The sequence below is a fragment of the Litchfieldia salsa genome (genome assembly GCF_900104555.1).
GTDB classification, from domain to species: Bacteria; Bacillota; Bacilli; order Bacillales; family Bacillaceae_L; genus Litchfieldia; species Litchfieldia salsa.
In genome coordinates this window covers 1-115,343 of the sequence record NZ_FNJU01000007.1, presented here as the reverse complement: position 1 = coordinate 115,343, position 115,343 = coordinate 1, and the positions used below count along the sequence as shown (strand labels likewise).

Sequence of the window (115,343 nt, the reverse complement as noted above, 5' to 3'; positions counted from 1 at the left end):
ATCCAGGTGATTATTACTTTTCCATTGGTAGTAATGTTCATAATGCGCTCAACAATATTTTAGCCGCTCAGGGAAAAACAACGGCTGACGGTATGACGGTAGAAGGAAATTCCGGCAAGACTTATAAATGGACATGGGAAGGTGATGTAGATGACAGGACCTTCTCTGTGAGTGAGGCTGGAGTAGAAATCACAAACGCCCTTTCTGAAGGGGATTATTCGATGGACATTAACTCGTTCCTTCCTGATACAGCAACTTACCTGTCAAGAAGCGATTGGGATGGTACGTTCCCGAAAACCTATTCTGGGTTGGAAGCAAACGAGAAACTGTCAAAGTTGCTTGGAAATGACTTCATTCCTCTTAGCACTGATGACGACGTATCTGATTTGACTTTTGGGGACACTACCAGCGACTTGACTCTTAATGATTTGAAAGGTGCGGATTTTGAGGATCCTCGCTGGGATGAGCTAGTCGACCAGGTATCTGTGGATGAATTCTTGGGCTTTGCACAAGATGCTTTCCATAATATCGCAGCAATCCCATCGGTCGGTTTGCCACAGTATGCAGCAGACGATGGCCCTGGTGGCTCTGACTCTCACTATCTACCAGAAGGGACCTATCAGGGTGAGCCATACCCTAATGCGAAAGATTATGAATCCGGTACAAGAGTTGCTCCTTCTCCAACGAATTTAGCGTACAGTTGGAATAAAGAGCTTGCCTATGAAAATGGTGAGATTATTTTGGGTGAAAGTACTCTTATGTTCAACCTGCCGATCATGATTGGTCCGGGCATGAACATTAAACGTCATGCCTATAACAGCCGAGGCGTGGAGTATTATTCAGAGGATCCAATTCTCTCCGGTTATATCGGTAGCGCAGTTGTACAGGGTGCGCAGTCGAAAGGAACGCTTGTGAATATAAAACATGCGGCTTTCAATGACCAAGAGATTAACCGCTCAGGAATTTCAGTGTTTATGACAGAGCAGAAGGCCAGAGAGCTTGAGCTTCGTAACCTTAAGCAAGCTTTTGTAGCAAAAGGAAAGCCGGCATCCTTTGTTGTCGATGAGTCTAAAGATGAAACGTACACTACCGGTGCCCTTGGGGTAATGACCTCCTATAACCGCATTGGCGCAGTCGCCCCAAGCGCAAACAGAGGTGTCATGGTGCAAATTATGCGAGGCGAATGGGACTTTAATGGATATAGTGTAACGGACTTTACTGGAGTTACTCTTAAAGCGGCACCTAAAGAATCGATTCTGGCTGGAACGACTGCTTTCTGCGGCTTTGGCGAAGCTACGGTCAACTACTGGAATGCTGAGAGCCTAAGCGGTGACAGGGATATGCTTGAAGCAATTAAGCAGAACACCCATTATCTTCTATATTCTCTTGCGAATAGCGCTGCCATGAATGGGGTTAATGCTACTACGCGTACTGAGGATGTCATGACTTGGTGGAGAATGCTTTACACTGTGTTAATTGGTGTATCTGCTGCAGGAACAGCGGGCAGTATTGCAGGCTATACAGTTTCGCAATATCGGAGAAAAAAAGAGATGAATGTGGGGGAGGTAAAATGATGAAAAGTTTAACAAAATCTGGCTGGATCATTTGCATTGCAATGAGCACAGCCCTTGCAGGAATGATTTTGTATATCGTTACTTCTACCACAGGCTATCTTGCTGGTACTACGGTAGATCCGTTACCAATCATTTTCACGGTTGTTGCGATTCTTCTGGCTAGTACGCTTGTTGTAGCAACAAATAGGTTGAATCCTCTTCTAATCGACCTGTTTGTATTTACTTCCGCGGTGCTTATCATCGCAAGCTTTGCACTATTTGTACTTGGAAGGACCAGTCTGGCTGCAGATGTATACTTTATCCCGGTAAACTATCCGAAGGAAGAAGAGGTTGCTCTTAACATATCGATTGTTGGCTTGGTGAGTTATTTTATTTCTATCATTACAATGATAATTGTTGGATTTTCTGACAAAATTAGAAAAGACTATTCGAGTAATAATACCAAATATAAACAAAAGAATATGCCAAGCTGAAAATAATACCTATCTCAGGCATTATAGTAAGAATAAGCTAATTAGATTGATTAATTAGCTTATTCTACCTTTCTGCCATAGGCTATTCAACAGTTCAAATTTACTTAGAAGATATCTCCGTTTAAAGGTAGTGAAACTATGAAAATACTATGGAATAATGATTGGTTTTTTTCTAGGATTGGTGAGAATAATGAAAAACAAATAACATTGCCACATGATGCTATGATTCTAGAGAATCGATCTCTGGATAGTCTTGGTGGTAAAAATACTGGATGGTATGAGGGCTATGATTATCTGTATACCAAGAAGTTTTTTGCACCATCAGAATTCGAAGGAAAGAAACTTATTATCGAGTTTGAGGGTGTATACCATAATGCAGAAGTCTATCTAAACGAAGAAAAGATTGCCTTCAGACCATATGGTTATACAAATTTTTATGTAGATATCAGTAAAAAACTCAAAATTAATGAAGAAAATGAAGTGAAAGTTGTTGCACGTAATGCTGATCAGCCGAACAGTCGCTGGTATTCTGGATCGGGGATATACCGCCCCGTACAGCTATATGTTCTTCCAGAAGAGCATATCGTACTAAATGGTATTAAAATTAGCACTTTAAATTATCAAACTAGGACTATAGAAGTGGCAGTAGAGACCAGTACACTTGGTATGATAGATATAGAGATTTTAGATGGAGAAACAACTCTTGACAAAGCTAATTTACAAACTGATGGGAAAGTGGTTTGGACACAAGATTTACCAGATGCCAAACTATGGAATACAGAAACACCTTATCTGTATACATGTAAAGTGAAGTTTGGTGAGCATGTTGAAGAAGTTGTCTTTGGTATACGACAAATAGAATGTACTAGAGAAAACAGCTTCTGTATTAATGGTGAAAGAGTTATTTTACGTGGAAGTTGTGTGCATCATGACAATGGAATTCTAGGTGCTCGTGCCTATGATTTTGCAGAGGAACGGAAAGTTAGAATTATGAAGGAAGCAGGCTATAATGCAATTCGTTCTGCTCATAATCCTTGTTCAAAAGCAATGTTAGATGCTTGTGATCGATTGGGAATGTTAGTTGTGGATGAATATGTGGACTGTTGGTATATTCATAAAACGAAAAATGATTACGCACTTTATTGTATGGATTGGTGGAGGCAGGACTTGAAAGATATGGTGGATAAAGATTTTAATCATCCTTCTGTGATCATGTATTCTACAGGGAACGAAGTGTCTGAAACCGCGGAAGAACGTGGAATTAAGTTTACAGGTCAGATGACGGAATACCTCCATCAGTTGGATGATACGAGGCCTGTAACGTGTGGAGTCAACATTTTCTTTAACTATTTAAGTTCTCTAGGTTTTGGCGTATATACTGACAAAAAAGCAGAAAAAGCAGTGTCAAAAGGAAAACAAGAAGCAGTCGGTAGCGAATTCTTTAATAATCTTGCAGGTATTTTAGGAGACCGGACGATGAAACTAGGTGCTTCATTGCATGGCTGTGATGTGAAGACGAGAGATGCTTTCGCAAATATGGATGTAGCTGGCTATAATTATGGTATTTACCGTTATAAAAAAGATTTAAAGAAATATCCAGAGAGAATCATTGTTGGCAGCGAAACATTTTGTAATGACGCGTATCGATTCTATGAATTTGCAAAACAAAACACGGGCTTAATCGGGGACTTTGTGTGGGCTGGTATGGATTACTTAGGAGAAGTTGGTGTAGGAGCATGGGAATACCGGGATTATGCACCTGATTTTACTCATCAAGTCGGCTGGGTAAGCGCAGGGAGCGGCAGGGTTGATTTAATAGGCAATGAATTAGGAGAAGCCAAATATACTAAGGTCGCTTTTGAAATTGACAAGATTCATATTGCTGTTGTACCAGTCAATAATGCATTCAAACCTCATTCACCTTCAGCCTGGAAAATGACAAATGCAATGGATAGCTGGTCTTGGGATGACTGTGATGGACAAATGACGAAGGTAGAAGTTTACGCCAGAGCTTACAGGGTTGCATTGTATGTGAATTCTAAAAAAGTCGGGGAAAAGAAATTAAGAAATGATTGTAAAGCTATTTTTAAGACGAAGTATTACAGAGGTCAGGTTGTCGCAATTGCTTATGATGAACAAGGAAAAGAGATTGCGAGAACGTTATTGGAATCTGCAGGTGAAGAAACAAAGCTTACTGTATTACCAGAAGATGAAAAGCTAGGGATGGATGATCTTTGCTATATTCGCTTGAAATATACGGATCATACTGGTACAAAAAAACCTTTAGCAAGAGGTGATATTAAGGTAAGTATTAAGGGTGGCGAACTTCTTGCCCTAGGGAATGCATGTCCATATAATGCTAGGGGATATAACATGGATGTCACCGACACTTATTATGGGGAAGCACTTGCGGTAGTCAAGCCTAAAGGAGTTGGAAAGATTGAAATTTTCGCAGAAAGCCAATATGGGAACGCACAGTCCAGTGTCATGGTTATTTCAAAATGATTAAGAAAAGAGGTTCCTTGGACGCTTTCATAGGAAAGGAAATCAGAATGAATAAAGATGATACAAAAGGTGTAGGGAAAATCTTGAGTATATGGGATAGGTTCCGTGAAAAACATCCTGGTAAGGCAGAGTTTTTTGTATTCCTCATGTTGAGTAATGGTATTACAGTCATTCAATTAATGCTCATGCCGATACTGAAGTCCCTGCTTGAACAGACTAATCTTGTAAACATAATGTTTCAATTAGGTCAGGTTGGAAGCAATTTTGATGGAAGTCCCTATTATATTTTCAATTACCCTGCAGGAAGTTTGGGAAGCGGGGGCGGAGGTGGACTGGCATATTTTCTTGCGGTACAGATAACCCTTGCCATTGCTCAGGTTATTAACTTCTTTGCACAGCGAAATATTACCTTTAAATCCACAGGGAATATATGGCGTGCAGCAGGTTGGTATGTAATAGCATATATTCTAATTACAGTAGGAGCCGCTGTACTTCAAGGGTTTTATAAAGCTCCAATATATGAACTATTCATTAACACTTGGGGGATGGGGAAAACTGGAGAAACATTAGCTGATATCATTTCAATGCTCATTTATTGTGCAGTTTCTTTCTGGGTGTATTACCCTATTTTGAAAATCATATTTAAACAGAAATAGTATAGACTCATAAATTTCCAAGAAGTGTTAGATATGTCATAATCCATATAATAAAATACGACCTTTTGCTATTCAGATTTTATGATTAATTTTATGTTCTTAAACTATGAAAAAGACCGGGCCTATGCTCGGTTTTTTTGTGTAAATGGAAAAAAGAGATAATCTAATGAAAGAAATGCCCTTATTCTTGAAGAGTTCGTAGTAAAAAGAACTAGATCTATTCATAAATAATAGATAATTTTAAAGAAATGGTTTCAGGTTATAATCAGGTTATAATTACGAATAATCTAGTAGAGCTTAACAAACAAAAAAGTGAACTTAAAAATCCCTTAATTAAGGGGGCTTTTTAGGGTTATCGGAGGATCAATTGAAGTTTAAAAAAGGTGGGGAATATGCGAATTGCTTATAGTGTAATAAGAGAAATTCACAATAAAAACTTTCTTCCGCAGGGTAAGGATTATGGATTAAACCCCTACGAATTTGTAAGATTAGTTAGGCATCTTGAAGAGCTAGGATATATTGAAAGGGTTTTAATCATAGATGATGAAGTTCGTTTGGGACCTGCCCGTATAACAGAAAAAGGGAGAGAACTAATAAAAACGCATACTAAATATGAAGAAGATTACCCTTTTAAGAGAGAGAATCTAAAAAAATGGATCGCAGCAGTGGAAAAAGAGCAATACTCTAATGGGGCAGAAGAAGGTTAAAAAAGAGGTTATGCCGGGAGAGAAACCTACCGTAATCCATACATATTCAACGTTAGAATGAGACAAGAATAAATAATGGCAAGATCATTTCTAATCATTATGGTTTGGAATTTTTAATTTGTTTCTATACTCAATCGGCGTCAACCCCGTAACTTTTTTAAAAACGGTATGAAAATAATTTTGAGAAGAAAAACCAAGCTGTGTAGAAATCTGAATAATCGGCATTTCTGTAATTTCAAGTAAACGGATAGACTCCTTTATTTTCATTTCATTAATAAATTCAGTAACAGTTTTACCAGTCTCCTGTTTAAAATGCCGACAAATATAAGAATAATTCATGTTTAAATGATTAGATATACTCTTTCCTGTAATCTTTTCATAAAGATGTGCTTGTACATATTTATAAATTTTATTTACTAGTAGTGAGTCGGACAACAGTGTGCGACTTCGAGCGGTTCTCTGTGTATAGTCTATAAACATTTGCTTTAAAAAGTTGGTGATTTCGGAGGTATGATCAAACTTTTCAATTTGTGTGAGGTAGTGAGTGGATACAGTCATAGCGGTGTCATAATCTAGGCCACCTTTTACAGCTGCTCTCGAAGCAAGCCCTGTAGCAAATATAAAGATGTTTTTCAGAGAGCGGACAGCGTCTGATGCAATTAAAGGAACTTCACCACTATCAGAATTAAAAAACTTCAAAACATCCTCTAATGCTATTAAATTACCATATTCAATATTAGAAAGAATCTGTTTTTCTATAAAATCGTTAAAATGATCAATAAAGCCTGGTTCGACGGTAATTGATTTCATAATTGAAGGTTTTATTTGAGATTCAATCTGAACAACATCATGTTCAGTTACCCCATTTAATAGATAATCCAATAAGCACAATATACCTTTAAATTGTTTAATCTCACAACGAGGTATAGTGTTTAGCCAGAGCAATAATTCATCTGTTCTTTTTGCTGGCTGCTGTAGATTTGCGAGAATACTCTGTGCTTGTTTTCGTGTATATTCTCTAGAAGTAGCAGGGCCAACAATGACATACATAGATGAATTGTGAAATCGAACAAGACCACAGTAACTATTTTCCGATGACACCACATAGCATACACTATGAGACGTGTTTAGGGCATTGTCCATGATTCTGTGGGAGGGATTTGGCTGAAAACCATCAGAACCATAACTATGTATATGTTTTGGGCCATCGAAAATTTGTAATGGTAATTTAATAGCTTCATAAATCTTGTGTAAAACTGCATGTTTCATTACTTGCACCATCCTTAAGACAAAGAGCTGTCGCTTTTGTCCAAACTTATATCAATATTTTATAACAAAAACAAATATTTTATAATACATGTTATCTGAATTATGTGAAAATAAAGTATCAAATTACTGGAGGTTAGATATGGTACAAGAAAACAATGTAACCGTTAACATTTTGCGAGAACCGGAGTTTCAAAAACCGTACATCGATATAGATGAATGGAGAGCGGGTTCAGTACGCTATCATTATATTCATGGTGGATTTAAGGGTACTGAGGTTAGATTCTCTCTATACTTTCCTGAAAAAGAAGATTATCAAGGAAGATTTTTTCATTTTGTAGCACCGATTCAAGGGAATGAGGATGCTTCACAGCAATTAAAAGGAATTGAAGATAAAATTCGTTTTGCAATTACTAATGGCGCTTATTTTGTTGAATCTAATATGGGAGGATCTGATGCAACCGGTGACACCCTTTATCGTAGTAGTGCAGCTGTTGCAGAGTATTCACGTGTAATCGCTGCAAACTTATATGATCATCATCGTCCATATGGATATATCTATGGGGGGAGTGGGGGTGGCTTTAAGACAATGAGCTGCTTTGAAAGCACAAAAGCTTGGGATGGTGCAGTGCCATATGTAATTGGATCACAGATGGCGATACCAAGTGTTTTCACGGTTCGTGCTCATGCATTGCGTGTTCTTAGAAACAAACTTTCGATGATTGCTGATGCAATTGAGCCAGGTGGTAGTGGTAATATCTACGCTGGTCTCAATAAGGAAGAGAGAGAGGCACTTGAAGAAGTAACGAAAATGGGATTTCCGAAAAGAGCATGGTTTTTACGAGAAAATGTAGGTCTAGGTGCACTGCCGATTTTTGTTCCTATGATGGAGCAAATTGACCCTCAATACTTCGAAGACTTTTGGACGAAGCCTGGTTATCTCGGAGCAGACTCTAATGGTTCAGCTGTACGAGATCGAATTCAACATAAAACAGTCATTACTGAAGCCCACTTAATAAACGATGAAATAGGGAAAAGTGAAGAAAAAACGGGCGTTGATGATGCATGGAAAAGACTACAAGCAATCGATATCACAAAGTTCCAGCCATGGATGAAATTAGAAACTGTACCCGTGGGAGATGTGTACTTAACAGGTGCCAATATCATGATCCTAAGTGGTGATGCAGCAGGCGCTAAGTTACCTCTAGACAAATTAGAAGGGGATAAAGCATTTGTTGGTGTTGGCTTTAAAATGGAGAATATGATTGAAATTCTTGAAAAGGTAAAACCAGGCGACGAAATCATGTTGGATAACTCAAATTTTATTGCGATTCAAACCTATCACCGCCACCAGGTTCCATCATCTGATTATGCGGTCTGGGATCAGTTCCGAAACGAAGCGGGGGAACCATTGTATCCACAGCGACCGTTTCTACTTGGACCCATGATTACCCGTGGAGGGGCTGGTTCCTTACAAAGCGGTCGTTTCGATGGAAAAATGATCGTGGTTGCCACCCTGCTAGACCATGATGCATATCCATGGCAGCCTGATTGGTACCGTAAAAAGGTAAAGGAAAACTTTGGGGGGGAAGAGACCGAGAATTTCAGACTTTGGTACATTGATCATGCCCCACATGGCGACTTTGAAAAAACAGACGATGAGTTGCATCTGGTTGGTTACCTTGGGGCTCTTCATCAGGCACTACTTGATCTTAATGATTGGGTCGAGCGTGATGTAGCTCCTCTTGAAAGCACTAAATATGAGGTTGAGGATGGACAAATTTCCTTACCAGTAAGTGCAAATGAGCGAAAAGGGATTCAACCTACCGTTAATTTAAAAGTTAACGGGGAAGAGAGGATAGTCGTTGATACCGGTGAGCAAGTACAATTTACAGCAGAAGTGGAAGTACCGATAAATGCTGGTCAGTTAACTAAGGTAGAATGGAATTTTGAGGGAGAAACCGAAGTGTTTAGTCAAGGTGAGTTTACCACCATTGATAATCGTGTTGCCTTTGTAAAAGCAGAGCATATTTTTACTCATACTGGGACATTTTTCCCAGTATTGCGTGCCCAATTAAACCGTAAAGGAGATGTGAATGATAGTTTCACCCAGGTTCAAAACATTGGACGTGTACGTGTAGTTGTTAAATAAAGTAAAAGGCATTTGATACATTGTATCGAATGCCTTTTATACCTACTAATAAGCTTACGTATCTAATAAATGATGTTTTTCTCGATAAATCTTTGGGGTAACACCAGTCACTTTTTTGAAAACCTTCGTAAAATAGCTTTGGTCGTTAAAGCTTAATAATGTACATATTTCAGATATTGGTGTTTTAGTATAAGCGAGAAGCTTCTTGGCCTCATTAATTTTTGTCAGTTGAATATATTCACTGACCGTTATCCCGACTTCTTTCTTAAATAGGGCAGAAAGGTATTTAGGGCTAAGCATAATCTTATTTGCTATATCATCATGAGAGATGTCCTCGTATAGATGCCTGTAAATGTAATCTCTGCATATGGTAATTGTTTTCGAATAGCGGTCATTTTGTGCTTCTCGAACTTTTTCGGTGAAAGTATAAAGGATCTCCTTTGCCAATAGTCTAATCTTATCCAGGCGATCTAATTCTTCTACCTGTAGGATAAATCGGTCATGCAAACCAAATGCAATTTCATCATGTACGCCCCCTTCGATTGAAGCCCTAGATGCTAGGGTAATGAGAGTTATTATATGATTTTTAAATGAACGAATATAACTAGACTTGGACAAAATAGTTGATTCTTCTTCTTCCTTATTCGGAAGATTTTTTATTTCATCAACTCTACCTCCTTTCACAACCTCTAACATCGTCTTTTCAAAAATTCGATCATGAAACCGATTCAATTGTAAATTTTCAGAAATGGCTAATTCATTTTTATCTATTTTGTCGATCAGATCCACATGCATTTTATTTTTCTCTTCAACTGTCTTTGGAGAGAGCAATACATGGTTAAACATCTGAAAGATGATTGTACTAATGTTTATTAGTTTTTTAGTTTCAATAATCGGAATTGACTTATAATACTCGAAGACTTCCTCACGAGAGAAAAATGATCGTGAATCATGTACTAATCCACTTATAACTTTATCTGATATTGGATTGGGTAGAGACGGTCCGACTAAAACAGTTCCTTCGAAGGATCTATTATGATAAACACTACATATGATAAACTTCTCCGAAAATGCCGATTTCGTAATGACGGGATAATCAAATTGGTTAGTAGCGTTAAATTGTAATGGATTAAAAAACCTTTGTTTTTGATTCGCATAAAGAGGATTTAAAGCTCGATTTGTCAGGCTTTCATGAACGATTTTCCAAGCTGGGTCGATGAATATAACTGATAAATCAAATGTTTCTGCTACAAGGTCACATATCTTTTTAGTTGTTTCAATGTGAGAGCTCATCGGTTTACACCTTCCTTCATAAAGATGAGGTGAAATTCTAAGTATAATACTTATTTTACAAAAAAAAATACATAAATACCATAAAGATTTTTAATAGAGTGATAGGATTATTTTGAAAGCATTTTCTATTTATTTTACATTCCGAGTCTGAAAGGAAGATTGACAATGAAAAAATTTAAAAGTGAGTTTATGATCGGTGCTGCAACTGCGGCACATCAAGTTGAAGGCAATAATGTACATAGTGACTTTTGGACAATGGAGCATATTCCGGGAACAATGTATAAAGAGCCGTCTCTAGATGCTGTTGATCACTACAATAGATACAAAGAAGACATACAACTACTTGTTGATGCAGGCTGTAATACCTACCGATTTTCAATCGAGTGGGCACGAATTGAGCCAACGAAAGGGGAATTTGACAAGCACCAAATTGAACATTACAGAGAGGTACTTGAATTTTGCCATCAAAAAAATGTCACTCCTATTGTGACAATGCATCATTTTTCTTCACCGAAATGGTTAATCTCCGAGGGTGGTTGGGAAAGTGAAACAACGATTGAATACTTCGGTAATTACTGTAAATATGTTACTGAAGAATTGGGTGACCTAATCCCTTATATCTGTACGATTAATGAAGCGAATATGGGTAAGCAAATTGCGAAAATCATGAAAAAAATGCAGGCTGTACAAAAAAATGATTCTGCAAATAGTACAGAGGTCCAGGTTGGACTTAATATGGATGACATGAAAGCGAAAATGCAAACCTATTACCGTGCGTTGGGTGAGGCATTTGGAATTGATCCAAGAAATGTACATTCATTCCTTTCTCCAAAGACGCAAAATGGTGAACGTATTATTATGAAATGCCATGAAAAAGCAAGAGAAGAAATTAAAACGACAAATCCAGATATTCAGGTTGGCATTACCTTTTCACTTTATGATCATCAAGCGCTACCAGGTGGTGAAAAATTTGTAGAACAAGAACAGTATGAGGATTTTCTTGAGTATTTACCATATCTCCAAAATGATGATTTTCTGGGAGTTCAAAATTACTCCCGAAAAATCCATGGCCCGGATGGAATTGTTTCAAATAATGAAAATACGAGATTGACAAAAATGGGTTATGAATATTATCCAGAAGCATTGGGAAATGTACTTCGATTTGTTTCCAAGCACTGGAATAAACCGATTATTGTGACGGAAAATGGTATTTCTACTGATCAGGATGAGGAAAGGGTAGAGTTTATTGACCGTGCTCTGACTGGTGTACACCAATGCATAGAAGAAGGAATTGATGTAATCGGCTATACGCACTGGTCCTTACTTGATAATTTTGAATGGCAGTTAGGTTATGCCCAAACTTTTGGATTAATTGCAGTTGATCGTTCGACACAAACCCGCTATCCAAAGGAAAGTCTATCATTTTTAGGCAGTATAAAAAACAGGGGGTTAGTGCAAATACAAGAGTAAGGGAGCTATAACATGAAAAGGAAAAACATTGATAAAGCTTGGGAATTTATAAATGGTAAGCCTTTTATGATACCTGGTTACGGTCAGCCAGGAAAAATGGTGAATCTACCACATGATTTTACGATTGAAACAGATACCTTTCCAGAAGCACCAGGAGGACAAAATACAGGCTATTATGGTGGAGGAATTGGAACGTATACCAAGAAGTTAGAGATCCCGGAAGATTACAAGAATAAAAGAGTGCTAGTGGAATTTGATGGAGTATATATGAACCCAACTGTTATGTTAAATGGGCATGTCATTAAGCGACATCATTATGGATATTCGCCGTTTCATGCAGATTTGACCCCTTATCTCAAGCCGGGTGAACCAAACCGACTGGCTGTTATCGTTAACAATGAAGCACAACCTAATGGTCGTTGGTATTCTGGATCTGGTATATATCGTCATGTTGATTTACTTACTGCACCAAAGCTGCATATTGCACCATGGGGGATATACGCTCATACCTCCCATGTAGTGAATGGTACTGCTTTTGTTTTGGTTGAAACGACGGTTGAAAACCATACAGGTGAAGATACGAATCTTTGGGTTGATATTACACTAGCAAAGGAAACCTATGGTGAAACAGCGGGAATTGGTAGGGTTAAAGTTCATGTGCCTGCGGGAGAAAAAGCAGTTGGCCAAGTTAAGATTGCTGTAGAAGATGCAGAGCTTTGGGATATCGATTCTCCAAATCTATATAAAATAACTGCGCAATTAACTGATAAGGAAACTTTAATCGATAGTGAAAGCATAACATTTGGAATTAGGACGATTTCGGTCGATACAAAAAATGGATTTATGCTAAATGGTCGAACTGTCAAACTAAGAGGAGGCTGTGTTCATCATGATAATGGAATTTTAGGTGCAGCCTCTTTTAAGGATAGTGAATATCGCAAAATGAAAATTCACAAGGATAACGGGTTTAATGCGATTCGATTTGCACATAATCCGATGTCAAAGGATATGTTGGATGCATGTGATCGCTTAGGTTTGGTTGTGATTAATGAGGCATTCGACGTTTGGACAATGGAGAAAAACACCCATGATTACAGCTTGTACTTTGAGCAGGATTGGAAGGGTGATATGGAAGCGTTTATGTTGCGTGATCGGAATCACCCTTCTGTTATCATGTGGTCAACCGGGAATGAAGTTCCTGAGCGTGGTGGATTATCAAACGGATATCATTGGGCTGCTAAGCTGGCTTCCTTTGCACGTGAGGTTGATCCTACACGCCCGATTACGAATTCCATCCCATCATTTTTCAATGGACTTGAGGATGGCGACCAGCTGAAATTTTTCCAAGACCTGATGAAAAACTCGAATAATCGTGGCGGCGGAATCAGCAATTTAGATGGGGACTTTGGTAAAAGTATTTGGGCAGATTACACAGAAGCCTTTGCTGCTCCACTCGATGTTGTCGGTTATAATTACTTGAATTATCAATATGAAGAATCAATCAAGAAATTTCCGAATCGAGTTATTTGTAGTACGGAAAGTAAACCGATAGAAATGTTTGATTATTGGAATGATCTAGAACGTTTCTCACATGTGATTGGAGACTTTGTTTGGACAAGTTTTGACTACTTAGGGGAAGCGGGACTTGGTAGACAAGATGTTTATGAAACCGAGGAAGATGCTACCGAAGCATATAAAAAGCTTCATGTTGCAGAGTACCCATGGCGTACTGAAGGCGGGGCTGACATCGATTTATGTGGGTTTGCACGTCCTCAGTTAGCATACCGAAAAATCCTATGGGGCTCCGATGAGACCTTCATCGCAACACATCATCCTAAAAAACATGGAAAAATAGAAGTCATCGGTCGCTTTGCATGGCCAAACTGTGAAAACTCTTGGAGTTGGCCAGGATACGAAGGTAAGCCTGTCATGGTTGATGTATATTCAGCTGCTGAAGAAGTTGAACTTATTTTGAACGGCAGAAGCCTTGGAAGAAAGCCATCAGGTAAGGCAAATCGTTTAACAGCAAAGTTTGAGCTTGTGTTTGAGCCCGGAACTTTAGAAGCTATAAGTTATAAAGACGGAAAGAAGGTTTCATCTGACATCTTGACTACAGCTGGGAAACCTAGTGGCATTCGAATTGTTTCTGATAAGAAGGAACTAACTGCTGATGGGCAGTCACTCGTTCACGCAGTTATTGAAGTTGTGGATGAAGCGGGTAGATTAGTTCCAACAGCTGAAATTAAATGTGAAGGTAAAGTAGATGGCTCGGCAACCCTTTCAGCATTTGGTTCAAGCAATCCGAAAACTTCAGAAAACTATACAAAAGGTGAATTCACCTCTTATAAAGGTAGATTACTAGCTATTGTTAGAGCGGGCTACGCAGAAGGGACAGCAACTTTAACTGTAAGTATGGAAGAATTTTGCACGGCATCTATTGAAATACCTGTGAAAAGAAGTGAAGCGACGACAGCTTTTGAACATCAAAACAAGATAGAGCAATATACAGGATTTTGATTATAAAAACTAAATCAATTGATGAAAGGGATGATTTAAGGATGAGTTATGTTTGTAACCCTATTAATATGGAGTATAAATATCAGTTTTACTCTCTTCAAGGGGGAAGAAACGCCGTTGCAAGAGAGGCTGCAGATCCATCCTTAATTTTATATAAGGGGATATATTTTCTTTTTCCGTCAATGACTACTGGCTTTCTTAGTAGTGATAATCTAACTGATTGGGAGTTTCATGAGTTAACTAATGTACCAGTCTATGATTATGCTCCGGATGTAAGAGTGATCGGTGAGTATATCTATTTTTCCGCATCAAAAAATCACAGCAACTGTTCATTCTATCGAACTAATGACCCTATAAACGGTAAATTTGAAGAGATAGAGGGAACATTTCCATTCTGGGATCCAAATCTATTCGTTGATGACGATGGTAAAATCTATTTTTATTGGGGCTGTTCAAATGTAGCCCCTTTATATGGCGTAGAACTTGATCCTGATGATATGAAACCAAAAACCAGTCCAATTGAGCTTATTTTTGGGAACCCAAAGGAACTTGGCTTTGAAAGAATAGGGGAGAATCATATTAAACCTAAGGTTTCAGAAGTAGAACTAGAGTCAAAGGTTCAAGCCTATGTCAAGAAGATGCCAGATATTACAGAAGAACAGATTACTACTTTACGGATGTATCTGAGTAATGACAATCCATACATTGAGGGAGCCTGGGTGGATAAACATAACGGGAAATACTATTTGCAGTATTCTTGTCCCGGTACACAATACAATGTATATGCAGATGGTGTGTATGTTTCTGATCGTCCGCTCGGTCCATTTAAACTGGCTAAGAATAATCCATACTCTTATAAACCAGGTGGGTTTATGCCAGGAGCGGGGCATGGGTCCACAATGGAAGATAAATTCGGCAATCTTTGGCATGCTTCAACGATGAGAATTTCAGTCAATCATAATTTTGAAAGACGCATAGGACTTTGGACAGCAGGGTTTGACGAAGATGGAGAGTTATTCTGCAATCAACGATATGGTGATTGGCCAATGAAGATTGAACAGGGAAAGATGGACCCATGGAGTAACCCAGAGTGGATGCTACTTTCCTATCGTAAACCAGTGACTGCTTCATCATTTATCGAGGGGAAAGATGCTTTGAATGTGACTGATGAGAATGTTCAAACCTGGTGGAAAGCAGATTCAAATAAGTCTGGAGAATGGCTTGAAGTCGATCTTCAGCAAAACTGTGATGTTCGTGCGATTCAACTAAATTTTGCAGATGATCTAATGAATCTAACTCTTCCAGAGGGTGCGACCCTTCAGGGTGAAGGAACGATGATAAGATATATAGATGAACGTCAACATTTTACAAGATGGTTGGTAGAAGGTTCACTGGACGGGAAAGAATATTTCGTTATTGAAAATAAGGAGGATGCCAAGACAGATTTATCGCATGACCTAATTGTAAAAGAGGGTGGGCTTAAAGTGCGATATATAAGATGTACGGTGAAGGAACTTCCTTATAATCAGAATGCCTGTATTTCTGGCCTAAGAGTGTTTGGTAAAGGTGAGGGGGAACTACCTAAACAAGCAACAGGTGTTAAATTAGAACGCCAAAGTGAACTCGATCTTTCAGTGGAATGGAAAGATATAGGTGCAGTTGGTTACAATGTCCTTTGGGGCTTTGCACCAGATAAACTGTACCATAGTTATATGGTTTTAGGCAGTAATGAAGTAACAATAGGTGCCTTAATAAAAGCTCAGCCTGTATATGTAAGAGTGGATTCTTTTAATGAACAGGGAATAACAGAAGGCGAAATAATGAAAGTGGAAGAATTTAATAATACTACTCTATAAAGCAGTATGCTGCCTTTTCCTTTTATCCTATAGGAAGAGGCAGTTTTAATTTATTTGGCCTTATAATATTACAAAAAACTATACCAAATTACCATATTTATAATTTGAATAAGGTTAAAATAGAACTTGTAAATAAGTTTTGTTAAGTAAAAGCATAAGAAAAGAGTGGTTTTCGATGAAGTTCATACTGAAATTTATTAAACCTTACAAATGGTCAGTCTTAGGTATTGTTGGACTTACATTAGCTGGTATCTTGTTTGAATTATTTATTCCTACGCTAATGGCAAACGTTGTAGATATTGGAATCGTAAATTCTGATATCTCTTATATCATTAAGACTGGCGGGTGGATGATCGTGCTTAGCTTAATGGCTATTTGTGTAACGATTGGGAGTATCTATTTGACATCCAATGTGGCTGTTAGTTTTGCAAGAGATATCCGCCGTGAATTATTTGTTAAGGTGGAAGGCTTCTCAATGGAAGAGCTAAATAAGATTGGTACCGCCTCTCTTATTACGAGAACAACGAATGATATCAAACAAGTCCAAGATGCTATAAGCTTAATACTAGGTATGGCAACGAGGGCTCCATTAATGCTTATGGGGGGGATTATCCTAGCTGTCATGATGGAACCTTCTTTAAGCATAATCTTTCTAGTGTCCCTTCCAATACTCGTGTTGGCAATCGGTTTACTAATCAAAAAAGCAACCCCACTTTTTGGTTTGTTGCAAAAGAAGACAGATCGATTAAATCTAGTTATCCGTGAAGGCCTAACTGGGATACGAGTCATTCGAGCATTTAATCAGGTAAACTTTGAAAAGAAACGTTTTAACATAGCGAATGAGGATTTTCGAGATACTGGAATCAAGGTAAACAAAACGATGGCATTATTATTTCCATTAATGTCAATCATCATTAGCTTTTCTAATATCGCAATAATCTGGTTTGGAGCTATTCAAATTGACAAAGGAGTTATGCAGGTAGGGAATATGATGGCTTTTTTACAATATGCTTTAATGATTTTTATGGCATTTATTTTGTTATCGATTGCCTTTATGATGATTCCTAGGGCACAGGCATCTGCAAAGCGTATTAGTGAGATTTTACAGATGGAAGCAATTATAAAGGACCCGACTGAACCGAATGTGAAAAATGAACAGGAAGGCCTCATTAAATTTGAAAATGTCACATACCGATACACAGGAGCAGAAAAACCGGCAATCCTAAATATTTCCTTTGAAGTAAGATCAGGACAAACAACAGCAATTATAGGAAGTACCGGTTCTGGAAAAACAACACTCATTCAGCTTATTCCACGTTTTTATGACCCTGAAGAGGGGAGAATTCTGATCGCTGGTGTCGATGTTAAAGACATGTCACAGAAACAATTACGTGAGAAAATTGGCTATGTTCCGCAGAAAGCTTCTTTATTTACTGGTACAATCGCAGAAAATATACGTTTTGGAAAAAAGGAAGCGACCGAAGAAGAAATTTACGAAGCGCTTGAGATTGCACAGGCCATAGACTTTGTACAGGAAAAAGAAAATGGGATTCAGACGATGATTCATCAAGCTGGCTCTAATTTATCAGGTGGTCAAAAGCAACGCCTATCAATTGCTCGCGCACTTGTTCGAAATCCTGAAATTTTTATCTTTGATGATAGTTTCTCTGCTTTGGATTATAAAACAGATGCGAAATTAAGACGTATGTTGAAGGAAAAATTAAATGCTACAGTCATCATTGTTGGCCAGCGAATTAACTCGATCATGGATGCTGACGAAATTATCGTGTTAGATGAAGGGCAAATGGTTGGAAAAGGTACACATGAATATCTCTCAAAAACAAATCAAGTCTATCAGGAAATTCTTATTTCGCAACAAATGGAGGGAGAAGTATCGTGAGTAAAGAAAAAGTGAAGGCTTCCTCCAAAAACTCGAAAATAGTTGAAAAACCAAAGGATTTAAAAGGTACACTACGCCGTCTAGCAGGTTATTTAAAACCGGAGAGGAAAACTTTATTCCTCGTGTTTATTTTTAGTGTTATTTCAACTATATTTACAGTTTATAGCCCTAAAGTTTTAGGGGATGCAACAACTTCTATATTTGATAGTGTGACAAGAAAAATTCCGATAGATTTTGGTTTCCTTGGTAAGCTCGTCAGTCTATTAATCTTTTTATATGTGCTTTCTTCATTATTTTCATTTCTACAGATGTACTTAATGGCTGGGGTATCTCAACGTGCTGTAGCAACCCTTCGAAAAGAAGTAACTGAAAAATTCACAAGATTACCGATCAAATATTTTGATAAGCATTCATATGGTGACCTGCTAAGTAGAGCTGTCAATGATATTGATAACATCAATAACTCTTTTCAGCAGGCATTGACGCAAATTATTACATCGCTCATTACAGTTGTGGGTATTATCGTGATGATGCTTGTCATAAGTCCAACGCTTACTGTTATCATTGCTATTACGGTACCGCTAAGCTTCCTGGTCATCCGAATTGTTTTTTCTAAGTCTCAGAGATTTTTCAAACAACAGCAAGACAGTCTCGGAGATGTAAACGGTCATGTGGAAGAAATGTACTCAGGTCATCAAGTTGTGAAGGCATTTGGCTATGAAGGAAAATCAATTGAACGTTTTGATGAAATGAATAATCGATTATCTAAAGTTAGCCAAAAAGCTCAATTTATCTCAGGAATTATGAATCCTATGATGAACTTTATCGGAAACTTAGGCTTTGTGTTAGTCAGTATTGTTGGGGGCATTTTTGTCCTTAACGGTAATTTGTTAATTGGGAATGTGCAAGCCTTTCTACAATACTCTAAGCAAATCACGCAACCGATGATGCAGGTAGCAGGGATTGCAACGATGATTCAAAATGCACTTGCTTCTGCGGAACGTGTTTTTTACATTTTAGATGAAGAAGAACAGTCAAAAGAAGAAGATGCTGAAGTAGAATTTGAAAAACTAAAAGCACAAGTATCATTTGATCATGTGAGTTTTGGCTATGATGAAAATTCCCTTTTAATGAAGGATATCAATCTAGACATTAAAGAAGGGCAAACAGTGGCCATCGTTGGTCCAACCGGTGCGGGGAAAACCACGTTAATCAATTTACTTATGCGTTTTTATGGTTTGAATAGTGGCCGTATTTTGATTGATGGAGTAGATCTCCAAGAAATGTCACGTGAGCAAGCACGAAGTTTGTTTGCGATGGTCCTTCAAGACACATGGTTGTTTAGTGGAACGATTGCTGAAAATATTGCCTATGGGAAAAAAGGGGCAACAGAAGAGGAAATAAAGGCAGCCGCTTATGCAGCCTATGCAGACGATTTTATCCGTAAACTTCCTGAAGGCTATGATACAGCGCTAAAACAAGATGCAACGAATATATCACATGGACAAAAGCAACTCTTGACGATCGCAAGAGCCATTATCTCAAATCCAAAAATCTTAATTTTAGATGAAGCAACTAGTAGTGTTGATACGCGAACAGAATTGAATATCCAAAAAGCCATGAATCGACTTATGAAAGATCGCACAAGCTTTATTATTGCACATCGTCTATCAACGATTAAGGATGCCGATTTGATTTTGGTCATGAACAATGGAGATATTATTGAACATGGGAATCATCAGGAATTACTTATGCAAGGAGGCTTCTATGCTGACTTATATAATAGTCAATTTGAGACGGTAAGCCAACCCGGTTAATATTTTTATGATATACATAGTTTTAAGACTGTGTATATCTTTTTTCATTTTAAAAAAGCATCAGGTGTTGATCGAGAGGGCAAGGACAAGACGTTTCCAACCGACATTTGATTGGGATGATAACGTTAGTTGTCAATTCTGCCCAATCGTACATCACCTATATGCCCGAAAGTACGATTCTATCTATTTTCAAGTTTAGTAAGATATAAATGTAGCAAATAAAGTGTGTTTAACATAGCACTTTACTAGAAGTGGAGGGGGAGTGGATCATGGAACGCTTACAGAACAAAGTTGCAATGATTACAGGTGCTGCTAGCGGTATGGGATTAGCTGCTGCAAAGTTATTTGCAAGAGAGGGTGCAAAAGTAGCGGCCACTGATATTGCCGTAACACAATTAATAGAAGAAACTAGAAACTTTAAGGGAGACATTCTTGCTCTTGAATTAGACGTTACTTCTGAGGAACAATGGAGGATTGCAAGAGAACGGGTAATTAAAGAGTTTGGTAAGATTGATATTTTAATAAATAATGCTGGTGTGTCTGTTCATAAGAGCTTATTAGAGGAAGATCTAGAAGGATGGAATAAGGCAATTTCAATAAATCTTACATCTGTATGGTTAGGGATGAAAACGGTTATCCCTTATATGCAACAGAATGGTAAAGGTTCGGTTGTAAACTGTGTATCATTGGCGGCGTTAGTTGGTGGAGCGGATAGTGGAGCTGCAGCATACAGCGCTGCTAAGGGAGGCGTGCGGTCACTTACAAAGCATGCAGCAATAAATTTTGCTAAAGATAAAATTCGTGTGAATTCAGTATTCCCAGGTGCAATCTTAACAGGTGCTGTAAGAAAACATGGTGTTACTTCCCAAGAGCAATTGGGCAAAGCATTTCAGAATATAATTCCACTCCCTCCACATGCCGGTGAAGAAAGCGATATTGCCAATGCTTACTTATTTTTGGCTTCTGATGAATCAAAGTTTATTACAGGGGAAGAGTTAGTCGTTGATGGTGGATGGAGTTCAAATTAATGGTTGTAGATTCTTTATATAGCAAATAGGTTTATCTCAGTGAAATATACAACTCCTTTATCTAGTCCTATTAAAGAAAGGAAGGTAATTCATGAATCATTCGGTAGAACATAAGCCTGAGCAAGCAATATTGAGAGTACTTAGTGGTAAAAGTAGTGAAGATCCATTCCCACTATTTGCGCAACTGCGGGATATGGGTTCGGTTATACCTATCCCAATCCCTATGGGTGAATCCGATAATCAAGCTTGGATCGTCACACATTTGGAAGAGGCGATGAAGGTGCTTAAAGATCAAGAACATTTTTGCGTTGACCCTAAGTCCATTCATAAGAACAGTAAGATTCAAGACTCTTTAATAGGAAAAACAGATTCATCGAGTTCGAGTCTATTTTTATCTAATTCTTTAAACGCTATTGATGAGCCTGATCATAAACGTCTGCGTACATTAGTATCCAAAGCCTTTACGCCGAGATATATGGAAAGCTTACGCCCACGTGTACAGAAATTAGCTGTTGAATTACTCGACAAGGTACAAGACCAAGGAGAGATGGATCTTGTTAAAGATTTTGCCAATCCCCTACCAGTTAATGTTATTTCTGACATGATTGGAGTCCCAAAATCGGATCATCCAATGATACATGAATGGTCAGAAGGTATCGCTAATGGTCTTGGATTGGGAACGTCGAATCCACAGACTACTGAAAGTCTCAAAGAATTCGGTGACTACATAAAGGAGCTTGTAGCACACAAACGTAAGCAACCTTCTGATGATTTAATAAGCCAACTAATCGCAATTGAAGAGGAAGGAGATCGGCTTGATGAAAGAGAACTAATTTCGATGCTTCAGTTATTAATTTTTGCAGGGCATGAAACCACTTCAACCCTGATTTCAACGGGTACCTTAATGTTACTAGATCATCCAGACCAATTAGAGATGGTTAAGGCCAATCATAGCTTAATCCCGGCGGCTGTAGAAGAAATGTTGCGTTTTAACGGTCCTTCTACAATCGGTGGTCCGCGTTACGCTTTAAAGGATCATGTACTTGGAGGGAAACAGATTAAGAGAGGAGATATGATTTTTCCGTTATTGAAATCAGCGAATCGAGATGGGAAGCATTTTGCAAACTCAGAGGAACTGGATGTTACTCGGAACATTAAGCGCCATCTTGCCTTCGGTCAGGGAGTACATATGTGCTTGGGTGCACCTCTTGCCCGTGTGGAAGGGGATATTGCGTTTACCACACTACTAAGCCGAATGCCAAATCTTCGACTTAGTATCCCTCGTGAGGACGTTAAGTGGAAATTCAAGTTAGCAGCTCAAGGATTAGAATCTCTTCCTGTCTCTTTTTAAAGTACCAGTTTGGCGGAAAAGTACAGGTAGATCATTCCAATGCTGATAATCAAAATATAAGGAATTATGATACAATTGCCCTGTGAGAGGCTATCTCCCAGGGCGTTTTTCTCTTTCGTTACTTTTCAATAGTTCAAAGGGAGTACACAGTTGGAGGGGGTTATATATTGGTGATTTTTAATAAAGGAATGGGACCTAATGAGTATAAGGAATATAAATATTGATTCTATTAAAAATGTATCAGTTGAATTATTAGTATCTAAAATTGGTGTGATCGTTTGGATCTTTTTTATCTATTTAGGAACAATGGTGCTTCAATATATTGAACAACCTGTCTTTATCCAGAGTGTCGTTTTTACCATTGCTATTTTAATTTACATACTATGTTATTGGTTTTCAAATTTATTAACGGATAGAAGAAAGTGGGTTTATTTATTCTCACAAGGTAGCCTTTTATTCATTTCATCTTTTCTAGTTCCCCATGGCTCTCCTGTTATAATGGCTGGCCTACTTCCACTTTTGGTATCTCAGAGTATTACCATATTTGAAAACAGCATTAAGGTTTTCATTGTTTTTATAGGAGCGTATACAATCTATTGTGTGGCTATTTGGTTAAATTATGGATTACAGGAATTACCTATATTAGTCCTTATTTTCTTTTTTAATATTACGATTGTGAATTTCTATTCTGTCTTGTATAACAGACAGGTTAAAGCTAGATTACGAATGGAATATTACTTAGAAGATTTAGAAACGGCTCATCACAAAGTTGAAAACTTAACCTTAGCAATTGAACGACAACGGATGGCAAGAGACTTACATGATACATTAGCACAAGGTCTCGCCGGTTTAATTATGCAACTAGAGGCAGTAGATGCACATCTTCAAAATGGAAATATAAACAGATCTGAAGAGATTATTCAACAATCTATGATCAGGGCGAGAGAAACCTTGAAAAATGCAAGGAAAGCAATTGATGACTTGAGAACAAAGTCAGTTGAGGAAACTGATTTTAATCATGAAATATTAAATAGGATAAAAGAGTTTAAAGAAACTGCTGCAATAGAAGTGAACTATGAAATAGAGACTATTCAACAATTATCCTCCTTAACAATGGAACACAGTTTGTTTATCGTTAGTGAGTGTTTGGCAAACATTGTTAAGCATTCCCAAGCAAAGATGGTCAAGATAACCGTAAAGAACGTAAATGACTTTTTAAAAATAGAAATAATCGATAATGGAATTGGTTTTAATCCAAGATCCATTGGTAAACATTCTGGAAGGTATGGCTTACTTGGGTTAAGAGAACGAGTTCGATTAATAGGAGGTAAGTTAGAAATTAATAGTTGCCCTGGAAAGGGAGCGAAAGTTTCTATTAATGTCCCAGTTTAATAGAAAGGGGTTAGTGTGGTGAGAAAAAACAAAGTGTTAATTGTAGATGACCATTTAGTTGTTCGTGAAGGCCTGAAATTAATACTAGAAACAAACGAAAGGTTCGAAGTGGTTGGAGAGGCAGAAAACGGCGAGGAAGCACTTACGTTTATTGAGACTCACAAGCCGGATGTACTTTTACTGGATTTAAATATGCCAGTTTTGAACGGACTTGATACAATAAAAGCATTAATAGACCGAAAAGTATCGATCCCCGTTATTATTTTAACAACCTATAATGAAGATAATCTAATGATAAAGGCTTTAGAATTAGGTGCAAAAGGATATTTATTAAAGGATACGGGCCGAGAAGACCTTTTTCGGACGATTGACTCAGCAATCAGAGGAGAAACATTATTACAACCGGAAATGATGTCCATACTACTTGGAGCACAGGAAAAGAGATCTAAGAATCAATTTTCCTTTGAAGCCATTAAGCTAACTGAAAAAGAACTGTTTATTCTACAGGCAACAGCCAAAGGTTTCCGTAATAAAGAGATAGCCTTTGACATGGGGATCGCCGAAAGGACCGTAAAGGCACACTTGACAAATATTTATAATAAACTGGGTGTTAACACTAGAACAGAAGCTGTTGCAGTTTCCATAGAGAGAGGGTTAATCCACTTATAAGCAAGCATTTGTTTTTTTAAAAACAATAACAAAATCGGCTCCCAAGGAAACCCTGAAGCCGATTTTTTGCTACTAATTAATAGTTACCTTAGAAGAGAATACTTTTCGTTGAATAGCCCTTTCTTCGCCGATTATTTCAAATGGACTTCGTAAACGAATATCTTCTGATGAAGCACCGATAAATAGTTCCATCTCACCTGGTTCAACAACTTGCTCCATATTGATGTTATGGAATGCTAGTTGAGCCATATCAACAGTGAAAGTTACTTCTTTTTCTTCATTTACATCCAAGGAGACCTTGGCAAATCCCACAAGCTGTTTTGTAGGTCTAGCAATGCTGCTGAAACAGTCACGTATATAGAGTTGAACGATTTCATCACCTTGATAGTTGCCACTATTTTTAACAGTGAATGCTACTTCTAATTCCCCATCAATGTTTACCTTTTTATTTAGTCGTAGATTACTATATTCAAATTTTGTATAACTTAATCCATATCCAAACGGATATAAAGGTGTGTTCTTGTCATGATCAATATATTCTGCCCATTCATTTGTATCAACGAAAAAAGGTAATCTGCTATTGTACATTGGAATCTGTCCTTTGTCTTTTAGGACAGTAACTGGCAATTTACCACTTGGGTTTCTTTTTCCAGTTAAAATGTTTACGATCGCTTGTGCACCAGTTTGTCCAGGAAGCCATGCATAAAGGACAGCATTACTTTGTTCGCTGATGAAAGGTGTTGCTAAAGGTCTACCGTCAACAATTACAGAAATGACAGGTTTATTTAGACGGAATACCTCTTCCATCATATCAATTTGAGGCTTTTCAAGATTGATATTGAGATTATCCTTATTCTCTCCAGCCGTAGCGTCTGGAGCTCTCATACTTTCTTTTCCACCTAAAACGGCAATGACTATGTCTGCCTGCTCAACAGCATGCTTTACCTCTTCAATGCCACCTTCAATTGGTTTGGTTATGTCACAGCCTTTCACATGAAGAACATTTTCACTACCAAATTCATTTTCCAATACTTCTTTAACTGTTAGGCAGTTCGGGTAAAATCTTTCTAAAAACTCCTCGATTGATTGATAATCTTTATTGGATTTTGATCGGTTTTTCTTAAGCATTTCAATGATTTGAAGCTTTTGTTCAGGTGATGGCTGCTGATCAAATACAATTCCTCTTGATTTCAACATTTCTTTATGTTCAGATATAACGACATCATAGGCTATTTTAATAAAATTCTCATCTTCAGATCGATCAAAATCACTAGTAGTTGTATCAGCAGTAGCTACAGCTGAATAACCTCCAAAGAAGTTAATTTTGTTGTCAGCGGAAGGGCCTATTACGGCTATTTTTAGCTTCTTTTTCAATGGTAGAATACTATTTTCATTTTTTACCATGACAATGGACTTTTCTGCAATTTCTTGAGAAAGCTCTTGATTTTCCTTCTTGGTAATTTCTTCATAAAAATCACCTGTATTATATGGGTTTTCAAATAACCCTAACTTGAATTTTGTCTCAAGTACTCTTCTTACAGCGCGGTCAATATAGTCCAGTTCTAATTCACCTAATTGGACGGCTTCTTCTAGAAAACGATAACAGGTGTTATTAGGCTGTTCTACATCCATTCCAGCTTTAAGTGCGATGACTGCTGTTTCTTTCTGAGTTTTCGCTACACGATACCTAGCATTAGCATGGCTAACACTACCATAATCGGCAACAACTAATCCTTGGAATCCTAGTTTCTCACGTAATACATCTGTTAGTAACCACTTTGAAGTAGAAACGGCTTGTTCATTCAAAATCCCATAGCTATTCATAATTCCCATCACTTGACCTTCATGTATAGCTGCTTCAAAAGGATGGCAATAGGTATCATACAATTTTCTTTCACCTATTTGCTGTTCTCCTCCATTTCGTCCACCTTCTGTGTTACCATAGCCAACAAAATGTTTTGCTGTTGCCATTACTTCTTGATTGCCTTGTACACCTTTTACAAAGGCTGTCCCCATTTGTGCAACTATATAAGGATCTTCGCCATATGTTTCTCCGATTCTTCCCCATCGTGGATCTCTTCCTAAATCAAAAAGAGGGGAGTGCACAGCTCTAATTCCAAATGCCATTAATTGTTTTTTTACGACTTCTCCCATTTTTTCCGCTAATTCAGGTTCCCATGTTGAGGCGACACTCATTGATTGGGGAAAGGTTGTCGCGCCTGGTATTTGTGCACCTGCAATGCCTTCGTTGTGTATGAGAGCAGGTATTCCCAATCTTGTTTCTTCAACAAAAAAGCGTTGGATAGAATTGATTGTTTCCATATCCTTTTGCGTGTTGCCGGTCTGAGAGCTATTCAAATAACTCAATGTACCAACCCCATGTGAGAAATTTTCCTTTGCATTCTGAATAGGATCCATCTGTCCGTAATTGACCAAACCATATAATTGAGAAATTTTTTCTTTTAGTGTCATTTCCTGAATAAGATCATCAACTCTTTCTGTGATACTTTTAGTAGACTCTTTGTATCGCATTTTTTCATCCTCCTTTTCACTGTTAAAAATTTTGAATTATTATATATAAATTATAGTAAGAGAAATAAATGGGTTCATATACTATTGTTGTTTATGAGGTATAATTGTTATAGATGAAGTACTGTTTTTTTAGGAGGGGATTTTGATGAACAAAGATATTAACTCGTTGAACAAAAGTCTTTCAATACAAGCGGAATATGAAGAAAATTATTCAGAAATGAGTACACGACTTAAATTATTGCTTGAAAACGTAATAATTTCCGGGAATATAGATACATACCGTCAGGTAAAAGCAGATGCTGCACATATGAAAGATTTAGTAGAAATTCTGGATGAAAAATTGGAAGTACAAAAGCTATATGTAGCTTCAACTATATATTCTTTCGTTGAGACAGCAATCAAACATGGCTTGCCGAAGGATGTGGCGGAAATTTCTAAAAAGAAGTTTTTTGCAAAAATTGCGGATTGTTCCAACAGCAGAGAATTAGAGGAATATCACTTTCAAATTGTTGAAGATTTATTAATGGCGATGAACCAATACTCTATGAAAAAGTACACGCCCCTTATTAGAATGGCCATCGAATACATCCATAACAACAAACTTAAACCAATTTTTTCAAAGGATGTTGCAACTGCTATTAAAATAAACCGAAGCTACCTCTCAACCAAGTTCAAAGAGGAAACGGGAGAAACGATTACCGATTATATTCATAAGGTGAAAATCGATTTTGCGATTCAGCTTATGCAAAGCAATTTTTACAAGTTTAATGAGATTGCTGAATTATTGGGGTATACGAATTACTCCTATTTTAGTAAAGTCTTTAAAAAGATTTATAATGAAACCCCCTACGACTATATGAAACGGCACTCAAATGATTAAGTTCACTAATGTCATTGTGCTAAAATTTTTGAAATGTTTTGAAATTTATTCTTAAACTTTACTAAAAAAAATACTTAGACACCATACAAGAAATATGAAAGCGCTTATTATAGAAGAATTGAACTAAAAGTTCTATTAAAGGGGGATGGACTGCATTTTAAGTTGTATCTATGTATTTAATCTATTTATATTTAATCATTTGGCTTCTGAAAAATTCGAAATAGAGGAGAGCTATAGATGATTATCACTCCAGAACTAGCCTATCCAATAGTAAATAGACTAAAAAGTTCAGTAGATTATAATATTAATATTATGAATGAGGATGGAATTATTGTTGCAAGTAGAGATGGTAATCGTTTGCATGAAATTCATATGGGAGCACTAGAGGTTATAAAAACTAAAAATGAGATTGTTATTTACCCTGAAAATGAAGAAAAATATTTAGGGTCTAAGTCCGGTGTTAATTTGCCTGTGGAGTTCCAAGGTAAGGTAATTGGTGTCATTGGAATTACTGGTCATCCAGAAGAAGTATGGAAATTTGCACAAATACTAAAGGTGACAGTTGAAGTAATGATTGGTCAGATGGAATTAAACAATCAACTACAGTATCAGAATAAAATGGTAGATAATTGGATCAAGGACTTCGTTCACCCAACAATCGTAAATATAGAAAAATTAAAATCTGGCGCTATGCATTTAAATATTGAGCTTAGACAAGAGGCTACGATCTTTCTTGTGAAGTTTGAGGATCTAAACTACATTAGTACTAATCTTAAAGACAATATGAGCTTTCAACATGAGAGAGATGAGCGAAATAATAAAATAAGAGCTTCTGTTTCAAATATCGCATTTTCTGCATTTATAGACGGTACCAGTTGTTTAGTTGCAGTTTATTCAATGAAACGTAATAGTTATTTAACTGTCGCAAAATCGATAATAAATCTATTTCCTACATTAAAAACAAAAATAAATATAGGAGTTGGTAACGGATACAGGGGTATTGAGGGATATCGCAGATCATACCTAGAAGCAAATAATAGTTTGCAATTATTAAATAAGTTTCCAAAGAAGGAAAATATAGCTCATATTTCAGAGTGGGGGATAAAACAAATTATTAACCATGTCTCAAATGATATTTTAAAGAGCATTTATGAACAATACCTAACGAACGATAAGAAATTTACAGACGAGCAAAAGCAAACAATAGAACAATTAATTAATTCGAATTTAAATATGAAAATAACGGCTGATAAATTACATATTCATCGAAACACACTTATATACAGACTTGAGGCAATCGCGAAGAAAACAGGATTAGATCCAAAGAGTTTTCAAGATTTAATAATCATTCATTTTTTAATGACGATTGAGCATCTAGTTGATCAATAGTTAAATAGATCGAAACAGTTTTATATTGTGCGAATGCCCAATCTTTTGTCTGTTTTTTTGGTTGATATACCCAATGTTTCTGGTACTTTTTTATAGTTTAATAAGGTTATACAAAATAATCAGAAAAAGGTGGGAAAATGCAAATAGTCGTTGCGCCTGACTCTTTTATAGGTAGTTTGTGTTTTAGAGGTTGGGAGATTATTCAAAAAGCCTATTAAAAACATTCCAGATGTTCAAGTTGAGATGAATCAAATAGCTGATGGGTTGAGCGGACTCTTGAGACATCATTGTTTGGCATGAATAGTAAGCGTTTTCAAGTGACCTCGCCAGGTTCGCTAAATGGAACAGTGGCATCTGAATATGGTGTCTTGGGAGATGGAAAAACAGCTGCGTTTTACAACATTAAATCCCATTTTACAAGATTATCGTTTTAGAATCGCAAGCGATGTTGTGTCAAAATTTTAAAAAATGACTACTTTTAAAGCGTTTACAATACGTTATTTATTCTGATAGTACTCATAGTCAGGATTAATTAATGGGGGGGATATGTAATGAGTGAGAAAGAAGAGCGAAAGTTAAAAAAAGAAAAAAAGAAAATGGCTAGAATGGAAAGAAATGGAAAGTTCAGACGTGCAAAATGGTGGCAATTAGCTCTTTACCCCATGTATTCGATGGGTCATAACGCATTTTCGTTTATGATGGCAATAGTTTCATACTATGCAGCTGGTATCGTAGGTCTTGGTACCGTTATTGCTTCATTCATTATTACTGGTACTCGGGTTTTTGACGGTATTACAGATCCAATTATTGGTTTAATTGTTGATAAAACAAAAGGGAAATTTGGAAAGGTTAGAGCAACTGCAGCAATTGGCTACTTAACCATGGCCACGTCAACTTCCGTTATGTTTTTGACAACCCATCTAGTACCTGATGGCTTTAAGATGATTTACTTTATTTTATTATATGTGGTATTCATCATTGGTTATACTATAAATGGAGTGGCAGGTAACATTGGTAATAATATTCTTACAAATGATCCTCAACAACGTCCAATCTTTGGTGGACTCAGTATGATTTATACGATGGTTTTTTATACGATCGGTACCGTATTTCTTTCATTTTATTTAACGAGAAAATACACGTATAGTGATGTAGCGCTATTTCAAGAAATGCTAATTTTCACTCTAATAGTAGGAGCAATTGGGTGTTTAGCACAAATTATAGGGATTTGGTCGAAGGACCGTCTTGAAAATTTTGGTATTGGTGAGAATACAGTCAAGATTAAGGCCAAAGATTTGTGGCCTATACTGAAGGGGAATAAACCATTACAAATGTTTACGGTTGCTATGGCTACGGATAAATTGGGTATGCAAATTGCTGGTAATGCCATTGTAAATGTAATGCTATTTGGTATTGTCATAGGTGATTACACTACGATGGGTGCTACATCATCAATTTCAATGATTCCTAATATTATAGTTCTTATCTTAGGGATCCGTTTTGCAATGAGATTTGGGTCAAAGAAAGGGTATGTGGTGGCAACTTGGGCATGTATCATTACTTATAGCGCTATGTTCTTACTCTTATGGTTAGGTGACCCAACACAAATTCGTACTGATGATATGAACTTTATGACAACCGCTTTCTTAATCTTATTCGTAGCTAAAAATGCATTTCGCTATGTATCTTCCGGTCTTGTAAGTCCGATGTTAACAGATGTTATCGATTATAATACGTATAAAACGAATACCTATGGGGCGGGTGTAATATCTGCTATCTATGGGCTTATTGATAAAGTGGTTTCATCATTACAACAAACTATTGTAGGATTGTTGCTTGCATTTATTGGGTTTAAAACTGCGTTTCCAGATGTAGATACTCCATATTCTGACAAGATATTTTGGATGACGATGTTCCTTAGTATTGGAGTGATGATGGTAGCGTATATCGCATCGTTAATAGCAATGAAACACTATGAATTAGATAAAGATCGTATGGAAGAAATTCAAGTAGAACTTGAAAAGCGTAGAAATAAAGACGAGATTGATGATTCAGATGTAGCTATATAATAGTACTTGAACTAAAAAAATTACTTAATAAGGGTTGTTCAAAAGTGTCAATTTAATGGCTTGTTTGAACAGCCCAAAATTTTTAATTGTTACGAAATTAGATAATAAAGTAAAAATATACGCAAATTTATAAAGTAGTTTGTCGTTTTCTGTTCAAAAATTGATGAAATGATAAAAATTTTGTTTATTTTTATAAAGTGAGCAATATTTTTATCGTGTTGACAACATTTTAATTGTGAGAATACATAGATAAATTATAATAAAGTACATACCTTAGTAATCTATTAATACCTCAATAATAGTAAATTTTAAAAATGAATTAGGAGGAGAAAAGATGAATAAGTGGTGGGACGGATATTCTTGGAGGATGATCCAAACAAATTTCAGAGAGATAGATATGGAAAATATTGATGCTGTTAGCTATGCGAAGGACTTAAAAGAGTTTGGCGCAACTTTGGTATTGCTTAATGCGGCAGGTATTACAGCAAGCTACGATTCGAACCTACCATTTCAACCTAATAGTGAATATCTGAATGGTGATAGCCTTAATAAGATTATAGAGGAATGCCATAAACAGGGAATAAAAGTAATCGCAAGAACTGATTTTTCCAAGATTCAGTATTCAGTTTATGAAAAGAATCCAGATTGGGCTTATCGAACGAGAGAGGGAAAAATCGTCAACTACAACGGATATGTTCACACTTGCCTCAACGGTGGTTATCAGCAGGAATATATGTTCGAAATTCTACAAGAAGTGCTCACAACGCATGAATTTGACGGTTTATTCTGCAATATGAGTGGATTTCTTGTAGTGGATTACAGTTATAAATACCATGGTCCTTGCCATTGTGAAAATTGCCAACGAAAATTTAAAGAACAATACGGATTAGAACTTCCAGAAAAGGATGATCCACGCAGTTCAGTGTACAAAAAATATATGATTTTCAAAAAAGATTGCGAGAAGGAGCATACTGAGCGTCTAAGACGTTTGGTGAAGGATATAAGTCCAGATATTGCAATAAATGGATTGGATTATATAAGAGGTGAGTCTAATACTGATATAGGAAGAGCTAATTGGCAATATAGTGCTTCGTCAAATTCTAGGGTGATCAGTGGACCGGATAGAAACCGACCTACTGATAATGCTAGTGTTGGTTTCATGGGTTTCCGATATCGTCATACATCAGTATCACCCGCTTTGATGGAACTTCGGCAGTGGCAGAACTTGGCGAATGCTGGAAGTTTAAGTATGTATATCATGGGCAGACTGGATAATCATTTAGACACTTCAGGCCTTGAAGCTACTAAAAAAGTGTTTCAGTTCCACCAAAAACACGAAAAGCTTTATAGTAACCTTGTATCGATGGCTAAGGGTGTTGTAGTGAGGAATGCATCATTGTATCAGAGCGATTCGGAAGTATTTGGATGGATTCGAGCACTTACAGAAAGTCACATTCCTTTCGACGAGATACGTATTTCGGAACTTAATGACCTATCTCAGCTTGATGGTAAAGAGTTTGTGGTTCTTGGGGATATCAAATTTTTATCAGACCAACAGGTCAAGTTGTTTGATGATTTTGCAGCAAATGGCGGAACTGTTATCGCAACAGGAGAAACAGGACTCTTTAATAATCATTTTGAAGCTCGCAACGGTATGGCGCTGAACTGTCTGGGGATTGAACATGTCAAAGAAAATAAAAGTGACCTGTTGTCTTCGATATTTAAAATCTCGGAGGCGGAGAAAGACCTGTTCCCAAGATGCAATAATACACCATTGATTGCACCAGGACCTAATCTCGTATTGGTTGAACCAAAAGAAAACGCAAAAAAATATCTGCAATTAATTCCGGAACACCCGTTTGGTCCTCCCGAGATTTGCTATTATAATGAGGTTATCCAAGAACCGGGAATCATTATGTCGGAGTACCATAAGGGACGAGGCGTCTACATTCCTTGGAAAATAGGAAGCTTCTATCGTGAGCAGGGCTACCAGAATACGTTGAACATAATGCAGGATATTCTTTTCTCATTATGTGGGATAGAGGAGATTGCTCCGAATCTGACGCCAATGGTAGAAGTTAATATGGTTAAAGATAAAGATAATGATAAACAAATGATACAGTTTGTTAACAACTCTGGATGTTTTGCAAATAGTTATTTTAGTCCCGTTCCGATCCACAACATCTCTCTCCGTCTGAAAGACGTGAAAGAAAGTGCACAAATTGAAACTTTGCGGGGCGGTAAAGTTGAATATCGATTTGAAGATGGATATTTAAATATTAATTTGGATGTGCTAAAGGACTATGATGCTATCGTGCTTTCATAATTCATCTCGGGATCCTTCCCACTGGGGCTGTGCAAGTAACCTGTTATTCTAAAAGTATTTAAGACTAATAGGGTTAGTCAATTCTTACTCGTTACCGACACTAGTGGTGATAAACTAGACTAGTAGGATACAGGAAAGCATACCTTTATTTCCATTCTAATTTTGGGTGAAAAAAAGGTAGCCTTGTATAACGACTTATGAAATTGACTGGAGGATGGTAATATGCTTGGGAAAAATGAGTTATTAGATGCCTTCCGGCAACTAACTGGTAGCTGTTATGAAATATGGAACTGGAAATATGATTCCCGATTCAATGTAATTGAAAGTGATTGTACGAATGAGTCTTTATTCAATAGCCTTTTCTTTGCAAATGGGCGGCGTGAAGCAATTGAAGAATACATGAGCGAAAGCACACTACCGATTATCGTTACAAGTTCAGCCCAGCTCTCATGGATTGTTGCCTTTGAACCTTCCTCTGTTGGTATTAATGCCATTCACGTGAAAGGACCATTTTTTAGTGGGTATAATGACACGGAGAGTTACAGCGATATTACTAATGCGATCGAACTGACATCGGAGACAGAGGAAATTATGCGTAGCTCGCTTAAAAAATTACCGATGCTTACATCTTCCAGCATCATGCAATTTGCGCTAATGCTCCATTACTGCTTAACGGGTAAGCCTATTACCGTTGATAACGTTTCATCGTTAAGTCCTGTAATTCAAATGGAGAAAAGTAGTGTCAAAGTAATGATTGATCAGTTTGAGGGAGAGAGTGGCTACTGGAATATTGAACAAGAGCTTTTAGATAGAGTGAGAAATGGTGATTTGGATGTTGTAAAAGTAGTAAACCGAGCTACACCTCTCATGAGTGGGATTTTTGACGGTGATAAAAAAAATATTAGTTTTTATAAACAAAAGATCCATGTCTTACTTACATTAGTGTCACGCGCGGCTGCGGAAGGCGGTATGTCAAGAAAGTTGGCATTCTCATTATGTGCTGACTATAGGCGGCTTCTTAATAAATGCTCATCGATGAGTCAGGTGAATGCCTTAAGTAATGAACTTTTATTGGATTATGTACATCGTGTTAGGGAGTCCAAAAAGGTAGCTTCCTGTTCCAGCCAGATTCGAGCCTGTTGTGAGTATATCAACCTTCATTTAGATGAAAAACTTGCACTGGATTTTCTAGCGAAGGAAGTTGGTTACAGCGAATACCATTTATCTAGAAAATTTAAGCAAGAAATGGGATGCTCCATCATTGATTATATACAAAATGTACGACTGGAAAAAGCAAAGTATCTGTTGACGACAACTAATAAAAATATTGAAGAACTAAGCTTGGACCTGGGGTTCGGGTCACGTAGCTACTTCACCAGTATTTTTAGGAAAAATACTGGTGAAACACCAAGTGAATATAGAAAAAAAATACAGTAATCGTGTAATTTAAAATGAAACCAAAATATAATGATACGTACTTTGGAGGTATTTAAGATGAGAATAGGATTAATTGGTTTAGGAATCATGGGTAAACCTATGGCAAAGAATATTCTTCGTGGGGGTTACACTGATTTAGTGGTTAATGATCACAACAGATCTTCGGTTGATGAACTAGTAGAATTAGGTGCCAAAGCAGGAACAAACTCAGAAATTGGCTCTTCTTGTGATGTTGTCTTGACTATGTTGCCAAATTCACCTCATGTGAAGTCTGTTATGCTTGGAGAAGATGGTGTTGCAAATTACATGAAAGCAGGACAGGTGTTTATTGATATGAGTTCAATTAATCCTGTGGCAAGTAAAGAGATTGCAGCTCAACTGGCTATAAAAGGCGTAGAGATGCTGGATGCTCCTGTATCAGGGGGAGAGCCGAAAGCCATCGATGGCTCCCTTAGCTTTATGGTAGGTGGAAAGCAGGAAGTATTTGATAAATATAAAGCGTTGTTAGAAACAATGGGGGCATCTGTAGTTCGCTGCGGAGAAATTGGTGCAGGGAATACGACGAAGTTAGCAAATCAGATCATTGTGGCATGTAACATCCAGGCTTTAGCTGAAGCATTGACATTGGCTCAGAAGGCAGATGTTGATCCACAGTTGGTTTTTGAGGCTATTAAAGGGGGATTGGCAGGTTCAACTGTGATGAATGCCAAGGCACCAATGATGATTTCGGGTAATGACGAACCAGGTTTTAAAATTGACCTGCATATCAAAGACTTGAAAAATGCCTTAGATTGTGCTCATTCTGTAGGTGCACATGTACCTATGACTGCAGGGGTCCAAGAGATTTTACAATACTTACATCACAATGGCCATGGTGATAATGATCATTCTGCCATTGCCAAATATTATGAAAATCTGACAGGCATCCACATTGGTCGATAGTTTAGGGAAGAAGAAAATGATTTAGAAGAAAATAATACGTCTCGTCATAGTACTCAATTTTAAATAATAGTAGAAATTAAGTAAAGTTGAAGTAAAACGTTTACATAAAAGGGATGGGAAGGGGATGGATTAATAGTTTCCTTCTCATTATTAGTATTGGTTTAGAGTTGATCTGGAAATAGATATATATATTGTGCGAATGCCCAATTCTTTTTTCCGTTTTTTGGTCAACATACCCAATGTTTCTAGTACCTTTTTATAGTTAGTTTAATAAGGTTATATAAAATCATCAGAAAAAGGTGGGAAAATGAAAATAGTTGTTGCGCCTGACTCCTTTAAAGGGAGTTTGACCGCTTTACAGGTTGGGAAGATTATTCAAAAAGCACTTATTAAAAATATTCCAGATGTTCAAGTTGAGATAAATCCTATGGCTGATGGTGGTGAAGGGACTCTTGAGACATTATTGTTTGCTACGAATGGTAAACGTTTTCAGGTTACCTCGCCAGGTCCACTAATGAAACATGTGGCAACTGAATATGGTGTCTTGGGAGATGGAAAAACAGCTGTCATAGAAATTGCTGCTATTTCAGGATTACCGATGGTTCCGATTGACAAACGAAATCCTTTAAATACATCAACCTATGGAATTGGAGATGTGATCCTTAAAGCAGCAAAGGATGGATACCGTGAATTTATTGTTTGCCTTGGCGGAAGCTCTACAAATGATGGTGGCTTAGGAATGCTTCAAGCATTAGGTGTTCAATTTTTAGAAGAAAATAATAAAGAGGTTCCACCCGTAGGTGGATCAATTTACAATGTGAAAAAGGTTGATTTTAAAACATTAAATCCTATTATCAAAGACTGTCATTTTAGAATTGCAAGCGATGTTGATAGTCCTTTATGTGGTGAAAATGGTGCCACATATATATTTGGGCCACAAAAAGGTGTGAGGGAAGAGCATTTGGAAGAGTACGATCAAGCAATGTATCGATATGCAAGTTTGATAGAAGGTCATGTCGGAAGAGATGTTCAAAGTATTCCTGGTGCAGGTGCAGCTGGTGGACTAGGATTTGCTTTTCTATTATTAAATGCAAAGATTGAATCAGGTTCTAAAATAGTGGCAGATGCGACAGATTTGAAAGGTAAAATGAAAGATGCTGATTTTGCTATAACAGGTGAAGGACAAAGTGACCACCAGACATTGTTTGGGAAAGTGCCATCCTTTGTAGCAGAACTGGCAAATGAAGCAGGGATAAAGACCATTCTGCTCTCTGGAAGTCTTGGGAAAGGCTATGAAGAGTTGTATAACCATTTCATTAGCTGTCATTCAATCACTACTGGACCAATGGCTTTGGAGGAATGTATGAAAAATGCAGAAGCTCTCCTGGCTAATGCAGCTAGAAATATTGCTTGTTTGCTGAAAGAAATAAGTGATGTACGAACCCGACAAAGAATTATACAATCTAAAATGAAAAACCATGTCTAAAGTGTATTAAAAATAGGTGGAAAAATAAGGAGGATATTATACTATGCCAGAAATCCATTCTGCTCTTGTTACTACGTATCTAACCCCTGAAAATCAGGAACAGCTTCGCAAGGCTCTTGAACCAGCAGAGGTGATATTTTGTATACCGAATGATACAGAGATAATAGCCGAAGCCATCCAGAAAGTGGATGTTGCGATTTTAAATAGTGATGTGGATGATTTAATCCTTACTGGACCCAATCTGCGTTGGATCCACTGCTGTCGAGCAGGTTTAGATAAATCTGCCAGACCTGAGATTTTTGAGAGAGGGATAATTCTGACAAGTTCATCAGGTCGCTCTGCTCCTGCTCTTGCTGAACATGCACTGATGTTTATGCTTTCATTGACATACGATATTCCATTGCTTATGAAAGCAAAATCGGAACACCGTTGGGCAGCAACACGAGATTACTTCTATAAAACAGGTATGTATGGCAAAACCATCGGTATCCTTGGTCTTGGAAAAACAGGATGTGAGGTTGCAAGGCTAGCAAAAATGTTTGATATGAAGGTCCTTGGATGGAGGCGATCTACCGAGGTACCTGAAAATGTAGACGCAGTATATTCCGCTGACCGTCAGGATAGCCTTCAGCAACTTCTAGAAGCCTCTGATTATGTAGTTTTGTGCGCGGAACTAAACGACCATACATGGCACACACTGGGTAAACAAGAATTTGACTGGATGAAACCGTCGGCATTTGTAATCAACATGGGCCGTGGAGAGCTTATCGATGAACCGGTGATGATTGAGGCTCTAGAAAGCGGAAAGATTGCTGGTGCTGGGCTTGATACCTTTGAAGTGGAGCCTCTACCAAATGAAAGCCCACTTTGGGATATGGAAAATGTTCTTATTACACCACATATTACCCCGCGTTTACCAGACAGAGACGAGCGTGCACTGGAATACGTTTATCAGAATATTGTAGCCTACCGAAAAGGCAGCAGTTTCGTCAACCGCCTTACACAAAGTGGTATTTTTACAAAGGGCAGAGTCAAGAGCTAAAAATCTTTGTGAATTTGTGGAATGAATATTCAAAAAGGAACGGTGAAAAGGATTAGTCATGAACTAATAATCCAAACCGAGGCTTATTTATTGGGAGAGTAAATAACCTAAAAAGACATACTGCAGCAATGATATGATGAAACAAGGGAAATTAAATATGTTGGGGGAATTGTCATGGGAGAGAACACAACAGTTCAATATAATAGTGCAAAACTTTGGCAGATTATGCTTTGGCCTGGTAACACGACTATCAACAATCTTTTAATGATATTAACAATGTTTCTTAGCTACGTTGCTGTAGGTGGATATGGTATTGCAGTGGCAACCGCGGGATTTATCGCCACTTATACAAGAATCTTTGATGGAATTACGGATCCATTGCTTGCAGTATTCACAGACCGTATGGAAACGAGATTTGGTAAAATCCGTATCATTATGCTGACGGGTTTTACCATCCAAATTCTATCAATACTAGTATTGTTCGTATGGGGAATCGGCCAAGGGCTTGTATTTTATACGATTACGTTCCTTATATATTTTATTGGGTCTACATTAAGTAGTATTGCAACTAACACTGGTAATACAGTTCTAACAAACGATCCTCGCCAACGTCCGTTGATTTTCCGATGGGCTATGGTGTATACAACCATAATTGCTTCATTTACAAGCATTTATCTCTCGAAAGTATTGTTTGCAAAATATGGATCTATTTCTATTGAGGCCTTACAGGAATTATGTTACACGGTTGTAGGAATATCTATTGTTTTGGTAACTCTTTCATTTTTGGCAATCTCAGAAAAAGACAAAAATGAGAATTTCCCCAAAAAAGCTAATGGAAAAAATATCAATTATAAAGATGCCTGGTCGCTCCTTAAGAATAACCGGGGTTTGCAGGTGTTAATCGTAGCTGGAACCAGTGATAAATTAGCATCCCAGGCTGCAACACAATCTGTTGTTGCTACGATGGTTTTTGGTATAATTATTGGAAACTACGGGTTTTTCGGGACTTTCAATATGTACAACGTGATCCCAACATTACTTGTACTGTTCTATGCAACAAATAAGGCAGGTAAAGTCGGAACAAAAAAATCCATAATTACATGGACGACTATCAGTTTAGCGTTGGCTGCTGCTACAGTTGCTTTCATGGCCATCATCGAGCCGACACAAATTAGTGTAGCAGCTGTTCCAACCGCTATTTTCATTATCTTGTCCGTCGCATACTCTGCAAGTACAAGAGCAGTTGCTGCTTTTACAAATGCTATGGTGCCCGATATTGCAGACTATGAGCTGTATAGATCTGGAAATTATATGCCAGGAACTGTTGCTGCAGTTTTTGCCTTTATTGATAAAACGATTTCATCATTTGGAAGCACGATCACAGCCTTGGGAATTGTTGCAATCGGATATGCCACAACTCAACCCCAACCCGGAGATCCAATTACAGCAGGGCTCTTTTGGATGGCGATGTTCTTGTGGATGGGTTTACCGGCGATCGGATATATTTTAACCTTGATTGCGATGAAGTGGTATCCACTAGACAGAGAGATGATGCATGAGATACAGCTGAATAATCAAAAACTAAGACCATCTAAACAAAAACCTATTATAAATACTGGTCCAGATACAAAGGTAAGTGGTTAATAATTAAAATGAAAGCGAATACAGTAACCCAAGCGACTGTTTTTGAAAGCGTTGTCCTATAGTGCGGAGGTTAGGTACTGAAAAGAAACTGACTTTAATGATCCTTCAATGATCATTAAAGTCAGATTTTTCATTTTATTCAGATATAAAAGGGAAAAGCGTATTTGATAATTCATGGTCAATTAAATAAAATTGTCTAACAATTTTATTTGTTTATTATAAAAATAATACTAAACTACCATAACGGTGCATTTCCAAGTGTTATCATTATTTTATGATCTAGCTATTTCAATAAAAAAGTAACTAAACATTTGATAACTATGAAATTAGAGTGATTAAGTAAGGATAATAGTTTACGAGGAGGATTAGGATGAGAAAATCAATATTAATCAACGAAGATTGGAAATTTGTAAAAGAAAATGTTGGTGCAGAGAAAGTATTTGCAACACAAGGTGAGAAAATAAATATTCCCCATACTTGGAACGCTATTGATGGACAAGATGGAGGAAATGACTATTACAGAGGAACATGCTGGTATGGCAAGACTTTTAATAAGCCAGAAATAAATAATGGAGATCAAGTATATCTGGAATTTAGAGGTGCAAACTCTTCTGCAGAAGTATGGATGAATAATACTAAACTATCTACACATGATGGTGGTTATTCAACTTTTAGAGTGAACATAACAGAAGTTTTAAAAGATGAAAATGAGCTTGTCGTTTCTGTTGATAATAGTCCCAATGATCGGGTTTATCCTCAAAAGGCCGACTTTACCTTTTATGGTGGAATATATAGGGATGTGTACATGGTAATTGTTGCTAATAGTCATTTTGATATGGATTATTATGGCGGTAGTGGTCTTATTATAACATCTGAAATAAATGAAAAATCTGCAAAAGTAGATTTGAAATCATATGTTACAGGTGAAGCAGATACAGTTCGTTATACAATTAATGGCGTAGGTACTAAGGAAGTTCCTGTTGTTGATGGAGTTGCTTCTGGTAGTATTGAAATTCCAGAAGTTCATTTATGGGATGGAATGGTTGATCCATATTTATATGAAGCAAAAGCAGAGCTTATAAAAAATGAGAACGTAATCGACCAGGTAGATAGTCGTTTCGGTTGTAAAACATTTTCTTTTGATAAAGATAAAGGGTTTATCTTAAATGGTAGACCTTATCATCTTAGAGGTGTATCGCGTCACCAAGACAGAAGAGGTGTTGGGAACGCTATCACTAGAGAAATGATGATAGAGGATATCGAAATTATAAAGGAAATAGGAGCCAATACTATACGTCTAGCCCATTATCAGCATGATCAATATTTCTATGATTTATGTGATGAATACGGAATGATCGTCTGGGCTGAAATTCCTTATATCACGGAACATATGCCTAATGGGAGAGAGAATACAATAACGCAGTTGACAGAGTTAATTGTACAAAATGTTAATCATCCATCGATCATTTGTTGGGGATTATCAAACGAAATAACTGTTACGGGTGTAACGGATGATTTAATGGAGAATCATAGGATATTAAATGATTTGGCACACAGCCTAGACAGTACTAGACCAACAACTATGGCTCATGTTTTTATGCTTGAAATTGATGAACCATTGGTAAGCTTACCTGATATTATGTCTTATAACCTATACTATGGTTGGTATCTAGGAAACCTAACGGATAATGATAAATTCTTTGATGATTTTCATAAAAAATATCCTGATAAAATAATTGGTTTAGCTGAATATGGTGCTGATGCAAATCCTAGATTACAAACCCCAACTCCAGAGAAAGGGGATTATACAGAACAATATCAGACTGTATACCATGAACATATGCTAAATATGTTTAAAGATCGTCCTTATCTCTGGGCAACACATGTATGGAATATGTTTGATTTCGCTGCAGACGGTCGTGATGAAGGTGGCGAGAACGGCATAAATCAGAAGGGGCTTGTCACTTTTGATCGAAAGTATAAGAAGGATGCGTTCTATCTATACAAGGCGCATTGGAGTAATGCACCTTTTGTACATTTATGTGGAAGAAAATATGTAGATCGTCACGAAGAAGAAACAGAAATCAAAGTGTACTCAAGTTATGACTCTGTTGAACTATATAATAATGGCGAACTAGTAGAAAAGCAAAGTGGTAATAAAGTATTTATGTTTACATTGAAACTTCAGGACGAGCATAGAATTGAAGTAAAAGCAGGTAATTGTTCAGATGAAATCACGATAAGAAAAGTGTCAGCAAAGAATAAAGATTATGTATTAGAAGGACGAGATGTTATAAATTGGTTTGATGATCCAGAAATGAACCAACCTGAGGGCTATTATTCTATTAAAGACGTTATGGCGGATATTCGGAAAAGTCCTAAGGGAGCCGAAATCCTAGACAATATGATGAATTATGCAAAGTCTAAACGCGGTGACGTGGCCAAAAATGTTAAACAGTCTGAATCTATGGCTAGAATAATGAATGCTATGACTGTTGAAGCACTAATAAAACAAGCAGGAGGTTCTATTCCTGAGTCAATGGTTATTGAAATTAACAAAGCTTTAAATAAAGTTAAAAAAGTAAATGATTGAGAAATAAAAACTAGTGACACTTTTCAATATAATGTTACATGTAAGAAGAGCTTTTCTAAAGAGAGTATTCTCTCTTGGAATTGCTTTTTTTTCTTAAGTTCAGCGTATAGCTGCGCTTTCACGCGATCATTCTTTCTTCTCGAGGTGCGCCTTAGCTAAAGGTGTAACAATTTAAGAGAGCAATCAGCTGTCAATTCAAATGTGAATGAATAACTTAAGGAATGAAAAAGTTAGGAAGTTGGGGAGTAATGAGAATTATACTCAAGCCAATAGAAAGGCATTAGAGACTTTTATTCTCTATGCCTTTTTGGTGTGATAGAACAAAAATAAAAACACTGGGAGTAAATTGGATGGAGATTTATAGATTAAATAATAATGAGTGAATGTGTTTTATTTAGTAATAGACAAAAGTTAAGAAAGCGCTATCATTCCTTAAGATTGCGTTATATCGTACATAGAAACTAAGGAAGTATAATTAAATTGTAAGAATTTTCTGATTCACAAAAAGGAGGTTAAAAATGGAAACTGCTTTGGGCAAGAATAAAATGGAAACTGCGATTATCCATAAGAAAGTGAAACGAAGAAAAGATAGCTGGCAATTATATTTAATGCTTCTACCTGCTGTCATAATAATTGGTATTTTTAGTTATGGACCAATGTTCGGACTTGTCATGGCATTTCAAGATTACAAGCCCTATTTAGGAATAAGAGGGTCGGAATGGGTTGGGCTAGAAAACTTTAGGTATCTTTTTGAGTATCCCCAAAGTAGAGATGCAATATGGAATACATTACGATTTGCATTCCTTAAACTTTTCTTCACTGCTTTGGTTACGATTACATTTGCCCTCCTTATCAATGAATTAAGAGTGAAATTCCTTCGCTATCCAGTTCAAGCCATGGTTTTTCTTCCTCACTTCTTGTCTTGGGTTGTACTTGGAGGGATATTTAAAGAAATGCTTGCGCCAGGAACGGGGATTGTCAATCAATTTATTGAGCGTCTTGGCTTTGAATCAATCTTTTTTCTGGGGGAAAATAACTGGTTCGTCGCTACTGTTGTAGCAACAGATGTTTGGAAAGGATTTGGTTACGGCTCAATTATTTATCTTGCATCGATGGCTGGAATCAATCCAGCACTGTATGAAGCGGCTGAAATGGACGGTGCTGGAAGATGGAAAAAAATGTGGTATGTTACGATTCCTGAATTGATTCCGGTGATAATGCTTGTGACCACGATTAATCTTGCATTTATGATGAGTGGGGACTTTGATCAAATTTTTAACTTATACAGCACTTTAGTGTATGGAAAAGGTGATATTATTGACACGTTTGTATACCGTGTTGGTTTAATTGATTTGAACTATGGATTTGCTGCGGCAGTTGGTTTCTTTAAATCAATAGTAGGGTCGATCATGATTATCACAGCTTTTACAATTTTTAAGAAACTATCAGGGCGTAAAGCAAGATAAGGGGGGTTTTTATGAAAAAAAAGTTAAGTTCATTTGAACTATTTGACTACTTCAACATAGCTCTTATGCTTTTTTTAGGAGCCATTTGTGTTCTACCATTAATGCATATCGTTGCACTCTCCTTTAGTTCTAGCCCAGCTGTAATGTCAAATCAGGTCTTTTTTTGGCCAGTTGAATTTACGACTGCTGCATACCAGAGAGCATTCGAGGATCCTCAGCTATTAAAGTCATTTTGGGTTAGTATAAAGAGAGTCACATTAGGTGTAAGTATTGGCCTTTTCGTGACCTGTTTGGCAGGCTATGTATTGTCAAAAGGAGGGGGGAGAGATGGAATTGCGGGCCATAAATTTTTTATCTTCTTTTTCATATTCGCCCTTCTTTTTAATGGTGGTTTAATCCCAACCTATCAACTCATTACTGGAATGGGGTTATACGATTCCATATGGGCTATCATTTTACCGGGCTTAACAAATGTTTTTTATATAGTACTAGTCATGAATTTCTTTAGCACATTGCCTAAATCATTAGAAGAGTCTGCATTTTTGGATGGAGCGAATCATTTTCAGGTATTTTATAAAATCTATTTGCCGTTATCTGTTCCGGTTATTGCGACAATTGGGTTATTTATGGTCGTCTATGAATGGAATGAATTTTTCGCAGGGCAAATTTATATGAAGGCTGATAATGTGCCATTGAGTACATTTATAAAATCAGCAATAACTTTACCTGATTTTTCAACTTCTAATTCAGAAGAATTGCAAAAGTTAAATTTCCGTTCTATTAGTTCAGCCCAAGTCGTGTTTGCAGCATTACCAATCTTAGCTTTATTTCCGGTATTGCAGAAGTTTTTCACACGAGGTATAGTCATCGGCGGTGTAAAAGAATAAGATATCGCTTCGTTAGTTGAAACTAATGTAAGCGCTCTTAAATAAAATGCAAGTTAATTAAAAGGGGGAAATGTTATGAAGATGAAATGGAGATTCTCCATCCTTACGATCACAATTATATTACTTGTTGGCTCGTTAGTGGCATGTAGTAATCAGGGGGCAAACTCTAGTAAGGAAGATGAACCAAGTGATCAAAGTGGGGGTGAAGAAGCGAAATTAAACATTGTCGAAGGGAAAATTGAGCCAGCTATTACACTTACAACTATTATAGCTGAATTAAATAATACTAGTTATGTAGAAGGCGAGTCTATTACTGATAATGCTCATACACAATGGGTTGAGGAAAAGCTAGGTATCAATATAGAATCGCAATGGGAGGCATCTGTAGCAGATGGAAGCTTTGCAGAGAAATTGAAGCTTGGAGTTGCGAGTAAGCAAGAATTACCGGACTTCTTTTGGGTTATGGATGAGCAGTTGATTACGATGTTAATAGAATCTGGTTTGGTACTTGATTCAGGAGAAGCTTTCGATAAATATGCATCAGATACGTATAAAGCAGCACTCGCAGAAGCTCCTGAGTCTTGGTATCCATATATGGCCGATGGTAAAAGATTTGGTATTCCGAATCTCGCTGAAAATCAGACATCTCAACCAGTATTATGGGTTAGACAAGATTGGCTAGATAAATTAGGACTAGAGGCTCCTACTAACCTCCAAGAACTTGAGGTTGTGATGGAAGCCTTTGCAACTCAGGATCCTGATGGAAATGGAAAAAATGATACGATTCCACTTGGAATTTCTGGTACTCCAAACTTTGCTGTCAATCCTGTTCCTGAGACTTCTTGGGTTTTTGGAATGTTCGGAGCAATACCAGAAATATGGACTCCAGGAGAAGGTGGTAAGCTTGAATATGGTTCTGTTCAACCAGAAATAAAAGATGCTTTAGCTAAATTAAGGGATTGGAAAGAAAAAGGATATTTAAATGAAGTTGCACTTTCCGACTTTAATACATTCGCAAAAGAAGTAACTACAGGAAATATAGGAATACTAGCAGGTCCAAACTGGTCAATTAGGTATCCAATTTCCATGTTAATGCAGACAAATCCAGGAGCAAGATATATGCCATATGAACTACCAGTAGGAGCAGATGGAAAAGGGATGCATGTTATGGGGAATAATACTATTGGGGCAGTTTTCTTTAATAAAGATATTTCAGAAGAAAAAATACAAGCATTTTTCCATTATCAAAATACGATGCATTCTATATATGATAGTGAAGATCCATATCTCTTTAAAGACTTCCAAGACGGTTATGATTATGTGCTGAAAGATGGAAAAGCAGATCTTATTGAAAATCGGGTCCAATCACAGAAATATATGTTAACAGGAAACCCTCCAACATTCTTATCTAAAATAATTGACGCTAAAGTAAAAGCCGCAAAGGGTGAAGAATTGTCAAATCTAGAACAATCAGCATTAAATTCAAATGGGGATTTATTTAATGCTATGGATACATCAAATCCGCTTAATCAAATATTAAATATGGCGACAGTAAAAGCAGTGGAACAAGAGAATGTAGGGGTAACTGACTATTTCTCAGGTCCTCCAACCAAAACAATGACCAGAAGATGGGAAATGCTGAACAGATCCCAAATGGAAACTTACACAGACATTATTTATGGAAAAAAGCCAATTGAAGCATTTGACGAATTTGTAGAGAATTGGTATTCAAGTGGTGGAGAAGATATCACGAAAGAAGTAAATGAGTGGTATGATTCAGTAAGTAAATAATTGATAAAGAAAAATCGGACTCCAGTAAACTTGAGTCCGATTTTTTTATGGGTTGTTGGAAGACTTAGTGTGAATAAGAAATTCATAATGAAAATGATATGAAGTATCATACCTAACTTACAAAAAAAATACCAATTTACTATAATGAATATTAGTAGAGTGATATAATTAAGACAAAATAATCATTAAATTGTGTATGTATAAGCTGGAAAGTGGGAGAGGATTGCCTTCATGTTTAAACATTATCGGACTTTCTATACAGTGCTGCTACTAATTCTACTATCAATGACAATTGTCATGACTATGTATACACATATCATTAATACAAGTTTAACGACAGTTCAAGAAAATATTCAAGCAAATAATCTTAACCGATTACGTCAACTAGTGAACCATGTAGATAATAGCGTAGACCAATTAAGTATACAAGCCATATCAATGGAAGTAAATCCAACCATTAAATTACTCTCGGCAATCGATATCTTAGATAACTATGAACAAATTAAGCTAAGAACAGAAGTTGAGAATATGATCAATTTGCATAGATTTTCGCAAGGTTGGAATAATCAAATTTCTGTTTATTCACATTTAATTAATAAATGGGTGGGAACTACTGAAATAACTTCACCTCCTGAAGAGGAAAATAGTACCCTTGTATGGACATTTAACCCCTCAAAAGAACGGTTCGAAACATATAGAAGGAATGATGATTTTACTATTCGTATAACATTTCAAAAGGATAATTTAGAGCAAATTGTAAATAATGCTAAAATCCAAAACAATCATCCTTTTTTTGTAAATAGTAATCATTCAGTCATCATCGATAATAATTCAGATAAAGATTTCTTACAAGAGAAAGTGTTAGCGCTTTCGAAATCTTTGACTAATCGTGAAGAAGGAACAGAAATCATCACAATAGATAGAACAGAATACATGGTTAATTTTATTCGTTCTAAAACTTTAGGGTGGTACTTAGTAGACTATCTACCATTAGATGTAGTACTTCAACCAATTAATCAAACAAGGAATATATTTTATGCCACATGTACGATTCTCTTAATTGGTAGCATTATTACTTTAATCTACCTTTATCGAAAAGTGCAAGTGCCTATCATTACGATGCTAAAAGGAGTACAGAGTATTAGGAGTGGAGACTACTCTTACAGGATTAATAAAAAAAGTAATAATGAGTTTGATATTCTTTATAAAAACTTTAATGAAATGGTTGAAGAGATTGAAGAATTAGTTGAGAGGGTTTACAAAGAAAAGGTCATATCAAGGGAAGCGATGATTAAAAAGCTACAGGCCCAAATTAACCCCCATTTTTTATACAACTGCTTATTTTTTATTAACAATATGAATCGTTTAGGGAATGATGAAGCCGTTGAGGCAATGACACATAATTTAGCAGCTTATTTTCGTTATTCAACCAGGCTGGATAAACCAATGACATCACTTGCGAAAGAAATCGATGTGGTGGAGAATTATCTCAATATTCAGCAACTTAGGATGGAGCGTCTCAAATTTGAAATTAACATTCCTGATTCAATGAAATCACTGGTGATTCCTAAGCTACTCATTCAGCCTTTGGTAGAGAATAGTGTTGTGCATGGAATCGAAAATAAACAGGGTGCAGGATTTATTCGAATTACTGGAATCATAGAGGACAAGCTGTACCGTATTATAGTCGAAGATAACGGAAAAGGTATGTCTCAAGAGGACATCCAGAAACTCTATGAAAGGATTCATCTACCACTAGACGACAAAATGGGCTGTGCATTATGGAATATTAATCAACGTATGGAGATTCATTATGGAAATCCAGCTGGTATAGAGATAACCAAGAGTACCTTAGGTGGTTTATGCATCACATTGTTTTGGCCAAACCACAATCTTGAAGGAGGTTTACCATATGTGCCAATTATTAATAGTTGATGATGAAACCTCTGTTGTTGATAGTCTTGCTCTTACTATTCCATGGAATGAATATGGTATAGAAGAGGTGCATAAAGCTTATTCAGCACAAGAAGCATTACAAATTTCAGAAAAACAAGCCATCGATATCATGATAACGGATATTCAAATGCCTGAAATGAATGGTTTTCAACTAAATGAAAAAATTAAAACTTCTTCTCCAAACATAAAAACGATTATTTTAACAGGATATGATGATTTTAAATATGCACAAAAAGCAATTAGGCAGCAAACGGTCGATTATTTACTTAAACCAGTTGATATCAAGTTGTTAATAAAAACAGTACAAAATATTGTTCAAAACATTGAAACCGAGTTAAAGGAAACGAGTTCTTATCAACATATTAAGAATACATTACATGTAAATATGCCAATGTTGAAAAGTCAGCTACTGAATGATTTGCTAAAGAATGATGTAGTGGATCTTAACCATTTAAGAAAAAGGCTTGCCGTGTTCGATTCCTTTAAATTAGATGATTTATTTATGATGATCGTTATTCGTCTAGATGAGGGTTTTGAGAGCTATGACCTTAAATCCATGAGCTTAATTGAATTTGCCGTTAGCAACATTTCAGAAGAGATTTTTCAGGAATTGTTTGAATTATGGAACTGTATAACTGATCATGGTTATATCGTATTTTTGGTTAAAAGTGATCATCGTGGTGACTTGAAATTAGTCAATTCTTATGCTGAGAAGTTACAAAAGTATATCCAAACCTTTATGCAAGGCTCAATTACTGTATGTTTAAGCAACATTGGTGTATTTCCATATGATGTAAGGAATATCTATCAAACATCGATTGAAACAATCAAATATAATGTAGGAAAAAACAAGAGCAATTTTATTATAGCAAAGGGTATTTCAAAGGAATTAAAAAATGGAAATACGATCAACCTTCATGAAGTACCGACAATTAACTCTCTTCTGGAAGCAGGGGATTGGGATGGAGCAATAGCAAGAATTTCACATGTTTTAGCAATAACTGATGAGACAAGTGAACCTTCACATGATTATTTATTTAGGATTCTTCTTTATTTAGCTTCTTCGTTCTCTATCTTTTGTAAGGGGGATGATAGAACAACTGAAGAACAGCTAGGGGAAGAGTTTGAGCTTTTGATACAAAAAAGAAGCCTAATTACGAAGAATCGTGTATTTAATTGGGCAGAAAAATGGATAAATTCTATAAGAAATAAACATACAAATTATATTGACGATTCTCAAGAGCGAATTATTGCAAAAGTCAGAGCATTTATACATGAAAATCTCTCTGAGGATATGTCACTTCAGACTATTGCTGAAAAAGTTAATTTACATCCAGTTTACTTGTCAAAGGTTTACAAAAATATAACAAATGAAACAATTGGTGAATATATCTATCAATTACGGATGAAGCGTGCAGATTTTCTACTTCGTAATACTAATCTTAAAATTGCCGATGTGGGAAATGAACTCGGTTTCTTTTCACAATCTCATTTTATCAAGGTTTTTAAGAAGCGTTATGGCTGCACTCCTCAAAAATATCGAGATCAAAATAAGTAGTCCTTAAATTTCACCAGTCAAGCTCATGAAAGTTAGAATAACAATATAAGTTTTATAACATAAGTATATAAAAGAAATAAGGGGATAAGTCATGAAAATAAATTGGAGCTACTTCACGATATCATTAGTCCTTATTTTCCTTATAAGTCTTATTGTGGCAAATGGTAGAGAAGATGCCCCAAAAAATAAAGAAAATGAAACAAATGGTAGTAATGAAGAAGTAGGCAAAATAAACATTATAAATGGAAAGATTAGTCCACCTGTTACCATTACAACAATCCTTTCTGAACTGCCCAACACTTATTTTAGAGATGGAGAATCTCTTACGGATAATGTTCATACTCGTTGGGCAAAGGAACAGCTGGGTGTGAATTTTGAAGTGCTATGGTATTCTTCTAGAATAGACCAGTCCTATGAGGAAAGACTGAAACTTATATTAGCAACAGGTCAGGAATTACCAGATGTTTTTGTTTCATTAGATGATCAATTGATTGAAATGTTGATAGAATCTGGTTTAGTTATGGATGTAGGTGAAGCATTCGAGAAATATGCTTCAAAAACATATAAGGCAGCAATGGCTGAGGTATCTCCGAAGGCTTGGTGGCCTTTTAATCATGAGGGCAAAAAATATGCTATACCGATTATCCACGAATACCAGGGTTCACAACCTGTTATGTGGATTCGTCAAGATTGGCTAGATACATTAGGACTTGAAGCTCCTACTAATATAGAAGAACTTGAAGCACTTATGGATGCCTTTGCAACACAGGATCCAGATGGCAATGATAAGAACGATACAATACCGCTTGCACTAACAGCTAAGCCTGATTTTACGAAAAACCCCGTGGGAAATTCATCTTGGGTATTTGGATTGTTCGGAGTTATACCAGAAAGATGGTATCCTGGTACAGATGGAAAACTAACCTATGGTTCTGTTCAACCACAAATGAAGGATGCATTAATAAAAATTAGAGATTGGAAGGAAAAGGGGTATATTTTTAACCAAGTTGCTCTCAATGACTTTAATAGCGTGTCAGTTGATATTAAATCTAACAAGGTGGGCATTGTTGGTGCTCCATATTGGCTAAATCATTATTCATCATGGCTACTAAAATCAAATCCCAGTGCGATATATAATCCTTATCCTCTTCCAGAAGGGGTAGGTGGAAAAAACATGAGGACAGTCGATAACCCTTCTCTAGGAGGAATTTTCATCAATAAAGATATTTCGGAAGAGGCACTAAAAGCATTGTTTCACTATCAAAACACACTTTACTCTATATATGAAAGTGAGAATCCATTCCTTTTTAAAGATTTTCAGGAAGGCTATGATTATGTCATTCAAGACGGACAAGCAATTACAAGCAATGAAGTGATTCCTGGAGGGCGAACTCTTACAATGAAATATATGTTAACAGCAAGCGCACCCATATATAATTCAAGAAACGTAGAAGCTAATTTAAAACATGCAAGAGGAGAGGAACTTACTACCCGAGATTTGTCAGCCTTAGCTGCCAAAGCAGACTTAGGTATGGGGCAGCTAGAATTACTTTCAAGACAAGCAATGCTTGTAGCAATAGAGCAAGAATATGCTGATGTCCCTGAATATTTCCATGGTCTTACCACACCCACGATGGAACGTAGATGGGAAATGCTGAAAAAAATGGAAAGGGAAACATTTATCGATATCATCTATGGTGAAAAGCCCGTCGAAGCTTTTGATGCTTTTGTAGAAAGCTGGTATTCAAATGGTGGAGAAGATGTGACCAAAGAAGTAAATGAATGGTATGATTCTGTAAAATAAGCTATTTAAAGAGAAAGAGGCTATCCCCTAAATTCATGGGGGATGGCCTCTTATTTTTGGTAGCAAAGATGATTGGTTGAAAAATTTATAAAAATCTACGAACCTATCTCGATGTAAGATCATGTAAAACTCTATTAAATAGGTTAAGTAGTTGGCGTACTCTTTTGAAAAGTTAATAAAGCGCTATCAAAAGTTGGGAAAGCGTTATTTAGAATGGGTGAAAACGCTATTATAATAAGGTGTAAGTAAAAAGTACTAGAAGTGATTACAGTTAATGATCAATAGAGATTAAGAAATCGATAACATACTTTGAAGAGATTTGGCAAAAAAGTAGGGAGGAAAAAATAATGCAAACAGAAACGAATTTATCAGCTAAAGAGAAAAGAGTATTGGAAAAAGCAGAACGTGAGAAAAGATTCAATCGTGCTAAAGTCTGGCAAATGGCTTTATTCCCATTGTATTCAATGGCACACAATTCATTTATGTTTTTAATGTCCATTGTAGCTTATCATGCAGCGGGTATTGTAGGGCTAGGTACAGTTATTGCTTCGGTTGTCATTACAGGTTCAAGAATTTTTGATGGTATTACAGATCCAATAATTGCTTTCTTTTATGATAAAACGAAGGGGAAATTTGGTAAAGTTAGACCATTTATTACCCTCGCGTTTGTAACAATGGCAGCTTCAACTTCATTGATATACTTTACTGGTCATCTTGTGCCTGACAGTATGAAGTTAATATACTTTATATTATTATATATCGTATTTATAATTGGATATACGTTTTCGGGTGTTAATCAAGCTACTTCTTATTCAATTATTTCAAATGATCCTAAGCAAAGACCAACTCTTGGTGGTCTCCAAATGATCTATACGATGTTCTTTTATACAATTGCTACGGTCTACCTGTCTATGTATTTAACGCCAAAATATGGTGGTTTTAATAACCCAGATTTATTCCAAGAATTCACGATAGCAACAATTATATTCGCTGGGGTCGGATACGGACTGTTCCTAATTGCAATCTGGAAAAAAGATCGTCCTGAGAATTTTGGGAGCGGACAGACTTCATCCAGTTTAAAGTTTAAAGAATTGTTGCCAATACTTAAGGGGAACCGCCCCTTACAAATGTTTATCGTGGCTGCTGCAACAGATAAGTTAGGCTTGCAAATTGCGGGTAATGCAGTAATTTCTGTAATGTTGTTCGGAATTGTGATGGGGGACTATGCTATGGCAGGTGCCATGCAAAGTATGGGGCTGATTCCTAATATCTTAGCCCTTATCTTCGGAACGGCTGTCATTAGAAAGATAGGACTGAAAAAAGGTCTTGTCTTATCTACATGGGGATGTATCATTACGTATGTACTATTGTTCTTGGTCTTATGGTTAGGAGATCCAACACAGATAAGTATGAATAACATGGGAATTTTGACGATAGCATTTATCGTATTATATATTGGAAGCGGGGCACTACGTTATATAACGAACGCTGTAGTTCCACCTATGTTAGCTGACATTGTTGATTATGAATCGTATAAATCTGATCGCTATTTACCTGGACTTGTAGGTGGTATTTACTCATTTATTGATAAAACTGTTTCTTCCCTTGCGCAAACTTTCGTGGGATTAGCACTTGCGCTAATTGGTTTTAAAACAGCCTTTCCTGATATAGATACACCATATTCTGATACTATTTTTTGGATGACCATGTTCTTGTTTGTTGGTACAAAGTTAATGGCATGGATTAGTACGATAATTGCAATGAGATACTATGATTTAGATAAAGATCGTATGGAGGAAATTCAAGTAGAATTGGAAGAGCGTCGAAAAAATTCTAAAATAGAAATGGAAACGGATTCTAAAGTAAAATACTCATAAATAAATAAGTGAAAAAGATCCAAGTATGATTATAAAACAGCTATTTAAAAGAGAGAGGCTATCCCCTAAGTGGTGTGGGGCGGGCCTCTTATTTTTTATAGAAAAATCATTGGTTGAACAACCAATAAAAAATCACGGAAACTATCTCGAAGAAGTAAGGATTCTTTAAAAACTTTATTAAATAGGTAACATAGTTAGCAAACTTATTTAAAAAGTTAATAAAGCGCTATTTAGAAGAGGCGGAAACCTATTATAATAAAAGTATAAGTAAAAAGTACTAAGTAATATAAGTTATTAAATGGACTAATGGAATCGATAACATATTCGGAATTTTATAAAAGTGGGGAGGGAAAATAATGCAAAAAGAACCGAATTTATCAGCTAAAGAGAAAAGAGCATCGGAAAATGCAGAACGAGAGATAAAATACAATCGTGCTAATATATGGCAAATGGCCCTTTATCCTATTGGAAGCGTAGGTCAAAACTCATTTATGTTTTTAATGATGTTAGTATCTTTTTATGCAACAGGTATTGTAGGGCTTGGAACTGTAGTTGCTTCTACGATTATTACAGGTACTCGAATATTTGATAGTATTACTGATCCAATTATTGGTGTGGTTATTGACAAAACCAATGGGAAATTTGGTAAAGTTAGACCATTCTTTTGCATTGGATATTTAATGTTGGCTCTTTCTGTTCTTGTTATGTTCTACACAGCTCATACAGTTCCAGAAGGTATTAGAATGGTTTACTTTAGTTTCTTATATATTATATATATTATTGGTTACACCTTAGTTGGAGTGGCAAATAGTGCAGGTCTTGCCCTCTTGACAAATGATCCGTCGCAGCGCCCGATAATCGGAGGTTTTCAAGTAATATATTCTACAACCTTCTTTGCATTAGGATCCATTTATTTAGCTAAGTTCTTAGCACCTAAATATGGTGGCTTTAGTAATCCAGGGCTATTTCAAGATTTTGCTATTACTGTAGCGATTTTTGCGGCAGTTACTTATACTCTGGCAACGATTGCAATTTGGTCGAAGGATCGAATTGAAAACTTTGGGGCTGGTAAATTGGAAACTATTTCATTTAGAGATATGTGGCCAATTTTAAAAGGGAATCGCCCGCTACAAATGTTCATTTTGGCTGCAACAACTGATAAGCTTAGTCTACAAATTGCGGGTAACCAAATTGTTAATCTTATGTTATTTGGCATTATTATCGGAAATTATGGAATTTTTGGTACCCTGTCAGCAATTGCATTAATCCCCAATATTTTAGTAATCCTGTTTGGTATCCGTTATGCTGCTAAGTTTGGTACGAAAAAAGGTTTTGTTATGGCCACTTGGGGATGTATTATTTCCTTTACTGCTATGTTCTTCCTATTGTGGTTAGGTGATCCAGCCCAAATCGGTTCGGGTAGTTTAAATTTTATGACTATTGCTTTTGTAACTTTATTCTTAATAGGCGGTGGCGTTCGTTATCTCTCTTCCGGACTCGTTATGCCAATGATACCAGATATCATCGATTACGAAACGTATAGATCAGATCGCTTTGCGCCTGGAATCGTATCTACAACCTATTCATTTGTTGATAAGATGGTTTCTTCATTAGCACAAACGGTTGTTGGTATAATGTTAGCCATGATTGGCTTTAAAGCGTCTCTTCCTGATATAGATACACCATATTCTGAATCAATCTTCTGGGTAACAATGGTCTTGTATATTGGTTTCTTAATGATAGCTTGGATTGCATCATTAGTTGCTATGAAGTTCTATGAATTAGATTTTAAAAAAATGATGGAAATTCAAGAAGAACTACAATCTCGCAGAAAATAGCAAAAGATTCAAAGATAAGTTAATAGTACTATCGTTTTGATGTTAAGTTTTAGAGCCTTTAAGGGCTCTATTTTTATTGAAGGCTCTTTTCGCAAACTTTGTTGCTATTTAACTAGGTTAGGTTGATTTGCACTCCAGGTATGTGCTTTCCGCGGGGCAGGTGATGAGCCTCCTCGTCTCCAAGCTCCTGTGGGGTCTCATCCTTCCTGCGCATCCCGAAGGAGTCACATACCTTCCGTTCCAATCAACGAGCTCTACAAAATTATATAAGTTTTAAAACAACAATCTTTTAGAAAATAAAATACAAGAATTAATAAATCAATCAACATATCACAGAATGGTAGAGTTAATACGAGCTCCTTGAGAAATTAGTGGATCCTTGTATTTATAAAGCTAAGATAGAAGTAATTTCAAAGAATAGACATACATCTAATATTGACTATAGAATAGGTAAAATGATATTCTTTAGTTAGTTAGTTTACAAAACAAATTAATTAGAAGTCTGTTAAATAAAAAGATTAGAAGGGAATTGAGAAACTATGTCAAAACAGCAAATTGGTGTCATCGGCTTAGCCGTTATGGGGAAAAACCTTGCACTAAACATTGAAAGTAGAGGTTATTCTGTATCTGTATTTAATCGTTCATATGATAAAACAGAAGAGTTTTTAAAAAATGAAGCAGAAGGTAAAAATTTTGTTGGTGCAAAGACGATTCAAGAGTTTGTTGATTCTTTAGAAAAGCCAAGAAAGATTTTGTTAATGGTTAAAGCTGGTACTGCGACAGATGCAACTATAGATTCTTTAAAGCCTCACCTTGAAAAAGAAGATATTCTCATTGATGGTGGTAATACATTTTTTCAAGACACCATAAGACGGAATCTAGAATTAGAGAAAACGGGTATTCATTTTATTGGAACTGGAGTATCGGGTGGGGAGGAAGGAGCACTTAAAGGTCCTTCGATTATGCCTGGGGGTCAAAGACAAGCATATGAATTAGTAGAGCCTATCTTAAAGTCCATTTCAGCAAAAGTAGAAGATGATGCTTGCTGCACTTATATTGGTCCCAATGGAGCTGGTCATTATGTAAAAATGGTTCATAATGGAATCGAGTACGGAGATATGCAGTTAATTTGTGAGGCTTATTTCATCCTTAAGAATTCTCTTGGCTTAAGTGCTACCGAGCTTCATGAAGTGTTTGCAGAGTGGAATAAAGGAGAACTAGACAGCTATTTAATTGAGATTACCGCAGATATATTTACGAAAGTGGATGAAGAAACTGGGAAACCGCTTGTTGATTTGATTTTGGATACGGCTGGGCAAAAAGGGACGGGTAAATGGACAAGTCAAAATTCATTAGACTTAGGGGTTCCTTTACCGATTATTACAGAGTCTGTATTTGCTCGTTTTATTTCCGCTATGAAAGATGAGCGTGTGAAAGCAAGCAATTTATTACAAGGTCCAAAAGTGGAAACTTTTAAAGGGAACAAAGAGGAGTTAATTGAATCAGTACGTAAGGCTTTATATTTTAGTAAAATTGTGTCTTATGCACAAGGGTTTGCTCAAATGCGCTCAGCATCAGAGGAATATGAATGGAACCTTAATTATGGAGACATCGCGATGATTTTCCGTGGTGGATGTATTATTCGGGCTCAATTCTTACAAAAAATTAAAGATGCATATGATCGTGATGCAAATCTAGCGAACTTATTATTAGATCCATACTTTAAGGAAATTGCAGAAAACTATCAAATAGCGTTGCGCGAAGTTGTCGGATCGTCAATTGAGAGCGGAATTCCTGTTCCGGCATTTTCAAGTGCTATTGCTTATTATGATAGCTATCGTTCCGAAACCTTACCAGCAAATTTATTACAAGCTCAACGTGATTACTTTGGTGCACATACGTATCAGCGTGTTGATAAAGAGGGAATATTCCATACTAACTGGATTAAATGATTTCCTTTTAAAAAGAAAGACTCTTTTCAAAAAGATTGTTGTGTTAAGACCTATTTAATTTAATAGAGCTCGTTGATTGGAACGGAAGGTATGTGATTCCTGCGGGATGCGCAGGAAGGATGAGACCCCACAGGAGCTTTGCGACGATAGGTTCATCCCTGCACCAAGGAAAGCACATACCTGGAGTGCCAATCAACCTAACCTGGTCAAATAGCAACAAGCTTGCGAAAAGATCCAAAAGAAAAGACCTCCTATTAAGCAACCGATGAACAGGTTGCTTAATAGGAGGTCTTTTTAATTATCAAGATAAGAAGGTATAAAATTTCGAACTTAGGTTTAGTGTCTAGCTCCAGCGCCTAGCCCCTCGGGGTCATAAGTCAAATCACTCCAGAAATCAAGATTTCCTGCGTGATTCGCCTTATGCCTGTCGGGGCTGAACAAGGCGCTTGCGCTTTTCTTAATTACTCGTAATCATCATTTTCTATGGTAAACCTTAACTCTTGGATTTCCAGGAAGTTCTTAATAGATAGAGCACACGCCCCCATGACACTAGCATTTGTACCAAGTTCTGATATTAATAATTCTTTATAATCACTAATCGAGGATTTAAAGTTCGACTTAATCTTACTTTCGGCATTAGGAATCAGTTTTAGTAATTCACTATTTAACACCAATGTTTCAGGATTTAATAAATTGATAATATTATTTAGACCTATGGCTATATACTTTAAAAACTCATCAATTTGAGCCATGACAACTGGATTGTTTGCATGAATTAGATCTTCAACCTCATCATAGGATAATAGAGGATTATTTAGACTTTCAGCTAATTGTTTTAGGAAGCTATTTTCAGACGCATAAAGCTCCCAACAACCCAAATTCCCACAATTACAGGGCTTTCCGTCAGGAATAATGATCATGTGCCCCATTTCACCTGCGTAACCATGATATCCCTTTAATTGCTCTCCATTAATTAAAATTCCAAGTCCAATACCTGAATACATACTAACGCTAACCAAATTTTCACTTTGGTGACGAGTATATACCTTTTCCGCAAAAGAACATAAATTTGCATTGTTTTCCACGTGGATTTCAGTGTGTAAATTTCTTTCTAGGTCACCCTTAAGATCTTTGTCATACCATTTGTGTTGTGTGACAAAGCTAATTGTTTTGTCATTCTTCACTATTCCATGAATGCCAATGACAATCCCCACAATTCTAAAACGACTATGAGAGTATTGACTTTGGTAGCCTCTAATCTGATTGATCAAGATTTCAAGAACATCATCATAATTAGAGCTTTCTAACACAACACGATCAGTTTTAACTGGACTACCAGATAAATCAGTTACTGTAAAAGAAATAGATCGAAAGTCCAGATCAATTCCTAGAGCATATCCTGCACGTCGATTAAGAGAGAGCATGATTGGCTTTCTCCCCACATTAGTATGCTCCTGCTGGGATTCAACAAGTAATTCTTCCTCTAATAAATCTGCTACTTGGACAGAAATCGTTGCTCTGGTTAATTTCGTGATCTTAGATAAATCAGCTCGAGATACCATTCCCTGTTCTATAATCTTGCTAATAATTTGACTTCTATTTATCTTCTTAATATATGCAGCATCACCAATTGCCATATAAACTCACCCTTTTAATTAAATTGTATCTATATAAGTCCATTGTATAAATTCATCTAATTTCTAATATAAACAGTATACAGTTATGTCCACTTATTTACTAAATTTATATCGTTGACGAAATCATCTTGAGATGATAATCTAATGATAAGTTAATTAGTTTGTTTTGTAAACAAATTAAAAAGGGTTTATATATAAAACAACGGAGGGCTAAAAAATGAAGGCGTTTTTAGGCGAAGATTTTTTATTAACGAATTCTACAGCAGAACATCTTTTTCATGATATCATGAAAAAACTTCCTATTTTTGATTACCATTGTCATTTAAGTCCAAAAGAAATATATGAAAATCATTCATTTGAAAATATTACGCAGCTATGGCTTGCAGGAGATCATTATAAATGGAGAGCTATGCGTATGCACGGGGTAAGTGAAAGACTCATCACAGGGGAGTCGACTGACTGGGAGAAGTTCGAGGCATGGGCTGAGACAGTTCCTTATTTAGTGGGGAACCCGTTGTACCACTGGACACATATGGAGTTGAAAACCTTTTTTGGGATAGATAAGAGATTGTCACCAAAAACTGCTCGTGAAATCTGGCTAGAATGTAATGAGAAAATAAGTTCTCCGGATTACAAGCCTCGACGCTTTATAGAGAAATCAAATGTTGAATTTGTAGGAACAACAGATGATCCAAACTCTCTGTTGGAATATCATCAATTATTAAAGGAAGATGAAACATTTAGTGTGGAAGTTGCTCCTACTTTTCGTCCGGACGGTGCCTTATTTATTGAAAGATCGTCATTTCATGATTGGATAAGTAAACTCGAAGATGTGTCATCCATTAAGATTACTAGTTTAAAAGATTTGATTAAAGCTATAAAACAAAGAGTGGACTTCTTTGCAGAAAAGGGTTGCCTTGCTTCAGATCATGATATTACACAAATGGATTTTAAAGCGTTTTCAGAAAACGAAGTGAAAAACATTTTTCAGAAACGTTTAAATCAGGGAGTGGTTACCCAAGATGAAATTATTGGGTATCGTTCTTATCTTCTGGTTGAACTAGGTAAAATGTATGCGGAGAAAAAGTGGGTCATGCAGCTTCATATGGGCGCGTTGAGAAATAATAATACCCAAATGCAAAAACGAATTGGAGCTGATGGTGGCTTTGATTCGATTGGAGACCAACTCTTGGCTGAAGGCTTATCTCGTTTCTTAAATACATTAGATTGCGTGGGATCACTGCCTAAAACGGTCCTATATAATTTAAATCCTCGTGATAATTATGTGATTGGAACAATGATTGGAAACTTCTTTGAGGAAGGTATTCCGGGAAAAGTTCAATTTGGCTCTGGATGGTGGTTCAATGACCAGCTAGATGGAATGACAAGACAGATGAAAGACTTATCAAGCTTAGGAATTCTCAGTCATTTTATCGGCATGACCACAGATTCTCGTAGTCTACTTTCATATGTAAGACATGACTATTTTCGAAGAATTCTGTGCAATCTAATTGGAGAATGGGTTGAAAATGGCCAGGCGCCAAATGATGAAGAGATTCTACATCAAATGATTGAGAATATAGGTTTTCATAATGCGAAAAGCTTCTTTTCTATAAAATAAACGAGTAATCGGAGGGTAAGATATGGGCATCATTCAAGATTTGTTACGAGATATTCCAGTGCCGAAAATGGTCAAGGTAAGACAGCATTTTGATTACAAGAAACTAGAAAATCTTGAGCAAGATCTAAAAGAAAAATTAAATCAAGAAATCATCCATGAAAAAGTAAAACCTGGAATGGAAATTGCCATTGCAGTGGGAAGTCGTGGAATGGATCGTCTAGTTGATATTACATCCGTCACAGTACAATATTTAAAAGAACTAGGAGCGAAACCATTTATTGTACCAAGTATGGGGAGTCATGGAGGTGCTACTGCAGATGGTCAGCGTGAAGTCTTAGCACATCTTGGTGTAACCGAAGAAAGTGTAGGTGCAGAAATTCGCTCTTCGATGGACGTCGTCAAACTAGGGGAATTACCAAGTGGCCTACCTGTTTATGTTGATCAATTTGCTTCAAAAGCAGATGGAATTGTGGTAATTAATCGGATAAAACCTCATACAGCTTTTCGTGGACCTGTTGAGAGTGGAATTATGAAGATGATTAGTATAGGTTTAGGAAAACAAAAAGGGGCAGAGGCTTGTCATCAATTGGGATTTAAGTATATGGCAGAAAATGTTCCTGCGATGGCAAAGATGATCATGGAAAAAACACCGGTCCTCTTTGGAGTAGCGTCGATTGAAAATGCTTTTGATAAGGTTAAACGTGTTGAGGTGTTAGCGGCGGAAGAAGTTGCGGAAAAAGAACCGGAGTTGCAGAAACAAGCGAAACAACTATTACCAAAGCTTTTCTTTGAACAGATAGACGTTCTTGTCATTGATAAAATTGGGAAAAATATTAGTGGAGATGGAATGGATCCAAATATCACAGGTCGTTATCCAACTCCATATGCACACGGTGGACCTGAGGTAAATAAAATGGTGGTCCTTGATTTAACACATGAAACGGAAGGAAATGCCAATGGAGTCGGAACTGCAGATTTCACGACACAACGACTAGTAGACAAAATGGATCTTGAGTTCACCTATGCCAATGGTCTAACTTCAACAGTATGTGCGCCAACAAAAATTGCGACAACTTTATCAAATGATAAAGAGGCGATACAAGCAGCCATTAAAACATGTAACATCTTAGATTTTACAAAAGTAAAAATGGTGCGAATCAAAAACACACTAGAAATAAGTGAAATCGAAGTGTCCGAAAATTTACTTGACCTTATTAAGCAACATCCTCAAATGGAACAAAGTTCAGAGCTTTTTGAGCTATCCTTTGATGAAAATGGAAACCTATTTTAAAAACAAAACACTTACAGGTAGCCACATTTTAAAGATTGCTGCCTGCAGATGGCGCTAAGGGGGATTTTAAAAATGAGTCAATTATTTGATTTAACAGGGAAAACGGCTGTAGCAATTGGTGGGAATAGTGTATTAGGAGCATCCATTGCCAAAGGCTTAGCTGAACATGGGGCGAAAATTGCAATCGTGGGTCGTAATCTTGAAAAAGCGAATGTAGTAGTTCAAGAGATTGAACAAAACGGTGGAGAAAGTAAAGCGTTTCAAGCAGATGTTAGTTCAAGAGAATCTTTAGAACGTGTGGCTAAAGAAATTGAAGAGTGGTCAGGCGGTTTTGATATTATACTTAATGCACCAGGGAAAAATAGTGCAACTCCATTTTTTGAGTTAGAGATGGAGGAATGGGACGACATTATGGATGTTAATTTAAAAGGACTTGTCGTTGCATGTCAGATCTTTGCTAAAAGAATGATCGAACAGAAAAGAAAGGGAAGCATTATTAATATTTCTTCTGTTTCTTCCACTACTCCATTATCAAAAGTGTTTACGTATTCAGTCTCAAAAGCAGGAGTAAATAGTGTCACACAGTTTTTAGCACGAGAATTTGCTCCTTACGGTATTCGTGTGAATGCAATTATTCCTGGATTTTTTCCAGCAGAGCAAAATAGGAAAATCCTTAGTGAAGAGCGAATTGAATCCATTATGAATCATACACCTATGAAGCGATTTGGAAATCCTGATGAACTAAAAGGTGCCGCGGTTTGGCTTTCCTCTGAACAGGCTTCAAGCTTTGTAACCGGTACTCTTATTCGAGTTGACGGCGGTTTTGGAAGTATGACTATCTAATCGAATTAGGTCTACTAATCTATGAATCTATATATATTAAAACATATCAGTTTGTTAAGAAAGGAGAAGGACAATGATTAATGAAAAATATCTGAAGTTAGTGTCAATTCTCCGTGAGATGGAATCGGTAGTTGTCGCTTTTTCAGGTGGAGTGGATAGTACCTTCTTATTAAAAGTAGCGGTTGATACACTAGGGCCTGATCGGGTAGTCGCTGTGACCGCTGATTCAGAAACATATCCTTCTAGTGAGCTAGAAGAGGCAAAGGAATTAGCAGATCGAATAGGAGTCAATCATCTTGTATTAGAGACCTCAGAATTAGCCATCCCTGGGTATATTGAAAATGACCGAAATCGCTGTTATTTTTGTAAAAGCAGTCTCTTTGATCATTTGATTCCTGTCATGGAAAAAGAGGGATACAATAATGTTGTGTACGGTGTCATAGCAGATGATTTAAATGAATTTCGCCCTGGTATGAAAGCTGCAAAGGAAAAGGGAATTCGTGGTCCATTACAAGAAGCAAATTTATTTAAGGATGAGATTCGAGAGCTTTCTAGAGACTATGATTTACCAACATGGAATAAACCTTCATTTGCATGTCTTTCGTCTAGAATTGCTTATGGTGAACAAATAACAATTGAAAAGCTAACAAAGGTGGAAAAAGCAGAAGCTTATTTAAAATCATTAAATATTCGTCAGGTTCGAGTAAGAACGCATCAGGAAATCGCAAGGATCGAGGTAGAACCAGGCGATATGACAATCGTATTAGAAAATCATGAAGCTATTTCGAGAGAGCTTATAGAATACGGGTACAAATATATAACATTAGATTTAGTAGGTTATAAGAGCGGAAGTATGAATAAGGTTCTTTCATAATAGAAAAGGCTTTGGAATTTTCTCCAAAGCTTTTTCTGTGAAGATTAGTAAATTTGAAGGGAAGATGAAGGATGTCTAGAGAGCTGGTCATGGGTCTTGATATTGGAACAACGAGTGTAAAAGCGGTCGTTTTTACACTAAAGGGGAAGGTTGTTTCAGAATCTGAAAAATTAATTACTTCTTATTATCCTAAACCAGGATGGGTTGAGCAAGATCCTGATGAGATTGTTCAATTAGCTGTATTAGCGGTAAGGGATGCTTTAGGTCTAGCGAACATAGAGAAGAATGAAATAGTTACGATAGGTCTATCAGCAGCCATGCATTCTATCATTTGTATTGACGGGGATGGGAATCCTCTATCAAAGGCATTAATATGGGCTGATGGAAGAAGTAGTGAACAAGCTGCTCATTTAATGGAAGAGGATGGAATGAACATTTATGCCAAAAATGGAATGCCTACACACCCGATGTCTCCATTATCAAAGTTAGTATGGATGAAGGAAACGGAATATGAGCCATATCATAATGCACAATATTTTCTTTCAATCAAGGAGTACCTTGTTTTCAAATGGTTTAATCAGCGAGTCATTGATTTTTCAATGGCATCAGCCACAGGGCTATTTAATGGTAAAACTCTTAAGTGGGATGATGAGCTTGTAGAAAAGGCAGGAATCAAGAAGGAACAACTATCGAACATAGTTCCCCCAACTAAAGTTTTAACTGGCTTAGAGAAAGCGGTAGCAGATAAGCTAGGACTTACAACAGAAATTCCGTTTGTAATAGGTGCAGCTGACGGTCAATTAGCTAACTTAGGAATTGGGGCCATTTCAAAGGGGGAAGTGGCGATAACTGCCGGGACAAGCGGAGCTATCAGACAGTTTACTAAGGGTTTCAAGCTAAGTGAAAACCACGAAACTTTTTGTTATGCATTTACAGAGGATGATTATATTATTGGTGGGCCAACAAATAATGGGGGGATTGCCCTACAATGGTTAAAAGAACTCTTACATTATCAAGGGAGCTTTGATGATTTTACGAATGAAGCCGAGCGAGTGACGCCCGGAGCTGAGGGGATATTATTTTTCCCTTATATAAATGGTGAAAGAGCTCCATTATGGAACCAACATGCGAGAGGGAATTTTTTTGGGATGACTGTTACCCATAAACAAGAACATTTCGTTCGTGCGGTTTTAGAGGGTATTACCTTTAATTTATACCAAATTGCCAAAGCATTAGAATATTCAGTTGGTGAACCAGAAAAAATCTATATTAATGGTGGGCTATCAAAATCGAAAGTATGGTTACAAATAGTAGCTGATGTCTTTGGAAAAGAAGTGTATGTTTCAGAGACTCACCATAGTGCAGCTTGGGGAGCAGCATGGACAGCTTTAGTCGCGTTAGGAAAAGTGACGTCCTTTGATGAAATAAAAAAGAATATACCGATGGGGTCTCCAGTTATACCGGACCAAAACAATCATGAAACATACTTAGAGATCTATAGAAAATATGATATGTTTGCACATGATCTGAAAAAGTATTTTTAGTAAATAATCATCTATTTAGATACGGTGGCTAAGGAGTGAAAGACATGTTGGAAGAGATTTTACAGCAGGTTCAAAGTGGAAAATTAACGGTGACAGAAGCAAAGGGTAAGCTTTCCACATATGAAAACTTAGGATTTGCGAAAGTTGATCATCATCGCAAAAAGAGACAAGGATTCCCTGAAGTCATTTATGGAGAAGGAAAAACGGCAGAACAAATCCTTCTAATTATTAATTCAATAAGATCTAATCACAATGATGTATTAGTTACTAGGATTACCAAAGAAAAAGCGGAGTATATTCTTCAAGAGTATCCAGAGTTTTTTTATCATGAGCTAGCTCAAATCCTGTTTTGGAAGGAGGACCCTAAGGCAGATTCCTTTAAGGGGTATATTGCCATTGTTTGTGCGGGTACATCCGATTTAAAGGTAGCAGAAGAAGCTGCCGTTACAGCAGAAGCGTTAGGATGTAATGTTCGCAGAATTTATGATGTCGGTGTGGCAGGAATTCATCGCCTTTTTGATAATATCGAAGAGATTCAAAATGCGACAGTTTCCGTCGTAGTGGCTGGAATGGAAGGAGCTCTTCCAAGCGTGGTCGGAGGACTTGTTTCTCATCCCATTATGGCGGTTCCGACAAGTATTGGATATGGTGCGAATTTCAATGGGTTATCAGCATTACTAACCATGTTAAATTCATGTGCATCAGGCATCAGTGTAGTAAATATTGATAATGGGTTTGGTGCTGCATATAACGCGGCCTTAATTTATCGAATAGCAAAAAAGGGAGTTCATCAAGATGAAGACATTGTACTTTGATTGTTTTTCTGGGGTTAGTGGAGATATGGTTATTGGAGCATTGCTTGATGCAGGAGCAGATCCTATTAAGTTAGAAGAAGAACTGAAAAAGTTAAATATTTCAGAGGAGTATACATTGGAATGGAAGAAAGTCTTGAAAAATGGAATAACTTCTACAAAGTTTGATGTAATATTGAATGATGTTGCTGCTCATGATCACAGTCATTCACATGATCACAATCATTCACATGATCACAATCATTCCCATGATCATCGAGCATATAAAGATATTGTTGAATTAATTCAATCAGCGGAATTGTCAGATGAAGTAAAAGAAACATCTCTAAAAATCTTTAAAAAGATTGGTGAAGCAGAAGGAAAGATTCATGGTATTCCATTGGAAAATGTCCATTTTCATGAAGTGGGTGCAGTGGATTCTATTATCGATATTATTGGCACGGCCATATTAATACATCAATTAGAAATTAAGCGTATAAAATCCTCATCTATCCCAGTAGGAACGGGAAAAATTCATATTGATCATGGGATTTATCCAGTACCAGCTCCTGCTACATTAGAAATGCTAAAAGGTGTACCGATTGAACAAAGCAATGTGAGATTTGAGCTTACAACCCCAACTGGAGCTGCCATAGTATCAGTGTTGGCCGAAGAATTTTGCACCCTTCCATCAATGGAAGTTAAATCTGTTGGTTATGGGGCTGGGACGAAAACCTTTAAAGATCGTCCGAACGTTCTACGTGTCATTATTGGAGAATTGCAAAAAAATAATTGACAATGAAAGGGGACCATTCATGGTATCAAAGAATCCTCCTAATCATGAACATATTGATGATCAAATGTTTAAAATGGAAGTAAATCTAGATGACATGTCAGGTGAATGGCTTGGGTATGTAATGGATTTGCTTTTTGAAGCAGGAGCAAATGATGTTTATTACACCCCGATTTATATGAAAAAAAATAGACCTGGAGTGTTACTTCAATTGCTCTGTTCCAATAGTAACTTGAATAGACTGAAGGAAATTTTATTCAACGAAACAACTACCCTTGGATTGCGTTATTATCCTCTTACCGTTCATCGTGTTGAAAGGAGATTTAGGAGGGTGGAAATCGAGTGGGGAACCGTTACAGTAAAAGAAGGGATTTATGAAGGACAAGTCATCCAAAGCGCCCCCGAATATGAAGAGTGTAAAGAAATTGCGATAGCTAATAAGGTGCCTTTAAAGAAAGTGTATGAAAAGGTTTGGATAAAACTAAACGAAATATAGATTTAACGAAATATAAAATAAGTCTCTGAAACCCATGCCATGTCCTTAGAATTTCTTAAAGGAATAACACTGGGTTTTTTGATTTACCTTCATAACCAAACCGCATAATTGGAATTCTATATATGTATTAGAGTTATAGTAAATCTTAATATAAACTTAGATTATGAGATAAATAAATATAGAAGGAGGGACATTATAAATGATAACACTTACATATCCTGAACAATCACCAATGATCAATTTTGCAATGGATAGATTAAAAAATGCAATATCTGAATTGGGTGAGAGTTGGACCATGAGCTCAAAAGAAGACCCTAACACACACAATATTATGATCTTGACGAACAACCATGACGGAAACCAGAGCAATGAATTAAACATAGATTCGGGACTAAGCTCAGAGGGGTTTCAAATCCAGCGGGGAGACAATCAAGGGAAATCTAATATATATCTATTAGCAAGTGATGAGTCTGGTGCAAAGCACGGAATTTTAGAGATTTGTGAGCAACTTCAGAATCAAGGTGACCTTTCAAGCGTAAAAGAATGTATCATTAACCCTAAATTTTCGTTTCGTGCTTTGAAGTTCAATCTCCCTTGGTCGTCTTACAGGCAAAATGAAAGTTTTGAAGTGCAAAAAGAAACGGTCCGTGATCTTGAGTTCTGGAAATCATTTTTAGACATGATGGCAGAAAATCGCTATAACGTACTGACTTTATGGAGCATGCATCCATTTCCATATATGATTAAACCAAAAAATTTCCCGAAAGCCACTCCTTTTACAGATGAAGAGCATGCAGAATGGAAGGGATTTTGGACATCCTTATTTAAAATGGCAAAAGAGCGTGGTATAGAAACGTACTTAGTTACTTGGAATATATTCGTCTCTGAATCGTTCCGAGAACACTACGATCCCAATGCCGTTAGCGATGAAAAGTTTTATCATCTTGGTGATTCTTATTCTACAGATCAAATCAAACAATACAATCGTGAATGTGTAACACAATTGATTGATGAGTATCCAGATCTAACTGGGCTGAGTACTTCTTTAGGTGAAAGAATGGGTGGCATGTCTCCCGAAGAGCGTCAAAAGTGGGTTGAGGATGTTTACTATCAAGGAATGAAGGATGCCAATAGGCCTGTTAAGTACATTTATCGTGCTCCATTCACAATTGATCCGTCTATTACAAGAGAAGCAATTGAGAAGAACGATTTCCTCCCAGACCCAGTCTGGCTAGAACTAAAGTTTAATTGGTCACATGCATATTCAACTCCAAAATTGCGAATAACTCATGGAGGATTGAGTGATGGGTTAAAGGGATATTGGAACCCAGATCCCCAAAATTACAAAATAACATGGATGGCTCGTAATGAAGACTTTTTTACACTACGATGGGCTCAGCCGAATTTCATAAGAGAACATATTAAGGAAAACGGTCATGATTATGTAGGAGGATATTTTATAGGATCTGAGTGCTTTATTCCGGCCTATGATTATTCTCACTCAAGGGATAGTGATCATTTCGAGTGGTCATACGCGTTCGAAAAACATTGGCTTTACTATATGTTATGGGGGAGATTATTATTCGATCCTACAACATCAGATGAAGTGTTTGCAAATGCACTGGGACGCCGATATGGTCAATCTAATGGACAACTGATGTTAGATGCATATTCGTCTGTTAGTAAGATGCCATTAGCTCTTGCCTCATCCTTTTTAATTTTATGGGATTTCACCTTATATGCTGAAGGTTTTCTTTCCACAGATACTTCAGGATATAACTCGGGGAAAGCGTTTATATCACTTGAAGATCTACTAAATACCAGGCCAATAGAATCAACATATCTATCAATTCGTGACTTTGTAGAACGTAAAATTAATCAGGAATCAACTGAAGGGTTTGTCACTCCAATTCAATTAGCTGATACATTAGAGAAAGATTCACTGCACGGTCTTGAGTTGATTGCATCGATAACTAAAAATGATTCTCCCGTTCTTTGCTGCGAAAAGGCAGATATTAAGGCTTGGGCATTATTAGGTCTATATTTTGCCGATAAACTACGTGCTGGGGTTTGTTATGAAATGTTCGTTAAGACTGGAGATGAGGCTGAACGTCAAAAAGCATTACAATGGTTAGAAGCACCTCATGCGATTAAGCACTGGGACGATCTTATTGAAGTGACTTCATCTCATTATGTGGAGCAGCCACTGATGCATCTAGACGATGAGCCATTCTCTTGGGAACGCTTCCGCCCACAAGTCTTAGAAGATATCGACTTTGTCAAAGGTCTGAAAAAGCAAGTAAGTATCTAGTACAACATTTAATTGTTTTAAAATCATTAATGAAAATACGGAGGGGAAAATGGAAAACTATACTACGGTCGGCAATCTAAAAGTAATAAACACTTTGTATAATTTCATTAATTCTGAAGTCTTACCGGGAACTGGACTAAAAGTTGAAAAGTTCTGGGCCGACTTTGAAAACGTAATTAATGATCTCACAGTAGAAAATGAGGAACTTCTTGGTAAAAGAATACATCTTCAAGAGCAAATAAATAGTTGGTTTAAAGATAATAAAGAGAACTTTGACTTTCAATCATACAAGTCTTTTTTAAGTGAAATCGGTTACTTAGAGCCTATGGTGGAAGAATTCCAAGTTAATACAGATGGTGTGGATGTTGAAATTACACAGCAGCCAGGACCACAATTAGTTGTACCACTAAATAATTCACGCTATGCAATTAACGCTGCAAATGCACGATGGGGTAGCTTATACGATGCACTATATGGAACAGATGTTATCAGTGAAGAAGAGGGTGCTGAACATAAAAGTAACTACAATCCAATCCGTGGAAATCAAGTAATCGATTTTGCGAAAAATTTTCTTGATGAAGTTATTCCATTGAAGGAAGCCTCTCATAAGGATGCAAAAAAGTATTGCATCGAAAATGGCCTTTTATCAGTGTTACTCAATAATGAAAAGGTTGTAGAGTTAAAAGACAGAAATCAATTGATAGGATACCAAGGTTTACAGGGAGAGCCATCTGCCGTTTTGTGTAAAAATAACGGACTGCACATAGAGATTCAAATCGATCGAGCACATCCAATTGGAATGCAAGATAGTGCTGGAATAAAAGATGTTGTTTTGGAATCAGCAATTACTACAATAATGGATTGTGAAGATTCGGTAGCTGCCGTTGATGCGGATGACAAGGTAGACGTATATCGGAATTGGTTAGGACTAATAAAAGGTAACCTAACGTCTATCTTTAAAAAGGATGGCAAAGAAGTTACACGTAAACTTAATCCTGATCGTACTTATACGGGAATAGATGGAAGAGAACTTACTTTGCCTGGAAGATCCCTTATGTTTATACGTAATGTTGGTCACTTAATGACTACTGATGCGATACTATTCGAAGATAGAAACGAGATACCTGAAGGTATTCTTGATTGCGTTGTTACTAGTTTAATTGCAAAACACGATCTCTTACGGAATGGTACCTATCAAAACTCTAAAAAAGGTTCAATTTATATAGTAAAGCCTAAGATGCATGGTTCCGAGGAGGTAGCCTTTGCTAATAAGCTTTTTTCAAATGTGGAAAAAATCCTTGACCTTGAAGCTAATACGTTAAAAATTGGGGTTATGGATGAGGAACGTCGAACCACCGTAAACTTAACAAATTGTATAAAAGAAGTTAAGGATAGAATCGCATTTATAAATACTGGATTTTTGGACCGAACAGGAGATGAAATTCATACATCTATGGAAGCAGGTCCAATGATTCGCAAAAGTGAGATGAAAACATCCTCATGGTTAAATAGTTATGAAAAGTCAAATGTAGCAATAGGTTTAGCTTGTGGGTTACAGGGGCGTGCTCAAATTGGTAAGGGAATGTGGGCGATGCCTGACTTAATGAATGATATGATCAATCAAAAAATTAGTCATTTAGAAGCTGGAGCAAATACAGCATGGGTACCTTCCCCTACTGCTGCTACATTACATGCAATCCATTATCATCAACTAAATGTAGTGAAAGTTCAGGATAGATTACACAAAGAGTCTAATGATTATTTAGATAAAATACTATCAATACCTGTCGCAATAAATACTGACTGGACTGAAGAAGAAATTCAACAAGAATTAGATAATAATGCACAAGGAATCTTAGGTTATGTTGTTAGATGGATTGATAAAGGGATTGGATGCTCAAAAGTAAAAGATATAAATAATGTTGGACTAATGGAGGATCGTGCTACTTTGCGGATTTCAAGTCAACATATGGCTAATTGGTTACACCATCAAATTTGTAGTAAAGAAAGAGTAATGGATACATTAAAAAGGATGGCAAAAGTAGTGGATGAGCAAAACTCTGGGGATCCTCAGTACATCCCGATGAGTCCGAATTTCGAAGAGTCTATAGCATTTCAGGCGGCAGTAGACCTAGTTTTTAAAGGTTATCAGCAACCAAATGGCTATACAGAACCAATATTACATCAAAGAAGAAAGCAAGCTAAAGCAGGAATTAAAATTAGTAGTTGAAAGATAGATTTTTGTAGGGAGAGAGACGCGATGAGGATTGTAAGATTTATGGATAAAGAGAATAATAAACTAACGGGAATTGTAACAGAAGATGGGATAGAAGAGATTTCTGGAGATATTTTTGGTGAGTGGGAAAAAACTGGCGAAATACTTGCTGAAAGTGAAGTAACTTTAATCTCACCACTAGAGCCTAATCAAGTGATTGGAATCGGTGCAAATTATGTTGCGACTGAAAAAGATCGTCCAGAAAAACCACAAGATTTACCAGTATTCTTCTTTAAACCAACTTCATCTGTAATTGGCCCTGGAGTAGAAATTAGAATCCCGGAATCAGTTGGAGAAGTGAAGTTCGAGTCAGAACTTGCAGTTGTAATCGGTAAAGAAACGTATCAAGTTGATGAGGATAAAGTGTTAGATTCTATTTTTGGCTATACAATCGCAAATGATATCACAGCTCCACAGTATTTTCATAAAGATGGACATTGGACACTTGGAAAGTCATTTGATACGTTTACACCACTTGGCCCAGTAATCGAGACAGAGTTAGATTTAGCCAAAGTTCAGGTTGAAGCCTACCAAAATGGAATAAAAAAACAAGATAGTTCAACAGACTTAATGATTATTTCTATTACTCAAATGATTAGTTACCTTTCCAGTATTATGACACTAAAACCGGGTGACGTTATTTTAACAGGAAGTCCGGTAGGGGCTGAGTTTTTAAAGCCAGGAGATAAAATAGAATGTAGGATTATGGAAATTGGCTCACTGGTTAATCCGGTTATTAAAGGTGTTAAATAAGTTTAAGAATAGTTTAGTGAAAAGCAAGGATGAATGTTGTTCTTGCTTTTCATTAATAATTGTCACTTTTCTTTAATAAATTCCTCTGACATGGAGATTAATTCACGAACAGCATAAGGTAAATACTTATCCTTCCGCCATACTAAGCCAAGCTCTAGGCTTATATTTGTATCCAATAAGTTAATTGCAGTAATGTTGGTATTATGAATAGATTGAGCAATTCTACCAGGTAAAAGGGCAACACCTAGTTTAGCTTCCACCATCTCTACCATAAAGTCTTTTTGGGAACTTTGACATACAATCTTAGGGTAATACCCTTTACTTGAACATTCTTCTATTATGCGATCATGAAGAGTGAAATCTTGTTGATATAAAATGAAATGTTCATTTTCAAGATCAGATAAATCTATTTCTGTATAGTTAGCCAATGGATTTTGTTTATGCACGACAAGCATTAATGGATCATGAATAACTTTCATTATTTCAAACTTGCCATTTTTTACTGGTAGATTGCAAATTAGCCCAATATCTAGAGACCCGTCTTCTATGCCCTCTTTTATTTTTTTTGATCCGACTTCGGTTAATATGATTTCAACATAGGGGTGTATTTCTTTGTATTTACCTATCAATTTTGAAAAAAAGGCTGGACCAACTATAGGTGGAATACCAATCTTAATCTCACCTTTTTTTAATTCAAGAATATCCGTTAGTTCAGTGGTGAGGTTTTGAAAGGCATCTAGTACATGTTTAGCATTAACTAACACTGCTTTTCCAGCATCGGTTAATTCTAATTGTTTTGACCTGTAAAACAAGGGGACACCTAATTCTAACTCAATTTGCTTGATAGCTTTACTGATTGAAGGTTGAGATACATGTAAGGTTGAGGCTGCTTTTGTAAAGCTTAAGTGTTTGGCTACTTCTGAAAAATAGGCTAAATGTCTGATATCCATAAACAAACTCCTTTTTTAGTAAGATTGTCAAACGGTCGTTCAGGGGTGAGTTATAACCAAAATGCATAATTCGGATAATAAATATGTATTTAAGGAATTTGTGATTCTATTATATTATAAAAAGTAAGAAGTTGGTAGGGGAAGAGTATTAAATTGTTCCTTTTTTGAAGGGGGAAAGGAAGGTTTTGGAAAATTATATTTTAATACTGTTACATAGGTACTTGGAATGAGTGAAGAGCCACGAAACTCCTGCGTGATTTGCAGGTCAGATGAGACCCCGCAGGAGCTTTTGCGACGAGGAGGCTCCTGCCCCGCGGAAAGGGAGTGGCTCGTAGCGAATGGAAAGTTCATATACCTAAGATATATATTGAAAGGAATGTGAAGTACATGAGAAATATGTTATTCATTTTGTTGCAATTATTTATATTAACTGTCATATATACAGGATCAAATTATATAGTAAAACTTACTCACCTACCGATTCCAGGGAATGTCTTAGGTATGATCATCTTGTACGTATGCTTAATTAAGAGAATTATAAAAGTAGAGTATATTGAGAAAGCTGCATTGTATCTAATCAAACATCTTGCATTATTCTTTGTTCCCTTTGCTGTAGGATTAATGAATTATGGAGATTTGATTCTTATGAGCGGATTTCAATTGTTAGTGATGATTGTAGGCAGCACGGTTATCGGATTAGCTGTTACTTCTGGACTAACACAATATTTATCCGCAAAGGAGGCACATAAACATGAGCGTTCTCGTTCTAACTCTATTTAATATTAGTTTAACTTTACTCGCATATATTGGTGCAAAGGTATTATCTAAACACTACCCCAATCCTTTTACGACACCAGTATTGACAGCAACAATTATCATCATCTTTGTTTTTAAAATCGCAGATATGAGTTATGTACAGTACACACCAGCGAAAGAATGGCTAACTTACTTGTTAGGTCCTGCTACAGTTGCTCTGGCTGTTCCAATGTACCAAAATCAAAAAATCTTAAAAGAAAAAGCTAGACTAGCATTACTATGTTTAACAATAGGAAGTTTGGCTACAATTGCTTCAGCTATAATCCTTTCAAAACTTTTTAACCTTTCCGAACAGATTCAAGCTGCTGCTGCTGTTAAAGCAGTTACAACGCCCGTTGCCATTGAAATCGTGAGTATGATCGGTGGTGACCCTTCATTGGCCGCGGTACTTGTCATTACTGCAGGTATATTTGGCGCTGCATTTGGACCATTATGCCTATCATTATTCAAAATAGACGATCCATTTTCAAGAGGGTTAGGAATAGGAACCGTGTCACATGGTATCGGCACTAGTCAAGCAGTTGTTGAAGGTCCGTTACAAGGAGCTGTGTCAAGTATCGCGATGGGGGCTGCTGCGATTCTCACCTCTATGATCCTTCCTCTCATTTACAATTTGTTTTTTTAGTATGTTTTAAGATTTGGGTCAAGAAAATTTTAGAGATCACTATGTGGTCTTTTTTTTATAAAGTTTACTTTGATAGATTGGCGTTACTTTTTATAATTGCGAGTAATTGTTCGGCCATATAGCTAGAGCTATATTTAAAATTACCATTTATAAGTTCTAAAATGAGACCTAAAATCGCATAAGTGTGATAACTTGCGATTAGCTCCCTATTAATATTTGAATGTGGAAACCGTACAGGAAGTTCTTGAATGGTCAGTTCCTTTAGAGCATACGTAATTTTGTGCTGAAAGAAAGTTAATACACTTGAACTTACAATCAACTTATAAAAGTCAGAGTATTTATGTACATGTTCAAAGATTTTAATTGAATTAGTGGTTAACTTGTTAACATCGAATGTGTCTATATGTATATAGGGTTCACGATATGAATGAATTAAGTCTGTTAATACTTCATCAATGATATCTTCAAGAACATCCTCTTTGTATTGATAATGTTTGTAGAAAGTACCTCGGTTTAAATTAGCGGCCTCTACCATATCTTTTATGGTAATATCCTTAAAATCTTTTTCGTGCATTAATAGAATAATCGCTTCTTTTAATGCTTTCTTTGATTTGAAGATTCTTCGATCTGTATGACTATTTTTATTAGACATAGAGAGCCTCCAGTGTTCAATAATTTTCGTTTACAAAACAAATGTGAGTTTTATTGTTTACTAATGAACATTTGGAACAAGTTTTGCTTATTGAATGAACTTAATGTAGTTAATTATACTATAAATAGGGGAAAACCTTAATCAACATCTGTTTAAAAGAACTGAAAATTGGTAGCGCATTCAATAAAAGGTGGGGGAGAATACATTGAGACTTGAAAATAAGGTAGCAGTAGTTACAGGAGCAGCCTCTGGAATGGGGAAAGAGATTGCGATTACGTATGCACGAGAAGGGGCAAAGGTAGTAGTCTCTGATATTAATATTGATGCAGCGAATCTTACGGTAGAAGAAATCGCATCTAATGGTGGAGAAGCAATTGCTGTCAAGGCAAATGTAGCGAAAGAAGAAGATATTCAAAATTTAATTGATACAGCAGTAAATACATATGGAACCTTAGACATCTTAGTGAATAATGCAGGAATTATGGATAATTTTGTGCCTGCTGGTGATATGGAAGATGAACTATGGGAAAAGGTATTTGCAATTAATACAACAAGTGTTATGAGATCTACACGTAAAGCATTAACAATTTTTTTAGAGAAAGAAAGTGGAGTCATCATTAACATAGCGTCTGCTGGAGGAATTCAAGGGGCAAGAGCAGGGGCTGCCTATACAGCTTCTAAACATGCAGTGGTTGGATTCACAAAGAATACAGGTTATATGTATGCTAACAATGGAATTCGCTGTAATGCGATTGCGCCAGGTGGTGTTGAAACAAACATTAGTGCTACATTGACGAATGTTAACCACTTCGGTATGGGGCGTATTCAACCAGGACTTGCTGTAAATCCACGCGTAGGTAAACCAGAAGAAATTGCAAACATTGCTCTGTTCCTTGCTTCTGATGAGTCAAGTTTTGTGAATGGTACAGTTATTGCTGGTGATGCTGGTTGGACAGCTTTTTAATTTTAAAAAATTGTTAAATTAAGAGTGCATTGACTTCGTTTAGTTGATGTACCTTTTGATAAAATAGTTATTCCATCTTATCTACAGCAACGTTTAGTGCACTTTTTACCAAATAGCGGAAAAGGGGAGTTGTACATGAACGAACAAAATCAGGATCAAAGTTTTGATGTAATAGTTGTAGGTAGTGGGGCAGGAGCAATTACAGCAGCAATTACAGCGGCCAAACAAGGCCTTAAAACAGTAATCATTGAAAAAGCGAGTACCTGGGGTGGTTCATCATCACTTTCAGGGGGAGGAGTCTGGATTCCAAATAACCCAGTTTCAGTAGCTGCAGGATTAAAAGATAGTTTTGAAGAGGCATTAACTTATCTTGAAACGGTTATAGAGGACGTTGGTCCAGCTAGTTCAAAAGAAAGAAAGATGACTTTTCTACAAAATGGTCCAGAAATGATTAGATTTTTACAAAATGAAGGAATGTCATTTATTGCAGGTACCCTTTATCCTGATTATTATCCAGATAAGCCAGGTGGCAAAATTGGTCGTTCGCTAGATTGTGAATTTTTTGATCGATGTAAATTAGGAGAGCTTAGTAAAACATTACGTGTTTCAGATATGCTGCCTCCAATTCCTTTTTCTACATCGGAAGTAGCACATTTACCAAAAGCTTTTACTCAGTTTAAGCACTTCTTCAAAGTAGTAGATATGTTTGCTAGAGGAACAAAATTAAAGATCTCTGGTAAGCAGGCACTTGGGTTGGGTAATGCATTAGTTGCTCAGTTAATGTTTGTAGCCCAAAAATATGATGTTCCTGTATGGCTAAACACTCCTTGTAATCGGTTAATAATGGAAGGAGAAAAAGTTGTTGGGATTGAAGTAACAAAGGATGGAGGACCATTATCTTTGTATAGTAATGCGGTGATATTAGCGGCCGGAGGCTTTGAGCGCAATGCAGAAATGCGCCAAAAGTATCAAGGTGTTGGTTCAGACTGGACTGTAGCAAATCCTGATAATACAGGCGATGTAATTAAGCAATGCATGGACATTGGTGCGGATATGGCATTATTAGATGATTCTTGGTGGGGAGCGGTTGCAGTAGACCACAAAGGAAATAGGCATTTCTTAGTTTGGGAAAGGTCGATGCCGCATTCACTAATTGTTGACCAAAGTGGAGAACGTTACATGAATGAATCACAATCATATGTTGATGTAGGTCATGACATGTTAAAACAAAATAAGGAAGGAAAAGCTATTCCTTCATGGCTTATTTTAGAGAGTCGTAATCGTAATCGTTACATTTTTGGGATGGCCATGCCTAGATTAACACCAAAAGAGTATATTGAGGAAGGGTTTTTCTTAAAAGCAAATACAATTGAGGAGCTCGCAGAGAAGTGTGAGATTAATTCAGAGAATCTACAATCAACTATCCTTCGATTTAATGAGTTTGCAGATAAAGGCGTTGATGAAGATTTTGAACGTGGTAGAACTACCTATGATAACTATTATGGAGACCCTAACTATAAAAATCCTAACCTTGGTAAAATTGAAAAAGGTCCATTCTATGCTGTGAAAATATATCCGGGGGATCTAGGCACTAAAGGTGGAATGGTAACAGATGAGTATGCGCGAGTTCTGAAAGATGGCGAGCCAATATCGGGATTATATGCAACTGGTAACTGTTCAGCATCAGTGATGGGAAGGACTTATCCAGGACCAGGGTCGACGCTTGGACCTGCCATGGTATTTTCATACATTGCAGCAAAACATCTAGCAGAAAATGAAAGCAAAGATATGAAAATATCTAGTTGAGGCTTTGAAAAATCAAATTTCATTATGTGTAAAAGAGATAACCAGCAGAAATGGCTGGTTTTTCTATGTGAAAGTTAGACCATATTTAATCAAAATAAAAATAGGAGTTAACATGGTTTGTTTAAGCAACAGAGAATTTACGGTTAATTTAATCATCTTTTTTAGATATGACACACCATCTCTTTTTAGAAAGTAGTCTCTCCTACTTTAACTTATCATTATGAGGTGTTTTATGCTTTTTGTTAATAACTTCATGAAAGAGGGAACCATCAACTGAAGGCGTTGAACTTTGTTGATTTATAAAGGCACTCATCAACTTTTTGAATTCTCCAACAGTCAACGGTTTAGCATCAGGCATTAGTTCATAGCCGAGCTGCCCGTTTGGTTCTATGGTTGCATTTTTTATATCTTCTATGTTAGAAATTCCCTTTTCTCTTAGCTGCATTTCTAATTTATCGCTTGTGATTCTAAGTTTCTTTAAGTTCTTCGTTTGTAGTGCTCCATTTTTTATAACAATTATTGATTTTCCGGTAAAGAGTTTTTCAAATAGATTTAGTTTTAGCTGAAGAAGTTCAACTAAAACAAGAACAAGAATTAATAAGGTAATAATAGCAATTGTTTTAGTTATACTTTTTTCTATAATCGGTTGCACAATAATCGTTCCTATTGAAATCATGATAACAGTGGTTGGAATGGTAAGCTGGGAAATTGATTTTCTTCCAGATATTCTAAGGAGAAGTAAGGATGCCATTACTAAAACAATTGTTTTCCAAATAAATTCCATTGATAGCCTCCAGAGTAAAAATATGAATTTTTTATAGTATTAGCAAGAAAACAAAGGTTATGTAATGATTATTTTCATATTCAATAAGTCGCGTTTTATAGAATATATGTAAGAGTGGAATTAATGAGGTTAAATTTTATATAAATTTGGAGAAGCATTTAAAAAAATAGCTAGTGTAAGAATATGATTGAGTGGATTAAATAAGAAATTATTACATAAGGATTCCCAAGGTTTTACATAAAATTAATACTTTATTATAAGGAGATTAACCTTAATCACTTACCCTTGTACTCATAGTTAATTCTATACTTATGGATACAGGGGGTGGGTACCATCGTTAAGGTAGATGAAAAGAAACTGTTTTTTGATCGATTGTCTAACTTGCAGAAAATTGCTGCTGTAAAAGAGCCAAGGCATATTGAAAAGGTTCTGGAACATAAGGATAAAATAAGTGCAGTGTTTCTGATGACAGGTACGATTATGTCAGTGAAGGGGTATGTTGACCTTTTTAGAAAAGAGGGGTTACCTGTATTTATCCATATTGAAAAGATTAGTGGGTTGAGTATTAATAATGAAGGAATCGATTTCATTGCGAATTATGTAAAACCAATTGGAATTGTTACAACAAAACCGGGTTTAATTTTAAAAGCAAAAAAGCATAAATTGATGGTTGTGCAGCGTGTGTTCATGATTGATTCAGAGGTTTATAAACAACTACTCGATTCAATGGATCAAAGTAGGGCAGATATCCTTGAAATCATGCCTTCACGTCTTCCACATATTATTCGCTTAGTTTCAGAAAATGTGAAGATGCCGGTTATTACTGGAGGCTTGTTGTCAGAGGTTTCCCATGTGAAGGAAGCACTAGAAAGTGGTGCGTTGGCTGTCACAACCTCTAATATAGATATATGGAAAGCGGATTTATTCAAACAGGATGTTGAATATTCAACATTGTAAAAAGGGACAAGTTATCTTAAAAGTAACTTTATATTAATTTACAATTCTATGAAACGTACTTAATAAAAAAAGAGTAATATTCTAAATGTAAAGTAAATAACTAACAGGGTTCAATTAGAGAGACCTCAAATTCGGTTGGCTATTAGCCAATCCATTTGAGGTCTCTTTTTTGTGGGGAGGTGGAGTGTCTATCATACGTGTAAATAAATGAAGATTGTTTGCAATCAAGGCTACTTTGTAACCTTTGTTGGCTGTTAAACAGAGTAGTCATAAAGCAGGTTGAATACACGTAGACTCCTGCGGGACCAGTGGCCAAGGTGAGACCCCGCAGGAGCATAAGCGACGAGGAGGCTCACTGGTCACCCGCCGGACGCGGAGTGTATTCAGCCTGCGGCATTAAAAGCAACAATTTATACGAAAAGAGCCTAAACAAAAAAGAAGGGTGAGGAATTAAATGAAGAAATTATTTGGATTTTTATTAATGCTAACTTTTGCACTTGTTTTATCGGCTTGTAACTCTTCGGATTCAACTGGATCAGAAACATCATCAGGGTCAAATGAGGTTGCTGCAGATACTGGAAAGATCGAACTTACATATTGGTATGCTTGGGGAGATAAGATTGGAGAAAATAACGAAAATCTTGTGAAAATGTTTAATGAATCACAAGATAAGATTCATGTGACAGCTGAATATCAAGGTACATATGACGATTTACATGCAAAAACACAGGCTGCATTTGCTGCAAAAAATGCTCCAGAAGTAACGATGAATGAGATTGCCTCTATTGGTGTATTTGCAAAGTCTGGAATGACTCAAGATTTAACACCTTTTGTTGAACAAGATGATATGGATTTAGATGATTTTAATCCAGGACTTATGGGCAATTCATATGTTGATGACAAATTATATGGACTTCCATATTTGCGCAGCACACCGATTCTTTATATGAATACGACAATGCTTGAGGAAGCTGGTCTAGATCCAGCTGGTCCAAAAGATTGGGCAGAGTTTGAGGAATACTTACGTGCACTAACTGTAGAAGGTAAGACAGTTGGGATGACAATGCCGGTTAATATTTGGATGTATGAAGCATTTGTGGCTCAAGGAGAAGGGCAAATGATTTCTGATGATGAAACGAAAGCTACTTTTAATGAAGAGGCTGGTGTAGAAGCACTTGAGTTCTGGAAGAAGCTAGAGAAAGAAGGAATTATTAAGGTTCCTGGTGGTGAAGAAGCAGGAGAAGTTGCTAAACAGGATTTCGCTAACAGTCGCTCAGCTATGATTTTTTCATCAACTGCTGACCTTTCATATAACTTAAGCGTTGCCGAGGAGCAAGGGTTTGAATTAAATACAGCATTCATGCCTTCTAATAAAGTTCACGGTGTTCCAACAGGTGGAGCTAATCTTGTTATGACAGCTGGTCTTGATGAAGAAAAACAAAAAGCAGCATGGGAATTCATTAAATGGATGACTGCTAAAGAACAAACCATTTATGCAAGTAAATTTACTGGCTACCTACCAAGTCGTCTTTCAGCAGTTGATTCAGATGAAATGAAAGCTCTGTATGAGGAAAGACCACAGTTCAAAGTAGCGGTTGATCAATTGCAATACGGTCATGCACGTCCAATGGCTGAAGCATATCCTGAAATTGCAACAATTGTAACAGATGCAATAGCTAGAACTCTATTAGAAGATGACCTTTCACCACAAGATGCACTAGATGCAGCAGCTGAAAAAGCAAATCAATTGCTTAAATAAATTTCAAACTTAAAAAACATTGAATGATAGTTCCAAGCAGGCTGAATACACGTGACTCCTGCGGGACCAGTGGCCAAAGTGAGACCCCACAGGAGCATAAGCGACGAGGAGGCTCACACTGGTCACCCGCCGGACGCGGAGTGTATTCAGCCTGCGACTTTTAAAAGCATCACTCTATACGAAAATTTAAGGGAGTTGGGAATTTGATGGATTGGATGAAGAATATAAAGGTCATCATCTCAGACTTAGATGGGACCTTGTACCAAGACTATACATTTTTAGGACGTTACATAAATTATTTACTAGATGGCATAATCGACGAGCAGGAAATTCAAGGTCTGATCAATGAAAGTTATGAGATTCTTACAGGGAAACACCCTATTAAATTAGGTCATTATTATAACCGTCAGAATAATAGAGTCTACACTTTAGAAGAATTACAGCTTATGGGTGGAATAGATGAAACTCATCTCTATTTAGGGGACCCATGGTGTATTGCTGCTTTATATACAGAAAGATATAACATTGGAGAAGGTACTAGGATTTATGCATTTGAGCGAGTTCGTAAAGAAATGATCAATGAGCCATACAAATTTCCTATTCATAATCCTTTATTTGAAAGGATTGGGGCATTGAAGCTTGAGAGAAAAATCTTTATGACAAATACAGCTGGTCAATCTGGTCCAGAATTTGTGAAGCATTTAGCGATTGGTCAGCTATTTGATGAGTTTATTTATGATGCGAAGAAACCTTTTGGGATTCAACTTGTCTTGAATAGGCTTTTCTCAGAAGGATATCATCCATTTGAGATATTGTCGATTGGTGATAACCCCTTTAACGATTTAGTTCCCGTGAAACAAGCCGGGGGAAAAACGTGTTTAATTTCTCAATACCCACATGAGGATGCGATTGATTGGGATGTATCGGTTAAAACGATCGAAGAGCTAGCAGCATTTTTACATGAATTTGAGGTTATCCATCAATAAATTCCTAATTTAGTAGAAATGGAGATGAAGAAATATGGCCGAAATTAGATTGGTTAATGTCTCAAAAACATATAACGAAGAAGAAGTAATTAGTGACTTAAATTTAACGATTCGAGACGGATCTTTTACCGTGTTGGTTGGCCCATCAGGTTGTGGGAAATCAACAACTCTTCGAATGATCGCCGGTCTAGAAAAGGAAACAGGTGGTGAAATATGGATTGGTGACAAATGTGTAAATGATACTCCACCTGGTAAGCGGAATATTGCGATGGTCTTTCAGAATTATGCATTGTATCCGACCATGACAGTTCGAGGAAACATAGAGTTTGGCTTGAAAAATAAAAAAGTACCAAAAGCGGAAAGAGAAAAACTGATCAGTGAAATCTCTCAAATAGTCGGACTGACAGACTATCTTGATAAGAAGCCCCAAAATCTTTCTGGCGGACAAAGACAGCGTGTTGCTTTAGCAAGGGCAATGGTGAAGAAACCAAAGGTATTTATATTGGATGAACCTCTTTCTAATCTCGATGCAAAGCTACGTGGACAGATGAGAACAGAATTAATTCAGCTACATAAACAGTTAGGAACTACCTTTGTTTATGTGACACATGATCAGGTTGAAGCGATGTCAATGGGCGATGAAATTGTAATCATGAACAAGGGGGAAATACAGCAGGCAGATCATCCAATGGCTGTGTATCATGATCCGAATAACACATTTACAGCGAATTTTATTGGTACGCCTGCAATGAATATTCATGAGATTGAGCAACTTTCTACATTTATGCCTCCAGTCAATAGTCACGTGAAATTTGTTGGCTTTCGTCCAGAACATATTCAGATAACGCTCAAAGGTAGCGATATCAAAGATAGCATTATCCTTCCTAGTGAAATTATCACAATGGAGACATTAGGGTCTGAAACAATTTATACGGTAAAAAACTCTGCTGGTGTGATGAATATTAAAAGTGTAATGGACCCTTTATATGATCAAACACTGGTGAATGTGATTATACCTTATGAAAAGCTCTATTTCTTTGACCAAAACGGAGAGCGTAATCGGACAATACAAATGAAACAAAGTGAGCCGTTATTGGTTAAGGGAGGCATCTAAATGGTCATGAAAAGGATTCGGCCCTATCTGATGATTGCTCCAGCCATTACGATCTTTTGCTTATTTTTTATTTATCCAATAGGCTATATGATTTATTTAAGTGCACATGATTGGAATTTCGTAAGTATTGAAAAAACGTTTGTAGGACTCAGTAATTTTAAGACTCTTTTCTCTGAGCCTGAATTCATTGAAGTCATGCAAAATACGTTTACATATACAACTCTAACGGTGTCGTTTACGATCGCGATTTCATTAGTGCTAGCTTTATGGTTAAATCGACAGGGTGTTTTATATGGGTTTGTGCAAGGTGCCATTTTTAGCCCTCATATTATTTCTCTTGTCTCAGTTTCGATGCTGTGGATGTGGTTAATGGATACAGACTATGGTTTATTAAATTGGGTTTTAAATTTATTTGGTATCTCGAGTGTTCCCTGGCTAACAGACCCAAGTACATCACTACTTTCACTTGTTATTGTTGCCGTTTGGAAAGGGATAGGCTTTAATACATTAATTTTTATTGCAGGTCTTCAAAGTATTCCACGAGATATTTACGAAGCAGCAGAACTTGATGAAGCAAACAGAACACGCACGTTTTTTAAATTGACGTTACCCATGCTGTCTCCGACTTTGTTTTTCTTAACCATTATTAGTTTAATCGGTTCATTCCAAGTATTTGAAACGATTTCTATTATGACTAGTGGTGGACCGATTAATTCGACAAATACGTTTGTGTATTACATATACGAGTATGGTTTCCGTTTCTTTAAAATCGGCTTTGCTTCAGCAGCGGGAGTATTATTACTGATTATTGTCAGTTTGTTAACGATTGTCTATTTTCGAATGCTTTCTAGCCGAGTTCATTACCGTTAACGAGGGGGATCTAAATGAAATCTTTACATATAGGAAAAATATTCAATGGGCTTGGACTTATCCTTGTTGTTGCTATATTTGCACTACCATTTGTTTGGATGATTTCAACATCATTTAAAACTCTTGGAGAAACATTAACATTTCCACCACAGTGGATTCCAGAAAAATTTTCAGTTGAAAACTTCATAGTAGCATGGAATTCAGGTCCATTTTTTCACTATTTTAAGAATAGCTTAATTGTTTCAATCAGTATCCTGATTTTGCAATTTTGTACAATTATTCCAGCAGCATATGCTTTCGCTCGATATGATTTTAAAGGTAAAAAGATTTTTTTTGGTTTAACCATGATGACGTTAATGATACCAGCGCAGTTGATTTTTCTTCCGGTTTATCTACAAATGAGTTCATGGGGATTACTTGATACATTAGCAGCACTCATTTTGCCTTTTGCTTCAAGTGCCTTCGGTATTTTTATGCTACGTCAATCATTTATGCAAGTACCTGAGGAATTGCTAGAGGCTGCAAGATTGGATGAAGCTTCAGAATGGAAGATTATTTTCCGCCTTATGATTCCAATGGCAAAGCCTGTTCTCATCACATTTGCCTTATTTAGTTTTATCTCACACTGGAATGACTACTTTTGGCCGCTTGTAATGACAACAAGTGATGCAGCTAGGACTCTTCCGCTTGGAATTTCAAAACTAAGGGAAGTAGAAGGTGGAATAGCCTGGAATATCTTAATGGCAGGTAATATGATCCTAGTTATACCTATCTTAATCGTCTTTTTCTTTGCACAAAGACAAATTATTAGAGCGTTTGTTTATACAGGAGTCAAATAATCGATAGAAAAGAGGAGACAAGATGAATCATTGTATTGCTCATCGAGGGTGGTCAGGAAGAGCTCCAGAAAATACAGTAGCGGCTATTCAACTTGCATTAAATAACCCTTCCATCTATGGAATTGAAATTGATGTACATTTATCAAAAGATGGTGTACCTATCGTCATGCACGACCACACTGTTGATCGGACAACAAATGGAAGTGGACGAATCATTGATATGACAGTTGCTGAACTAGGCAGCCTTGACTCAGGATCTTGGTTTGGACCAGAGTTTTCAGGAGAGAAAATTCCACTGTTAGAAGAAGTGCTGCATATGACAAATGGCAGGAAAAAGCTGTTAATAGAATTAAAACAAGCTGGTGCTCTATATACAGGTCTTGAACAGAAAGTTGCAGACATGGTTTCAAAATTTCAACTAGAGGATGAAGTCTTAATCATTTCATTCGATCATGAGTCACTTAGAAAAATAAAAGAGTATAATTCTCGCTTGCAAACAGGGCTTATTTATCTAGGAATGACAACCTTACTCGCTGAACAGGCTACTTATACTAGAGCAAACCACCTTTCCTTTCATCACAGTTTTCTAACGAAAGAGATTGTAGATGATCTATTGGAAAAAGGGATTGAAATTGGTGCATGGACGATTAATGATATGGAGTCTTTAGTACGAATAAAAGCTCTTAGTAGTAAAATTAACATCACTACAAATTTTCCGGAACTAATGATTTAAACCATATCATATCAATGAATACGGAGGGTGACATGATGAAAAGAGTAAAGATTTCATTTATCATTCCATCATATAATGAAGCGGAAAATATACCTAAGGTTCTTGAAGCGATAAACAAGGAAATGTACAGTCAATTCTATAATTATGAAGTGATTTTTATTGATGATGGAAGCACTGATGAGACGATGGAGACGATAAAACGGTTAGCATTTCACTTTGAAGAAGTTAGATATATTTCTTTCACTCGTAATTTTGGAAAAGAGTCTGCAATGCTAGCTGGTTTGCAAAGTGCTAGTGGTGATGCGGTTATTATGATGGATGCCGATCTACAGCATCCTCCTTCGCTTATTTGTCAGTTACTGAGAGGGTATGAAGAAGGCTATGATCAAGTCATTGCAAAGCGAAATCGAACAGGTGATTCACCAATACGTTCTTTCATTTCATCCTGTTATTATCGAATTGTAAATCATACGGTCGACGTAAAATTGTCTGATGGTGAAGGTGATTTTCGTTTATTAAGTAGAAAAGCTGTGAATGCGCTACTTACCTTAAGTGAGGGTAACAGATTTTCAAAAGGTTTGTATTCATGGATTGGATATGAACAGAAAACCATATCATATGACAATGTAGTAAGAGAGCATGGTGAAACAAAGTGGTCTTTTCCTAAACTTTTAAATTATGCGATAGATGGAATTGTTTCCTTTAATCATAAGCCTCTTCGTGTATGCTTTTATACTGGGGCTTTTGTTTTACTATTGGCGCTACTCTATATTTCGATTACATTTGTTCAGATTCTTCGAACAGGTATTACAGTCCCAGGTTATTTTACGTTAATCTCTGCGGTTCTTTTTCTAGGTGGAGTACAGCTTGTTTGTATGGGGATTATTGGAGAATACATTGGACGGATCTATAGTGAAACAAAAAAACGACCGCATTACTTAATTCAGCAGACCAATGTTGATCAACCTGTACAAAAGATGGAAAAGAGAGCTACGCATGCGATTTAATCAGAGTGAGTTGTTTAGGTTTGTGATTGTTGGGGGTATTAATACCTTTCATTACTATGTTCTTTATTTATTTCTCCTTCATGTTGTAGAATCTCATTATTTTGTCGCACATAGTATCGGATTTCTGAGTAGTTTGATTGGTTCCTTCTTTTTGAATACTACATTCACTTATAAGGTAAAGCCAACATGGGCAGCCTTTATCCGTTATCCATTAACACAGTTGTTCAATACGAGTGCAACTTCTCTATTATTATTTCTATTCATTGAAATCTTGCAAATGAACAGTAGCGTTGCACCAATTATTGCTGTTTTGTTTACATTGCCTGCAACTTTTATTCTGACAGGGAGAGTATTGAAAAAGTCATGGACAAGAGAAAAAGTAAACACTTAATCCTACTAAAGCAGATAAAAAAATCACCGCCTATTTTCAATCTTTTCGTTTGTAGCATAACCATTGCGTTCTTAAGTCATTTATTTTTTATTTCAGAATGGCTTGATGGTCGATATATGACCGGTATAAATGATGGGTTGTCCCAAATGCAGCCGTTCAAACAGCTATTATACACACAATATAAAGAGGGGCAGTTTTTTTATTCCCCAGATTTTGGTCTTGGTGGAGGGACATATACCCAATTAGGCTATTACTTTGCAACCTCCATTGTTTTCCTGATTACAGTGGGGGTTACACTTATATTAGAAACCCTAGGAGTCATAAATGAGCCAGATATTTTTTATTGGGCGGATGTTATTTTAGTCATCAGTGTTATTCGTATGACCGCTATTTTAATGATAACTACTTACTATTTTCGTTATCTAAGGATCAGTAGTGTACCAGCATTTGTTGGAGCAGTTGTTTATAGCACAAGTATTATTTATTTTCGTCATGTAACATATTGGGAGTTTTTTGCTGATGCGATGATTTTCCTTCCTCTTCTATTAATTGGTATAGAGAGAATTATGAGGGAAGGGAAAGTGGCTGTATTTCTAGTTGCTGTATCTCTTAGTTTTTTTGATAACTTTTATTTTGCTTATGTGAACTTTCTGTTGATGGGGATTTATATTTTATTTCGGTGGATGATTCCGCTGTCAGAAGGTGAGCTTAAAAAGTCGAAACAAATAAAATTATACTTAATCAATGGTGTCACTGGCTTTCTGATTGGCGGTGTTGTTTTTGTGCCTTCAGTCTATGGTTTCTTAAATAATTACCGACCTTCCTTTGAAGATCATATACCAGTGTTTGAGTTTGTTGATAATATTCTATTAAACGGCAGAGTTGTTTATATTCCAGTTTTTGTTCTCTTAAGTCTCTTTTTATTTACTTTCTATAAAAACAAGTTATTCCGCTTTTTTGCTGTCACAACGATGATTCTTATAGTCATGCATTTCAGTCCGTTAGTAGGAAGTGTTTTTAATGGTTTTTCTGCTCCACAATATCGGTGGGAATATTTCTTAGCATTAACAGCCGGTGGATTAACCGCAGCCACTCTCCCAAAACTTTTATTGTTAAAAAAGAAACAGCTAGTGCTTCCAATTTTCCTAACAACTAGCTTATACTTTCTTTTTTATAGATTTGATCCAAAACTAAATTTTAAAGAGTTTTCTGATGGCTACTTAGCCATTACTGCAATCTTTACGATTCTTTTTGTAGTAGTGTTAATAATGTTTAAAAATCAGAGAATAGAAGTAGTAATGTCTTTTCTTATAATTCTTACGAGTATAATCAATGCTAATTTTTTTCAGGAAAACCGTTTGACTAATACTGGAACAGAATTTAGAGTGTCGAAAGAATATATGATGAGTGATGAATACAATGGGGCAGATCAACAGGAATTAGTAAGGATGTTAACCGAACAAGAGAAAGATCCACTTGCTAGAATCGATTGGATGGTTCCGTTACGAAATAATACGCCGATTGTTCAGAAATTTAAGGGGACGAGTGTTTATTCTAGTATTTTAAATAAAGAGTTATTGCTTTTTTATTTACAAGATTTGGAGATTGATATGAAGCGGGAGAGTGTGAGCCGTTACGGATCGTTTGGAGATCGAGCGAACTTATCTAGCTTGTTTATGGGAAAATACTTTATTGCCAAAAGAGATGATAAAGCTGTCCCTTATGGATATAGAGAAATTCTTTCTTCAGGAGACTATGTTGCCTATGAAAATGATCATTTGCTACCGTTTATAAGAACAACAAATACGATCTTTCAAGAGAATGATTTAAAGAACACCTCTCCACTTGCAAAGGAACAAGCAATGTTAGAGGGGATCGTACTTGAGGAAGAAAATTCGAATGAAGACATTCCTAAAAGTGAAAATTTAATAGAATATACTAGAATCGAGAAGGTTAACTCATCGTATGAAAAGGGAGTTTTAAAGATAAAAGAAGAAGAAGGTGGAATAGATTTAGTTGTAAATCACTTGAATCCTTCTGCAAAAGATTATTATTTAAAGTTCTACTTTGAAGGATTATCTAATAAAGAGGAATTTTTTCTTAAAGTGAATGAGTATATTACGGTCCGAAAAGAAGTCGGATCGATTTATCGAACGAATGTTAATGAGATTGTTGTCAGAATAAAAGCAAATGAACGAATATCAATACGACTTCCAAAAGGTTCGTATCACTTGAGAGACTTTGAGTTATATGAAGAAACCTATGAAGTATTAGAGCGTGTGAAGGAAAAGAGTAAGAAAGAACCGTTCACCCATGTTACCTGGTCTGGCAATCGACTATCCTTTACATATCAAAATGATCATAACAAACAATATGCGGCCATACCACTTCCATATGAGAAGGGATGGAGATTATCGGTAAATGGGGAGCCCAGAAAAATTCTTAAAGCGAATTATGCGTTTACCGGAATTGAACTTATCGATGGAGAAAACCAAGTAGAATTCGTTTATTATCCGCCTTTCTTTTTTCCATTATTATTTATTTCTGTTTTGACTATTATAACGTCAGTATTCATCATCAAACGTAAAAAAGCTGTTCCAAAATAGTGTCTGACACTTTTGGAACAGCTTTCCTTTTTAGTAAGATAAATCTAAGTGATTACAAAATGTAAAAGTGAACGGTTACTAATAAAAAGTTAACAATAACCTTAGTAATCAATTAAACTTCACATCCCCGTTAACAAAGTAATGTCTCCTAGATCTCTCCTACTTTTAAAACTAACATTTATTTATTAACCGTATATGAATAGGACATTAAGTCAAGGTTAATTGGTTATAATTTGAACCAATTAACACCTGATTTTTACATGTCTTATAAACTAGCTTAATATTAGTCAATTACACTAATAACTGTAAGTCAATTTTGGTTCTATCCATATTGACTATATCTACAATCGACTACTATTGAGGGGGAGAATGAATATGAAAATTGCAATGATTGGTGATTTACATTATCCAACAATTGATGAAACAATCCCAGGATTAGAAGAAGCTAGATCAACATTTTATGAAAGATTTATGAATCTGTTTTTAGGAACTGAAGCTAATTTCCATGTTTCAATTGGCGATTTAACGAACTTCGGAACTACAGAAGAGCTTAAAGAAATCTATCGAATCATTAATAATAAAGATTGCGTATTCTACCATGCTTTAGGAAACCACGATCTATACTCAATGACGAAAAAAGATGTTTTAAATATAACTGGACAAGCTCAGTACCATTCTTTTGAAACAGATGAAGCTATTCTTGTCTTTTTAGATACCGCAAAAGAAATGGATTATATGGATTGGGGAGGCTGGGTTGATAATGAGCAACTTAGCTGGCTCGAAAAGGTTGTTCAATCATCAGGAGAAAAACCGATGCTTGTATTTGCCCATCATCCTGTACATAACACAACCGTAAGATCAGATAAGGACAAAGGATCTATTCATCCTGATGTTGATATGTGGAGTATTCTTGATCAAAAGAAGGGTATTGGAGTATATTTCAACGGACACACACATGTAGATTCCATTGTCACTCAAGGGAATTGGACATTCATTCAAAAGTCCGCGTGTCTAGATCAACAGGCGATGCGCCTTATTGAAATTAACGAAGATGAAATATTAGTAAAAGCGATTGACTTAACTGATCCGCTAATTGAGGAGAGTTCACAAATTATCGCCAATAATATCCTTCATTTTTCTCCACAACTAGAAGCAAGAGGAACAGAGGAAAACAGAAATTGTCGAATTCCTCTTTTATCAAATGAAAGCAATCTTCTTAATAGGCTATAATAAAAACAAGAATCTTATTATAAGTAATATCTATTTTTCCAGCGATAAGCTGGCTTTTTTTTGCTTTAATATCTTATTTTTAGGCTCTTTTCTAAAGGCTGTTTTCTCAAAGTTTATAGTTTTAGACATAAACATTGAAACGGTAGTTACTAGCAGGCTGAATACACGTAGACTCCTGCGGGCTCACTGGTCACCCGCCGGACGCGGAGTGTATTCAGCCTGCGGCTTTAAAAACAACAATCTATACGAAAACAGCCTTTTTTAAGAATGAAAGTTACAAGTGATAAATGTAATGTTTATACACGTTTTAGGGAAGTTTCATAATATTGTAATAGTTACAACCAAATATTAATACCAGGTGTTAAAATTGGTTGTTTTTCTTTCATCCGCTTGCTACGATGACAGCAGAACGTTTCTAAAATGTTCTTGAATGACAAAACAAAAGGATGATTTAAATGAAATTTCCAGAACTTAAAATTGCGCATATGAAACCGAAAGTTCCTATTATTCAAGGAGGAATGGGTGTGGGTATATCCTTAAGTGGATTAGCCTCAGCAGTAGCAAATGCAGGTGGAATCGGAATTATATCAGGCACAGGAATTCCTATTGAAGAAATGAAAGGCCATATTAGAAAAGCTAGAGAATTAACACAAGGGATTGGCTACATCGGTGTTAATGTGCTGTATGCGATGACTGACTTTGCTGAAACAATGAAGGCGGCAATGGAAGAAAAGGTTGATTTCATCATATCAGGTGCTGGTATCTCAAGAGACATGTACTCATGGGGGAAGGAATACAATGTTCCAGTCATCTCGATTGTTTCATCTGCTAAAGTAGCAAGAATGTCAGAACGATTAGGAGCCTCGGCAATCGTTGTTGAAGGATTTGAAGCTGGAGGTCATTTAGGTACAGATCGACCGCTTTTTGAGATTTTACCTGAAGTAGTGGAGGCTGTTAATATTCCTGTCATAGCTGCAGGAGGTATTTTGAATGGGAAGGATCTAAAAAGAGCATTAGACATGGGGGCATCAGGTGTACAAATGGGTTCAAGGTTTGTGGCAAGTGAAGAATGTGATGCTCCACTTACTTTTAAGGAGAAATATCTAAACTCAAAAGAAGGGGACACGACACTAATCAAATCAGTGGTTGGACTTGAAGGGCGAGCAATAAAAAATGCTTTTACAGAAAAGATTAGCGATGATAAAAAGGTGAAAATTGATAAGTGTTATACATGTTTGAAGAAATGTACGCACCGATTTTGTATTTATGATTCTTTACTAAAATCGCGCGGTGGAGATGCTGAAGAAGGACTTGTCTTTAGTGGGTCACGAGTCCATGAAATTAATGATATCCTTCCTGTGAAGAGAATCATTGATAATATTATGCATGAATATAATGGACTGGCGGTAAGTAAATAAGGGGAAAAATCGACAAGCAATATATGCCTGTCGATTTTTTCTTGTATGAATTAAGTCAGATTCATACGTTTATCGATTATTATTTCCATTCATTCCGTTACGTGTATTGTTTCGATTTTCACGACGCAATAACGTGTTATTATTACGGTCATCTTCATCACGGTCCATCATTTCAGTTAATGGCCCTTCATTATCATCAATCTCATATGCATTTCCGTTACGATCGCCATTCATACGATTACCGTTACGGTCTCCATTCATGCGATTACCGTCCTGTAAATTACGATAATCATTCATACGATTACCATCCTGCAAATTACGATAGTTATCATCAAAAGTATCCTGTCTTAGGATACTAGGATTATCGACATTATGGGTACCGATATTATCGTTAGTATCGTTACCTGCACATCCGACTAAACCACTCACCATTAATGCTGATAAAGATAAAGCAGCCATTGTTTTTTTCAAAATAAAGACCCCCTTAAGTAAGAAGTAACGTTTAAAAAACTTAAACGCTCACTATATAGAATGGCTTAAGTCAGCAATATTAATCTGTCAGTTATCGGTAATTCATCTACTCTTATTGGTTTAGAAAAATTTTCAAACAATTTGATTGACCATTTTGGATATGAAACATATACTAATATTCAAATGAATGTTTGAATGAAAAGGTGTGATATGTTTGAAGCATGATGATTTATGCGAAATCAACTGTATTGATGAAAAAAAGGTAAGTTCTCTAAAAATGGAAGTATTTAATCAAAACACATTAGAGGTTTCTAAAATATTCAAGGCCTTGTCTGATGATACTAGAGTTAAAATTGCTTACGCCTTAAGTATTGAGAGTGAATTATGTGTTTGTGATGTAGCAAGTATTGTTGGCAGTACTACTGCAACCGCATCACATCATTTACGCCTACTCCGTAATCTAGGTTTAGCGAAATATCGGAAAGAAGGCAAATTAGTTTATTATTCTTTAGATGATGAACATGTACGACAATTAATAAAGATCGCGTTTGAACACCAAAAGGAGGTGAAGCAACGTGGATAAAGCATTGGAGTCAAAAGGTGTTGTATATCGAGTTCAAGGATTGTCTTGAGCAGGCTGTGCAAAAACATTCGAAAAGAATGTTGAACACCTGGATGGTGTTGTTAATGCAGATGTTAATTTCGGTGCATCGAAAATCACCGTATATGGAGAAACTACAATTAAAGAACTTGAAAAAGCAGGGGCTTTTGAAAAGTTAAAAGTCATCCCTGAAAATGAACGGTTTGAAGAGAAGAAAGAATCTTTTTTCAAGAAACACTGGAATGTTGTAGTATCGGCTTTATTTCTAGCGATGGGTTGGTATGCTGGAGAGGTGTATGGAGAAGATGTAAGTTATTCAATGATTGCTTATTTATTATCGATCATCATTGGTGGTTACCGTTTATTTCAGACTGGGTTGAAGAACTTGCTTCATCTTCGATTTGATATGAAAACATTGATGACTGTCGCTATTATTGGAGCGGCTTTTATTGGAGAGTGGGGCGAAGGGGCGGCAGTTGTCATTCTATTTGCGATAAGTGAAGTACTTGAGTCCTATTCAATGGACAAAGCTAGACAGTCAATAAGATCGTTAATGGATATTGCTCCTAAGGAAGCTTTAGTAAGAAGAGGGTCACAAGAGTTAATGGTCGCAGTCGATGATATACAAATCGGTGATATTATGATCGTAAAACCCGGTCAAAAGTTAGCGATGGACGGTATCGTGGTTAAAGGGAATTCCACGGTGAATCAAGCAGCGATTACAGGGGAATCAGTACCTGCGGATAAAATAGTTGGGGATGAGGTTTTTGCTGGAACCTTAAATGAAGAAGGATTACTCGAAATCGAAGTGACAAAGCATGCTGACGATACTACGATCGCTAAGATTATCCATCTTGTAGAAGAAGCTCAAGGAGAAAGAGCACCTTCACAAGCATTTGTTGACCGATTTGCTAAATATTATACACCTATTATTATGTTAGTCGCACTTGGTGTCGCAGTGGTTCCGCCATTGCTCTTTCAGGCAAGTTGGAGTGAATGGATTTATCAAGGGTTAGCCGTCTTAGTTGTAGGGTGTCCTTGTGCATTAGTTATTTCTACTCCTGTTTCGATTGTTACAGCTATTGGAAATGCAGCTAGAAACGGAGTATTAATCAAGGGTGGAATTCACTTAGAGGAAACCGGTGCTCTAAAAGCGATTGCATTTGATAAGACAGGAACCTTAACAAAAGGTAAACCGGCAGTCACTGATTTTATAGCGATTGGAAAAATGCCGGGTGACGAGATGTTAAAAATAATAGCAGCAATGGAAAGTAACTCACAGCATCCGCTTGCAGGTGCAATCGTTAGAGACGTTGAACAGAGAAACTTAGACTATTTATCTGTCGAAATAGAGGAATTTTCTTCTCTTACTGGTAAAGGGATTAAAGGGAAGTTCAATAATAGTTTGTACTATATCGGTAATCCAGGGTTATTTAATGAGTTAAATCCCAACCTAATAAAGGATTCGCTTCGTGTAGAGATACTGAGGCTACAAGAAGAAGGAAAAACGGTTATGGTGGTAGGCACTGATCATGAAATTGCTGCTCTTATAGCTGTAGCCGATGAAGTACGAGAAAGTAGCAAAGAAGTGATTACAAAGCTTCATAAATTAGGGATTAAGAAGACGATTATGCTTACTGGAGATAATCAGGCTACAGCAAATGCAATTGGATCACATGTTGGTGTCACTGATATTCAAGCAGAGCTTTTGCCACAAGATAAGTTAGACTTTATCAAGAAACTTAGAGACAAATATGACAAAGTTGGAATGGTTGGAGATGGAGTAAATGACGCACCAGCGTTAGCCTCTTCTACAGTTGGGATTGCTATGGGCGGTGCAGGTACAGATACTGCTTTAGAAACAGCTGATATTGCTCTTATGGCAGACGATCTAACAAAACTTCCATTCACAGTAAAACTTAGTCGAAGCACGTTAAGAATTATAAAGCAAAACATCACCTTTTCAATTGGTATTAAGTTATTGGCGTTGTTATTGGTTATTCCAGGGTGGCTAACACTATGGATTGCCATTTTTGCTGACATGGGCGCTACATTACTTGTCACTTTAAATAGCCTTAGATTAATGAGAGTAAAAGATAAAGAATAACAAAGAAGAGCTTTCACTTGTGGAAGCTCTTCTTTGGGGTGCCAGGCACCGAAAGTGGGACTTTTTTTGTCCCATATCAAAGGAAGGAAAATGGATTCTTCTTTATATTTCACTTTTAAGATCTCAATTGGATAAGGTATAATATAACATAGTGATTTTAATGATCTCCAATACATAGTTTTGGAGCTATATAAATAGTACTTATAACTTGAATACCATTAAATGTAGATTTAATCGAGAAAGAGAGTGGGCAATATGGGCCGTAAGTGGAATAATATTAAAGAAAAAAAGGCGTCAAAGGATGCAAATACGAGTCGTATTTATGCAAAGTTTGGGCGTGAGATTTATGTTGTTGCAAAGCAAGGAGAACCTAATCCAGAAGCAAATCAAGCATTGAAGGTTGTTCTAGAACGTGCAAAAACATATAATGTACCAAGAGCCATTATCGATCGTGCAATAGAGAAGGCAAAGGGTGGTTCTGAAGAAACATATGATGAGCTTCGATATGAGGGGTTTGGTCCTAATGGATCAATGATTATTGTTGATGCGTTAACAAATAACGTTAATCGTACAGCCTCAGATGTTAGAGCAGCCTTTGGTAAAAATGGCGGTAATATGGGGGTAAGTGGTTCAGTTGCATATATGTTTGATGCGACAGCTGTAATCGGAATTGAAGGAAAAAGTGCTGATGAAGTTCTTGAAATTTTGATGGAAGCGGATGTTGATGCACGTGACATTTTAGAAGAAGAAGACTCGGTAATCGTTTATTCAGAACCTGATCAATTCCATGCAGTGCAAGCAGCACTTAAGGATGCTGGTATTACAGAATTCACAGTAGCTGAACTAACAATGCTTGCTCAAAATGATGTTGAGCTTACACAAGATTCACAAGCACAATTTGAAAAATTGATTGATGCATTAGAAGATCTAGATGATGTTCAACAAGTCTACCATAATGTGGATTTAGGGGAATAACATACCTATTTATAGAGGTGTTAGGTAATTTCTTTATAGTATCGATTGATATTATGAGGAAACTTTATCTGACACTTTTTTTTGGAAAAAAAATATAAGTGATTTGATTATTTTCTATAAAGTAGATGCATAAATTTGTAAAGAATATCCTAAAACCAAAACGTTGACTGTATGGTTTAGGATTGGTAAGATAAGATATTACTAATTATATAGAGTGAGAGGGGTGAGTAAGTTGGGAAGTTGTATCGAATTGGCGAATTAGCAGAAATTAAAGGCGTTTCTAAACGTACCATCGATTATTATACCCAGTTAGGCTTACTAAACCCAATCAGAACGGAATCTAACTATCGGTTATATGGAGAAGAAAATGTTAGAATACTTGAACTTGTTGATCATTATAAAAAACTAAATGTACCCCTAAACGAAATGAAAAGTGTGATCACATCGAATAATTTGAACTCAAATGATGAAATTGATCGAGAAAAAGTTGAGGCACATGTAGAGCAAATCGCAGGGGTTATGCAGCATCTCCAAAAAGAACTAAAAGAAATTAAGCCTATTCTCGATAAGTTAAATGATCAACAAAAAGAAGTGTTAATGAACAAAGTATCTCCACAAAGTATTACGTTAGCTCAAACCTTAGTCTTATTGTTTAGTTAAGATGAAGGAAAAAAAGTAATCGATAATCTATCTTTTACTTATATTATAGGAGGTGGATTCCTTTGTCGTACTTTTACGACAAGGAGCCTATTTGGACACTTTTAATTTAATTTTGGTAGCTATTTTATTAGCGTTGACTGCATTTTTTGTTGCTTCTGAGTTTGCGATTGTAAAGATTCGTAGTACAAGAATTGATCAATTAGTTGCAGAAGGGAACTTGAATGCAATTGCAGCCAAAAAAGTAATTGCAAACCTTGACGAGTATCTGTCAGCATGTCAATTAGGAATTACTGTTACCGCATTGGGATTAGGTTGGCTTGGAAAGCCAGCAATTGAGTCTTTACTACGTCCATTATTGGAGTACGTTAATCTGTCGGATTCAGTTTTAACGATTGCTTCTTTCATCATTGCATTTACTGCTGTTACCTTTCTACATGTTGTATTTGGTGAATTAGCGCCTAAAACGCTCGCTATACAAAAAGCAGAAATGGTGACTTTAATATTTGCACGACCATTAATTGTTTTTTATAAAATCATGTTTCCTTTTATAAAAACGCTTAACGTATCTGCGCGTTTATTAACTAGTCTATTTGGATTAAAGAGAGTATCTGAACATGAAACAGCTCATTCAGAGGACGAATTAAGAATGATTTTATCAGAGAGCTATAAAAGTGGTGAAATTAATCTAGCGGAATACAAATATGTTAATAATATCTTTCAGTTTGATAATCGTATAGCAAAGGAAATCATGGTACCGAGAACAGAATTTATCGCCATTGATAAAGCTGATTCTATAAGGGAATGTATTGACTTGGCGACCATTGAAAATTACACAAGATATCCTGTAACAGATGGTGATAAAGACAATATCATTGGTTTAGTTAATATGAAGGATGTATTTACTGATTATGTAAAGGGGATCGATGTCGAGGATTCCATTGAAGTTTATATCCGACCGATTATTCAAGCGATTGAGTCAACTCCTGTAAATAACTTACTTTTAAGAATGCAAAGAGAACGTGTCCACATGGCGATTCTATTGGATGAATATGGTGGAACGGCGGGTCTTGTGACGGTAGAGGATATATTAGAAGAAATCGTTGGAGAGATTCGTGATGAATATGATGAAGATGAAGTCCCAGAAATAAAAAAAATCAATGAGTATAAAACCGTTGTTGAAGGAAAGGTTTTGCTTGGTGAAATCAATAATTTGTTTGGGTTAAATATTGATGATCGTGATGTTGATACTATTGGTGGTTGGGTATTAGCCGAAAAAATTGATGCAAAGCAAGGCGATATACTGAAGATTGATAATTATCAGCTCAAGATTCTAGATATGGAAGGTTATCATATCAAATATTTAGAAATACTCAGAGGCGTTAAGCAAGACAGTATCGCCTAATAATAAGCCTGTACTTAGATGCCAAGAGTATCTGAGTGCAGGCTTATTTAAATTTAAGGCATACCAATAGCGGTCCAAGTGATAGTCGTTTTTATAAACTCAATCGGATAAATGTTGAACAATGTCTTCTGAGTTCTTTAATCGATTCTTAATTGCTCTTTTACGGTAAAGCATTGATCCGATTTCAGCGATGTCATTTATAGCTGCCCGATTGTTATAGGCTCCAAAGATCATTCCTGCAATTGGAACCATTTGAAAAAGTTTTTTCCAGCCAAATTGATCACGGTAGGTAGTAACAACTTCTCGCCAACCCTGGAGTTGGGAAATCATCTCATTAGATCTGCCTTCATCCTCAAAATGGGAAAGTTCTTTTAAAATAGCTTGTTTTCCTACAATATCGGAAGAGGAAAATTGTAGACACTTAATAATGAAAAGTCTTTCTTTTTTATCATTGGGATTAAATCCATGAATAATTGCAATATCTTGTAGTACCTTTAATGAAAGACCTAGCATGGCTGGAATGTCTACTGCCAGAGTGAAGATTCCACCTATTCCTGTTGTTGCACCTTGTATCGTTGCAAGGCTAGTCCTCTGTTCTGTGATAATCTTACTTAACTCTTTCATCTCATCAATCGATAGACTGTTTATATCTTCAAAGCTGTTAATAGAACGTTCAGTTTTATTCTCGATGAAAGAGAACATCCTTTTTTCATTGGTTAAATATTTTCCACCGGAATGAAGAAAGTTACCCATTTCATCTAAAAGAGTTCCTATTTTTTGATGGATGATAGTAGGAATCATTTTATCTAATAGTTTAAATGGTAATCGTCCTAGTTTTTCCCAAAACCATAATCCCTGCTGACCCTTTTCCCATGCTTGTATGAGTAATAATTCTTCTTGTAACTGTTGCTGCTGTTGTTCGATCATCATTCACAACCTCTTTTTGTTGTGGTTCAAGTTTTTCACATCTTTATTTATCTTTTTATTATAACCATCGAAGTATAAAATAAAATAGAGTAATGTATAAAGGACCTGTAAAAGATTTAACATTGCTAACGGTATCTATAGGTGATAAGATGATATACACAAAAGTGCGAGGATTGTTACTGTTTTAGGCAGGCAAAACCTTAAACCATTATAAATAGACTGTTTACTTAAACTATTGAAGGTGATAAAAAATGAAAATAGCCAGAGTATTTAACAACAATGTTATAAGTGTTCTTAATGAAGCGGATGAAGAACTAGTCGTAATGGGTAGAGGTATTGCGTTCCAAAAGAAACCTGGAGATGTAGTAGAAGATGAAAAGATAGAAAAAGTATTCGCATTAAAAAATAAAGAAATGACGGAAAAATTTAAATCTCTACTATATGAAGTACCGTCAGATTATATGGAAGTTACTGAAGAAATTATTCAAAATGCTAAACAAAAGTTAGGGAAAGAACTAAATGATAGCATTTATGTTTCTCTTACTGATCATATCAATTTCGCAATAGAAAGAATCAAGAAGGGGCTTATTATCCAAAATGCATTATTATGGGAAATTAAGCGTCTGTATAAGGTTGAATATGCGGTAGGGAAAGAAGCACTCGAGATGATTGAAAGAAAGACTGGAGTTGTTCTTCCAGATGATGAGGCTGGATTCATTGCTACTCACATCGTCAATGCGGAATTGAATGAAGAGATGCCGAATATAAAGAATCTTACAAAGGTTATGCAAGATATCCTAAATATTGTTAAATATCACTTCAAAATTCAATATGATGAGGATTCATTGAATTATTATCGATTTATTACCCATCTGAAGTTTTTTGCTCAAAGGCTATTCAACGGTGCTTATATGGATAGCAAAGATGATTTTCTTTTTCAAGCGGTTAAGGAGAATCACAAGAAAGCATATGAATGTACTGTTAAGATTAATGAATACATTCAAAAGAAATATAATCATGAATTAACTAACGAAGAAAAATTATATCTGACGATTCATATTGAAAGAGTTGTAAATAGAAAATAATATAAGGGGAAATTTCTACTTTAGGAGAGGAAAGCTTTTCTAAAGTTTTTTTAGTTGGAAAAGTGAGTTGTTTTAAGAGGGTTAAATATAAATGAAAGCGTTTTAAAAAATGCGCAATCCTACTAATTTAATAATAGGAGAGGGAAAATAATTAAGTTTGCTGGTGGCTGTGTGTTACTGAGTGTTTATGATAAACATTCAGTAAGTAATCAAGTTCTTGACTAGATTTTATCGTTTCTTCACTTAATAAACCTTTTTCGATTCCAATTGTGATCATTTCAATTCGCTTATGATTAATTTGATAGAGAAGAATTTTCGCATCCAATTGCTTTACCTCACTAATTGATATTAAAAAATGCATAGTTCTTTAATAGTATGACTAAATTATGAAAAAAATTAAACACCTTCTACAAACAAAGTCAAAACAAAACATGGTTCGACAATCTAATAAATTCATCTCATTAAGTATTGATCGTTTTCTTTAACAGGTTTACTTTAACCTTTTTAGTTGTTTCCTGAACGACAATGACTGCAATTATGACCAAACTAATCCCCATATACTGCCATATACTTAACTTTTCATCAAAAATCATGAAACTGAACAGAGATGCAACAACTGGTTCAATCGTTGCAATGATTGATGCTCTACCAGATTCGACAGTACTTAGCCCTTTCGTATATAAGATATAGGCAAGGGTGGTTGAAAGAAATCCTAACCCTAAAATATTAAACCAGGCAATTGGTGAATTTAAAATGTGAAGACCCTCCCATAAACCGCTAAAAGGTGTAATGGCAACAGCTGCAAATATAAAAGTGTATAAAGTCACTGTTATAGAATCGTATTTTTTAAGTGCGTATTTTCCGAAAATACTATAAAGTGCATAAAAGAATCCTGAACCTAGTCCAAGAAGTAATCCATATGTAGAGATAGAAGGTGTTGCATTTGGGAAAACGCCAATGACAAACGAACAACCAATTAAAGTAATGAATAGAGCAATCATTTTTCTTAGTGTGAACGATTCTTTTAGAAATAGCCTGGATAGTATAATAACAAATGCAGGTGCTGTATATAAAAGGATTGAAGCAATTGAAATTGAAGTTTCTTGAATCGCATAAAATAAGCACAAATTAAAGAACACAATACTAATTATCCCAGTTCCAATAAAAAATTTACTATCAGATAACTTAATTTTAAATAGTTTCCTATTAAGGGAACTGACATAGAGTAGTAGAAATAGTGATGAGGTTAACACTCTGATCGCGACTACTTGTATAGGAGTTAATCCTAATCCATATAAATAGCTTACAAAAACACCGATTACGCCCCACAGGGAAGCGCCTATTCCAATATATACTAAAGGTAAATTTTTCTTCATAGCTTCCTCCTAACTTCCATTAAGGTTATTGACTCATATTAGCAGATAATTGCTTCATTTTAAATGCATATTTTTTTGTGGGATAGAGTTAAATAATTTGGATTTATAGCATAAATATTATAAATATTTAAAAAATAATAAATATTGTTTCATTTTTAGGCTTGTTATCTTATAATAAAAAAATCTTAATAGAATTGGGGGCAATATCTTGGAAAAGATTATTGGTCAAATTAATGGCATTATATGGGGACCAGGACTTATTTTCTTATGTTTAGGGGTTGGGTTATACTTTACCATTGCTACAAGATTTCTTCAGATTAGACATATGAAGGATATAGGAAAGTTAATGTTTCAAAAAAACAGTTCGACAGAAGGGATTTCATCTTTCCAAGCTTTAACGATGGCGTTATCCGGAAGAGTTGGAACTGGTAACATCGCAGGTGTGGCTACTGCGATTGCTTATGGTGGTCCAGGTGCTGTTTTTTGGATGTGGCTGATTGCCTTTTTAGGAGCTGGTTCGGCATTCGTAGAAGCAGCTTTAGGTCAGGTTTATAAAACAAAACAAGACGGACAATTTCGTGGTGGTCCAGCTTACTATATTGAAAAGGGATTAAAAGTAAAGTGGTATGCTGTACTATTTGCAATTGTTACGGTGATTGCAACTGGTGCTCTTCTGCCTGGAGTACAGGCAAATAGTATTGCAACAAGTGTGGATAATGCATTCGGTATCCCGACATGGGTTACTGGGGGTGCAATTGTTATATTTTTAGCCATTATTATTCTTGGTGGGGTAAAACGTATAGCTAGAGTAGCTGAACTTGTTGTTCCATTTATGGCTATTGGTTATATTGCTGTTGCTCTTTTGATTATCGCAATGAATATCTCACAACTACCTGATGTTATTTCATTGATCTTTTCAAGTGCATTTGGTGGAGACGCTGCATTTGGTGGTATTATAGGAGCGGCGATTGCTTGGGGAGTTAAGCGTGGAATTTACTCAAATGAAGCTGGTCAAGGAACTGCACCACATGCTGCAGCAGCTGCCAATGTTTCTCATCCTGCTAAACAAGGGATCGTTCAAGCATTTTCTGTTTATATCGATACATTGTTTATCTGTTCAGCTACTGCATTTATGATTCTTATTACAGGCATGTACAATGTTACTCCAGAAGGACAAGAAGCGATTGTTACAACAATGGGTGAAATGAAACCAGGTCCAGGATATACTCAATCAGCAGTTGAATCATCATTACCTGGTTTTGGTGCTCCTTTTGTAGCCATTGCTTTATTATTCTTCGCATTTACAACAATTATGGCGTACTATTATATGGCTGAAACAAATTTGGCATACATTAACCGTAAAGTTAAGCGGGTATGGTCAGAATATCTTCTTAAATTTATCCTTTTGGGAATGGTGTTTTATGGAAGTGTTAAAACAGCTGATTTAGCCTGGGGACTTGGTGATATAGGTGTAGGAAGTATGGCTTGGCTTAATATCATTGCGATTGTATTGCTAACCAAACCTGCCTTGAAGGTTCTTAAGGATTACGAAACTCAGAGAAAAGCAGGAAAAGATCCAGTGTTCGACCCAGTGAAGGCAGGAATTACAGATGCGGATTATTGGGAAAATGAATATGTATATGAAGAATCACAACCTGCTCAAACAACTTCTTCAAAAAACTCAGTAACTAAAAATTAAAACAAACTAACCTAAAGTGCTTTAGTATCTTTTCATTCACTCTAATTGAATGAAGAATACTAGGCACTTTTTTTATTTATCTAAACATGTTCATAAAAATCTAACCTTTCTGATATTTTGTGTTGTAATGTTTCATATCATCTTATATAATGATAAATAACAACAGATGTTAGGAAAACTAACATTAAAAAAGGGGAGTATAAAATATGGATTCAGTATTTTTAATGAACAACTTGTGGGTAACCGTTTCTGCTATTTTGGTATTGTTAATGCAGGGTGGATTTATTTTACTTGAGGCTGGCTCTACTAGAATGAAAAATGCTGGCCATGTTGCAGGAAAAACGGTTTTTACAATTGGCTTAGGTACATTAGTGTTTTGGGCAGTTGGGTATGGTCTTATATATGGTGAGGGTAATAGTTTCATAGGTTTATCAAATTTCTTTTATGGTGATTTTACTACTATGGGTGAAGGTTTAGCTGGATCGGTGGACTTCTTTTTCCAACTAGCGTTTGCTCTAATCGCATTGACGATTGCCTTTGGTGGGTTTGCGGAACGTGCTAAATTATCAGCATATGTTATATTCGCAATACTGTTTTCAATCCTAGTATACCCAGTGGTTGCACATTGGATTTGGGGTGGAGGATGGTTATCAGAACATGGAAAGCAAGATTTTGCGGGATCAACGGTAGTGCATTTAACAGGTGCGATGGCTGCGTTAGCTGCAACAATCATTTTGAAACCACGTATCGGAAAATACGGTAAGAATGGAACTTCAAATGAACTTGCTGGACATAACCAAGTATATACTGCTCTTGGAGTAATGGTTCTTTGGGTAGGCTGGTTCGGGTTCAATGCAGGTAGTACGTTTGGTGTTGATAGTGCATTCTTTGGATATGTTGCTCTAAATACACAATTAGCGGCTGGAGCTGGTGCAGTAGCAGCAATGTTTATTGTGTGGGCAATTACTGGTAAGGCCGATATTCCAACAACATTAAATGGTGCATTAGCAGGTCTTGTTGCAATTACAGCATCATGTGCATTTGTAGCTCCTTGGGCAGCTGTCGTTATTGGATTGGTTGGTGGCTTGCTTGTATTCTTCAGCATGAAGTTCTTTGATAAGGCGAGAATTGATGATCCAATCTTTGCATTATCTGTTCATGGTGCAGCAGGAATTTGGGGGACTATTTCAACAGGATTCTTTGCGACACCAGAATTAGCTGAGATGAATACGGGGGCTGCAGGATTGTTCTATGGTGGTGGATTCCATCAATTAGGTGTTCAAATTATGGGTGTTGCATCAGCTGGCTTATATGCATTTGTTGTTTCATTTATTGTCTTGAAGATAATGAGTGTTGTAATGAAGGGGATAAGAGTAACTGAAGAAGAAGAAATTATTGGTCTTGACTTAAGTGAACATGGTAGTTATGGTTATCCTGAAAACATGCCTCAAAAAGGTGAACATACAGGTGCATAAAAGGACCAAGTTAATAATGGTCGAAAATGGTGGTAAGGAATGAAATCTAACTTAGATTTTCTTAATAAATGGAGAGAAGAAACAATTTCAAGTGTATATGGTAATTATGAACAACTTAATTATTTTCATGATGAACTAATGAAAAAGGCTGTTAATATTGCAATAGACAAAGTCAAAAGTGAGCAGGGTGACCCCCCTGCCCACTTTGCTTTTTTTTTAATGGGTAGTTCAGGCAGAGGTGAACAATCTATATGGAGTGATCAAGACCATGGAATCATTTTTGATGGCCCTGAGGAAGATAACTCTTATTTTTTGACTCTTGGAATCGAAATTTCGATTTCATTAAAAGCTGTTGGCTATGCTTATTGTGAAGGTAAAGTGATGGCTTCGAACCCATTGTGGTGCAAGTCTAGTGTTGAATGGAAGCAACAAATTAATGATTGGTTACAAGAAAAGAGCTGGGAGTCTATTCGGCATTTTTCTACTTTTTTTGATTCACGCGTACTAATTGGGGAGGGTCATTTATTATCCGAGCTTAAAGAGTTATCTTTTCAAAAGGTTGAGGAAAATCCACAGCTCTTTGGGCGTTTTATTGAAAATGTGAGTCATATAAAAAAGGGGATAGGATTATTTGGTCAACTTTTAACTAGTAGTCATGGTGAGGATGCCGGGAGTATCAATTTAAAAGAAAAAGTATTTTTCCCCTATGTTAACTCATTACGAATCATGGCACTGAGAGAACATATAATAGCTCCATCCACTTTAGCGCGGTTTCGAGAATTACCACATACGTATACTAATATAAAAGAGTATGAGACTGAATTTATTAAGTTATTAAATGATCGTCTTTATCATCAAAGAGAGTCAGAGTCATATCACCAAGTTCATTTATTAAAGGTTGATCGACTGAAGAAAGATGAAAAACAGCAACTTAAGCGCATTATGAAAAATGGTTATAGACTTTTTGCTGAGACGAAGGCAATTGTTGAAAAGGGTGTTAAATATGGGGCTAAATAATATGGTGCAATTTGTAAAGCAACTGTCGGGTAGATTAACACCTAATATGTATTCGTCAGTAGCAAGTCAGAATGATGCTGCTAGTATAGCTTATTTGAGACAATTACAGAGGGAGTTAAAAAGAGAGGATGTACTTGATATTCCCTTCTCTGAGCTTAAGGTGACTGTCTTTGATTTGGAAACAACAGGATTTGATCCTAATAAAGGGGATCGAATTCTTTCAATTGGCGCTATAAAAGTGGAAGGTAACAAAGTGTGTGAGGAAGAAACCTTTTATTCGTTAGTACAAAGTGCTGAAGAAGTATCAGAGGAAATCGCAGATTTAACTGGAATTACAAAAAATGAATTGAAGGAAGCGCCACCTATTGAGGTTGTTCTTAAAGAGTTTTATCAATTTATCAAAAGTGATACACTAATTGCTCATCATGCAAATCATGAAAGGAAGTTTATGGATCATGTTACATGGTCAATTTTAAGAAAAAATTTCCAACACCGTATTATAGATACATCCTTTTTAACGAAAATTGTTGAACCTGAAAAAAATCTAGTATCACTAGATGAGTGTTGTTTTCATTTTGGAATAGAGAATAAACAAAGACACCATGCATTACATGATGCCATAGCTACTGCGCAATTGTGGTCTAATAATGTGTCGGCTATACAAACTCTTGGATTTTCAGATCTGAAGGATGTATATACACATTTAGCAACCAATAGAAGATGAACGACCAAAGCCACTATAAAAAATAGATGGCTTTATTTCACTTCTTTGATAATTCTTTTTTCATTAAAATATGAGGAATACCATCCTCTATAAATATGTCTGAAGCCTTATGGTAGCCTAACCTTTCATAAAAGCCTGCTGCCTGTTCTTGACCATGTAACTTAACTTTGTAAGCATCGTCTTTAATAGAAATATCTTCGAGAGTCTGTATAATCAACTTTCCCAGTCCGTACTGACGATAATGAGGCAAAATGCATATACGTTCTAATTTACCCTGGCCTTCTACATATCTAATTCTCCCTGTTCCGACTGCTAGATCTTGAAAATAGACTAAGATGTGTGTTGAATGACTATTTAATTGATCGAATTCATCGAACTCAAGTTCTAAAGGGACTCCTTGTTCTTCTACAAAAACCTCTTTTCTTATAGAAAACGCTAAATCTAGGTCGCTATTATTATCAATGATCTTTGATGTCATCTTATTGGTATCCTCCTTTTTCTTATAGGTACAAGTATAGTGGTTTAGGTGTGAAAGTGGAACAGTTAGGTTTATTTAGTGAATGAAATTAGATGGGAGTAGTTATCTACTTCTCTTTTTGATGAAAAGTGAAAAATGAAGGACAATAGAAGATAAGAACATTTTACCTGAGTCAATTATTAACGATTTTAGTAGGAGTTATGATATTGTTTTACTTAAGAATGACATTGTATATCAACTTTTAGTAGGGATTGTTTCCTTGCTATTTGAAAATGGAGGAAAAAGATTGTGGTTAGTAGCAAAGTATTGTCCATATTAGAAGAAAAGATAAAAATTATAGATAATAATGGCGAATCCATTTACTTAGTAGGTCCAATTAGATTACCAGTTAATCTAGAGGGAGAAACGACTGTTTTCCAATGGTATTGTTGGTTACGTTGCAGTGATATTGAAGGGGATTTTTGTGGAGATGGGTCTTATAATTTGGAGCGGGTTATTGAAAAGTTAGCTTCATCAAATTTAGCAGAGATGCAGCAATCAAGTGTGTTGGTTTATGGTGATTTTGAAGAATCTGAAGAAACCCTTATTCGAATGCACAGTATATGTCACACTGGTGATATTTTTGGAAGTAAACGTTGTGATTGTGGCTTCCAGCTTAAATCTGCAATGAAAATGATCGCAACACAAGGATCTGGAGCTTTATTTTATCTAGCGAATCATGAAGGAAGAGGGATAGGGTTGTTTAGTAAGGCGATGGCATATATTCTTCAGGAAGAAGGTTTCGATACTGTAGAAGCCAATATAAATTTAGGTTTTGTTGATGATGCTAGAAATTATGAAGATGCTATATTAGTTCTAAAAACATTACGTTCTAAACCAGTTACACTTATCACAAATAACCCTAGGAAGTTAGAAGCATTACAGGATTCAGGTGCTAATGTAACAGGGCGTATTCCTTTATGGGGTGACTTTTCGGAATTCAATGAGAAATATCTAGAAACAAAGATCGTTCGTTCGGGTCATTTTAGAGGTGAAATTTCTAATGAATAATCACGAATTTTATATGAATATCGCATTACAAAATGCGATCTCAATGAAAGGGCAAACTGAACCTAACCCACTAGTTGGATCTGTTGTCGTTAATGAGAATCGAATCGTTGGGATTGGTGCTCATCTTAAAGCTGGAGAACCACACGCTGAAATCCATGCACTAAGGATGGCTGGTGATAAGGCTGTGGGGGGGACAATCTATGTAACGCTTGAACCTTGCTCCCATCATGGTAGAACAGGACCTTGTGCTGAAGCAATCGTAAGAGCTGGTATTAAAAAGGTTGTTGTAGCAACATTGGATCCAAATCCTATGGTGTCCGGAAACGGAATTAGAATACTGGAAAATGCAGGTCTAGAAGTGACTATCGGAGTCTTGGAAGAAGAATCTAGGAAAATGAACGAAGTATTTAATAAATTTATCGTAGAAAAGATCCCATTTCTTACCTTAAAATCGGCCACTACTTTGGATGGGAAAATTGCTGCTCACACATCTGATAGTAAATGGATTACATCTGAGGAAGCTAGACGTGATGTTCACCAATTACGACATGAAAACAGGGCTATTTTAGTGGGTGTAAATACAGTAATTAAGGATAATCCTGAGTTAACTACTAGAATAATGAATGGACGGAATCCGATTCGCGTTATTTTAGATAGCAATTTAAGAATTCCACTCGAGTCTAGGGTTGTTATAGATCAACAGGCCGATACATGGGTGTTCACAAGTCAAAACTATTCTGTAGAAATGAAAAAAGTGTTGGAAGAACGTGGTGTCCAAGTTTATGTCACTTCTGGTAAAGAACGGGTTGATTTAAGGGATGTTTTAAGTATTTTAGGTCAAAACGACGTATCTTCACTGTTAATTGAAGGTGGTGGGGAGGTAAATGCAGCCTTTATTGCAGAAAAGTTAGTTGATAAGCTTGTTCTTTATATTGCTCCTAAGTTAATAGGAGGTAAAGAGGCTCCGACCTTCTTGGAAGGTGTAGGAATCGATAAAATGAACGATGCAATTGAATTTTCTAATATAGATATGACTAAAATTGGACAGGACTATAAATTTACGGGTTATCCGAAATATTGAATCACAAACCTTACTCTAAAAACAGAGTGAGGTTTTTTTATGCTCTAAATTATAAAGGGATATATAGTAATAATTACAATAAAATAAGCGGGATACAAGGAGTTCGGTAAGGTAATTATATCAATGTTCCACAATTCCAAATTGAGAGGAGGAAATTGAAAATGGCAAAAGTAATGGGTGTGCATGAAACATTAGAGGTTCACGAACTTCTTACTTTTAAAAACATTTGCTTAACTAAGTCACAAACAATGAGTGCTCTAGTTCAAGATCAGGCATTAAAGGACATCTTAAGTCAAGATGTTACTGCTTCTAGACAACATATTCAACAACTACAAGGATTTTTATCATAATCAAAATTAATGGAGGTGTTTGGCAATGGCAACAATGATGCAGAATATAGCGGGTATGGGTGCAATGACTGACCAAGTTATTGCAACTGATTTATTAATTTCAGCAAAAGCGGGGATAAAAAATATAGCTATAGCTATTACAGAATCATCAACTCCTGAAGTTAGATCTGCTCTTCAACAACAGTTTAACGATGCTGTTCAATTACATGAGCAAGTTTCTAATTATATGATCAGTAATGGGTATTATCACCCTCAGGATGTACAAGAACAACTAAGAGTAGATCTTAATGCTTCTCAAACAGCTTTAAATCTTACGAATCAATAATAAATCTTAATTGGTGGCGTCATATTCTGACGCCACCCCTACATATTTCCAATTTTTATTAGGTGTTTTGTTTCGTAAATATTGGAATCATAAAAACATGAAAAAGGAGGAGAGTCCATGTCTAAAGATAATCAAAAATCGAATGAAATTGCAGGAAGATACTATCAAGTTGAGGATTATAAAAGCAATGATGAGTTAGCTTCAGGCCTAGCTATGACGCACGAACAAGTAAGTGATTCGTACATGGAAGGTGAAATTAAAAGTGTTATTGATGATGTAAATGGGAAAGATATCGAAGTTCCGAGAGTTGGTTACGAAGAGGAATAATTGAACAATGGTGTGGGGTTCATACCCCACCATTTTCTTTGAATCTTCTCCATAAAGGAAGGAATATGATGAAAGAAAAAAAGAGTCAAAACCAATCAAAAGGGAATATGAAGTGGTGGCAACTATCGCTGTTTGGAGTCGGTTGTACGATTGGAACAGGTTTCTTTTTAGGTTCTAGTATCGCAATTACGAAGAGTGGGCCAGCAGTCTTAATTTTATTTATTCTGGCAGCAATTGGAACTTACTTTGTATTTGATGCTCTTGCCAAAATGACTGCATCTGATCCACAGAAAGGTGCATTTCGTACATATGCCAAAAAGGCATTTGGGCATTGGGCTGGATTTAGTATAGGTTGGGTATATTGGGCTTCAGAAATGTTGATCATGGGTAGTCAGCTAACGGCATTATCAATCTTTTCTCAATTTTGGTTCCCGAATATTCCGCTATGGATTTTTGCTACAGGGTATGCAATTTTAGGAATTATTGTACTATTAATAGGTGTTAAATGGTTAAATCGAATCGAAGGTATGCTTGCGGTTATAAAGATTGCGGCTATCTTAATGTTTATTATCATTGCGTCTGCTGGATTGTTTGGAATGTTTGGAGGAACTACAGATGCTGCGATGCCGTCTACAATTAATGAGTTCTTTCCTAGACCTTTTCTCGGATTATGGTCTGCTTTAATTTTTGCTTTTTATGCCTTTGGTGGAATCGAAATAATGGGCTTGATGGCAACGCAGCTTAAAAATCCAAATGAGGCTCCAAAATCTGGGAAAATAATGATTTTGTTGCTAACAGTTATTTATATTTTATCAATTGGATTAGCGGTCATCATGGTACCTTGGGATTCTTTTAACACTGAGAAAAGTCCTTTTGTCACTGCGTTAAAAAATTATGATTTGCCGTTTATTCCTCATTTGTTTAATTCAGCTCTTATTATTGCAGGTTTCTCAACAATGGCTGCAGCACTATTCGGTGTTACGAGTATATTAGTAAATCTTTCAGAAGATGGAGATGCACCGCGTTTTTTTTCAAAGAAAGGGAAACTGAAAATTCCAATCCCTGCATTGGGGTTAACAACGGCTGGATTAGTTACTTCTATTGTATTATCTTTACTAATGCCTGATTCTATTTATGAATATATTACAACGGGAGCGGGATTAATGCTCTTATATAATTGGGCATTCATCTTATTGTCGGCGTGTCGTATTTTACCTCCAAGCAAGATGGATCGTTTAAAATATTATATAGGGTTAGCGCTCATCTTTTTGGCGGTATCAGGGACCATTCTTACAAAGGAAAGTAGGCCGGGCTTTTTTATTAGTTTGGGCTTTATTATAATAATAGGAAGTATTGCGTTGAAAATGAACTCTAAGTGGAAACAAGGGGATAATAAGAATAGTACAGACACTCTGTTTAAAAAAATGGAAAAATCCTAAAGAAACCTTCGATTTACCGACTATTCTAGGTGAATCGAAGGTCTTTACTATTCTAAATTCCGATGAGTAGTTTTACTCCTTGGATACCAAAATAAATTCCGAATCCTATAAGAGATAAACCTGATAGAAAAGAGATCAGTATAAGCAGTTGTGTGGTTAAGAGTTTCCGGAAGCTACTTGAAATAGCGGCCATAGCTACATCCCATATAAGGAGACCGATAAAGATTGCTGCACTGTATAATATGAGTTCGGCTTGTGCGTATGTAGAAGCTGTTTTTGCTAAAACTGAACCAAATATTCCTAACCAAAAAAGAATGGTTAAGGGGTTAGTCAGTGACATTAAAAAACCAGAGAGGAATGCTTTGTAAAGAGGTTCACTCTGATCTCTGTAGCTTTTTGTTTGAATCTTACCTGCGCTAAAAAGACTCTCAATGCCTGTATAAATTAGCACAAAAGCTCCAAATAACCATAAAAAAGTTTTAATTATAGGTGTATCTATAAATTGTACAACCCCAAAATATACGATTAACATATAAATGCCATCTGCTACGACTGCCCCTACACCTACGAGCCACGCATGTAGAAATCCGTTCTTAATTCCTCGATCAATTTGAGCAGCGTTGACTGGACCTATTGGTGCAGCTAATGATAATCCTAATAAGATATAACTGAAAAATACACTCAATCTCTACACCCCTTTGAATAGTGAAGGCTTTTTTCTGAAAGGATGTTGCTAATTGCTCGATTTTAAAGTAGATTACACTAAATTGTCCTCATGCTCGGTTGTTTCTCAGAGGAAAAAGTGTCAGCTCTACTTAATCGTGCTTATAAAAGACTTTACAATAGCAACAAAATTTATGAAATAGCCAAAGTAAAAGAACTTGTCTACACATCCTATTCATCTATCCTTGCTTGTACTACACAAAAGCAAGGAATAACAAAAATAAAATTTATAGAATAGGTTCCGGTAAAGGTGTGAATTTTAAGTTGTAGAGGTGAAGCTAATGAGTTTTGATGATTATGAAAGGTTCTTAGATACTTTAGAACGTGCTCAAAGTGCTATTTTTAAAGCGCAAGCGTTAAATAATCCGGAGAGTATGCAAAAGGCAGAGTATGCCCTGGCTTTATCTAAAAAGTATTTAAGAGAAATTGAAGAACAACTAGTTGAGATAGAAGAGATTGATAGAAATGATATTCAACGGAAAAAAGAACATATTAAACATCTTTCGGAAGCGTTTGAATCAATTAGAGCATATTAAAAGAGGCTGTCCCATAAGTGCCTGGCATCACCCGAAATCCTCAATATCTAATCTTTCTTGGGGAATGATGCCTGGTACTCTTCCTTGGAACAGCCTCTTTATGCTATTTCTTTTTCTTATTTTGTTTTTTGTTTTCAGTATCTTGTTGAAAAGCACTTTCAGTTTCGTGATCATTCTTTATTTGCTCAATGCTACTGTTTGTTATGCCGTCCTTTTTCATATAATATCACCACCTTTTCACAATAATAGTATTTTGTCTAATACAAAATGGCTTATGCAGAGAAAGGTAAAGTTCTTTTGATTTTGACGTTAGGAGCTAACTTGAGAGTTGGTGAGCCTGGCTTACTTCCATATTTTGATAGTTGTTTATACATTTAAATGTTGATAGTATATGTAACAGATTCTTCTTTCTCAGAACGTCATTTCGCAGAAGTTGACAATAACGAGTGATTGTTATACAATGATTATTGTTGTTAGATAAGAAATCTTGTTTCTCTAAGACTTCACAGAAGTTGACATAAAAGAAATTGAGTGTTATAGTAATTAAGTTACCATTTTTACTCGATATGATGTCAGTTTTCAAATGTGTTGACATTGAAGAGATAGGAATGTTATATTAGTAAAGTTGTTTTTTTGAAAAGCTCTTTGAAAACTGAACACAATAAACAAACGTCAACGTTTTAA

General features: G+C 36.3%; 92 protein-coding genes (1 of these 92 running past the window's edge). 78 read left to right on the top strand and 14 right to left on the bottom strand.

All coding sequences use genetic code 11. From position 1 onward, the window contains the following. The 5 genes from BLQ56_RS14495 to BLQ56_RS14475 all read left to right on the top strand — a co-directional run. A protein-coding gene (locus BLQ56_RS14495) for a beta-glucosidase (protein ID WP_090855737.1) crosses the window boundary here: on the top strand, window positions 1–1,574 show its 3' portion. Its footprint begins 1,552 nt before the window's first position; only the last 1,574 of its 3,126 coding nucleotides appear in the window; its start codon lies beyond the left edge, outside the window; it ends in the stop codon at window positions 1,572–1,574. Next, window positions 1,571–2,047 carry a sodium:proton antiporter gene (locus BLQ56_RS14490; protein WP_090855735.1) on the top strand — a complete coding sequence of 159 codons (477 nt, stop codon included), beginning with the start codon at window positions 1,571–1,573 and terminating at the stop codon, window positions 2,045–2,047. Before BLQ56_RS14495 ends, BLQ56_RS14490 begins: the two co-directional genes overlap by 4 nt. 138 nt (window positions 2,048–2,185) lie before the next feature. Then, window positions 2,186–4,552, top strand: a complete 2,367-nt coding sequence (locus BLQ56_RS14485) for a glycoside hydrolase family 2 TIM barrel-domain containing protein (protein ID WP_090855733.1) — start codon at window positions 2,186–2,188, stop codon at window positions 4,550–4,552. Between the two features lie 47 nt (window positions 4,553–4,599). Further along, window positions 4,600–5,208: a GtrA family protein gene (locus BLQ56_RS14480; RefSeq protein WP_090856042.1), complete on the top strand. Its 609-nt coding sequence runs from the start codon at window positions 4,600–4,602 to the stop codon at window positions 5,206–5,208. Between the two features lie 392 nt (window positions 5,209–5,600). Beyond that, window positions 5,601–5,915 (top strand): hypothetical protein, encoded by a 315-nt coding sequence (locus tag BLQ56_RS14475; protein WP_090855730.1) that lies wholly within the window; start codon window positions 5,601–5,603, stop codon window positions 5,913–5,915. Between the two features lie 90 nt (window positions 5,916–6,005). Here BLQ56_RS14475 and BLQ56_RS14470 read toward each other — a convergent pair whose 3' ends face one another. Further along, entirely contained in the window at window positions 6,006–7,184 is a 1,179-nt protein-coding gene (locus tag BLQ56_RS14470) for a helix-turn-helix domain-containing protein (RefSeq protein ID WP_175490311.1), read from the bottom strand. Between the two features lie 139 nt (window positions 7,185–7,323). On the opposite strand from BLQ56_RS14470, the gene BLQ56_RS14465 reads away from it, so the two are divergent. Further along, complete coding sequence (locus BLQ56_RS14465; protein WP_090855725.1) at window positions 7,324–9,333, top strand: hypothetical protein; 2,010 nt, start codon at window positions 7,324–7,326, stop codon at window positions 9,331–9,333. Between the two features lie 54 nt (window positions 9,334–9,387). Here the strand turns inward: BLQ56_RS14465 and BLQ56_RS14460 are convergent, their stop codons facing one another. Next, window positions 9,388–10,626 carry a helix-turn-helix domain-containing protein gene (locus tag BLQ56_RS14460; RefSeq protein WP_090855722.1) on the bottom strand — a complete coding sequence of 413 codons (1,239 nt, stop codon included), beginning with the start codon at window positions 10,624–10,626 and terminating at the stop codon, window positions 9,388–9,390. Between the two features lie 165 nt (window positions 10,627–10,791). Here BLQ56_RS14460 and BLQ56_RS14455 point away from each other — a divergent pair, with 165 nt between their 5' ends. From BLQ56_RS14455 to BLQ56_RS14415, 9 genes are all read left to right on the top strand, one after another. Continuing rightward, window positions 10,792–12,096 (top strand): glycoside hydrolase family 1 protein, encoded by a 1,305-nt coding sequence (locus BLQ56_RS14455; protein WP_090855719.1) that lies wholly within the window; start codon window positions 10,792–10,794, stop codon window positions 12,094–12,096. Between the two features lie 12 nt (window positions 12,097–12,108). After that, on the top strand, window positions 12,109–14,613 hold the full coding sequence (locus tag BLQ56_RS14450; protein WP_090855716.1) for a glycoside hydrolase family 2 TIM barrel-domain containing protein: 2,505 nt from the start codon (window positions 12,109–12,111) through the stop codon (window positions 14,611–14,613). 41 nt (window positions 14,614–14,654) lie between these two features. After that, window positions 14,655–16,469: a family 43 glycosylhydrolase gene (locus tag BLQ56_RS14445; RefSeq protein WP_090855713.1), complete on the top strand. Its 1,815-nt coding sequence runs from the start codon at window positions 14,655–14,657 to the stop codon at window positions 16,467–16,469. A 175-nt stretch (window positions 16,470–16,644) separates the two neighbouring features. Then, on the top strand, window positions 16,645–18,369 hold the full coding sequence (locus BLQ56_RS14440; protein ID WP_090855710.1) for an ABC transporter ATP-binding protein: 1,725 nt from the start codon (window positions 16,645–16,647) through the stop codon (window positions 18,367–18,369). After that, on the top strand, window positions 18,366–20,186 hold the full coding sequence (locus tag BLQ56_RS14435; RefSeq protein WP_090855706.1) for an ABC transporter ATP-binding protein: 1,821 nt from the start codon (window positions 18,366–18,368) through the stop codon (window positions 20,184–20,186). Before BLQ56_RS14440 ends, BLQ56_RS14435 begins: the two co-directional genes overlap by 4 nt. A 269-nt stretch (window positions 20,187–20,455) precedes the next feature. After that, complete coding sequence (locus BLQ56_RS14430; RefSeq protein ID WP_090855703.1) at window positions 20,456–21,214, top strand: SDR family NAD(P)-dependent oxidoreductase; 759 nt, start codon at window positions 20,456–20,458, stop codon at window positions 21,212–21,214. Between the two features lie 91 nt (window positions 21,215–21,305). Then, window positions 21,306–22,565 carry a cytochrome P450 family protein gene (locus BLQ56_RS14425; RefSeq protein ID WP_090855701.1) on the top strand — a complete coding sequence of 420 codons (1,260 nt, stop codon included), beginning with the start codon at window positions 21,306–21,308 and terminating at the stop codon, window positions 22,563–22,565. A 198-nt stretch (window positions 22,566–22,763) separates the two neighbouring features. Next, window positions 22,764–23,957 (top strand): sensor histidine kinase, encoded by a 1,194-nt coding sequence (locus BLQ56_RS14420; RefSeq protein ID WP_090855699.1) that lies wholly within the window; start codon window positions 22,764–22,766, stop codon window positions 23,955–23,957. 18 nt (window positions 23,958–23,975) lie between these two features. After that, entirely contained in the window at window positions 23,976–24,626 is a 651-nt protein-coding gene (locus BLQ56_RS14415; protein WP_090855696.1) for a response regulator, read from the top strand. A gap of 72 nt (window positions 24,627–24,698) precedes the next feature. Here BLQ56_RS14415 and BLQ56_RS14410 read toward each other — a convergent pair whose 3' ends face one another. Then, window positions 24,699–27,158 (bottom strand): glycoside hydrolase family 3 N-terminal domain-containing protein, encoded by a 2,460-nt coding sequence (locus BLQ56_RS14410; protein ID WP_090855693.1) that lies wholly within the window; start codon window positions 27,156–27,158, stop codon window positions 24,699–24,701. A gap of 145 nt (window positions 27,159–27,303) precedes the next feature. Here BLQ56_RS14410 and BLQ56_RS14405 point away from each other — a divergent pair, with 145 nt between their 5' ends. The 19 genes from BLQ56_RS14405 to gndA all read left to right on the top strand — a co-directional run bounded on the left by BLQ56_RS14405 (window position 27,304) and on the right by gndA (window position 58,095). After that, entirely contained in the window at window positions 27,304–28,038 is a 735-nt protein-coding gene (locus BLQ56_RS14405) for a helix-turn-helix domain-containing protein (RefSeq protein WP_090855690.1), read from the top strand. Between the two features lie 237 nt (window positions 28,039–28,275). Next, window positions 28,276–29,427 (top strand): CdaR family transcriptional regulator, encoded by a 1,152-nt coding sequence (locus BLQ56_RS14400; protein WP_090855688.1) that lies wholly within the window; start codon window positions 28,276–28,278, stop codon window positions 29,425–29,427. 551 nt (window positions 29,428–29,978) lie between these two features. Then, complete coding sequence (locus tag BLQ56_RS14395) at window positions 29,979–31,496, top strand: MFS transporter (RefSeq protein WP_090855684.1); 1,518 nt, start codon at window positions 29,979–29,981, stop codon at window positions 31,494–31,496. A 334-nt stretch (window positions 31,497–31,830) separates the two neighbouring features. Beyond that, window positions 31,831–33,822 (top strand): alpha-amylase family protein, encoded by a 1,992-nt coding sequence (locus tag BLQ56_RS14390; protein ID WP_090855681.1) that lies wholly within the window; start codon window positions 31,831–31,833, stop codon window positions 33,820–33,822. A gap of 222 nt (window positions 33,823–34,044) precedes the next feature. Next, entirely contained in the window at window positions 34,045–35,259 is a 1,215-nt protein-coding gene (locus tag BLQ56_RS14385) for an AraC family transcriptional regulator (protein WP_090855678.1), read from the top strand. A gap of 30 nt (window positions 35,260–35,289) precedes the next feature. Next, on the top strand, window positions 35,290–36,201 hold the full coding sequence (garR, locus tag BLQ56_RS14380) for a 2-hydroxy-3-oxopropionate reductase (RefSeq protein ID WP_090855676.1): 912 nt from the start codon (window positions 35,290–35,292) through the stop codon (window positions 36,199–36,201). Window positions 36,202–36,508: 307 nt separating this feature from the next. After that, window positions 36,509–37,687: a glycerate kinase gene (locus BLQ56_RS14375; RefSeq protein WP_090855673.1), complete on the top strand. Its 1,179-nt coding sequence runs from the start codon at window positions 36,509–36,511 to the stop codon at window positions 37,685–37,687. Between the two features lie 43 nt (window positions 37,688–37,730). Further along, on the top strand, window positions 37,731–38,729 hold the full coding sequence (locus BLQ56_RS14370) for a D-2-hydroxyacid dehydrogenase (protein ID WP_090855670.1): 999 nt from the start codon (window positions 37,731–37,733) through the stop codon (window positions 38,727–38,729). Between the two features lie 174 nt (window positions 38,730–38,903). Continuing rightward, a complete protein-coding gene (locus BLQ56_RS14365; RefSeq protein WP_090855667.1) occupies window positions 38,904–40,373 on the top strand; it encodes an MFS transporter in 1,470 nt (489 codons plus the stop codon). Between the two features lie 370 nt (window positions 40,374–40,743). Beyond that, a complete protein-coding gene (locus BLQ56_RS14360) occupies window positions 40,744–42,966 on the top strand; it encodes a glycoside hydrolase family 2 protein (protein ID WP_090855664.1) in 2,223 nt (740 codons plus the stop codon). 518 nt (window positions 42,967–43,484) lie between these two features. Beyond that, window positions 43,485–44,432 (top strand): ABC transporter permease, encoded by a 948-nt coding sequence (locus tag BLQ56_RS14355; RefSeq protein WP_090855662.1) that lies wholly within the window; start codon window positions 43,485–43,487, stop codon window positions 44,430–44,432. A gap of 11 nt (window positions 44,433–44,443) precedes the next feature. After that, window positions 44,444–45,319, top strand: coding sequence for a carbohydrate ABC transporter permease (locus BLQ56_RS14350; protein WP_090855659.1), 876 nt, complete (start codon window positions 44,444–44,446; stop codon window positions 45,317–45,319). A gap of 75 nt (window positions 45,320–45,394) precedes the next feature. Continuing rightward, window positions 45,395–47,110, top strand: coding sequence for an extracellular solute-binding protein (locus tag BLQ56_RS14345; protein ID WP_090855656.1), 1,716 nt, complete (start codon window positions 45,395–45,397; stop codon window positions 47,108–47,110). 231 nt (window positions 47,111–47,341) lie between these two features. Further along, window positions 47,342–49,045: a sensor histidine kinase gene (locus tag BLQ56_RS14340; RefSeq protein ID WP_090855653.1), complete on the top strand. Its 1,704-nt coding sequence runs from the start codon at window positions 47,342–47,344 to the stop codon at window positions 49,043–49,045. Then, window positions 49,023–50,624, top strand: a complete 1,602-nt coding sequence (locus BLQ56_RS14335; protein ID WP_090855650.1) for a response regulator — start codon at window positions 49,023–49,025, stop codon at window positions 50,622–50,624. Before BLQ56_RS14340 ends, BLQ56_RS14335 begins: the two co-directional genes overlap by 23 nt. 91 nt (window positions 50,625–50,715) lie before the next feature. After that, window positions 50,716–52,428 (top strand): type 2 periplasmic-binding domain-containing protein, encoded by a 1,713-nt coding sequence (locus tag BLQ56_RS14330; protein ID WP_090855648.1) that lies wholly within the window; start codon window positions 50,716–50,718, stop codon window positions 52,426–52,428. A 347-nt stretch (window positions 52,429–52,775) separates the two neighbouring features. After that, on the top strand, window positions 52,776–54,305 hold the full coding sequence (locus BLQ56_RS14325) for an MFS transporter (RefSeq protein ID WP_090855645.1): 1,530 nt from the start codon (window positions 52,776–52,778) through the stop codon (window positions 54,303–54,305). A 356-nt stretch (window positions 54,306–54,661) separates the two neighbouring features. Further along, the gene (locus tag BLQ56_RS14320) at window positions 54,662–56,143 is read left to right on the top strand and encodes an MFS transporter (RefSeq protein ID WP_090855642.1); all 1,482 of its coding nucleotides are present in this window, start codon (window positions 54,662–54,664) and stop codon (window positions 56,141–56,143) included. A 539-nt stretch (window positions 56,144–56,682) separates the two neighbouring features. Beyond that, window positions 56,683–58,095 carry an NADP-dependent phosphogluconate dehydrogenase gene (gene gndA, locus BLQ56_RS14315; protein WP_090855639.1) on the top strand — a complete coding sequence of 471 codons (1,413 nt, stop codon included), beginning with the start codon at window positions 56,683–56,685 and terminating at the stop codon, window positions 58,093–58,095. Window positions 58,096–58,556: 461 nt separating this feature from the next. Here gndA and BLQ56_RS14305 read toward each other — a convergent pair whose 3' ends face one another. Then, the gene (locus BLQ56_RS14305) at window positions 58,557–59,732 is read right to left on the bottom strand and encodes an ROK family protein (RefSeq protein ID WP_090855633.1); all 1,176 of its coding nucleotides are present in this window, start codon (window positions 59,730–59,732) and stop codon (window positions 58,557–58,559) included. A gap of 217 nt (window positions 59,733–59,949) precedes the next feature. On the opposite strand from BLQ56_RS14305, the gene uxaC reads away from it, so the two are divergent. The 11 genes from uxaC (at window position 59,950) to BLQ56_RS14250 (ending at window position 73,324) form a co-directional block, all read left to right on the top strand. Next, window positions 59,950–61,353 (top strand): glucuronate isomerase, encoded by a 1,404-nt coding sequence (gene uxaC, locus BLQ56_RS14300; RefSeq protein ID WP_090855630.1) that lies wholly within the window; start codon window positions 59,950–59,952, stop codon window positions 61,351–61,353. A 22-nt stretch (window positions 61,354–61,375) separates the two neighbouring features. Continuing rightward, entirely contained in the window at window positions 61,376–62,644 is a 1,269-nt protein-coding gene (locus BLQ56_RS14295) for a nickel pincer cofactor-dependent isomerase, group 22 (RefSeq protein WP_090855627.1), read from the top strand. A gap of 72 nt (window positions 62,645–62,716) precedes the next feature. Next, a complete protein-coding gene (locus BLQ56_RS14290) occupies window positions 62,717–63,487 on the top strand; it encodes an SDR family oxidoreductase (protein ID WP_090855621.1) in 771 nt (256 codons plus the stop codon). 73 nt (window positions 63,488–63,560) lie between these two features. Further along, a complete protein-coding gene (gene larE / locus BLQ56_RS14285) occupies window positions 63,561–64,361 on the top strand; it encodes an ATP-dependent sacrificial sulfur transferase LarE (RefSeq protein WP_090855618.1) in 801 nt (266 codons plus the stop codon). 71 nt (window positions 64,362–64,432) lie between these two features. Then, window positions 64,433–65,905 (top strand): gluconokinase, encoded by a 1,473-nt coding sequence (locus BLQ56_RS14280; protein ID WP_090855615.1) that lies wholly within the window; start codon window positions 64,433–64,435, stop codon window positions 65,903–65,905. 44 nt (window positions 65,906–65,949) lie between these two features. Then, window positions 65,950–66,720 carry a nickel pincer cofactor biosynthesis protein LarB gene (gene larB / locus BLQ56_RS14275; RefSeq protein WP_090855613.1) on the top strand — a complete coding sequence of 257 codons (771 nt, stop codon included), beginning with the start codon at window positions 65,950–65,952 and terminating at the stop codon, window positions 66,718–66,720. After that, complete coding sequence (gene larC, locus BLQ56_RS14270; RefSeq protein ID WP_090855610.1) at window positions 66,701–67,492, top strand: nickel pincer cofactor biosynthesis protein LarC; 792 nt, start codon at window positions 66,701–66,703, stop codon at window positions 67,490–67,492. Before larB ends, larC begins: the two co-directional genes overlap by 20 nt. 19 nt (window positions 67,493–67,511) lie before the next feature. Continuing rightward, complete coding sequence (larC2, locus tag BLQ56_RS14265) at window positions 67,512–67,985, top strand: nickel pincer cofactor biosynthesis protein LarC2 (protein WP_420798183.1); 474 nt, start codon at window positions 67,512–67,514, stop codon at window positions 67,983–67,985. Window positions 67,986–68,184: 199 nt separating this feature from the next. Then, complete coding sequence (locus BLQ56_RS14260) at window positions 68,185–70,296, top strand: hypothetical protein (RefSeq protein WP_090855607.1); 2,112 nt, start codon at window positions 68,185–68,187, stop codon at window positions 70,294–70,296. Between the two features lie 49 nt (window positions 70,297–70,345). Further along, window positions 70,346–72,526: a malate synthase G gene (locus BLQ56_RS14255; RefSeq protein ID WP_090855604.1), complete on the top strand. Its 2,181-nt coding sequence runs from the start codon at window positions 70,346–70,348 to the stop codon at window positions 72,524–72,526. A gap of 30 nt (window positions 72,527–72,556) precedes the next feature. After that, complete coding sequence (locus BLQ56_RS14250; protein WP_090855601.1) at window positions 72,557–73,324, top strand: fumarylacetoacetate hydrolase family protein; 768 nt, start codon at window positions 72,557–72,559, stop codon at window positions 73,322–73,324. A 62-nt stretch (window positions 73,325–73,386) separates the two neighbouring features. On the opposite strand, the gene BLQ56_RS14245 is transcribed toward BLQ56_RS14250, so the two are convergent. Continuing rightward, window positions 73,387–74,274, bottom strand: coding sequence for a LysR family transcriptional regulator (locus BLQ56_RS14245; RefSeq protein ID WP_090855598.1), 888 nt, complete (start codon window positions 74,272–74,274; stop codon window positions 73,387–73,389). Between the two features lie 387 nt (window positions 74,275–74,661). Here BLQ56_RS14245 and BLQ56_RS14240 point away from each other — a divergent pair, with 387 nt between their 5' ends. Together BLQ56_RS14240 and BLQ56_RS14235 are read left to right on the top strand one after the other, a co-directional pair. After that, the gene (locus tag BLQ56_RS14240; RefSeq protein ID WP_090856038.1) at window positions 74,662–75,054 is read left to right on the top strand and encodes a CidA/LrgA family protein; all 393 of its coding nucleotides are present in this window, start codon (window positions 74,662–74,664) and stop codon (window positions 75,052–75,054) included. After that, the gene (locus BLQ56_RS14235; RefSeq protein WP_090855595.1) at window positions 75,026–75,715 is read left to right on the top strand and encodes an LrgB family protein; all 690 of its coding nucleotides are present in this window, start codon (window positions 75,026–75,028) and stop codon (window positions 75,713–75,715) included. The genes BLQ56_RS14240 and BLQ56_RS14235 overlap by 29 nt, the downstream gene beginning before the upstream one ends. 64 nt (window positions 75,716–75,779) lie before the next feature. Here BLQ56_RS14235 and BLQ56_RS14230 read toward each other — a convergent pair whose 3' ends face one another. Continuing rightward, window positions 75,780–76,367 (bottom strand): TetR/AcrR family transcriptional regulator, encoded by a 588-nt coding sequence (locus BLQ56_RS14230; protein ID WP_090855592.1) that lies wholly within the window; start codon window positions 76,365–76,367, stop codon window positions 75,780–75,782. A gap of 205 nt (window positions 76,368–76,572) precedes the next feature. Between BLQ56_RS14230 and BLQ56_RS14225 the strand changes: the two genes are divergently transcribed. Together BLQ56_RS14225 and BLQ56_RS14220 are read left to right on the top strand one after the other, a co-directional pair. Continuing rightward, a complete protein-coding gene (locus BLQ56_RS14225) occupies window positions 76,573–77,331 on the top strand; it encodes an SDR family oxidoreductase (RefSeq protein ID WP_090855588.1) in 759 nt (252 codons plus the stop codon). Between the two features lie 135 nt (window positions 77,332–77,466). Further along, on the top strand, window positions 77,467–79,137 hold the full coding sequence (locus BLQ56_RS14220) for an FAD-binding protein (protein ID WP_090855585.1): 1,671 nt from the start codon (window positions 77,467–77,469) through the stop codon (window positions 79,135–79,137). A gap of 202 nt (window positions 79,138–79,339) precedes the next feature. Here BLQ56_RS14220 and BLQ56_RS14215 read toward each other — a convergent pair whose 3' ends face one another. Then, window positions 79,340–79,921: a DUF421 domain-containing protein gene (locus BLQ56_RS14215; RefSeq protein ID WP_090855582.1), complete on the bottom strand. Its 582-nt coding sequence runs from the start codon at window positions 79,919–79,921 to the stop codon at window positions 79,340–79,342. 324 nt (window positions 79,922–80,245) lie between these two features. Between BLQ56_RS14215 and BLQ56_RS14210 the strand changes: the two genes are divergently transcribed. The 12 genes from BLQ56_RS14210 to BLQ56_RS14155 all read left to right on the top strand — a co-directional run bounded on the left by BLQ56_RS14210 (window position 80,246) and on the right by BLQ56_RS14155 (window position 93,831). After that, window positions 80,246–80,878 (top strand): glycerol-3-phosphate responsive antiterminator, encoded by a 633-nt coding sequence (locus BLQ56_RS14210; protein ID WP_238457270.1) that lies wholly within the window; start codon window positions 80,246–80,248, stop codon window positions 80,876–80,878. A gap of 454 nt (window positions 80,879–81,332) precedes the next feature. Next, a complete protein-coding gene (locus BLQ56_RS14205) occupies window positions 81,333–82,637 on the top strand; it encodes an ABC transporter substrate-binding protein (RefSeq protein ID WP_090855578.1) in 1,305 nt (434 codons plus the stop codon). A gap of 203 nt (window positions 82,638–82,840) precedes the next feature. Then, window positions 82,841–83,623 (top strand): HAD family hydrolase, encoded by a 783-nt coding sequence (locus tag BLQ56_RS14200; protein ID WP_139163101.1) that lies wholly within the window; start codon window positions 82,841–82,843, stop codon window positions 83,621–83,623. A 34-nt stretch (window positions 83,624–83,657) separates the two neighbouring features. Continuing rightward, window positions 83,658–84,737: an ABC transporter ATP-binding protein gene (locus tag BLQ56_RS14195; RefSeq protein WP_090855572.1), complete on the top strand. Its 1,080-nt coding sequence runs from the start codon at window positions 83,658–83,660 to the stop codon at window positions 84,735–84,737. Beyond that, entirely contained in the window at window positions 84,738–85,607 is an 870-nt protein-coding gene (locus BLQ56_RS14190; protein ID WP_090855569.1) for a carbohydrate ABC transporter permease, read from the top strand. 14 nt (window positions 85,608–85,621) lie between these two features. Then, the gene (locus BLQ56_RS14185) at window positions 85,622–86,446 is read left to right on the top strand and encodes a carbohydrate ABC transporter permease (RefSeq protein WP_090855566.1); all 825 of its coding nucleotides are present in this window, start codon (window positions 85,622–85,624) and stop codon (window positions 86,444–86,446) included. Between the two features lie 22 nt (window positions 86,447–86,468). After that, entirely contained in the window at window positions 86,469–87,179 is a 711-nt protein-coding gene (locus BLQ56_RS14180; protein ID WP_090855563.1) for a glycerophosphodiester phosphodiesterase, read from the top strand. A 35-nt stretch (window positions 87,180–87,214) separates the two neighbouring features. Beyond that, on the top strand, window positions 87,215–88,186 hold the full coding sequence (locus BLQ56_RS14175; RefSeq protein ID WP_090855561.1) for a glycosyltransferase family 2 protein: 972 nt from the start codon (window positions 87,215–87,217) through the stop codon (window positions 88,184–88,186). Continuing rightward, window positions 88,176–88,577 carry a GtrA family protein gene (locus tag BLQ56_RS14170; protein WP_090855558.1) on the top strand — a complete coding sequence of 134 codons (402 nt, stop codon included), beginning with the start codon at window positions 88,176–88,178 and terminating at the stop codon, window positions 88,575–88,577. The genes BLQ56_RS14175 and BLQ56_RS14170 overlap by 11 nt, the downstream gene beginning before the upstream one ends. After that, on the top strand, window positions 88,550–91,183 hold the full coding sequence (locus tag BLQ56_RS14165) for a YfhO family protein (RefSeq protein WP_090855555.1): 2,634 nt from the start codon (window positions 88,550–88,552) through the stop codon (window positions 91,181–91,183). Before BLQ56_RS14170 ends, BLQ56_RS14165 begins: the two co-directional genes overlap by 28 nt. Before the next feature lie 375 nt (window positions 91,184–91,558). Beyond that, the gene (locus tag BLQ56_RS14160; RefSeq protein ID WP_090855549.1) at window positions 91,559–92,413 is read left to right on the top strand and encodes a metallophosphoesterase family protein; all 855 of its coding nucleotides are present in this window, start codon (window positions 91,559–91,561) and stop codon (window positions 92,411–92,413) included. Window positions 92,414–92,868: 455 nt separating this feature from the next. Then, window positions 92,869–93,831 carry an NAD(P)H-dependent flavin oxidoreductase gene (locus BLQ56_RS14155; protein WP_090855546.1) on the top strand — a complete coding sequence of 321 codons (963 nt, stop codon included), beginning with the start codon at window positions 92,869–92,871 and terminating at the stop codon, window positions 93,829–93,831. Window positions 93,832–93,900: 69 nt separating this feature from the next. Here BLQ56_RS14155 and BLQ56_RS14150 read toward each other — a convergent pair whose 3' ends face one another. Further along, entirely contained in the window at window positions 93,901–94,302 is a 402-nt protein-coding gene (locus tag BLQ56_RS14150; RefSeq protein ID WP_090855542.1) for a hypothetical protein, read from the bottom strand. 214 nt (window positions 94,303–94,516) lie between these two features. Between BLQ56_RS14150 and BLQ56_RS14145 the strand changes: the two genes are divergently transcribed. The 5 genes from BLQ56_RS14145 to BLQ56_RS14125 all read left to right on the top strand — a co-directional run bounded on the left by BLQ56_RS14145 (window position 94,517) and on the right by BLQ56_RS14125 (window position 100,047). Beyond that, window positions 94,517–94,885 carry an ArsR/SmtB family transcription factor gene (locus BLQ56_RS14145; RefSeq protein ID WP_090855539.1) on the top strand — a complete coding sequence of 123 codons (369 nt, stop codon included), beginning with the start codon at window positions 94,517–94,519 and terminating at the stop codon, window positions 94,883–94,885. Next, window positions 94,878–97,010 carry a heavy metal translocating P-type ATPase gene (locus BLQ56_RS14140; RefSeq protein WP_090855536.1) on the top strand — a complete coding sequence of 711 codons (2,133 nt, stop codon included), beginning with the start codon at window positions 94,878–94,880 and terminating at the stop codon, window positions 97,008–97,010. Before BLQ56_RS14145 ends, BLQ56_RS14140 begins: the two co-directional genes overlap by 8 nt. 255 nt (window positions 97,011–97,265) lie before the next feature. Next, on the top strand, window positions 97,266–97,985 hold the full coding sequence (locus BLQ56_RS14135) for a YebC/PmpR family DNA-binding transcriptional regulator (protein WP_090855533.1): 720 nt from the start codon (window positions 97,266–97,268) through the stop codon (window positions 97,983–97,985). Window positions 97,986–98,225: 240 nt separating this feature from the next. Next, entirely contained in the window at window positions 98,226–98,645 is a 420-nt protein-coding gene (locus BLQ56_RS14130) for a MerR family transcriptional regulator (RefSeq protein ID WP_090855532.1), read from the top strand. Between the two features lie 91 nt (window positions 98,646–98,736). Further along, window positions 98,737–100,047, top strand: coding sequence for a hemolysin family protein (locus BLQ56_RS14125; protein ID WP_090855530.1), 1,311 nt, complete (start codon window positions 98,737–98,739; stop codon window positions 100,045–100,047). Between the two features lie 99 nt (window positions 100,048–100,146). Here BLQ56_RS14125 and BLQ56_RS14120 read toward each other — a convergent pair whose 3' ends face one another. Next, on the bottom strand, window positions 100,147–100,974 hold the full coding sequence (locus tag BLQ56_RS14120; RefSeq protein ID WP_090856032.1) for an EcsC family protein: 828 nt from the start codon (window positions 100,972–100,974) through the stop codon (window positions 100,147–100,149). A 251-nt stretch (window positions 100,975–101,225) separates the two neighbouring features. Between BLQ56_RS14120 and licT the strand changes: the two genes are divergently transcribed. Beyond that, the gene (licT, locus tag BLQ56_RS14115; protein WP_090855528.1) at window positions 101,226–102,059 is read left to right on the top strand and encodes a BglG family transcription antiterminator LicT; all 834 of its coding nucleotides are present in this window, start codon (window positions 101,226–101,228) and stop codon (window positions 102,057–102,059) included. Between the two features lie 151 nt (window positions 102,060–102,210). On the opposite strand, the gene BLQ56_RS14110 is transcribed toward licT, so the two are convergent. Further along, window positions 102,211–102,384 carry an aspartyl-phosphate phosphatase Spo0E family protein gene (locus BLQ56_RS14110; RefSeq protein ID WP_238457269.1) on the bottom strand — a complete coding sequence of 58 codons (174 nt, stop codon included), beginning with the start codon at window positions 102,382–102,384 and terminating at the stop codon, window positions 102,211–102,213. Between the two features lie 136 nt (window positions 102,385–102,520). Continuing rightward, complete coding sequence (locus BLQ56_RS14105; RefSeq protein WP_090855524.1) at window positions 102,521–103,435, bottom strand: DMT family transporter; 915 nt, start codon at window positions 103,433–103,435, stop codon at window positions 102,521–102,523. A gap of 208 nt (window positions 103,436–103,643) precedes the next feature. Here BLQ56_RS14105 and BLQ56_RS14100 point away from each other — a divergent pair, with 208 nt between their 5' ends. From BLQ56_RS14100 to BLQ56_RS14085, 4 genes are all read left to right on the top strand, one after another. After that, the gene (locus tag BLQ56_RS14100; RefSeq protein ID WP_139163100.1) at window positions 103,644–105,134 is read left to right on the top strand and encodes an alanine/glycine:cation symporter family protein; all 1,491 of its coding nucleotides are present in this window, start codon (window positions 103,644–103,646) and stop codon (window positions 105,132–105,134) included. A 206-nt stretch (window positions 105,135–105,340) separates the two neighbouring features. Beyond that, a complete protein-coding gene (locus BLQ56_RS14095; RefSeq protein ID WP_090855518.1) occupies window positions 105,341–106,609 on the top strand; it encodes an ammonium transporter in 1,269 nt (422 codons plus the stop codon). A 39-nt stretch (window positions 106,610–106,648) separates the two neighbouring features. Next, window positions 106,649–107,626, top strand: coding sequence for a DUF294 nucleotidyltransferase-like domain-containing protein (locus BLQ56_RS14090; RefSeq protein WP_090855515.1), 978 nt, complete (start codon window positions 106,649–106,651; stop codon window positions 107,624–107,626). Between the two features lies 1 nt (window position 107,627). Continuing rightward, a complete protein-coding gene (locus BLQ56_RS14085) occupies window positions 107,628–108,350 on the top strand; it encodes an exonuclease domain-containing protein (RefSeq protein ID WP_238457268.1) in 723 nt (240 codons plus the stop codon). Window positions 108,351–108,387: 37 nt separating this feature from the next. Here BLQ56_RS14085 and BLQ56_RS14080 read toward each other — a convergent pair whose 3' ends face one another. Then, a complete protein-coding gene (locus BLQ56_RS14080; RefSeq protein WP_090855508.1) occupies window positions 108,388–108,828 on the bottom strand; it encodes a GNAT family N-acetyltransferase in 441 nt (146 codons plus the stop codon). A 288-nt stretch (window positions 108,829–109,116) separates the two neighbouring features. On the opposite strand from BLQ56_RS14080, the gene BLQ56_RS14075 reads away from it, so the two are divergent. From BLQ56_RS14075 to BLQ56_RS14050, 6 genes are all read left to right on the top strand, one after another. Continuing rightward, a complete protein-coding gene (locus BLQ56_RS14075) occupies window positions 109,117–109,878 on the top strand; it encodes a GTP cyclohydrolase II (RefSeq protein ID WP_090855505.1) in 762 nt (253 codons plus the stop codon). After that, a complete protein-coding gene (gene ribD, locus BLQ56_RS14070; protein WP_090855502.1) occupies window positions 109,871–110,959 on the top strand; it encodes a bifunctional diaminohydroxyphosphoribosylaminopyrimidine deaminase/5-amino-6-(5-phosphoribosylamino)uracil reductase RibD in 1,089 nt (362 codons plus the stop codon). The genes BLQ56_RS14075 and ribD overlap by 8 nt, the downstream gene beginning before the upstream one ends. A 161-nt stretch (window positions 110,960–111,120) precedes the next feature. Then, window positions 111,121–111,309, top strand: a complete 189-nt coding sequence (locus BLQ56_RS14065) for a hypothetical protein (protein WP_090855496.1) — start codon at window positions 111,121–111,123, stop codon at window positions 111,307–111,309. Window positions 111,310–111,334: 25 nt separating this feature from the next. Further along, complete coding sequence (locus BLQ56_RS14060; protein WP_090855492.1) at window positions 111,335–111,634, top strand: spore coat protein; 300 nt, start codon at window positions 111,335–111,337, stop codon at window positions 111,632–111,634. A gap of 117 nt (window positions 111,635–111,751) precedes the next feature. Then, the gene (locus BLQ56_RS14055; protein ID WP_090855489.1) at window positions 111,752–111,961 is read left to right on the top strand and encodes a YozQ family protein; all 210 of its coding nucleotides are present in this window, start codon (window positions 111,752–111,754) and stop codon (window positions 111,959–111,961) included. 65 nt (window positions 111,962–112,026) lie between these two features. After that, window positions 112,027–113,400 (top strand): amino acid permease, encoded by a 1,374-nt coding sequence (locus tag BLQ56_RS14050; protein WP_090855486.1) that lies wholly within the window; start codon window positions 112,027–112,029, stop codon window positions 113,398–113,400. Window positions 113,401–113,452: 52 nt separating this feature from the next. Here BLQ56_RS14050 and BLQ56_RS14045 read toward each other — a convergent pair whose 3' ends face one another. After that, window positions 113,453–114,085, bottom strand: coding sequence for a LysE family transporter (locus BLQ56_RS14045; protein ID WP_090855483.1), 633 nt, complete (start codon window positions 114,083–114,085; stop codon window positions 113,453–113,455). Between the two features lie 319 nt (window positions 114,086–114,404). On the opposite strand from BLQ56_RS14045, the gene BLQ56_RS14040 reads away from it, so the two are divergent. Beyond that, window positions 114,405–114,659 (top strand): hypothetical protein, encoded by a 255-nt coding sequence (locus tag BLQ56_RS14040; protein ID WP_090855480.1) that lies wholly within the window; start codon window positions 114,405–114,407, stop codon window positions 114,657–114,659. Between the two features lie 103 nt (window positions 114,660–114,762). Here BLQ56_RS14040 and BLQ56_RS14035 read toward each other — a convergent pair whose 3' ends face one another. Then, window positions 114,763–114,879 (bottom strand): biofilm-forming protein, encoded by a 117-nt coding sequence (locus tag BLQ56_RS14035; protein WP_090855477.1) that lies wholly within the window; start codon window positions 114,877–114,879, stop codon window positions 114,763–114,765. Window positions 114,880–115,343 lie beyond the last annotated feature (464 nt).

Coding starts and splice junctions, on each gene's coding strand:
- BLQ56_RS14445 (WP_090855713.1), top strand. CDS start 14,655: ATGAGTTATGTTTGTAACCCTATTAATATGGAGTATAAATATCAGTTT.
- larC2 (WP_420798183.1), top strand. CDS start 67,512: ATGGTATCAAAGAATCCTCCTAATCATGAACATATTGATGATCAAATG.
- BLQ56_RS14155 (WP_090855546.1), top strand. CDS start 92,869: ATGAAATTTCCAGAACTTAAAATTGCGCATATGAAACCGAAAGTTCCT.
- BLQ56_RS14410 (WP_090855693.1), bottom strand. CDS start 27,158: ATGCGATACAAAGAGTCTACTAAAAGTATCACAGAAAGAGTTGATGAT.
- BLQ56_RS14090 (WP_090855515.1), top strand. CDS start 106,649: ATGAAATCTAACTTAGATTTTCTTAATAAATGGAGAGAAGAAACAATT.
- BLQ56_RS14430 (WP_090855703.1), top strand. CDS start 20,456: ATGGAACGCTTACAGAACAAAGTTGCAATGATTACAGGTGCTGCTAGC.
- BLQ56_RS14420 (WP_090855699.1), top strand. CDS start 22,764: ATGAGTATAAGGAATATAAATATTGATTCTATTAAAAATGTATCAGTT.
- BLQ56_RS14035 (WP_090855477.1), bottom strand. CDS start 114,879: ATGAAAAAGGACGGCATAACAAACAGTAGCATTGAGCAAATAAAGAAT.
- BLQ56_RS14040 (WP_090855480.1), top strand. CDS start 114,405: ATGAGTTTTGATGATTATGAAAGGTTCTTAGATACTTTAGAACGTGCT.
- larB (WP_090855613.1), top strand. CDS start 65,950: ATGTTGGAAGAGATTTTACAGCAGGTTCAAAGTGGAAAATTAACGGTG.
- BLQ56_RS14465 (WP_090855725.1), top strand. CDS start 7,324: ATGGTACAAGAAAACAATGTAACCGTTAACATTTTGCGAGAACCGGAG.
- BLQ56_RS14195 (WP_090855572.1), top strand. CDS start 83,658: ATGGCCGAAATTAGATTGGTTAATGTCTCAAAAACATATAACGAAGAA.
- BLQ56_RS14185 (WP_090855566.1), top strand. CDS start 85,622: ATGAAATCTTTACATATAGGAAAAATATTCAATGGGCTTGGACTTATC.
- BLQ56_RS14425 (WP_090855701.1), top strand. CDS start 21,306: ATGAATCATTCGGTAGAACATAAGCCTGAGCAAGCAATATTGAGAGTA.
- BLQ56_RS14170 (WP_090855558.1), top strand. CDS start 88,176: ATGCGATTTAATCAGAGTGAGTTGTTTAGGTTTGTGATTGTTGGGGGT.
- BLQ56_RS14340 (WP_090855653.1), top strand. CDS start 47,342: ATGTTTAAACATTATCGGACTTTCTATACAGTGCTGCTACTAATTCTA.
- BLQ56_RS14120 (WP_090856032.1), bottom strand. CDS start 100,974: ATGATCGAACAACAGCAGCAACAGTTACAAGAAGAATTATTACTCATA.
- garR (WP_090855676.1), top strand. CDS start 35,290: ATGATACGTACTTTGGAGGTATTTAAGATGAGAATAGGATTAATTGGT.
- BLQ56_RS14095 (WP_090855518.1), top strand. CDS start 105,341: ATGGATTCAGTATTTTTAATGAACAACTTGTGGGTAACCGTTTCTGCT.
- BLQ56_RS14295 (WP_090855627.1), top strand. CDS start 61,376: ATGGGCATCATTCAAGATTTGTTACGAGATATTCCAGTGCCGAAAATG.
- uxaC (WP_090855630.1), top strand. CDS start 59,950: ATGAAGGCGTTTTTAGGCGAAGATTTTTTATTAACGAATTCTACAGCA.
- BLQ56_RS14080 (WP_090855508.1), bottom strand. CDS start 108,828: ATGACATCAAAGATCATTGATAATAATAGCGACCTAGATTTAGCGTTT.
- BLQ56_RS14385 (WP_090855678.1), top strand. CDS start 34,045: ATGCTTGGGAAAAATGAGTTATTAGATGCCTTCCGGCAACTAACTGGT.
- BLQ56_RS14180 (WP_090855563.1), top strand. CDS start 86,469: ATGAATCATTGTATTGCTCATCGAGGGTGGTCAGGAAGAGCTCCAGAA.
- BLQ56_RS14320 (WP_090855642.1), top strand. CDS start 54,662: ATGCAAAAAGAACCGAATTTATCAGCTAAAGAGAAAAGAGCATCGGAA.
- BLQ56_RS14230 (WP_090855592.1), bottom strand. CDS start 76,367: ATGTCTAATAAAAATAGTCATACAGATCGAAGAATCTTCAAATCAAAG.
- BLQ56_RS14460 (WP_090855722.1), bottom strand. CDS start 10,626: ATGAGCTCTCACATTGAAACAACTAAAAAGATATGTGACCTTGTAGCA.
- BLQ56_RS14480 (WP_090856042.1), top strand. CDS start 4,600: ATGAATAAAGATGATACAAAAGGTGTAGGGAAAATCTTGAGTATATGG.
- BLQ56_RS14060 (WP_090855492.1), top strand. CDS start 111,335: ATGGCAACAATGATGCAGAATATAGCGGGTATGGGTGCAATGACTGAC.
- BLQ56_RS14105 (WP_090855524.1), bottom strand. CDS start 103,435: ATGAAGAAAAATTTACCTTTAGTATATATTGGAATAGGCGCTTCCCTG.
- BLQ56_RS14390 (WP_090855681.1), top strand. CDS start 31,831: ATGAATAAGTGGTGGGACGGATATTCTTGGAGGATGATCCAAACAAAT.
- BLQ56_RS14325 (WP_090855645.1), top strand. CDS start 52,776: ATGCAAACAGAAACGAATTTATCAGCTAAAGAGAAAAGAGTATTGGAA.
- BLQ56_RS14395 (WP_090855684.1), top strand. CDS start 29,979: ATGAGTGAGAAAGAAGAGCGAAAGTTAAAAAAAGAAAAAAAGAAAATG.
- BLQ56_RS14290 (WP_090855621.1), top strand. CDS start 62,717: ATGAGTCAATTATTTGATTTAACAGGGAAAACGGCTGTAGCAATTGGT.
- BLQ56_RS14440 (WP_090855710.1), top strand. CDS start 16,645: ATGAAGTTCATACTGAAATTTATTAAACCTTACAAATGGTCAGTCTTA.
- BLQ56_RS14050 (WP_090855486.1), top strand. CDS start 112,027: ATGATGAAAGAAAAAAAGAGTCAAAACCAATCAAAAGGGAATATGAAG.
- BLQ56_RS14280 (WP_090855615.1), top strand. CDS start 64,433: ATGTCTAGAGAGCTGGTCATGGGTCTTGATATTGGAACAACGAGTGTA.
- larE (WP_090855618.1), top strand. CDS start 63,561: ATGATTAATGAAAAATATCTGAAGTTAGTGTCAATTCTCCGTGAGATG.
- BLQ56_RS14490 (WP_090855735.1), top strand. CDS start 1,571: ATGATGAAAAGTTTAACAAAATCTGGCTGGATCATTTGCATTGCAATG.
- BLQ56_RS14370 (WP_090855670.1), top strand. CDS start 37,731: ATGCCAGAAATCCATTCTGCTCTTGTTACTACGTATCTAACCCCTGAA.
- BLQ56_RS14055 (WP_090855489.1), top strand. CDS start 111,752: ATGTCTAAAGATAATCAAAAATCGAATGAAATTGCAGGAAGATACTAT.
- BLQ56_RS14250 (WP_090855601.1), top strand. CDS start 72,557: ATGAGGATTGTAAGATTTATGGATAAAGAGAATAATAAACTAACGGGA.
- BLQ56_RS14255 (WP_090855604.1), top strand. CDS start 70,346: ATGGAAAACTATACTACGGTCGGCAATCTAAAAGTAATAAACACTTTG.
- ribD (WP_090855502.1), top strand. CDS start 109,871: ATGAATAATCACGAATTTTATATGAATATCGCATTACAAAATGCGATC.
- BLQ56_RS14175 (WP_090855561.1), top strand. CDS start 87,215: ATGAAAAGAGTAAAGATTTCATTTATCATTCCATCATATAATGAAGCG.
- BLQ56_RS14450 (WP_090855716.1), top strand. CDS start 12,109: ATGAAAAGGAAAAACATTGATAAAGCTTGGGAATTTATAAATGGTAAG.
- gndA (WP_090855639.1), top strand. CDS start 56,683: ATGTCAAAACAGCAAATTGGTGTCATCGGCTTAGCCGTTATGGGGAAA.
- larC (WP_090855610.1), top strand. CDS start 66,701: ATGAAGACATTGTACTTTGATTGTTTTTCTGGGGTTAGTGGAGATATG.
- BLQ56_RS14220 (WP_090855585.1), top strand. CDS start 77,467: ATGAACGAACAAAATCAGGATCAAAGTTTTGATGTAATAGTTGTAGGT.
- BLQ56_RS14330 (WP_090855648.1), top strand. CDS start 50,716: ATGAAAATAAATTGGAGCTACTTCACGATATCATTAGTCCTTATTTTC.
- BLQ56_RS14065 (WP_090855496.1), top strand. CDS start 111,121: ATGGCAAAAGTAATGGGTGTGCATGAAACATTAGAGGTTCACGAACTT.
- BLQ56_RS14160 (WP_090855549.1), top strand. CDS start 91,559: ATGAAAATTGCAATGATTGGTGATTTACATTATCCAACAATTGATGAA.
- BLQ56_RS14305 (WP_090855633.1), bottom strand. CDS start 59,732: ATGGCAATTGGTGATGCTGCATATATTAAGAAGATAAATAGAAGTCAA.
- BLQ56_RS14400 (WP_090855688.1), top strand. CDS start 28,276: ATGATTATCACTCCAGAACTAGCCTATCCAATAGTAAATAGACTAAAA.
- BLQ56_RS14365 (WP_090855667.1), top strand. CDS start 38,904: ATGGGAGAGAACACAACAGTTCAATATAATAGTGCAAAACTTTGGCAG.
- BLQ56_RS14375 (WP_090855673.1), top strand. CDS start 36,509: ATGAAAATAGTTGTTGCGCCTGACTCCTTTAAAGGGAGTTTGACCGCT.
- BLQ56_RS14475 (WP_090855730.1), top strand. CDS start 5,601: ATGCGAATTGCTTATAGTGTAATAAGAGAAATTCACAATAAAAACTTT.
- BLQ56_RS14470 (WP_175490311.1), bottom strand. CDS start 7,184: ATGAAACATGCAGTTTTACACAAGATTTATGAAGCTATTAAATTACCA.
- BLQ56_RS14260 (WP_090855607.1), top strand. CDS start 68,185: ATGATAACACTTACATATCCTGAACAATCACCAATGATCAATTTTGCA.
- BLQ56_RS14335 (WP_090855650.1), top strand. CDS start 49,023: ATGTGCCAATTATTAATAGTTGATGATGAAACCTCTGTTGTTGATAGT.
- BLQ56_RS14190 (WP_090855569.1), top strand. CDS start 84,738: ATGGTCATGAAAAGGATTCGGCCCTATCTGATGATTGCTCCAGCCATT.
- BLQ56_RS14245 (WP_090855598.1), bottom strand. CDS start 74,274: ATGGATATCAGACATTTAGCCTATTTTTCAGAAGTAGCCAAACACTTA.
- BLQ56_RS14355 (WP_090855662.1), top strand. CDS start 43,485: ATGGAAACTGCTTTGGGCAAGAATAAAATGGAAACTGCGATTATCCAT.
- BLQ56_RS14165 (WP_090855555.1), top strand. CDS start 88,550: ATGGACAAGAGAAAAAGTAAACACTTAATCCTACTAAAGCAGATAAAA.
- BLQ56_RS14215 (WP_090855582.1), bottom strand. CDS start 79,921: ATGGAATTTATTTGGAAAACAATTGTTTTAGTAATGGCATCCTTACTT.
- BLQ56_RS14235 (WP_090855595.1), top strand. CDS start 75,026: ATGAGCGTTCTCGTTCTAACTCTATTTAATATTAGTTTAACTTTACTC.
- licT (WP_090855528.1), top strand. CDS start 101,226: ATGAAAATAGCCAGAGTATTTAACAACAATGTTATAAGTGTTCTTAAT.
- BLQ56_RS14345 (WP_090855656.1), top strand. CDS start 45,395: ATGAAGATGAAATGGAGATTCTCCATCCTTACGATCACAATTATATTA.
- BLQ56_RS14485 (WP_090855733.1), top strand. CDS start 2,186: ATGAAAATACTATGGAATAATGATTGGTTTTTTTCTAGGATTGGTGAG.
- BLQ56_RS14205 (WP_090855578.1), top strand. CDS start 81,333: ATGAAGAAATTATTTGGATTTTTATTAATGCTAACTTTTGCACTTGTT.
- BLQ56_RS14350 (WP_090855659.1), top strand. CDS start 44,444: ATGAAAAAAAAGTTAAGTTCATTTGAACTATTTGACTACTTCAACATA.
- BLQ56_RS14360 (WP_090855664.1), top strand. CDS start 40,744: ATGAGAAAATCAATATTAATCAACGAAGATTGGAAATTTGTAAAAGAA.
- BLQ56_RS14135 (WP_090855533.1), top strand. CDS start 97,266: ATGGGCCGTAAGTGGAATAATATTAAAGAAAAAAAGGCGTCAAAGGAT.
- BLQ56_RS14405 (WP_090855690.1), top strand. CDS start 27,304: ATGAACAAAGATATTAACTCGTTGAACAAAAGTCTTTCAATACAAGCG.
- BLQ56_RS14455 (WP_090855719.1), top strand. CDS start 10,792: ATGAAAAAATTTAAAAGTGAGTTTATGATCGGTGCTGCAACTGCGGCA.
- BLQ56_RS14085 (WP_238457268.1), top strand. CDS start 107,628: ATGGTGCAATTTGTAAAGCAACTGTCGGGTAGATTAACACCTAATATG.
- BLQ56_RS14240 (WP_090856038.1), top strand. CDS start 74,662: ATGAGAAATATGTTATTCATTTTGTTGCAATTATTTATATTAACTGTC.